The following is a 108,246-nucleotide window of genomic DNA, read 5'->3' as shown; positions in this document are numbered from 1 at the left end:
GCGGGCCACCCTCTCCCAGCGGGAGAGGGGACCTGAATTAGGAGGGGTCTTCTCGGAGGGCCACCTCAGCGAAGCGCTTCCTTGAGGCCTCGCAGGACGTAGCGGTTTTCGGACCGGGTGCGGGAGGCGATGCGGATGAACCGGCCGGGCTCCAGGCCCTTCTTGTCGTCGCAGGCGCGGGCGTAGATGCCGCGACGGACGAGCAGGCGGCAGACCAGGTCTTCGGCCGTCATGTCGTCGCGACGCAACTCGACCAGGGCGAAGTTGGCGTGCGTCGGGTAGACGTGGACGCCCGGCAGGGTGGTCAGCGCCTTGAAGAACCGCCGCGAGTGGCGGATGTAGTGGATCCGCTTCCGCTCGTACTCCACCTGGAACTCGGGGCGGGAGTACAGGTCGAAGAAGTACTCGGCCAGGCCCGAGGAGTTCCACAGATAGCCGTTGTCCAGGAGCGTCTTGACCCGTTCCGGGGCCATCACGGCGTACCCGGCGCGGATGCCGGCGACGCCGAAGTCCTTGGACATGCTCTTCACGACCATCAGGTTCGGGAAGCGGTCCAGGTCGCGGGTCAGGGTGCGGTAGCCGAAGCCGTCCCCCTCGCAGGCGAAGTGGATGAAGCTCTCGTCGACGAGGATGTTGGGGACGTCCCGCATCTCCTCCAGCATCGCCACGAGCTTCGCGTGGGGGATGTAGCCGCCGTCGGGGTTGTTGGGATTGATGATGACGACCGTATCGGGCTTCTCGCGACGGACCGTCTCCAGGTACTCGCCGACGTCGAACCGGAAGTCGTCCTCTTTGCGGAGCGTGTTGTAGACGACCTCCGTGTCGGGCCGGGCGAACTCGTGGTAGGCGGAGAAGGTCGGCAGATTCACCAGGACCTTGCCGCCCGTGAAGCGGTGAAGGATCGCCTGGATGATCTCGATGGCCCCGTTGCCGATGAACAGGCGGTCGGCGGAGAGCTTCAGGACGCTCGCCAGCTTGCCCGCGATTACCCGATTCTGGGACGGGTAAAACTCCAGCAGCTTGCGCAGTTTGCCCGGCCGAATGACTTCCCGGTAAAGGTTGTCGAGGAACAGCTCGGTGGCGTAGGGGTTCGAGAGGAAGCAGGCGTCCACCCGCATCCGGAGCTCGGGGATCATCTTGAGGATGGTCGGAGCGCTGGGGGAGTGGGAGCCCGCCTCGCGCTTGAGCTGCTTGAGCCGGTCGGCCAGGGCCGTTTCGCGGGGCGACAGCGGCCCCCGACGAATCACGGGCCGCACGTGGGCTTCCAGCCAGCGAGCCGACACGCCCAGGTCGAACGGCCCGGGCTTCCGCGTCTTCAGGCGATCCGGTGTCTGACCGATCACGTCAACCTCATGGTTCTATGGCGAGTAGGCCGCACGGCGACGACTGCCATCGTCGAGACGTGGGGGGCAGGCCCGCCGACGATGAGGGGCGCTCCAACCCCTTATCGCAACATCCTAGGACGTCTAGGCCTTCTCAGCAAGCACTTGGATTCCTCGACGGCTCTTCACGCCGCCAAGGTCCTCTGGGGACTTGTTCGGGTCCGACGGTCGGGATATTTGTAGCGAAACCCGCGCCAACCACCACCCCCACCGGACCCGCCGAACCATGCGAATCTCCCGCAACCTCTGGTTTCCGTCGGCACTTGCGGCGTTTGCCTGGGCGTTCGTCGCCGCTTCCGAGGCCTTCGCCGCCGATCCCCCGATTCGCGCCGGGGCGGCCGTCGTCGACGCCACGCCGTATCTGGACGAGCCGATCGTGGGCAACTTTGAGACCCCGCCGGCGACCCATCTTCACGACCCGATCCAGGTCCGGGCCCTGGTGCTCGACGACGGCACGACCCGGCTGGCGTTTGCGGTCGTCGACAGCGTCGGCGTCTCGCGGGACGTTTTCGACGCCGCCCGCAAGATCGTCGCCGAGAAGACGGGGATCCCCGAGGGGAACCTGCTGGGCTCGGCCACGCACACGCACTCGGCGACCAGCGGCCGATCCAGGAATCGGCTCACGCCCGACGAGGGCGGCGGCGGGATGAGCGACTACCAGACGTTCCTGGCCCGCCGGATCGCCGACGCCGTTCGGCTGGCTGCGGGGAACCTCGCCCCGGCGCACGTCGGCTGGGGAACGGTTGACGCCCCCGAGCACGTTTTCAACCGCCGTTGGCTGCTCAAGCCGGGGAAGACGGTCAAGAACCCGCTGGGGGGCGTCGACCGGGCTCAGATGAACCCCGGGCGCAACCCTGACCGCCTGGAATATGCCGGCCCCACCGACCCCCAGGTCGCCTTCCTCGCCGTGAAGACGCCGGACGGCCGGCCGATCGCCGTGCTGGCGAATTACTCGCTGCATTACGTCGGCGGGGTGCCGAATGGGCACCTCTCGGCTGATTACTTCGCCGTCTTCGCCCGCAAGTTGGGCGAACGCCTGGGGATCGACCCGCTGCACAACCCGCCGTTCGTCGGGATTCTCTCCAACGGCACGAGCGGCGACGTCAACAACATCGACGTGCAGAATCCACCCGCCGCGCCGATGGCTCCCTACGCCAAGATGGCCCTCGTCGCCGACGACCTGGCCAAGCGCGTGGCCGAGACGTACGCGAAGGTCGAGTTCCGTGAGGGCGCTAAACTCGCCGCGGCGAGCCGGGAACTGGTCTTGAAAGTTCGCAAGCCGACTCCCGAGGAACTGGAATTCGCCAAGGCCGTGCTCGCCAAGCCGACCGACGCTCCGAGGCACCACAACCTGGAGCGGAACTTCGCCCCGCGGACCATCGAACACCTCGACGCCCCCGCCGAGGTGACGATCCTCCTTCAGGCCTTCCGCGTCGGCGACCTGGGGATCGCGGCGATTCCCTTCGAGGTCTTCGCCGAGATGGGCCTGGAAATCAAGGCGAAGAGCCCGTTCAAGCCGACGTTCACCATGGAACTCGCCAACGGCACCTACGGCTATCTTCCCACCCCGCGGCACTTCGAGATCGGCGGGTATGAAACCTGGCTGGGCGTCAACCGCGTCGAGCCCGAAGCCGCCCCCAAGATCACCGCCGTGATCCTGGACCTGTTCAAGGGCCTGAATGCGGCGCGGTGACTTAAGGAGAATGGCGGTTGTAGGGGTGCCCCTCGTGGGCGCCCAACCGCCATCGGATGTCCACGGCGATCAGGGCACCCACAAGGGGTGCCCCTACTTGTTCAGAACCTCGTCCAGATTCAGCACCTCGTTCGCAAGCATCGTCCAGGCGGCGGCTTCGGCGGGGGGGAGGTTGGGGTCGCGGGGGGAATCGCCGACGGCCAGGAGTTTCTCGGCGTCCTCGGGGTGGTCGCGGTAGTAGGCGAACAGGCGGTCGAGCGACTCGCGGACGACGGAGGTTTCCTCAGGGCGGAACGGCCGGGAGAGGGTCCGACGCGCCAGCATGTCGGCGCGGGCCTCGAAGGAAGGGGCGGTCGTCAGCACGCGCTGGGCGAGGGTCCGGGCGGCCTCGACGAACTGGGGGTCGTTGAGGGTGACGAGCGCCTGCAGGGGCGTGTCGGTCCGCTCGCGACGTACGGTGCAGGTCTCGCGGCTGGGGGCGTTGAAGACCTCCAGCGACGCGGGGGGCGCGGCGCGTTTCCAGAAAGTGTACATGCTGCGGCGGTAAAGGCCTTCGCCCTTGTCGGGCTTGTAGTTCCGGGTGTTGCTCTCCGGCATGGCGACGGCCTCCCAGACCCCCTCGGGCTGGTAGGGCCGGACGCTTGGGCCGCCGACCTTTTCGACCAGCAGGCCGGAGGCGGCCAGGGCGTAGTCGCGGATCATCTCGGCGTCCATGCGGAACCTCGGCCCGCGCGACAGGAGCCGGTTCCCCGGGTCCTTCTCCAGCTTCTCGGGCGTCGCCGCGGCCGACTGACGATAGGTCGACGACGTGACCAGCAGCTTGAAGAACCGCTTCATGTCCCATCCCGACTCGCGGAACTCGACGGCCAGCCAGTCGAGCAACTCGGGGTTGATGGGGAGTTCGCCGCTGACGCCCAGGTCGCCGGCCGTCCGAACGATCCCCTGACCGAAGACCTCCTGCCAGAAGCGGTTGACCGTCACGCGGGTCGTGAGCGGATGCTCCGGCCGCAAGAGCCACTCGGCGAAGCCCAGCCGATTGCGCGGGAGTTCCTCGGACATCGGCGGCAGGGCGGCGGGGGTGGTCGGCTTGAGCGGATCCCGACGCTGGTCGTACTGGCCTCGATAGAGGAGGAAGGCCCCGGCGGCCTCCGATTTTTCCTTCATCACGTAGGCGACCGTTCCGCGTTCCTTGATGGCTTCGCGTTCCTTATCCAGCGCGGCGAGGCCGGCCCGGAGGTCGCGCGAGGAGGGATCGCGGTTCGCCAGCCACCAGGCGAAGACGGCGTCGGTTTCGGCGGCGGTGCGACGGTCGGCGGGCTTGGCGAGCAAGGCCCAGGCGCGGCCCAGCCCCGCGAGGTCGGCGGCCTCGTCGGCGGAAAGGGCCCGGGCGTGGACGCGGACCTCGGCGATCCCCACGCCCGCCAGCACGCCGCCGACGTTCCGTCGGCCGACCTTCAGCGGCACGCTCGTCCGGATGGTCCCCTTGAGCTTGTCGCTGGTGATCCGCGCCGGCTTCTCCTGGCCGTCGACGTAGATCTTCACGCCGGCGCCCTTGCCGGAACCGTCGTACGTCACCAGGACGTGGGTCCAGACGTCGGCCGGGACGTCGTCGGCGGTCATCACGCGGAGGGCGTCGTTAGGCCAGGTGTTGATGATGTGGGTGCCGACCTTCCGGCCGTCGATCCAGAGGTCCCAGCCGCGATGAGTTTTGGGGTCGTCCATCCGAGCGACGACCGAACCCGTCGAGCCCTTCGCCGGCAGCTTGATCCAGGCCCCGTAGGAGAAGCCGCGATCCTTCTCGAAGTCCCCCGCCTCGGCCGACTCAAAGGCCACGCGGGGCATACCCTCGCCGCGATCGGGAAGGCCGACGACGAGCGTCTGGTCCTTCGTCGGCAGCATGGCGGCGATCGTCTCGGCCGTTTGGGGGGCGAGCCAGCCGTCGAACTCGCCGCGGGCGGCCTTCGCGCGGGTGTTGAGGGCCTCATTCGCGGCCGTGATCAGGCCGGGCAGTTCGCCCCAGCGCCTGGCGTCCTCGGGACGGGGAACGGGCTCGATGGGCGACGAGTCCTTGACGTTGCCGTCGTACGCCGGCTGGGTGACGTTGTTGAAGAACGCGGAGAGCGAGTAGAACTCGCGCTGGGGGAGCGGGTCGAACTTGTGGTCGTGGCAGACCGCGCAGCCGACGGTCATCCCCAGAAAGACCTGGCCAACGGTCTCGGTCCGGTCGCGGGTGTAGCCGACGAGGTTCTCCTCGGCGATCGTACCCCCTTCGTTGGTCGACATCCCGCAGCGGCAGAAGCCCGAGGCCACCCGCTGCGCCAGCGAGGGGTCGGGGAGCAGATCGCCGGCGAGTTGTTCGATGGTGAAGCGGTCGAAGGGCATGTTGGCGTTGAAGGCCTCGACGACCCAGTCGCGGTACGACCACATCTCGCGGTAGTTGTCGAAGTGGAAGCCGTGGGTGTCGGCGTATCGGGCGGCGTCGAGCCAGTATCGGCCTCGGTGCTCGCCCCAGGCGGGCGACTCCAGCAGGGAGTCGACGTACTTCTCGTAGGCGTCCGGAGCGGCGTCGGCGACGTACGCCTCGACGCGCTCCGGCTTCGGCGGCAGGCCGGTGAGGTCCAGGCTGAGGCGGCGGGCGAGCGTCCGGCGGTCGGCCTCGGGCGCGGGCTTCAGCCCCTTCGCTTCGAGCGCGGCGAGGATGAACGCGTCGATCGGGTTGCGGCCCCACGAGGCGTCGGCGACCTTGGGCGGGGTCGGCCGCGTCGGCGCGATCAGCGACCAGTGGGGTTGGTACTCGGCCCCCTGGGCGATCCAGCGCTTGAGCACGTCCTTCTGCTCGGCCGTCAGCGTCTTATGCGACGACGGCGGCGGCATCATCTCCTTCTTGTCCGTCGAATCGATCCGCTCGACGAGCGTGCTCTCGCCGGGCTTGCCGGGCTCGACCGCCCCCATTTCGACGGCGTCCTCGCGACGGTCTAGCCGGAGGTCGGCCTTGCGCGCGGCCGAGTCGGGCCCGTGGCAGGCGAAGCAGTTCTCGGCCAGGATCGGGCGGACGTCGCGGTTGTACTGGAGCTGGGCGTCGGCCGCGAACACGGGCGCGGCGAGACTCAGCAGGAGGGCGACGGAAGGTCCGCAGAGTCGGCTCATCACGAGTCTCCCTGGGCGGGAAGGGTGGTGGGGCCTCAGGCCGGTCGGGGCCGATCGAGGTCAAGGGGGGCGTCGCACGACCGCCCGCCAGTGGGCGTCTCGCGCAATGGCGGGCGCCCGGATCCATCAATCGTCACGATAGCCTTGTCGATCGCCCCTTGCCACTGGATTCCGCCTGCGGGCGTGCGTCCTTGTGCGACTCCGACGGATCTCCTACGATGTGGCGTCCTCGTCCCTCCCACCCCCAACGCGAGCCAAACATGAGCGTACATCGGATTCCAGCCGGTCTGATCGCCGCCGTTCTCGCCGCCTCCGCCTCCTCGTCGTTCGCCGCCGAGCCGCCGGCGATTCCGGCGGAAACGATCGCCGTGAAGAAGGAGCTGCTGTTCGCCGACGACTTCGAGGGGCAGCCCGACAAGGCCTGGCACAAGGTCGTCCCCACGTTCGCCTTTGAGGGGGGCGTGCTGAAGGGGACGCAGACGCGGGATAAGAACATCCCGGCGGCCGACGGCAAGCCGGCGGTTACCGCCCATGCGGCGGTCCACGGGCTGAGCGTGCCGACGAAGGACAGCATCGTGGAGGTCAAGATCCGCTTTGACGGCGCCACGATGATCGACGTCGAGTTCGACGACCGCGAGTACAAGGGGTCGCACTACGGCCACATCTGCCGCGCCGTGGCCCGGCTGAACGGGATCACCCTGATCGACGAGCGCGACGGCGGCATGCGCAACGACGTCTACGAGATGCGCAAGGACCCCGCCCGCAAGGCCGAGGCCGCCAAGCTGGTCGCCGGCAAGAGCGTCACCTTCCCCGCCAAGTTCGAGACTGGCAAGTGGTACACGATGGTCGTCGAGACCGTCGGCGACGAGATGCGGGTGACGATCGACGGCAAGCCCTCCGGCTACCTGAAGTCGTCCGGGATCGGCCACGCCACCAAGTCCAAGATCGAGCTGGGCGTCGCCGGCAAGGACGGCTGCTTCGACGACATCAAGGTCTGGAACGCCGCGAAGCCTTGAACCGCCGACGGCGGGAACGAAGAACGGTCTTCCCCCCTCGCGGGGGAAGACAGATCGCAGAGCGATCAGATGAGGGGGGACGACCGCCGTCGCATGCGCATCCGGTGGATCGCTCTCAAGGCGACGCCGATCCCCCCTCATCCGGCCCTTCGGGCCACCTTCCCCCGCGAGGGGGGAAAGCCGTTATGGCTGTCTCCGTCATCGATTGGCAACCGTCAGAAGAGCGTTGGTCGTCATCGAGACGGGAGAGTAGTCCAATGGCCGGATCGCAACCATTCGCTGTGACGCGTCGGGCTTTCCTCGGAGCGGCATCGCTGGCGGTTGCCCTTGGCTCCCGGGCGAGCGGCGACTCGACCCTTCGCAAGCCGTCCCGCTTCCTGTTCACGTCGCGAGGGAAGACCGGCCTCTTCGACGGCGAGAAGGTCCGCGACCTGGACTTCCAATCGCCGACGCAGCAAGCCACCTGGCAGCCGACGGGGACTCTCCGGGACGGCCGCCTCCTCTTGCTGAGCATGGAACCCCGGCGCGACGGGCCGGGGCGTCCCTTCGGGGAGTACTACACTCAGACTCCCACCCACATCTGGGCCTATGACCTGGAGGGGGGCTCGCTCCAGGAGCTTTGCACGAAGGACCGGCTCGCCCCGTTCGTCACGCCGGCGCTGGTGCTGGGGGAGGACCGGCTGCTCGTGCAGGTCGTCCGGAAGAACGTCGGGCAGATCTTCAGCGTCAAGCTCGACGGCTCGGACCCCCGCGAATTCACGAAGGCCGGGGAAGGGCTCCCGTACGGCCTGAGCCTGCACCCCGACGGGCGTCGCGTGGCGTTCCACCTGGCGAGTCCGGCCGGATACCAGGTCTGGACCAGCGACCTCGAAGGCGGGGACCGCAGGCTTGTGGCGGCGAAGGAGGGGCACCTCTACTTCGGCACCTCGTGGTCGCCCGACGGTCGGCACGTCCTCTACGTCGACTGCACGCCGGGGACCGACCCTGGCCACGACTGGGCCGACGTCTGCATCGGCCCCGAGCATCGCGTCCTCACGACCGGCGGCTCGATGTGGTTCGCGGCGACCTACGGCGACCCGAACACACGCGGCGGCGGCTCCAATACGCCCGCCTGGACGCGCGACGGCCGCATCCTCTTCCCGCGCCGGCTGCCCGACTCCAGGGTCGCCTGGGAGTATCAGGCCCAACGCCCCGACGTCGACCACTTCAACCGCGATTACAAGCCGGACCTCGCCCGAGGAGGGACCGAGATCGTCCGCCTCGATCCGAAGGACGGCGCAATCGCCTCGCTAACTCACAACAACCCGCCCGCGTGGGATTTCCGGGCGAGCGAGTCGCCCGACGGCGAGTCCATCGTCTTCTGTCGCGCGAAGGTCGGCGAGGCCCCCGCGATCTGGCTGATGGGCGCCGACGGGACAAATCCAAGGTTGATCACGCGAGGCGTCGACGATCTCGGCGCCGACCACCCGCGGTGGTTCTGAGAGGCTCTTGCCACGAGACACGGGGGCGACGATGAGAAAGCGGGCGGCTCAATTCTTGCGAAAGGCCCTGGGCCTTGGCCGTCCCTCGCCCAGTACACGGCTCGGGCGCGTGCTGCAGCGCGTTCGGCGTCTGAGCGTGCTGATAGCGCTGGCGTACGCCTTCCTCCACGTCTATCCCCAGATGCTCTTCGCCCACAGCATCAGCGAACGAGGCGTCACCCTCTACTCGACCCGGCCGATCCCCGCGAGCGCCGCCGAACGGCTGGCGAAGGCCCGCGACCTGATCGACCGCAGCGAACTATCCGCGCCCGGCCGACGAGAGCGGATCTTCCTGTGCAACTCGCCCTGGCTCTATCGCCTGTTCGCGCCCCTCAGCGGCGGGGCGTTCGCGGTCTCCATCGTGCTGACCGACAACGTGTTCGTCGCCTCGGCCGACATCGACGCCGACGTGGCCTACAGCCGCGCCCCGGAGTACAACAGCCGTGCTTTCTCCGGCCTGATCGCCCACGAAGCGACCCACGGCCTGATCCGCCGACGCCTGGGGCTCTGGCGATCCTTGCGGCTCCCCAACTGGATCGTCGAGGGCTATTGCGACTACGTGGCCGGCGGAGGCAGCTTCCCGGAGGAGGAAGGGAACCGGATCCTCGCCGCCGGCGAGACTCATCCCTCCCACTCCTTCCGCTACTTCAGGTACCGCAAGAAGGTCGCCCAACTCATCGAAGACCAGGGATTGACGTTCGACGCGTTGGCGGAGCAGGGCGACCTCCCCTGAGAGTTGAACGACCGCCGTGGATCGGTTCCAATTGGACGGCCGTTCCGGTTTCGTCCGCTCCATCGCGCCTGCCGTCTACCTTCGAACTCCACACCGGGATTCTCTCCATGAGCCTCCTCCGCATCGCGACCGCGATCCTGACCCTCGGCGTGACGTCCGCCGCCCTGGCCGACGACGCGCCGAGCCCCTCGACACCGGCATTGGCGAAGACCCGGACGAAGAACGTGATTTTGGTCATGTCCGACGGCCTGCGTTGGCAGGAGGTCTTCGGCGGGGCCGACCGCGCGCTGTTGACCAAGAAGGAAGGGGGCCTGGCTCACCCCGAGGCGACGAAGGCGGCGTTCGACCGCGAGACCGTTCAGGCTCGTCGCGAGGCCCTTCTCCCGTTCATCACGAAGGTCGTGGCAAAGCAGGGGAGGCTCTATGGCGACGTCGGCGGCGAGAGCCGCGTCACGAATGGCAAGGCTTTCTCCTATCCCGGTTACAACGAGGTCTTCACGGGCTTCGGCGACCCACGCATCGACAGCAACAACAAGTTCGACAACCCCAACGTCACCGTCTTCGAGTGGCTCAACGCCAAGCCCGGGTTTCACGGCAAGGTCGCGGCTTACGGTTCCTGGGACGTCTTCCCGTACATCCTCAACCGCAACCGCAGCGGCCTGAAGATCGTCGCCTGCTGGGAGCCCCCCACGGGCGAGAACCTCACCCCGGCCGAGAAGATGCTCGGCGAGATCAACGCCAACGTCCACCGCACCTGGCCCGAATGCGGCTATGACGTCTTCACCTACTACGCCGCGCTGGAGAACCTCAAGCGCGAGAAACCCCGCGTCACGTTCATCGGCCTGGGCGAGACCGACGAGTTCGCCCACGGCGGCCGGTACGATCAATATCTCACCTCGGCCCGCAAGTTCGACCAGTACGTTGAAGAGCTGTGGAAGACCGTGCAGGCCATGCCCGAATACAAGGACCAGACGACCCTGATCCTGACCACCGACCACGGCCGCGGCGACGCCCCCGTCGAGTGGAAGTCGCACGGCGAGAAGATCAAGGGCGCCGATCGGATCTGGGTCGGCGTCCTCGGCCCCGACACGCCTCCGCAGGGGGATTCGCCGTCGCTGACCGCCAACCAGAACCAGATCGCCGCGACGCTTGCCGCGCTTCTCGGCGAGGACTACAACGCCTACCAGCCCAAGGCGGGGCCGGTCATCCCCTCCGCCCTGGGGGCGGGCCGCTGAGAAGTCTCACGGGGCGTCGGGTTGGGGGGCGGCCACGGTCGTCGAACGCTGCTGCTCCAGTTGCTCGATCCGACGCTCCAACTGCTCGATCCGCTCGGCGACCGCGCGGGGGAGCGGCGGCTGAAGCTCGTCGCCTCGCGGCGGCGGGATCGGGCCGTCCTGGTGCTTCGGTTGAGGCTGATCGGGAGTCGGCGACGGCACCGCCTGAGGACCCGGCGGCGCGGCGACGACGGCCGAGGTGGGGACGACGTCGGGCGACGCCGCCGCTGCGTCTTTCGGCTTCTCGGCCTCGGCCGTGACGGGAGGAGCGGCCGCGGGACGGGGAGCCTCGGGGCGTCGGGTCGTCTGGATCCAGACGCTGCGCTGCTGGCGCCGGGGGCCGTCGCCGTGGATGACCTCCAGTCGGACGAATTTCTCGGCCGGAGTCAGGTCGAGCCGCTCGGTCAGTTCGTGGGCGGTGTGGATCGGCCGGCCGTCGAACGAGACGATGCGCTCGCCCGCCTGGAGGCTGCCGCGAGCCGCCGGGGTGTCGGGGAGGACTTCACGGAGGCCGGCGCCTTCAGGACCCTCCGCGGCCGTCGAATCGGGCTCGAACCGGACGCCCAGAAACGCGCGGTCGACCCGTCCCCGTTCGTGGAGCTGTGAGGCGATCCAGAGGGCCGTGTCGGCCGGGATGGCGAAGCCCAGTTCGGAGCCTGCGGAGCCAACGGCGACGGCTCCGGAGCCAGCGCCGGAGCCGGCCTCGGGCTGAGCGGCGGGGGCCAGGCCGCCTCGGATCAGGCCCAGCCACTGGCCCCGGTAGTTGACCACAGCCGCCCCGTTGTCGCCGGCGAACAGCGGGGTCTGGATCTGGATCGTGCCGTTGAGCTGAAGGCCCCGGATCTTCACCGAGCGATCGAGCCCGGAGACCTGGCCTCGGCTGACGGAATGGCCCAGGCCGAAAGGGTTGCCGACGACGAAGACCTGCCCTCCCAGGGGGGGAGCGTCGGAAGCCGGGCGGATCGACCGCAGGACGTTGCCGGGGATCTGCAAGAGGGTCAGGCCGGTCTCAGGGTCGGCGGCGATCCAGTGCGCGGCGTGGCGCCGGCCGAAGACGTCGCGGGCGATGATCGTGGAGGCTGCGCCGGGCTCGCTGGGGGGGCGTTCGATGCCGACCGAGAGAACCTCGCCCCGACGGCCGTCGACGACCACGCCGACCGCTGCGCCTCGGGCGTCGGCGGCGCCGCCGGAGGCCGTGTACTCGATGGCCACGACCGACTCGCGGGCGCGGGCCATGCCGGCGGCCATTCGGCGCTCCAGCCGCTCCATGGCCCCGAACAGGGCCTCGTCCTCCTCCTCCTCGGGATCCCGGCGACGCCCGGCGAAGGCCAGGTCGCTCTTGGTCGTTGAGGCTGGAACTTCGGTCGCCGGCCGGGGAGAAGGGGGGGAAGCCGGCTTCGCGGCCCCGATGGTCGGCGGAGTTTCGACGGCCGCCTTGGCCTGGGGGGCCTCCACCGGGGTCGGCTTGGCCGTCGCGGACGGCTTCAACAGCCGGTCGAGTGGCTTGGCCGCCGGCTTGGGAGGCTCTGGGACGCGTCGCGCGGTGATCGCCAGGACCAGGGCGGCGAAAAACAGGCCGCTGGCCAGCCAGAGCGTCAGGCGGTTCTGGACCGAGGCGTCCCGACTGTCCATGAGGGCGGATTCTCAGGGTGATGGACGAACACGCTCAATTCCGCGGAGAGGTACTCCTGTGGACCGAGTCGCGACCCAGTCTGGAGAGGGCCGAGCTTTCCGCAGACTGGGTCGCGACCCAGCCTCCAGGAACGGCGAAAGTCCCTCGGCCGATAGTGCAAGAATAGGACCTGAACTCAAGAGCGCCAACCGCGCCGCCCCGCACCGGCGCGGGGCGTGAACCAAATGGGAATCAATAGGCCGGCTTGCCGACCCGGGCGTCGGGAGGCATGGGGACGCCGCGATCGAGGTCGAAACGGACGGCGGTGGGCAGGGGAGCCGGGACGGATCGGGCGGCCTGGTCGACGTCGACGCCGCGGCCGTCGGGCTCGCGGAGGGGAGGAAGCGTGTTCTGCGCCAGGCTTCGGGCGTCGAGGACGGCCAGATCGGCGGGGCCAGAGGAGGCGAGAACCCCGATCGCCTCGGCCCGGGAAGGCGTGACGACCAGCGGAACGGACTCGGCCTGAACCGGGGCCGTGACCTGGAGCGGGGCGGCGGCGGCGGCGATTCGCGCCTCGTGCTCGTCGCGGGAGGTCTGGGCCAGCGAGTACCCGACGACGGCCGCCAGCAGGGCTGCGGCGGCCAGCGCGCCGGCGAGTCCAGCGGCGGGCTGAAGAAGACGATCGCAGGCGACGGCGGCGCGCTGAGGGTCGAACCAGCGGCGAAGCCGTTCCGGAACCTCCTCGCGGGCGGTGTCTTCGGTCCAGACCAGTTGCAGGGGGAGTTCGTCGAGGACGCTCGCCGCGCGGGCCGCGGCGTGGTTCAACGGGTTGCGCGTCCGGGCTTCGGCGGCCTGGATCCGCGCCTGAAGCGCCGGCCATAGCGAGGGGGCGCCGGGGCCGATCGGCGGCTCGACGGCCGCGGCCGACAGGGCGTCGAACGCCCGGGTCTGGCTCTCGCGACGGGCGAGGCAAGCCGGGCAGCCGGCCAGGTGGGCCTCAACGGCTCGACGTTCCTGGGGGGCCAGGGCGGCTTCCGTCTCAGGGGCGGGCGCGAGGGAGTCGGCGTCCGTCTCCGCCAGCATCGGCAGTCGGTCGCGAACCCAGGCGCACGCTTTGTCGTCCGGCGTTTTCGTCATGGTCGATGGTCAGCCGTCCGTGGCTGCCTCCTGCGCCGCATCCTGGCGACGCTCCCAGATTTGGCGAAACCTCTCCCGCGCCTTCGACAGGCGCCAGCGGATCGTCGCCTCTCGTCTTCCCACGATCGCGGCCACTTCCGACGACGAGAACCCTTCCAGGTCGCGGAGCACCAGGATGGTTCGGTACGACAGCGGAAGTTGGGCCAGGATGAACTGAACTTCCTGAGCCAGCTCGGCCCGGACGCGGGGGTCAGGGTCGGGCGGGTCATAGGGGACGCCTTCGTCGCCGTGGACCCGATCCAGCGACCCGGGGGGCGGCTCGCCCCGCCCGCGCCGAAGCTGATCCAGGCCCAGGTTGACGCCGATGCGGAACAGCCAGGGGCCGAAGCGCCTCCCCGTGTCGAAACGATCCAGCCGGTTGTACACCCGCCAGAACGTCTCTTGCGCCAGGTCGCGGGCGATCTCGGGATCGCGGACGAGCCGCGTCAGCACCCGGATCAGCTTCCGCTCGTAGCGCCTCACGAGAACGCCGAAGGCCGCGTGGTCGCCTCGCCGCACCCGCTCGACGAGCCAGGCGTCGTTGAGGTTCCCCTCGTCGTCCAGGGGCGTCGGCTCGACCGCCGCCACGTCAGACGCAACGCCAGGCCCGTTCAGGAGTTCGCTTCGCCCGTCGGCGTCCGCCTCGGGCGATGAAGGGATGACGTTTCCGACCCGTTTCCGCATCGCGCCATCTCCCCACAAATCTTGTTACGCCCCGAGAGGCCGGTGGCGTTGGAAGATTTCGCCGGTCTCCGGATTCGGCGATCCTCGCCGAGGGGGCCGGCTGCGCCCCCTGAATGATCGGAACCCCACACGGCCTTGTCAACAACCCCGACGGCGTTGGCTTCGTTCCCAGCCGGGCGTGACCGGAGCCATTCGACGGAACTCTCGATGAGGAAACGCTTTGTTTATGGAAAATCCGCCCTGGGCGTTGGGTTCGTTCGGCCGATTTCAACGCAAAGACCGGACCGTTTCGTCCTCGATCTTTGCCACCAACCTCGGAGGCGGCCTGGTCGGTCCCTCCATTGAGATACCATACGACCAAAAGGCCCATTTTGGTTCTGGACGGCCGTCCTCACCACGCGACTTCTGACTGCGATTCGTGAGAGTGTTGTTTTTTCAACACTCCTCGCCCACTTCTGTCTGTCCGAAGTTGTTTCCGGATTGAAAGTTGGGCTCGGGTGCCATGGCCACGCTTGCGTGGCCATGCGATCGGCGTCGGTCACGCAGTCGCCCAAGTCGGTTCATGACCACGCGAGCGTGGCCACGGTGCCCAGGTTTATCCTACTTCGGTGCCGCTGAGCGGGGATTGCCTTGCGACCTTCAGAGTGAGGAGGCAAAAGGGGAGGCGTTCCGAAAGGGGATTTCTCAGCGATTGGTGGATCTGGGCTGTCCACGGTTCGGAGCATCAGCCGTGAAAAAGTCCCAGGGGCGGATCTTTCGCTCCCGTTGAACTCAGGGAGCGGCGGGAGGCAGGACGCGATCGATCAAGGCATCCAGGGCGCCGGGAGTCCTCGCACTCGCCTTTCCCACAATGACACCATCTGGACCAATAACCAGGGTGGAGGGAAATGAGTCAATCTCGTATCGGTCGCAGGTGATTCCGCGGCCGGTCCCTGGATCGTCCTTCGGTAGGTCTGGGGAAGGCGCGTCGACGGCGACCCGGAACGGCAGGTCGCGTCCATTCCAGGCCAGCCTCTTGACACCTGCCAACTCGCGATCATAGGCCGCTCTGGTTTGGATCGACTGGTCGTGGAGAGCCAGGATGACGACCGGCCGATCCTTGTAACGATCCTGAAGCTTCATCAAATCGGGCATGGAGCCGACGCAGGGGCCGCACCAGTAGCCCCAGAAGTCCAGAACGACGACCTTGCCGCGAAAGTCCGCCAGCCGGACCGGGTTGCCAGTGTCGAGGTCCCGGGCGTCGATCTCCGGAGCAGGCTTGCCGACAAGCTTGAGTAGCAGCGGCGCGGGCAATGATTGCTTCGGCAGCGTCAGGGGGGCACCGCCGGCTGGTACGTCGAAGTCGATCGTCGTCTCTTCAAGCACTTTCATGCTAACAGGATCTCTTGAAGACACAAACAAGCGGTAGCGTCCCTCGGGGCAATAGGTCTCCAACATGTTGCCGTCCCGTCGCCCCCAGTCCCCGAGCATCGACATGACTTGCCCGCTCTGGTTATTCCATCGAACTGGAATGTACAAAAGCCAGTTACCCTCGTACCTACCCGCGGGGGAAGTGACTTCATGCTCCAATGGAATTCGGACATGACTCGCCGACTTCAAAACAACTTCGTGAAATGGAGGTGAGTCGTTGAGATCTATGCCCAGGAAAGCCATGTGCTTCAGTGTCTCGTCGCCAAAGCATAAAGCTACTGGAACGATCATGAACTTGTTCGTCCGATCCATCCCCTTGGTTGACAGGTGAATGGGCGGCCTGACATCGAAAAGGCCCTGATCGTCGGTCGCTCCCTTGTCATCGAAGTTGGTGATGCCGCCCAGGAAAAGCGACTGTTGATCCCCCGGTAACTTCTCATCGTATTCGTAGTACATTCGGCAGCCGATCCGCACGCCTTTGAGCGGAGCGCCGGCCGGATCGACGACACGGCCCCGAATAGGGTCGAACATGGGAACGGCAACCTCGGTTGGACCGTCCGCGGAGGCTCGGAACGAGAAACTGATAGGCAAGTAATTCCGTGAGGACACATTCATGCCGAAGCCAATTCCAGGGGGCATGCTGACCCGGCAACGTCCTTCGGGGTCGGTCTGGAGGAGCGTCCAGTCGATCCTCCCCGCAAGTTGCACCTGAACGTCGGCCCCTCCAACCGGCTGGCTGCGTCGGTCGACGAATTTGAAGGCCGTCGTTTTCCACGCCTCGGGGGTGAGTCGCAGATCGAGGGCCACGGATTCGGATCCGACGGTCGGTCGCCCCTCCTCAACGCGGAAACCGGGCGCGGCCATGATATACCTTAGCGCGAGCGAGGCCGGGGGGATCTGGCTTGCGAACAAGGCGTCCTGGAACTCGATGCGGTATCTCCCGTCGGGACCGAGCTTTGTGGTCGTCTCCTTGGAAAAGTCCCCGGCCGTCGCCAATTTCCCAGTAATGGAGACGTACAGGCTGCCCTGAGTAACGGGATGTCCGTCCAGGTCGACGACAGAGCCCTGGATGGTCACCGTCCTCGCCGCTGCATCCTCGGCTCGACCCTCATCGGCAACAAACGCTGCGGCGACGAAAACGAGTAGTGTTGTCAGGCGGTAAACCATCAAAAAGGTCTCCAGATTTAGGCGGATATCACATCGGTTCGATTCGGTGAAGATTGTACCTAGTCACGGGCTGGAAACCATTTGAGGCTCGGAAAGGGGTCACTCCTATATCACCAGGAAAAATAGGTGGTCTAGGGGGGCTCGGAAAGGGGTCACTCCTATATCACCAGGAAAAATGGCTCGGAAAGGGGCTCGGAAAGGGGTCACTCCTAAAGGGCTCGGAAAGGGGGGCTCGGAAAGGGGTCACTCCTATATCAAGGCTCGGAAAGGAGGCTCGGAAAGGAGGCTCGGAAAGGGGTCACTCCTATATCAGAGGCTCGGAAAGGGGTCAGGCTCGGAAAGGGGTCACTCCTATATCACCAGGAAAAATAGGTGGAGGCTCGGAAAGGGGTCACTCCTATATCACCAGGAAAAATAGGTGGTCTAGGCGATCTGTCGAGGCCGCGAAGCGTCGCGGGCCGTTGCGCGACCGTCGCCGATCGCATGCCCACGACGGGCGTGGGCAGGGCACCCGGCATATTTGGATTATTCGGCAGGTCGGCCGTCGGAAAAGTCGCGGTAATTGGAATCGTCTCGCTCGTCGTGCGGATCGTCCCAGCTAGGTGACCTTCCCGCCGCGACCTTCGAGGAGATTCGCATCATGCCCGCCACCGAGGCCCAGATCCGCGCCAACCGCGAGAACGCGCAGAAGTCCACCGGGCCGAAGACCGAGGCCGGCAAGGCGCGGGCCCGGATGAACGCGCTCAAACATGGGCTGCGGTCGAAGTCGCCGAGCGTCTTGCCCCATGAGGATCCGGCGGAGCTGGAGGCTCGCATCAGCCTCTGGGTCGCGGATTGGGAGCCTCGGAACGCGATCGAGAGGGCGCTCGTGGAGCGCGCGGCGAAGGCGTCGTGGGCGCTGGAACGCGCGGAGCGGTATGAAGCCGCGTTGATATCCAGGCGCGTGCGAAGGGCGATGTCAGGGTCGCGGGCGGAGGGGGTCGATGCCCTGGGGAGGAGGCTGCTTCTGACGGTCGGCGAGCCGGCGGGGATCGTCGCGGAGCTGGAGGGGTCGCCGGAGGGCGTCCGCTGGCTGCTCGCCCGCTGGGGCGAGGTCGGCGCGCTGCTCGAATCGGGCGAGGCGTGGGGCGACCCCGACAATCACCGGTTCGTCCGGCTCCTGGGCAAGCGGCCGGTGGACGCCGTCGACGACCCGGCCTTGAACGCGATCTTCCTGGCCTGGGAAGTGCTCGCCGAAGGCGGAGGCGGCGAGTTCTGGGAGCGCGTCCACGCATTCTCGATGCGCCGCGACCCGTCCTCCGGCGGGGCCTTCGAGAGGGATCGGCATTGGCGCGAACTCGCCCCCCGGCCGACCGACGAGGATGAGGCCAGGGCCCGGCTGCGGGCGGTCGTGGAAGGGGAGGTTTCGCGGTTGAGCGACATCCTGGCCGAGCTGGAAGAGGCCGAGGGCGACGATGACCTGGAGCGGGCCGAGGCGGCCTCGTTCCTGGCCAACGAGGCGGGTGAGCGGCTGCGGCGATACCAGTCGGCGCGGTCGCGCGAGATGTTCCGGGCGATCCAGATCCTGACGAAGATGCGAAAGGACGCGGCGAAGCTCGATCGGGACCAAAACGGCCTTTCGCCCTCACGGGGGAAGGTGGCCGCGCAGCGGCCGGACGAGGGGAGATCGGCGGCGGATTCGGAGCCGACGGCCGGGGACGCGCCCGACGCCGGTCGTCCCCCTCATCTGACGCCTTCGGCGTCTGTCTTCCCCCGCGAGGGGGGAAGATCGTTTTCGGCACCGCTCGCCCCGAAGTCCGACGACCCTCACCCGGTCCTCCGAGCCGCCCTCTTCGGGGTGGAGAGGTGGCGAGATGATCTCGCCGCCGCGAAAAACGCGACGAACGAAGCCGACGGCGTGGTGACGGAAACGCTTCTGAATCAACAGCTTATCGATGGCGTGGCTGGCCATGCTTCGCCGCGATCGAAGCCAAAGCGGAGCCGATCCGCTCTGTGAGGGGGGGGCCGCGTCATGACTGCCGCCCCTGCGATCAACTTTCGGCGAGGCCGAACGGGAGGCGTTCTTACGCGACCTTCGATCAGGCTCGGTTCGACGTCGCGGATCCTAGAGGCGGCTCGATCGGCCGGGACGCAAGACGGCCTACGGGGTGGCCTGGCCCTGACCGCTCGCGTATCCTCAGAGCCGTTCGGCGCGAGGTTTTCGATCTTTCGGGCGATACTGGATTCAGGCCCGGCCGCCGATGGAGGGGAATCGACGATGACGGCGACGAAGGTCTTCCGATGGTCCGCGGTTCTCGCGATCGCGACGGTGGCGACGACGGCCCGGGCTGACGGCCCATTCCCCGACAAAAACCTTGAAACGGCCGTCCGAGCCGTCCTTAAACACGAGCCGAACGTCGAATTGACCGATGAAAAGCTCCAGAACGTCTACGTCCTGGAGGCGGTCGGCAAGGAGATCAAGGACCTGACCGGGCTGGAGAAGTGCAAGAATCTGGCGCTGCTGCGGCTGTCGAAAAACCAGGCCGCGGACCTCAAGCCCCTCAAGGATTTGAAGAATCTCCAGTCCCTGGATCTGGCCGAGAATCAGATCGCCGACCTCTCTCCGCTGGCCGGATTGAAGAGCTTGCAGTATCTTGAATTATCGAAGAATCAGATCGTCGATCTTGCCCCCCTTGCCGGATTGACCGATTTGAGCGCCCTTTACCTGGGCGGCAACAAGATCGAGGACGTCAACCCGCTGGCGTCCCTGACCAAGCTGGCGTCGCTGGGCCTGGGCGGGAACCGGGTGAAGGACGCCGGCGCGATCGAGAAACTGACGAAGCTGTCGACCCTGGACCTGCGGGACAACCTCATCGAGGACGTTCGGCCCCTGACGAAGCAGCCGGACCTCAAGCTCCTGATGATCGAGCGCAATCAAGTCAAGGATCTGACGCCTCTCATCGAGGCGGCGAAGGCCGACGCCGCAGGCGCCAAGCTGTTCGCCCCCTACCTGCGGCTTTACCTCGACGGCAACCCGCTGCCGGAGGCTGGCCGTTCCTCTCAACTGGAGGCCCTCAAGGCGACTGGCGTTCGCGTTGAAGGGTGATCATGACCGATTTTCTCGACGCTCTGGGACGTCTCGACGTTTCATCCGCCCTGGTTCTCGCCATCGCATTGGCTATCGCCTTCGGCTTCGAGGTGGTCAACGGCTTCCATGACACGGCCAACGCCGTGACCACCGTCATTTACACGAGGACGCTCAAAGCCACGCCGGCGGTCCTTTTCTCCGGGTTCTGCAACTTCCTGGGGGTGTTGCTGGGCGGAACGACCATCGCCTTCAGCATCGTCCACCTCTTGCCGGTCGACCTGCTCATCGACGCCGCCAGCCGGTCGGCCGTGGTCATGGTCCTGGCTCTCCTGATCGCCGGCATCTCCTGGAACCTGCTGACCTGGTGGTTCGGGATCCCGGTCTCCAGCTCGCACACGCTCATCGGCGCGATCCTCGGCGTGGGCCTGGCGAACGGCCTGATGAGCGGGCAGGGGGTGGCCGCGGGAGTGAACTGGGGCAAGGCGAGCGAGGTCGCGATGGCGCTTCTGATCTCGCCGGCGATCGGCTTCCTGGCCGCCGGGATGCTGCTCTTAGTCGCGAAGAAGCGGATCAAGGACCCCTCGCTGTTCGTCCCGCCCCCGGAAGACCCCGACGCGCGTCCCCCGGGGTGGATCCGCGCGACCCTTCTTGCAACCTGCGGCGGCGTCAGCCTGGCGCACGGGTCGAACGACGGCCAGAAGGGGATGGGCCTGATCATGCTGGTGCTGATCGGCCTACTCCCCACGGGCTTCGCCCTGAACCTCGACGGCGACGCCTGCAGCGCGCGGGCCGCCGCGACCGAGATGCAGCAGGCCCTGCAGGCCGAACCCTCCCCCTTGCACCGCCAGGAGATCGAGCGGCTCGACGAGGTGCTCGCCCGGCTCGACGGCAAGCAGTCGCTCCGCGAGGTTCCCTATGATCAGCGGATCACCCTCCGCAACCTGATCTTCCAGGTCGATCGGGCCCTGGTACGCGACCGCGACGCCGTCCCCGACCACCGCCTGGCCGCTCTGGACGCCCCCCGGAAGCAGCTTCGCGAGGCCATCGAATACGTCCCGAACTGGGTCGTGCTGGGCGTGGCTCTCTGCCTGGGGGTGGGGACGATGTTCGGCTACAAGCGGATCGTCCTCACGGTCGCTGAGAAGATCGGCAAGACCCACCTGACTTACGCCCAGGGCGCCAGCGCGGAGGTCGTCGCGATGGCCACCATCGGCGCGGCGGACCTGCTCGGCCTGCCGGTCAGCACCACGCAGGTGCTGTCCTCGGGGGTCGCCGGCACGATGTGGGCGAACCGTTCGGGGGTCCAGATCGCCACGGCGAGGAACATCGCCCTGGCCTGGCTGCTGACCTTCCCCTGCTCGATGCTCGCCTCCGCCTGGATCTTCGTCTGCGGCCGCCTGGCTCTGGGCTGACGCGCCCTGGCGTCAGTCCAGCAACGCCCGATACTTCGGGTCCTCGTCGACGAAGATCGCTTCTTCCTCGATGTCGAACGCCAGCCGGAACTGCTCCCCGGCGCGGCGGTGGTCGCCCAACTCGTAGAGGCACTGACCCAGGCGGAAGTGGAGGAACGCGTTCTCCGTTCCGCCGGGGAGGCTCAGGGCCCGGGCCAGGTCGTCTCGGCCCTGGGAGTAATCCCCCTGGAGGAACCGGGTATAGCCGATGTTCCCCAGGATCCAGGCCGAGTCCTCATGCGCCTCCGCCGGCTCACCCAGCAGCGCCCAGGCCGACTCATAGGCCTCCAGCGCCTTGGCGAAGCTCCCCGCGTCGGCCAGGTCCACGCCCAGGTCGCAAAGCTCTTCGATCTCGTCGTTCACTTCGGCCTCGATGATTGCTGATTTCGGGACCACAACCGCCTTCCACCCTGCTTGAAGGCGGTCCGTCGAACCTGCATCGAAGTCATGGGCCCGCACGGCTTCGTTTGAGCCGTCGCCGGGTCGAACCCGGTCGACGCAACAGGCAAGCCGGATTCATTTTGGGCGTCGGAATCGGCGTTGGGCGGTTGGGTTCGTTCGGCCATTTTCGCGCTGGTCGTTCACAGGTCGTCCTCGGTCGTTGCAAGCCGCTCCGGAAGGAGGCCCAAGGGGCTCCCTCCATTCAATAGCATACGACCAGATCGCCTTTTTCGTCCGCGCCGATCAGTCGAGCCGCCGTTGGAAAACGGTCGACGACCTGCGTCGTTGGGCGCGAATTAATGAAAACGTGTTAATGGCTGTTGAGAATCCACATCGCCTGACTTGGCGGTCCGAGGATGCGTGTTACTATACGCACGAAGACGCGAGACCTGGAAGACTTCGAGGTGCAGCCAGATGATCAGCGGTCGGTCTCCTCGGGCGAGGGCGAAGGCGAAGGCGGTTCGGGGCCGGCGCGGGCGGACGCCCTGGCTGGAGGGGTTGGAGGATCGCACGGTCCTGACCGTCCAAACCCTAGCGACTGTCGCGGCCGACGGCGTGCTGACGTTGACCTTCCCCGAAGGGGGCGGCCACCTCTGCGTCGTCTCGGTGGAGAACGGTGAGTATCGCTTCTTCGACTATTGGACGGTGGACCGATTCCAACTAGTTTCCGACGCAGCCGGCCTCGTCTCGTCGGGCTCGGGGACGAGCGACTTCCGGATCCGGGGGATCACGGGGATCAACGTTGAGATGATCGCCGGCGCCTTGGTCCAATTCGGCAGCCTGGACGTGCCGGCGACGATCCACGTCGGCCCCAACGGGGGGGGCCTCAGCCTCGGCGACCTGAACTCCGATGGGCTCGCGGCGATTACGGCACCCGTCGTGTTCGAGTCGACGGCCGATCACCTCAACGACCTCGCGGGTTCCACGCTCCGGCTGCTGGACTACCGACGCTCGGGGGATATCGATTACACCATCACCTCGAACTCGATCGCGGCCACGGGCTTCGGCGGCGTGACCTACTCCGGGATCACCAGGCTGGAGATCACCGGTCCCACCGAGCCGAGCCCCGATTTGTCGCTCCAGTTCGACGTCCTGTCGACGCCGGCGGGCCCCACGTGGCTTTCGGGCTACGGGGCCCAGTCGGCGGTCTTCAACATCGACGCGACCCTCGGCCCCGACGAACGGCCGCCGTCAACCAATCCGGCCTTCACCGCCGCTCGCGTCGCCGGCTACCTGGAGCTTGAGCACGGAACCGAGTACAACATCAAGCGCACGCCGTCGCCGATCTGGATCAACAGCACCCAAGGGGACGTCAGCCTCACGGACGACGGCTCGACGGCGGGGATCACTCACGAAGTGACGATCGGCACGATGACGAGCTATGAGTCCCCCTGGGGGGGCCGAATCCTAATCGACGCTTCCGCTGACGAGGTGGCGCAGAAGGCTTTCCTGAACGCCAACGACCGCAAGGCCGTAATCACCGGCGCGACCCCGGTCGATATCGTGATGCGCCCGGACTTTTATGGAACGCTCGATTACCGCGCCCCGCGCGGTCAGGCCAACGCCCTGATTGTGAATTTGAACGGAGTTTCACCGCTTCCCGACGGCCCCGGGATGCTGAGTTACGACGGCGGTTCCAGCATCGCCAACGCCGATGCCGGAGACGGCCCGAGGTTGATCCTCATCGGGGATCCGATCCTGAGCGAAATGCACCTGGTTCGCGAGTATCCGTCGCGACTTCCCGGCATCAGCTATGAGGCGATCTCGCCCGACTCTGGCGGGATCAAGTTCGGCTGGGGCGCTGACTGGGGGGCCGATCCCCGATCCCTTGAGACCGTCGTCTTCCGTGGCCTCGCCGGAGGCGAGTTCGTCGACCTCGTATCGAGCGATGCTTTCACGCTCTGGAACCGTCGCGCTGCGGGCCTGGACATCACAATTGGGGCAGGCCCCGTCGTGGGGGGGATGCAGACGCTCGCGATCTCATCTCCGGGATTCGTCACCACCTGGGTGGCGAACAAGGGCCTCATCGACTTCTTCCTGTCCCCCTCCTTCTGGGGAGGGGCGAAGACCATCGATTACGCCTCGCAAACGCCCGTAACCGGCCTGGAAGAACTGCGGCTCCCCTACGACTTCAACGACGGAGTCGTCGCCGTTCCACCCGGTGCGACGACGAGCGTGGGGGCCGCTGTTCCTCCTACGGAGCCCGACTACATCCTCTACCCGAATCGCGAGTACGACGTCTGGGAGTGGGCGGAGGGCTTCCCCGAGGGTGACTCCGCGGCGGGCGGATCGGCCGGCACGGTCACCAACGAGGACGGAGATTCGGACTCCGAGCCCGAAGCGCCCACGCCCCCGGTCGACCCCACGCGCCCGGTCGATCCGAAGCCTCCGCTCGACCCGACGCCCACCGCACCAGTCTCCCCCACCAACGACTCCGGTTCGCCCTCCGGCCCGACCCCGCCAGAAGTGTTGGTCGGCGGACGCACATCCCTGTTCGGGACCGCGATGCGCACGACCGGGGCAGCATCGGGGTCAGGAGGATCGACCCGCCGGGCGGTCCTCCACGCCCTCCGCGCCGAGCGTCTGGCCCGCATGGCCGCGCTCCGGGCGGCTCGGGCGGAGAGACTCTGGCACGCGGCGGCCCACCTCCGACGAGCCTGGCCGGTGGGTTGAGCCGCCTCTCGTATCACAGCGAGTTCAAGAACGCCACGAGGTCGTCGATCTCGGCGTCGGTCATCTCGGTCTGGTCGGGGTGGCGGGTGCGGCGGAAGAGGTCAGAGAGGGAGCTTACGGAGCCGTCGTGGAGCAGGGCGGGGCGGTGAGCGACGCCTCGGAGCGAGGGCGGGTTGAACTCGTGGTTGCCGACGGCGTCGGCCAGGCCGACGTCGTATCGCATGGGGGTGGTGTAGCTGGGGGCCGTGTGGCAGGCGTCGCATCGGCTGGAGTCAAAGATCTCGCGGCCTCGCGCGACGGCCTGGGCTTCGGTAGAGATCGGCGGCGGCGGGGCGAGCGTCTTCAGATAGGCGGCGAGGGCCTCGACCTGGCGGGGCGACGGGTCGTGGGCGTGCATCGTCGTTTCCAGCGACTTGTGGATCTGCTCGTCCAGCCGCCGGACCTTCCCCAGCCAGCCGAACGGGGAGGTCTCGGCCACGCCCAGCAACGAGGGCGTCCGCTTGGGGGCGCCGTAGGTGTCGTCCCCCTTGGTGTCGACCATCACGCCGGCGGTATGGCCGTCCGTGTGGCAGGTCTGGCAGCTCATCCAGCCGTCCTCGGAGAGTCTGGCGTCGCGGAACAGGGCGGCGCCTTCTTCCACGAGCGAGGCCGGCTTGCGGGGGCCGTCGGCCGAGAGCGGGATCCTGGCCGCGAACCTCCCGGCGACCAGGTCGACCACCGTGATCGCGTCGTCGAACTCGTCGGCCGTATAAGCCGTCTTCGCCTCGGCGTCGATCGCCAGCGCCGAGGGTCCACGGCCGACGCGGATGCGTTCGTAGGGCTCGCCCAGGGCCAACGACGAGGCGACCTCGCCCGTCCCCGCCATCGCGGCGATCACTTCCCCCTTCGGCCCGAACGCGATCGCCGAGGGATCGGCCGTGCCGCCGACGAGTCCCGCCCGCCGCGAGTTCTTCAGCAACTCGGCGTCGGTCGTCTCGGGGCGGAGGCCCTCGATGCGGAGCAGACGCAGCGCCGGACTGATGACGAGCCCCCACTCCACGTCCTGCCGCGAAGTCCGGGCGTCATGGACGTTCCCCGCATGCTGGCCGACGATCGCCACGCTGCGGCCGTCGGCCGTGACCACGGGCCGCCGCAGGTTGTGCTCGGGGAGCGACCAGACGCGCAGGCAGATGTTCGCATTCAAGTTCTGTTTTATAAGCGTTCCCGGATTGGCGACGGCCTTCCCCCCTGGAGGGGGAAGGTGGCCCGAAGGGCCGGATGAGGGGGACGACCGGCCTGGCGTTGAAGTCAAGGCGTTGGATTCGCGATCGACGGCGGTCGTCCCCCTCATCTGACCGCTTTGCGGTCTGTCTTCCCCCTCCAGGGGGGAAGACACCGGAGAGGCGCCTTCGAGGCAGGCTCCCAGGTCCAGAAGCGCGATTTTTCCGCCGAAAGCGTCCACCACGACGGCCCTCTGCGACCCCGGCAACACGGCGGCCTCGCGTGGGCTGAACGGCAACGACATCGACCCAACGACCCGGAGCCCCGCCGAGCCGTCCCAGGCCACGAACGTCGCCGCCCGCGACCACCGCGACAACACCACCGCCCGGCGGCCGTCGCCGAAGACGGTGGCGCTGACCGGATCGGCGGCGACCGCGACGGCAGCCCTGCGCTGGATCTGGTTTCGATCGTCGTGTAGCAGGACGACCTCGCCCGCCGACTGATCGACGGCCAGCAAGACGGTCTCGTCCCCCGTCGTTCGGATGTCGGCAAGCCCTCGGCCGACCTGGGCTTCGCCGGTGACCCGCCGACTCTTCACATCGACGACCGAGACCGTCCCCGTCCCCCGGTTCGCCGCCAGGAGTTGCGAGCCGCCGTGTGTGAGCACGATCGCCTGGGGCCGTCTTGCCTCTTCCGCCATCGTTGCGGAGACGGCGGCCAGCGTCATCGCCAGAGCCATCCCGATGCGTCTGCCGATCATCGTCGCAGCCTCCGCCGTCCGGCCGTCGATTTCCACGCTCGCCGCATGATTCTACCTGATCGACCGATCCATGGCCACGCGAGCGTGGCCATGCCACCCAATGGCATAATCGACATGCAAGAGAACAAAAATGGGTGCCATGCCCACGCTTGTCGTGGGCATGTGATCGGCGGCGGATTCGCAATGGGTTCACGCACACGATCGTCGACTGGACGTTTCGGCGGGTTTCTGATATTCCGTGCTCGCCTGGGTGCAATGCGAATCGTCTCGGAGGGTTTGCATCATGACTGCGAGGGCGCCGAGGATTCCACGTCTCCTGATCGGTCTGGCCCTGGCCTCGGTCCTCGGGCCGTGGGCCCGATCCGAGGGTTTGCAGGTTGGACGACGCGTCGTCCTGCTCGAGGGCGGTTCGATCGAGGCGGAGGGCGACCCGCTCCGCTGGCCAGTGCCGTGGGCCGCCTCGCGTTTGTGTTTCGTCTGCAAGGTCGATCGCATCGACGGCGACCTGACGCGGCTCATCGACCCGAATTCCGGCGAGGCGGCGTGGGCTTCGACGGCGGACGTCGCGACGCTTGACGAGGCCGTCGCCGTGCTCACTGAACGCCTCCACGCGCGTCCCGACGACGCCCGGTCGTTCGCCGATCGGGGCTATCTCCGGATTCTCCAGGAGAAGCCCGATGAGGCCCTCGACGACCTGAGCAAGGCGATCCAGCTCGACCCCAAACTCGCCCGTTCCTACCTGCATCGGGCCAAGGCCCGCTCGGACCGGGGCGACCAGGACGGGGCGCTGGCCGACGTCGAGGAAGCCTTGCGGCTCGATTCGGCGATTCCCCAGGGACTCCTCACCCGCGCCGCGATCCGGGCCCGGAGAGGGGATCTTGATGGGGCGATCACGGACTGCGAGGTCCTGATCCGAGACGAGCCAGGCCCCGCCGCCTACTCCCTCCGCGGCGGCGTGCTGGCGAGGAAGGGTGAATACGACAAGGCGCTGGTCGATTTCGATGAGGCGATTCGACGCGATCCCGACGACGCGACGGATCGAGCCAACCGAGGTCTGATCCGCTCCGCCCGAAAGGACCTGGAAGGCGCCCTGAGCGATCTCGACGCCGCGGTTCGACTCGCCCCGGAGGACGCACGTTACCGGATCCGCCGCGGGTCGTTGCGTTTCTCCCGGAGAGACTTCCGCGGGGCCCTCGCCGACTTCGACGAGGTCCTCAAGAACAAGCCCGACGACGCCGGTGCGCTCGCGATGCGCGGTGAATGCCGGCGATGGCTGGGAGACCTGGCCGGTTCCCTCGCCGACTACGACACCGTAGTTCAACTGCATCCCGAGAATCCCCAGGCGTTCCTCGGGAGGGCCGCGACTCGGTTCGCCAGATATGATCTGGCTGGCGCCGCCGAGGACGTCGACGAGGCGTTCCGACGCGGGGTCGCGGGGGGCGACGCCGTCAAGATCCGTGGGGAGCTTCGCCGTTTGCAAGGACGGTTCGACGAGGCCGAGGCCGACTTCGGGGAAGCGATCAGACTTTGCCCCAACGATCCGGAATCGTATCTCGGGCGGGCCGCGGCGCGGCTCTACAAGAACGACCTCGCGGGCGGCGAGGCTGACCTGGCCGAGGCGGTCCGTCGCGGCGCCAAAGGGGGCGAGACGTCCCTCGTCCGCGGCGAGCTTCGACGTCGGCAAGGGCGTCTCGACGAGGCTGCGGCCGATATCGACGAGGCGGTTCGCCTCGGTCCCGATGCGTGGAACACGTACGCCGGGCGGGCGGCCCTGCGGTTGGAAACGGGAATGTTCGAGGACGCGATCGCCGATTGCGCGGAAGCATTCCAACGGGGCGCGGCGGGCTCCGAGGTCTTCGTCATCCGGGGCCTCGCGAGGCACGCTCTGGGGCGGATCAGCGACGCCTCGGCCGACTACGACGAGGCGATCCGCCGCGGGTCGAAGGATCCGCGAGTCTACGACGGCCGAATCCGCGCCCGCAAGAAGGCGAGCGTATGGGATCTGGACGGCCTCCTCGCCGACTACGACGAATGGATTCGCCTCAAGCCGGAGGAGCCGCGAACCCGTATCGGACGAGCGGAAATCCGGCGCCGCAAACTCATGTATGCCGAGGCGTTGGTCGACCTCGACGAGGCGATCCGCCTCGAACCGAAGTCGGCCGGGTCTTATATCAATCGCGGCGGCGTTCGCTACGCGACCCGGGACTTCGACGGTGCCGCCGCCGACTACGGGCGGGTCATCGACCTCGGCCGGGACGAGCCCCAGATTCGCCTGGCGAGGACGCTGGCTCTGTTCGCCGCCGGACGAAAGCCCGAGGTCGTCGCCGAGGCCCGAGCGACGGTCGCCGCCACCGCCTGGACGGGTCGCGAGCCGCTCTATGCCGCACTCCTCGGCAGCCTGGCGGCGCGCAAAGCCGGCGATGTCGCAACGGCCCGCGCCCTGCTGGACGAGGCCGCCGCTCGCGGCGACCGAGCGGTCTGGCCCTTTCCGATCGTCGAGTCGTTCCGCAAACCGTCCGCTCCCCGACCGGCCGCCGAACTCCCCCTCGACGGCTTCACCATGCGGGACCCAATCTCGGTCGCTCGCCAGCGAGAACGCGGCCATTTTCAGGACATTGGAGCGAAGCGAGACGACCTCGTGAAGCCGACCGCAACCGTTGGCGAGCGAACCGAGGCCGTCGCCTGGGCCGCACTCGACCACGCCGCGAACGGCCGTACCGCCGAGGCTCTCACCCTACTCCCCGATCTCCGGAAGACCTCCGATGTCGACTTCCTCAGTCAAGTCGCCGTCGTCGAGTTGGAACGCCTGGTCCGCGCCCTTCCTTAGGTAAGGCCGGTCCATGGCCGTGCCACCCAATCGCATTATTGACATACAAGAGAACAGAAATGGGTGCCATGCCCACGCTTGTCGTGGGCATGCGATCGGCGGTGGATTCAAGGTCGTCCGAGTCGAGAGCGACAGTTGATTGGTCAATCCCCCCTCATCCGGCCCTTCGGGCCACCTTTCCCCGCGAGGGGGGAAGGCCGTTATGGTTCAGATACGGACGAGTCATCCCGCCGGCCAGCGGTAGGATTTGGCGCCGTTGAGTTTGATGCGCATCCAGCGGCCGTCGAAGGTGGTTTCGACGCGCGGGGATGAGCCGCCGTCGGCGCGGACTTCGGTGGGCTTGCCGAAGCGGGCGGTGTCGAGCTGGAGGGAGAACGATCGCTCGCGGGGGATGACGTGGGCGACCCATTCGCCGCCGACCTTGCGGAGAGAGACGCCGCCGTCGGTCTTGATCGGGCCGAAGTCGACGACCTTGTTCTCGCGGTTCAGGTTCACCACGTTGATCGCCGAGCGTTCGCCGTCGGCGGGCTTTTCGGGGACGAAGCGGACGGTCCGGCCGGAGTCGGAGACGCGGACCACGCCCAGCAGGTTGCGGCCCGCCTTGTCGGTCGGGCCGTCGAGCGCGGCGCGGCCGGCTCCGGGGGCGTGCAGGCCGATCGTCCAGGAGTAGTCGCCGTCGGGGAGGTTGTCGGGAACCTTGATCGTGTACGGGCCGTCGTCCACGGTCGTCCCGGGCCGCCATCGGGGCGCTGGGGTCGTCAGTGCGTGGTCCTGCTGGAAGAGGATCTCGCGGTCGTCGGAGCCGACCTTGCCGAAGTGGACGAAGGTTCGATAGTCCGTCTTCACCGCGTCGCGGACCTTCCACGCATACAGGACGGCAAACGTCCTCGGCCCCGTCTGCTGGAACTTCAGGACCGTCGGCGAAACCCGCAAAACGCCCGAGAAATCCCAGTCCGCCGCCGCCCGCGCGTTGGCGAAGAAGCTGTCGGGGGTCTCGACCGTGTCGGCCACGATTCCGCCGCGCACGGTCGTCCCCGCGGAGAAGCCCTCGGCGCGGGCGATCCAGCCGAAGCGGGGAAGCTCCACGCCGTCGACCTTCATCGGCGTCTCCGACTGGTTGGCGACGACCGTCAGCCCGCCGTCGTACCGCACGCGGACGCGGTTCCAGGCGTCGGGCGTGGAGGCTCCCTCGCGGATCAGGGCGGAGGCGTCCAGCCATCGGCCGTCACGTTCGTACTCGATCTTCGTCACGGCCGACGTTGCATACCGCGGCATCACGGCCGCCATCAGGTTAGTTTCGAGCCAGGCCAGCGGGACGGACGACCAGGCCCCGCCTCCCAGGAACCCAGCGTGCCCGAACGCGACCTCCTGCACGCGGTACTGGTCGAGCACCGCCACCGGCGGCAGCGAGCCCCTCGGCACGCGGCCCTCATCCCACCAGCGCTCGTAATAGCCCATGCCGTGGTTGAGCTGGAGCGGGTGGATCTTCAGCAGGTCGAAGTCGACGAACAGAGGCGCGTCGAGGCCCGCGTTCCCCGGCCAGCCGGCGCCGAACTGAGCCTCAGCGCCGTCGAGCAGGCCGCTCCAGTACCAGTGGTGATTCCCCTCGCCGAAGACCGGCCCGCCGTGGGCGTCGCGGAGGAACTGCCAGGTCTCGCGGTGGGCCTGCCGCACGCGCTGATACTTGCCTGCGCCGTCGAGGCCCGCCTGCTGGTCGACGTGGAACCAGGGGACGACCGACGAATTCACGTCCAGGAAGCTGGCCTCGGTGTCGTACCGGCGGTGGATCTCCGGCGACTGCGTCCGCGCCAGGTCGACCATCACGGTCGGCTTGACGGCGAACGACTGGATGTTGTTCCCCTTATGAAACCACGCCTTCACCCGTTGATTGGCGGAATCGCGGGCGATGTGCTTCTCGTCGAACCCCTCGAAGTTCGGGTAATAGTCGACGTAGTTCTCGTGGAGCGCGACGAGGTAGCCCAGGCGCTTGGCGATGCTCTTGAGCATCCGCATGCCGGCCTCGCCCCCCTTGTCCTCGGCGGCCGGATAGTGGGCGGGCAGGGCGTTGTCGTACCCGCTGCGCTGCCAGTTGTGGACGATGACCGCCAACCGCTCCAGCCCGGCGTCGTGGAGGGCTTCCAGCTTGTGGGCGATGTCCGCGTAGTTCCCGCCCCAGATGTCGAGGACGACGCGGTCCGACAGGTCCTTCAGGTAGGGCGAGGGAGGATTCGGGATGTTGGGGAGAACCTCGTCCACGTTCCAGGCGGCCGAGTAGAGGAACCGCTCAACGACCGGGTTACGCGCGCCGTCCGTCAGCGCCAGGTAGTCGGCCCGCATCCCGTCGTTGCGAGACGAGCCCGAGGCCGTCCAGTCGACGATGCTGGATACAAACAGATCCTGAACCGGCAGATAAAACACCGCGTTGTTGAGATACGGCACGGCCACCTCGCGACGCGCGGCGACGGGCCCCCACGAACCGCCGTCGATCTGCTCGACGATCGGCTGGTCGACGTTCACGTCGAGTACCAGACTGCGGCCGGCGATCGAGCCGGTTGCGCGGAGCACGGCCGGCTTGCCGTCGACGTCGAACGTCCGGACGAGCGTCGGCCCACCGGCGGATTCCTCCCATCGCCACTCCTTGGCGGCGGCCTTGCCGACCCACTGAATCTTCGCGGTGGTCGCCAGCGGCGCACGCGTCATGCCGACGCCCTTGCGATCGGCCTCCAGGACGATCGAGCCGAAGACGCCGCCGGCGGCCGTCGGCGGCGACCAACGGAAGGCGAACGAGCCGTCGGCGTCGGTGGTGCGGAGGATGTAGTCGTCCCCTTCGCGACGGACGTCCGTCTTGACGGGCGTGACGGCCGGCGGTGCGAGGCCCTTCCCCTCGCGCGAGGCCAGGCCGCGGTACATCACCGGCGGCGAGGCCGGCCGGGAGGCCGTCGCGGCCTTGAAGCCGTCCAGGACGATCGAGCGCCCCGCCCACAGGCTGAAATCGAAGCTGGCATTCCCCTTCGGACCCGGGTCGGTCTCGAACCGGATCACGACGGTCTTGCCGCCCTGCTTCGTCAGGTCGACGTCGAAGGGCTTCCAACTCGCGTCGGTGCGAATCTCGTCAAGCGCGGGGCTGCCATCGACCAGAATGCGGAATCGGACGCCGTCCGACTTGCCGACGCCGTCCTCGCGGAGCGCCGTGGCGCCTTTCAACGTGATGGTTCGAGCCTGCGGCAGGGCGACGTGGAACTCCTGGAACGCGACGCCGGTCCCCCCGCGCCAGGGGCAGTGCTGGAGGATCGCCGGCCGGCCGTTGCGGAGGCCGTCCGGGATCAGCGCCACGCCCGTCCGCTCGTCGAAGCGGCCCGACCAGCCGACGGGGAAATCCTCCTCGGCCTTGCCCCGGTAGGCGAAGCCGACGCGATACAGCCCGACCTCGTCCAGGTTCCACACGGCCGCGTCCGGCCGAACCAGCAGCGCGTCCGTTGAGACCTGCGCCGCACCCACAACCGCCAACACCGCCGCCAAAAGTCCACCGAACATCGTCGATCCCTCCGAGTCTCGACCATGCCCGCGAACATTCGGCCCGCGGGCCTAAGCTCGTTATAAGGCATGATCGAGTCCGGAGCCATGATGCACCCCTCCGTGGGTTGACTGGGGGGCCGGGTGAGTCGCCTCGTTTATCGACGGCCGTGGATCAGTTTACGATTTCTTACGCGATCGGGATGAGGGTGAAGCAGGCCTCTCGGTCGTCCGGTCCTTGAGTCGCCTGGTCCAACCCTCGTCGAGTTTCGCCGTCCAGAGTGAGTTGTCGAACGCGATGCGTTCCGGGTTCGCCCTGGCGGCCGTCACGACTGTGGGGCCGAACAACGCGCCCAGGGCGGAGTCCGCGCCGTGGCGGACGACGATTTCATCGACCTCCAACTGCTCCCTGGGCAATTTCACGTTCTCGGTGTTTGGTCGACTGAAGGAGACGACGTAAGGCTGGCCGTGTCGCGGCGACTCCGCCAGACTCCACTCTCCGCTGCGGTATCGAAGCCCGCAGTAGCTGCGCAGGAGATAGGTCAAGAACCTTTGAAACGCTGATGCTCCAAGCTCATACGGGGCCGACTGCCGACCGCAGAGATAGACGATTGTATCTGTCCGCTCGTAGCTCTTCAGGAATTTCATCAAGTTGTCGAAGACGTGCTTGTGAGCCTTACGGAGGTTGTCGTATTCCCCTTCGATCATGTGGCTCATCGGGTCGCGATTCGCATTTTGAGCCGCTGGATTGGGGTACCTGGTCCTGATGCGGTCCTCCGCCTTGCGAAGCTCTGCGTGGAATTCCTTCATCCGTGCGGACCAATCTTCGAGGGACTTGAAGGGAGGGGTCTTGGGGGCTCTTCCAAGCAGGACGTCGGTCAGGGCTTTTTGATCCAGGTCGAAGAGGCGAAGGCGGACGGCGTCGATCAGACCGCCGTCGCCCGTTCCGGAGACAAGCCAGCGCCGGGGCCAGACGCCGCGGATCGTCGGCTGCGACAGAACCTCCTGGTGCCAGTAGGACCGGAACGGCACCCCCTCGAACTCTGTTTCCAGTCCGAAGCCGACCGCCGCGATGACGACGTCGTAGCGATCTCGAAAGTTGCGCGGGGGACCGACGGGCAGATACTGCCGCCGATGCTTGACCCAGGCCGTCTCCCGGCCTTCGGCGAGGACCTGGATCTGATCACCGGACGGAACGATTTGCCGGACGTCGGAGCCCAGTCGATAGTGGAAGAAGTCCTCATCGCTCGTTTCAGCGAGGCCGTCCTCGCCGGCTTCCTGTTTGCGCGTCAGTTCGGCGAGTTGATCTCTGTCGAGGTTGCGCGTTTTATAGCAGAGGTCGAGCAGGCGCTCCGCCTCCTTGAGCACGGTGTGACGTACCTCGTCGGCGGTTCCCTCGTTCCAGTTCAGGATCGGGAAGTCGGTCGACGTGTCCCCGCAGCGTTCCTCGGGCCATCGATAGATCAGCGGGTGAATGTAGCGATGGGCCGCGCCGTACTGGTAGGCCATCGGCTCATGGTTGCGGTCGTAAATGGCCAGGCGTTTCGCGCCCTGAAGCAGGCAGGCCGTCGCCGCCGCGACCCCCGCCAATCCGGCCCCGATCACGGCGATCGATTTGTTCTCGATCTTCTCGAGTTGCTCGAGCGCCCACGTCAGTTTGAACGCTCGTTGCTGTTGGGAGGCCAGATTCAGAGGAGTTGAAGCGCTTCCGATCTGGAAGACGTCGACCTTCGGGCCCGGAAGCGCGACCCGCATCGCGTCGAGAATGCTCTTCGCTTCGAGGATCTGCGCGGTCGTGGCCATCGGAATGCTCTCCGCTGAATAGCAGGCCCTTCCGAATCGATCGAGCGTCTACGGCCAAGAAGTCTCCATCGGACTTCGCCGTCTTCGTGGAAAGGTACGCAAAAAGCGTAGCTCAGGCGAAACAGGCGATCCATAGGAATCTGGATGTCGCCGATATGAAGCCTGCCGGGTGGGCGTCCCAGCCCACTCTCAGCGGCGGGCGAGCTTGGAGGCGAGCTTCGAGAGGTCCTGGCGGCCGGTGGGGGCGAGGGTGTAGCCGGCCAGGTAGGCGGTCAGGCCCACGCTCAGGTGGACGAGCAGCGGCAGGGCGCGGGTGGCGAGGCTCTTGCCGGGGAACGTCACCGGGAACCACTGCGAGAAGAGCAGGCAGGCGACGACCGCCGCGCATGCTCCTACCAGCGGCGGGCCCAGCGTCCGCGTCAGGAAGGTCCAGGGGTCGATCTCCAGCACCTTCGCCACGTACACGCCGGGGATGATCAGGTTGGAGAAGAAGGTCGTCAGAATCGTCCCCCAGATCACGCCCGCCACGCCGATCCGCGTGGTCAGGTAGTAGCTGACCGGCAGGTTCACCATCGCTCCACCCAGGGCGGCCAGCGCGATGACCGGGATCTTGTTGAAGCCGATCGCCATCTGAACGGGGACCGACAGCACCAGCGGCAGCGCGGCGGTCAGGAAGAGCCGCATCAAGGGTGCCACTTCAGACGCCGGCCGACCCAGGCGGTCGCCCACCCAGAGGGTCAGGAACGGTGAGGCGTACAGCCAGGCCAGCAGCCCCAGCGGCAGCAGCGCGGCGAGGTGCATTCGGGTGCCGTCGTACTTCAGGCGTTCCAGGCTCTTCTCGTCGCGGGCGGCGGCCAGGCTGGCGACGGCCGGCATCACCATGTAGGCGAGCATCCAGCCCGTCTGGCGGAGCTGCAGGAACGGCTTGCTGACCACGTCGTAAACCGCGTTCGCCTGGGCGGGGTCGGGGATCACGAAGCCCAGGATCGTGGTGTCGATCTTGTCGGCCAGGATCACGCTGACCTGGAGCAACGCCATGTAGAAGCTGACGTGCCCGAGCGCCTTGTAGTCTTCCCAGTGGGCGCCGCGGAAGGTCAGCCGTTGGCCCAACTCTCGGGTGAGGACCCAGATCGACGGCCCCAGCGACAGCCCGATCGTGATGGCCGTCTGCATGACCACCACCCAGATGAACGGCATCCCCGCCTTCAGTCCGGCCCAGAGCGCCACGAAGCGGAGGATCGTGATGCCGAACTCGATCCGCGGCATGAACTCATAGCGACGCGCCGCCTGGAGCACGCTGGAGATCACCACCGACAGTCCGTAGCACGGCGCCGTGAGGATCTGGATCCACAGGAGCTGGACGATCAGGCCGTACTTGGGATGGCCGACGTATTTCGAGTGCGGCAGGCCGAGGTAGGCGATCGCCAGCAGGGCGACGACCTGAACCAGGGCGGTCGCCGCGTAGAAGTTCAGGCCGCAGGCGACGGCCCGGTCCACCCCTTCGCGGTCTCCCCTCGTCCACGATTGCGAGATCTGCCGCTGAAGGGCCGAACTGACGCCGAACTCGAAGAGCATCTGGAGGAAGCCGAACCCCCAGGCGAAGCCGTAAGCCCCCAGCCCATCCTTGCCGACGCCCGCGGATTCCAGCAGCAGCCGGGTCGTCCAGAGCGACAGCACGATCTGAACGGGAACCCGGAACGCCAGCCAGAGGGTGCCGCTGAAGAGCCTCGCCAGAACGGGAGGCAAGGCGCGCGGGGACGTTGCAGGATTCGCAGGGATCGTGGGAGCCGTGCTCAAAGGGTCCTTCCTCGGCGGCGAAGACAATCCGGTCGCGCTCCGCGTGACATCCCCAGATGTGAATCGAACGGGCCGTATCTTAACGGGGCCCGGCGCGACTCGATACCCCAATCCAATCGAGGGGAGGCGCCGGGGCCCGACGTCAATCACCTTACTCCGAAGGCTTTCGGACGCGGGTCGGCGGGGGGAACGACGGCGGCTTGGGGGTGGGGGACTTCTCCAGAGCCTCCAGGATCATGGCGATCGCCCGGTCGAGCTGCGGATCCTCGCCGGCCGCGACGCGGGCGGGGTCCTGCTCCACGTCGACGTCCGGCGGCACGCCCTGGTTCTCGACGATCCAGCCGTCCTCGGTGAACTGGGCGATATTGGGAGCCGTGACCATGCCCCCATCCATCAGGACGGGGAACTCCAGGATGCCGACCACGCCTCCCCAGGTTCGCTTGCCGACCAGCGGGCCGAGGCCGAACTTGCGGAACATCCAGGGGAGGATGTCGCCGCCTGAGCCGGCCGTCTCGTCGATGAGCATCACCTTGGGGCCCATGATCGCCGCGTTGGGAGTCCGCTGGGGGGCGCCGTGGCGAGTGGCCCAGTACGCGATCAGGGGGCGTCGAAGCATGTCGATGTAGTAGTCGGCGATCTGGCCGCCGCCATTGAACCGCTCGTCGACGATCACGGCGTCCTTGTCGGCTTGAGGGTAGAAATACCGCTTGAACGACGCGAAGCCGTTGCCCGCCGTGTCGGGGACGTAGACGTAGGCGACGCGTCCCTTGGTGCGGTCGTGGACCTTTTTGAGGTTCCCCTCGACCCACGCCCGGTTGCGCAGGGGGCCGTCCTCGGCGATCGGCTCGACGATCACGGTGCGGGCGTCGGAGCCGTCGGGCTTGGGGCCGACCTTCAGCTCGGTCCGGCGGCCGACGGTTCCCTCGAACGGTTTGTAAACCTCGGCGTCGGCCCGGACGTCCTTGCCGTCGACGGCCAGCAAGTAGTCGCCGACCTTCACGTCGACGCCGGGAGCGGTGAGCGGAGCGCGGAGGGCGGGATCCCAGAAGGCGCCGCCGTAGATCGTCTTGAACTTGTAGCGGCCTTCGGCGACCTCGTAGTCGGCGCCCAGCAGGCCGACGGGGACCTTCTTCGGCTCGTACACCCGCTCGCCGCCGAAGAGGTAGCTGTGGCCGACGGAAAGCTCGCTGAGCATCGCGCGGATGACGCGGTTCAGGTCGGTGCGAGTCGCCAGGTGGGGGAGGAACGGCTCGTACTTCTTCCGCACGGCCTCCCAGTCGGCGCCGTGCATATTGGGGGCGTAGAAGAAGTCGCGGTTGATCCGCCAGGCCTCGTGGAAGATCTGCGGCCACTCGGCGCGGGGGTCGACGGCGATCGACACAGCGCCCACGGCGGCGATCGCGCCGTCGCCCTTCTTGAACTTGCCGGCGTCGACGATCCCGACGGTCTCGCCCGCCCGGTAGAGGATCTTCTTGCCGTCGGGCGTCAGCCGGTAGTCGGACACGCCTTCGGCGAGGGTCTCCTCCTCGCGGGTCTTGAAGTCGAACCGCTTGAGCGAAGGCTTGCCTTCGCCCTCCTGGATGGGTCGCGTGACCGGGCGATGGACGTAATAGACCTTCCCCTTCTCCCCAGCGGCGACGTTCGTGATCCAGCCCGCCTCCACCGGCGCGACGGGGATGATCCGCCCCGCGATGCCGTCGACCTCGATCACCGTCGGCTTGGGCTCGTCCTTCTTCTCCTTGTCCTTATCCTTTGCTTTGTCTTTGTCCTTGTCTTTGTCGTCGGCCTTTTCTTTCTCCAGCTTCTTGGAGGTCTCATCCTCGTTGCCGGCGGCTTCCTTCTTCTCGTCCTTGGCCTTGTCCTTGTCCTTCTCGTCGTCGTCCTTCTCGCCTTCCTCGTCATTGAGCTTGAGGAGCGGGTTGGGGGTCGCCTTGGCGAGGGTGACGACGTAGAGCGTGGATGAGATGGGGGCGTCGGTGGCCGACTGATCGAACGAGTTCTTGATCGGGCCGGCGTCGGTCGAGGCGGAGAAGAAGAGATACTTGCCGGTGGTGTCGAAGACCGGATCGCCGGCTTCGGCGAGGCCGTCGGTGATCGGGAAACTCGCCCCCTGATCGAGCGAGTAGAGGCCGACCGTGCCGATCCCCGCCTTGCTCAGCAGGGTGTAGGCGATCCACTTCGAATCGGGCGACCAGCGCGCGACGGGGCGGTCGTCCCAGTAGATCGGCTCGGAGACGACCTTCTTCACAGCGTCGGTGGCCAGGTCGATGTAGGCGAGGGTCTTGGAGCAATCCGTGAAGGCGATCTTCTTGCCGTCGGGCGACCAGACGGGGTCCTGGTAATAGCCGGGGCCGCTCAGACGGTGAACGACCACGTCACCCTTGCCGTCCTGCGGCCGGACGTGCAGGGCGTACTCGCCGGAGGCGTCGCTGAAATACGCGATGGACTTGCCGTCGGGCGACCAGACAGGCGAGCGCTCGTGGATCGCGGGGGTCTCGGTGAGGTTCCGCGGATCGCCTTGCTTGGCCGGGACGGTGACGATCTCGCCGCGATACTCCAGCACAGCCCGCTTGCCGCTGGGCGAGACGTCCGCCGCGCGGATCAGCTTGGGATTGCTCACGCGCCGAGGGCGAGCCTCGACGAGATCAGCCGCAACGGGGACCTTCAGCCGGGTCGACGCTTTTTTCTCAGGGTCGTAGACGTGTAGATATCCAGCTTGGTCGTAAATGATCCTGCCGTCGCCGGCCGAGGCGGATTCGACGGGGAAGTCCTTGTGGTCGGTGAGTCGGGCCACGGCCTTCGTGGCGGGGTCGAACGAGAAGAGGTTGAACTCGCCGTCGCGGTCGGAGAGGAAGTAGACCGTCTGGCCGACCCACATGGGCATGGTGTCGTTGCAGCCGCCCTCGGGTTTGGGGATCTCGACGTGCGAGAGGTCGGCGAGCTTCAGGACCCAGATCCGCGAGGCCGTGCCGCCGCGATAGTTCTTCCACTGGCGGAACCGCTCGGCGATGGGCGTGTAGGCGAGGTACGCGCCGTCGGGGGAGATCGCCCCCATGTCGGCCGAGGGGACCGGCAGCCGATCGGGGGCGCCTCCGGTCGTCGCAACGCTGTAAAGCTGGCCGAACCGGTTCGTGAATACGCCGCGTTGGGAGTTGAACAGAACCTTGCCGTCGGGCGTGAAGCCGCGGACGACGTCGTCGCCGGGGTGCCAGGTCAGCCGCTTCGGCTCGCCGCCGTCGGCAGGAACCACGAAGACGTCGACGTTGCCGTCGTACGTCCCCGTGAACGCGATCGTCTTGCCGTCGGGTGAGAATCTCGGCCAGCTCTCCACCCCCGGATGAGACGTCAACCGCCGCGCGTGCGAGCCGTCCGCGTCGGCCGTCCAGACGTCGTCCGCATACGTGAACGCGATCCGCCCCGGCGCGATCGCCGGCAAGGCCAGCATCCGTGTGTCGGACGGGTCCACGGCCTTTGCTTCGGCCGCTGCTGACAGCAGGGCCGCAACGAACGCCAGTCTCCAACGCATGCGGCTCGACGTCATCTCAGGTCTTCTTCCTTGGTCGAAGAGATCTCTTCGTACCCTTTCCCGCCGGGGGAGGGTCATCGGAGTTCGGAGGCTGTGTCGGACGTGTGTGGCTCGATCCGAAGTGCAACGACCCTCATCCGCCGCTGCGCGGCACCTTCTTGAAGTGCATCGACGGATTCGATGGGATCGCCTGGAGCCTTTCAAATCCCCAACTCCCCGCGCAGCACGTCCATCATCCGCTTCATCCGGGCGTCGGCGACGGCCTTGGCTTTGAGGGCCTTGGCCTTTGCGGCGGCGGGATCGTTGATGATGGAGAGGACGATGGGGGTCAGGCGCTGGGCGGGCTCGTCGTGGTCGTGGTCGAGGAGCCAGTCCTCCAGGCCGATGTCCTTCCACATGAAGCCCTTGGAGGTCTGTTCCTTGAACCGGCAGACGACGGCCGGAATTCCGTGGCCGATGCACATGATGGGGCTGTGCTGCTCGTTGCCGAACAGGCCCGCGCTGCGGTTGTAGACGCTCTGGGCGAAGTCGGTCAGCCAGTAGTCCTTCCGCCAGACGACGCGGGGCTTCACGTCTTCGGGGAGCTTGTCGTAGATCGTCTCCCGGTTCAGCTTCATCTGGGTGGCGTCTTCCGGGCAGAGCAGGACCTTCATGGACGTCTGGCGGACCACGGCGATCACGGCCTCGCGCAGAGGGGCGATGTCGTGCTCCTTCATCTGGTCGTTGTACGCCTGGGTCTCGGGCTCGAACTTGCGCTCGGGTTTGACCTCCCAGTAGGGCGTTTTGCGCTGGCGGGCGATGCAGCAGACGAATTTCCCTTCCTCCAGCCCGACCTCCTTCAGCCAGGCCTCGGCGGGAGCGTCGGCGACGAGGTCGCAGGCGAAGGTGGCGTCGGGGCCGAACTCCAGAACGGGGCAGGTCGCCCCATGCTCCTTCGCCACGCCCAGCGAAACGGAATCGCGGAAGAACGCGAACCGGGCGCCGTCGATCACCTTCAACCCCTCGGGCGTGTACGTCCACGTCACGCCGCCGATGCCGTAGGGCTTGCCCGTCTTCTGCTTCCACTCGACCAGGCTCGTCTGCCCGACGATCGACGGCCCTGAACCGTGCAGCAGGAAGTCGTGGGTCTTGAACGCCTCGGCCTTGGCCTCGCCGGTCTTCGGCATGATCGCCAGCTTCGGGAACCGCTTGCGGAGGATCTCGTCGACGCCGTTGTCAACGCTGCTGGGCCAGAGCGTGACCTCGCACTCCGGCAGGTGCTGCTCCAGCAGCCGCAGCATCCCCGGCGTATGCGCGACGTCGCCGATGTTCACCGTCTGCCACGACGACCGCAGCAGGATGCGCTTCTTCGCCTCGACCCGCGCCCCAAGGGCTCCCCGCGAAAGCGCCGCCGATGCGACGGCGGACCGGATCCAATCCCGACGGTTCATGACGACGTCCTCCCGTTGTTGATCCGTCGTCAGGATAGACGGCCGGCGACGGCGACGCCACCACGTACATCGGAGGCCGTCCGGATTGGGTGAGGAGACACGACGACCGCCCGCAGTCGACGCAGGGACGATACGTCGTATGAAAAAATCGAAGGATAATGCCGAGGTTGTTGATGCAATACTGTTTGATGAAATTGGATTAGAATAGTTGGATTTTTGTTGTGCTCGATTTCGCCTTCATTAGAATCTCACTCCCGGGCCGCTGGGACGGGCTCGGCGGCGATCGAGACGACGAGGACATGCTCATGACGCGAGCGCGAATCGGCGTCGCGGCGGTGGTCGTCGCGCTGGCCTCGGCGGGTGGTTGCAGCGAGGTGGACGACGTTCCTCGCGAGCCGATCTCCGGAACGGTGAACCTTGACGGCCAGCCGCTGAAAATCGGGACGATCCAGTTCCTTCCGGAGGCCGCGGAGGCGGGGGTCGCCTCGGGCGGCCCGGTCGTGGACGGCCGTTTCAACGTGGTCAGGGCCGACGGCCCGGGGCCGGGAACCTACAAGGTGATGATCTTCTCCCAGGGATCGGTTCCCAAGGAGCCGGTCGAGCTGAACAACAATGAGATGCCCGGCGCCATCCAGGCCAAGCCGGCGCCTCGGACGGGCGAGATCCCGATCCGCTACAACCTCCAGACCGAGCTGACGGCCGAGGTCAGGCCCGGCGGCCCCAACTCGTACGACTTCGACCTCAAGAAGAAGTGACCCCGAGCCCCTCTCCGGGCTCGACCTTCCTCTCTCCTCAAGAACTTCTCCCCGCCTCGATCGACCTCTCCGCGCATCCTCACACCACGAGCGCCGCCCCGACGGGCCCGGCGCATCCAGCGTTACCAGGAGGTCCCCATGCCGACGTCCTCGCCGCGCCGCGCGTTCACGCTGATCGAGTTGTTGGTGGTCATCGCGATCATTGCCGTCCTCATCGCCCTGCTATTGCCCGCCGTCCAGAGCGCCCGCGAGGCGGCGCGGCGGGCCCAGTGCGTCAACAACCTGAAACAGATCGGGCTGGGGGTGATGAACTACGAGTCCGCGATGGGCTCGTTTCCGCCGGGGATTAAGGGGAGCATCTGGGGGACGTGGCAGGTCTTCGTGCTCCCTTATGTGGAGCAGCAAAATCTGTTCAACGCCTGGAACACCGCGGGCAATAACATGGTCGGTTCGACGACGCAGGGGGTCTCCTACGGGTCGGTGTTCAACATCACCGTGTCGTCGAGCCGGATCTCGGCCTACACGTGCCCGTCCGACGAACCGCAGGCCCCGATCAGTTCGACCGTCAACGGCATTACCCGCTCCGTCACGTCGCACAACTATGCAGTCAACTTCGGCAACCTTTTCAAGTTCCAGAACCAGGCGACGTTCCAGAACTACCCGTTCCTGGGGGCCCCGTTCAGCGACATCGGCTCCCCCAACCAGTCGATCCCATCGAGCGTCCTGACGGGCCCGACGGGCGGCTACCGAGTGGCTCGGATCAGCGAGATCATCGACGGCCTGAGCAACACGTTGATGGCCGCCGAACAGATCCAGGGCCGACAGGTCGTCTCGCGCGACCTCCGCGGCTTCGGCTGGTGGTACGGCGGCGCGGCCTTCGAGGCCTGGCTGGCGCCCAACAGTCCGATCCCCGACCAGATGGAGCCCGGCGCAGGCTACTGCGACTCCTCGCGCCCCAACCCCCCGTGCATCTCCGCCCCCGACGTCACCCTGATCACCACCGCCGCCCGCAGCCGACACTCCGGCGGCGTCAACACCGCCATGTGCGACGGCAGCGTCCGGTTCTGCAAGAACTCGATCAACCTCGGCGTCTGGCGAGCCCTCAGCTCCACCCGCGGGGGAGAGATCATCTCGGCCGACGCGTATTGAGCCGGCCCGGTCTACGTACCTGATATCGACCGACGTCGGACGTCCTCCCCTGGTAGAATCCCTCGGGAGGAACGTCCATCATGCGACCGATCGCATCAACGACCTCAAGGCCTTCAAGGGCTTCATCGAACAACGTCTCGTCGAGGGTGGGGTCGAGCCCACGCTCGGCGAGACGCTCGCTCAATGGGAGGTTGCGAATCAGAGCGACGAGGCACTCGCGGAGACCCTCGATGCCATCCGCGAGGGACTTGCCGACGCTGAAGCCGGCCGCGTCGCCCCGGCGCGCCAGGCCGTTGACGAACTTCGTCGGAAACACGGCCTGCCGCCGCTGCCATGAGGATCGACTCATGCAGCGGGCGCTCAGTGATCTCGAACGGCTCGCCTCCTCGGGCAATGATCGAACAAGCGGGTCAGGGTGGCGGCGGAGGGAAAGACGCCGCGGGGGCGGCGCGGACGATTTCGTACGTCCAGCCACGTTCGCGGCAAGTCCGCTGAAAGACTTCGATCCAGGCGTCGTCCAGCGGCGCTCCATAGGTCTCGATCCGGATGGGATCAAGTTCGGATGAGAGGCGGCCGTTGCGCCCGAAGGCGGCCACGCGGATCAAGGGCTTTCGGCCGTTGACGTCCTCGTAGGCTTCGGCCCAGACGGTCCAGTCTGCGGTTCTCGACTTGCCGGTGCCGCCAATCCGTCTCGCCACGGCCGTGCGACCGGCCGTGGCGGCGATCTCCAGCATTTGATCGCCGGCGGCCATGGCGGCGTCGTGCTGGCGGTATAGCTCGACCCTACGCGCCTCCCATGCGCCGACGTAGCTTCGCAACGCCACGAACCATCCCATTAACAGAGCGATGCTCAGCACGTGGACCATCAAGCTGCGAATCGTCGTGCGGGGGCGGGGGAGGTCCACGGTTGCCTCAGCTATGGTGTCGTTGTATCCCGGGTCACGAGATCCTCGCCACCACCAGGGTCTGGTCGTCGTCGGGGTCTCGGCGGCCGGTGAAGCCGTCGACGCCTTCGAGGATGGCGTCGACCATCTGTTTGGCGGAGAGGGAGCAGAGGCCCAGGATGGTGTCGAGCCGATCGGGGGTGAACTGGTTCCCCTGGGCGTTCATGGCCTCGGTGACGCCGTCGGTGTACAGGACCAGGTAGTCGCCGGGGACGAGGGTGACGGACGACTCGGCGTAGTCCAGGCCCTCGAACAGGCCCAGCGGCGGCCCGCCGACGTCTTCCAGGGCGATCACCGTTCCTTGTGAGCACCTTCGGATCCGGGGTGGGTTGTGCCCAGCGCAGGCGTAGGAGAACGTCCGCGAGGACGGATCGTAGATCCCGTAGAAGGCGGTGACGAAGACCTCGTTCTCGGCCGTGTAGGTGGTCGCCAGCCGCTGGTTGACGTGCTTCAGCAGGGCGCCCGGCGGGTCGGGGTGTCCCGGGTGCCCGTGCGAGAGGCTGTGGAGGATGGCCATCATCACGGCGGCTGGCGTGCCGTGGCCGCTGACGTCGGCGATGAGAAAGCCCCAGCGGCCGCCGGGCAGCTCGAAGAAGTCGTAGTAGTCGCCGCCCGCCCACTGCGAGGTCCGGTAGTAGGTCGCCAGCTCGACGCCGGGGATCTCGGGGAGCTTCTTGGGCAGAAGCGAGCGCTGGATGTCGGCGACGACGCGCAACTCGCGGTCGACGACGTCGTAGGCCTGCTTGAGCTGGTCGGTGAGGACGAGGTTCTGGGTGGCCCGGCCGAACAGGCTGCTGATCCAGAAGCGCTCGGGGAACTCTTCGGGTTCCCACGCGTTGGGGGCCTCGCGCAGCGAGACGACCATGTTCAGTCCCACGCCCTGGTCGTAGTGCGGCATGGCCATCAGCGACCGCATGCCGGCGAGTTGGTCGGCGGCGGGGTCGTCGGGCTTCATCTCGGCGGAGATGTCGTCGATGATCCTGGGCTGGTCGGCGTAGATCAGCTCCGCGAGGAGGCCCCCCTCCAGCACGGGCAGCTTGTCCTTCTGCTTCCAGGGGTTGACCTCCTCCGTCCAGAGGCTCGACCGGGTGATGCGGTACTGGGGGTATTCGAGCCCGCGGCGGCTAAGGGAGATCCACCGATCCGAGGGCATGATCTGGCGGACGCGACGGCCGTAGGCGCGCACCATCTCCTGGGGATCCGTGTGGTTGCTCATCTCCCGCATCAACTCGGCGACCTCCGCCAGCCTGGCCTGCCAATCGCTGGATCCCCAGGCGGGGGAGGGGGGCTCGGCGGGGAGCGAACCGGCGACGCTCGGGGCACTCTCGATGGATGACATGGGTGGCGCTCGCTTCGTCCATCCGTCCTGATCGATCCGTGAACTCGGGTCCATTATACCCGGTCGGTCGAGGGGGGGGCCGGTTCCCGAGGACTACGGAGGGGCGTATCATCTGGTGAAGTCTCGCGCTCAAGGGCCTCGTCCCTCTCCCGCCGGGAGAGGGTGGCCCGAAGGGCCGGGTGAGGGTCGTCGGACCTGTAGGCATAGCTTGGCTTTGCGGTTGCTGCCCGATGACCCTCCTCCGCCGAACATCCTCTACCGAAACCCCAGCGACCATGAACCACGCGACGTCCGAACCCTCTCCGTACATTCTGGATGCGACGACCGCGACGTTCCCGACCGAGGTTGCGGAGCGATCGAAAACGGTCCCCGTGGTGGTCGACGTTTGGGCGGAGTGGTGCCAGCCCTGCAAGATGCTCGGCCCGGTGCTCGAAAAGCTGGCCCGCGAGTACGACGGCCGGTTCGTGCTGGTGAAGGTCGATTCCGACCAGTCGCCCGAAGTCGCCGCCGGCCTTCAGGCTCGGTCGATTCCCGCCGTCTACGGCGTCCGCGACGGCCAGATCCTTGAAGCCTTCACCGGCGTCCAGTCGGAGTCGTTCATCCGTCAGTGGCTCGACCGACTCCTGCCGACGAAGGCCGAGACGCTCGCCGCCGAGGCCCGCGGCCAGGAATCGTCCGACCCCGACGCCGCCGCCTCGAAATACGCCGAGGCCCTGGCGCTGGAGCCCGAACTTCCCGCCGCCCGGATCGGTCAGGGCCGCCTGGCGATGGCGGCCGGTCGAATCGAGGAGGCCCAGGCGACGGTGGCTGAGTTAGAGCGCCGGGGATTCCTGGAGCCCGAGGCCGAGAGGCTCAAGGCCGAACTCGTGCTGAAGGCCCAGGGCGTCGGCTCCGCCGACCTCGACGCCGCCCGCGCCGAGTCCGAGGCGAACCCTCGCGACAAGTCGAAGAAGCTCCGTCTGGCCGAGGCGCTCGCCGCCGCCGGCCGCCACGAGGAAGCCCTGGCCACCGCCCTCGACCTCGTCGAGACCGACCGCAAGAACACCGGCGAGGAGGCCCGCAAGCTGATGCTCGCCGTCTTCCAGCTCCTGCCCGAGGACTCCAAGACCGTCGTCGACTACCGTCGTCGGCTCTCGTTCGCTCTTTGATCTGGAAACACGCAAGACCGCTCGGCACTCCTTGCATGAAAATGAAATGGGTGCCTCTATCCTCCCTTCTCCCCCTGTGGGAGAAGGTGCCCCGAAGGGGCGGATGAGGGGTGCGAGACCGAAGGCCGTTGGGGTCCCCCTCATCCGGCCTTCGGCCACCTTCTCCCACAGGGGGAGAAGGGAGGTTCATCGCGCTCCTGGACCTTTGCTCAAGATTCGTACCGACCCCACGGAGCCCCTCCCGATGATCCCCCGGACCGACGACCGCCGCTTCAAGATCGCCCCTTCGATTCTCTCGGCCGACCTGTCGCGGTTGGCGGAGCAGGTCCGCGAGGTGGAGGCGGCGGGGGCGGATCGGATCCATGTGGACGTGATGGACGGCCGGTTCGTCCCCAACATCACGTTCGGCCCGGTGTTGGTGAAGTGGCTGCGGCCGGTCACCACGCTGCACCTGGAAGGCCACCTCATGATCCACGCCCCGGACGACTTCCTGGACGCCTTCGCCGAGGCCGGGATCGACAGCCTGATCGTCCACGTCGAAGGGGCGCTCCACCTCAACCGGACGATCCAGCGCATCAAGGCGTTGAACCTGCGAGCCGGCGTGGCGATCAACCCGGCCACCCCCGCCGTGATGCTGGAAGAGGTCCTCCCCGATCTGGATCTCGTCCTGGCGATGACCGTCAACCCGGGCTTCGGCGGCCAGTCGTTCATCACCGGGACGCTCAAGAAGATCCAGACCATCCGCCAGATGATCGACCGCGAGAACCCCGCTTGCGAACTGGAAGTCGACGGCGGCGTCGACGCCGAGACCGCCCCCAAACTCATCGAAGCCGGCGCCCGCGTCTTCGTCGCCGGCTCCTCCGTCTACGGCGCCCCGGACGGCCCCACAGCGGGGATGCAGAGGCTGGCACGCGCGATGGGTCTGTAATTCAGGACGAACCTCTGCGACGCTTTACGTCGTTTGACGGGGAGCCGTTGATGGATGAACGCGCCGAGCTTGTGGTCGTCGACCTGTCGGAGGTCACATCGGGTCCGGAGCTTCACGCCATACTGGCTCGGGCCCTTGAGTTCCCCGATTTCTACGGGAGGAACTGGAACGCGTTCTGGGATTCCATCACGGGTTTGGTGGCCATGCCACATCGGCTGCGCTTGGTTGGCTGGTCGAGGTTTGAGGATCGCATGCCTGAAGAGACGAGGTATCTACGAGGCTGCCTCGACGAGATGAGCCAGCAATTTCCTGAGTGGGCGTCCACCGTCGAATATGCCTAGCCCACGATGGGTGGCATGGCCACGCTTGCGTGGCCATGGATCGGCGTGGGATGATCGCGGGAGCGTCGCCGGTTGCAAGCCCATGAATCGTGTGGGCGACGCGACCAGTCGAGCGCAGGACGATCCAGCCCCGGAGTTCCCACCGATGGAGCCGCGACCGGACGACGACGATGCTCTCAGCTCAAGGGAAGCCGGGATCGCCTGGTTCCTTGAGTACGTTTCGCGGATGGACGCTCAGCCGCCTCAATTGCCCGTCCGTTGTCCTTGCTGCTTCTGCAAGACGCTCACGGAACGCGGCGGCTTCGACATCTGCCCCGTCTGTTTCTGGGAGGACGACGGCCAGGACGATTACGACGCCGACGTCGTCCGGGGCGGACCGAATGGAGCGTTGAGCCTCACCCAGGCCCGGGCGAACTATCAGAAATTCTCGGCCTGCGACGAGCATTCGATCCCACACGTCAGGCCGGCCCTACCCGCCGAGCAACCCGACGCTTGATGGCGTGCGATCGCGCGGCCTTCGCCGATCGCGGGCCAACGGAGAGCGTGAACGGTGGAGCAGCCGCGACAAACCTGGAGCTGAAACGAAGAGTCAAGCCGTCGTCCAATCCGCTGCGCGAGAGGAGATCACCGTGGACACTGAATTCCTGTGTCGCTTCCTCCTGTGGTCGTTGGCGGTCAACTACACTCTCTTGCTCGCCTGGTTCTTCGCGTTCGCCTTCGCCCGCGATGTGATTCATCGGCTGCACGGCCTGTGGTTCCGATTCTCGGACGAGACCTTCGACCTGATCCACTATGTCGGGATGCTTGCTTACAAGATCGGTATTCTACTCTTCAACCTGGCCCCGCTGATCGCGCTCTGGCTGATGCGAAAGGGCGGCTGAGGGGTTTGGATGCGGAGCGTCGTTAGTCAGGTTGCGTAGAACGAGGGCGCAAGGTCGATGGAACACGTCGCGATCGCCATCAAGGACGCCGTGACGAAGCTGACAGCCAACGAGAGATTTCCCAAGCAGAGGCCAGTCATGAAGGGTCGGCGCGTCATCGTTCTCGCCGCTGTGGCGGCGTGGCTTGGCATGGTTTCATCCGCGCCCGCTCAGCAGCAGCCGGACCGGCTGAACGTCGTGCTCATCCTGGTGGACGACCTGGGCTGGACGGACTTCGCCTGCTACGGCAGCGACCTCCACGAGACGCCCAACATCGACAAACTGGCGCGCGACGGCGTGAAGTTCACCCAGGCCTACTCATCCTGCACGGTCTGCTCGCCCACCCGCGCGAGCCTTCTGACCGGCAAGTACCCGGCGCGGCTGCACGTCACCGACTGGATCCCCGGCCAGATGCCGGCCAACCCGAAGATGCTCGTGCCTGACTGGACCAAGTACCTCCCCCTTGAGGAGACGACCCTCGCCGACGTCTTCCGATCGAACGGCTATGCGACGGTCAGCCTCGGCAAGTGGCACCTCGGCGGGCCGGAATACTACCCGGAGAAGCACGGTTTCGACGGCAACATCGGCGGCACGCACCTTCCCCAGCCTCCCGTCGGCTACTTCGCCCCGTGGAAAATCGACACCCTCTCCGAAGGGAAGCCGGGCGACTACCTCACCGACCGCCTGGGCGACGAGGCCGTCCGATACCTGCAAGACCACAAGGACCGGCCGTTCTTCCTCTATTTCCCGCACTACGGAGTCCACACGCCGATCCAGGGCCGCGCGGACCTCGTCGAGAAATACAACAAGAAGCTGCGTCCCGGGCTCGAGCACCACAACCCCGCGTACGCGGCCATGGTAGAGAGCGTGGACGAAACCGTGGGGCGCGTCCGCAAAACCCTCGCCGATCTTGGGATCGCCGATCGGACGATCGTGGTCGTGGCCTCGGACAACGGCGGACGCGTCCCGACCACCTCGAACAAACCCCTCCGCGCCGGCAAGGGCTCGTGTTACGAGGGGGGAGTCCGCGTCCCCTTGATCATCTCCTGGCCCGGCGTCACGAAGCCGGGCGGCGTCTGCGATGCGCCTGTCATCACAGCCGATCTCTATCCGACCCTCCTGCAGGCGACCGGGCTCAAGGACGCGCCAGAGCATCGCCCCGACGGCGTCAGTCTGGTCCCCTTGCTTCGCAGGACGGGCGACCTGAAACGCGACGCTCTGTTCTGGCACTATCCCCACCACCAGCACTACCAGCAGGGCGGGACCATGCCCTACAGCGCCGTGCGCGAGGGGGACCTCAAGCTGATCGAGCAACTCGACGACGGCCGGCTCGAACTCTACAACCTCTGCGACGACCCCGGCGAACAGCACGACCTCGCCGCTGAGAAGCCGGACGTCGCCCGCCGCCTGCGGGATCGCCTTCAGGCCTGGCGTGAAGAGGGCGGGGCCCAGATGCCGACGCCGAATCCGAACTACGACCCCGCCAAGCCCCAGCACATCCCCAGGCCGAAAAAGGCTGAAGCCGAGAAGTGACGGGCGGCATGCCTCGCCATGCGGGGCCATCGATCGACGCCGCATGAGCGCGACCGTCGCCGATCGCTTTGCCGACGAGCGTGAGCGCGGGGCGATGGGGCGCTTCTGACCCCCCCCTTTTCGGTGAGCGCCCCGAAGCCCGATCCCGCGCCGATCGCGACTGGTCGAACCGGGCCGCGGCGCGCGATCGAAATCGACGCGTTTGTGGGAATTCGGTAGGCGGAGGGCGAGGGCGTTGATTTAATCGGGGGCGTACGGGTCGCTCGTCACAAGACATAGGTGGGATCCAATAATGACTACAACCGCTGTTAAATCGTCGCTCGCGGTCGTCGTCTGTGGTCTCGTCGCGATCAGCGGAGCCAATTCGGCCGCCGACTTCGAAGGGCCTGACCCCCAGGCCGAGTTGCTCAAGAGCAAGGGGGTCGACAAGGTCAAAGGGACGTATCGGCTGGCGTCGGAGGCCGACGTCTACGGGCGCTATGAGGAGACGCTGGCCGCGATGGACGCGGCCGCCGAGGCCATCGAACGGGCGGGCGCGGTGGCCGCGACGAACCAGTCGATCATCAACTTTCACCAACGCATCGCGTTCGATCGCGCGTTCGTCGGCGAGATGAAGCTTGCCAAGCGGGACGGCAAGACGCTCGAAGAACAGACCGCCTTTCGCGCCGGCAAGGCCGACATCAAAGCCGCGCAGAGAGAGCGAGCGATGCAAGGCCAGGCGAAAACGAAGGCCCAGCCGAAAGCAGAAGCGCGGCTCGCGAAGCTGGCCGAGGAGGCCTGCCAGGCAGCGGAGTCGAAACGGTCGGCGCTGGCCGAGCGCGTCCGGGAAGTCGTGCGCGAGTACGAGACGCTCGCCGCCGATCCCGACGTCCGAACCGCCCTCGGCGACGCGAAGCTGACGCCCTCGGACGGCTTCCTCAAACTGGCCGCCGTGCTCAAGATCGCGAAGCCCAGGAAGGCGAACGCGCTGACGGAGTCCCCCGGTCGACGGCCCAGGGAGATCGACGAGGCCATCGCCCAACTGAAATCGGCGCGCGACGCCCTGAAGACCGTGCCGTTCAGGAAGGGGGCCGATCAGTTCGAGGAACGAGACAAGCGGCGCAACGACACCATCAAGCTCATCGAGAATGCCATCGGCAAGCTCGATCAGGGTGAGGACGCCTCGAAGCTACTCGACGAAGCGGTCGCCATGAATAAGGGCTACGGCGTAATGAACCGGAACCCCAGGGCCCGCGATGCTCTCGACGAGGCGGGTTCGCACCTCCAAAAGGCCGTGGATCTGCTCCACGGGCTGACGGCTCGGGCGGACGGCAAGGCGGATTCGGACAAATAGAACCAGTGAGGCCGCATCCTCGGACGGATAACGGATACCTGGACGAGCCCCCTGGCCATGCTCGCGTGGCCAGGGGGCTCGGCTCGCTGCGCCACGGTTTTTGGGAAGTGCATGACTCCCTGCAAATCTTCCCCCCTCGACGATCCGGAAGATTCTCCGAAGAATCGTGTAAGGAATCGCGACGCTCTGCGGGGTAAGCGATAGAGGGAGAAGGCGATGACCATTGAGGGGGCCGCCGCCGTGGAAGCGCTGATCGAACGGAGCCTGGCTGGGGACGACGCCGCGCGTCGGGAGCTGCTGGAGCGGCACCGCGACGATCTGCGGCGGATGGTCCGGGCCCGGCTGGATCGTCGGCTGGCCTCGCGAATCGACCCCTCGGACGTCGTCCAGGACGCGCTGGCGGAAGCCTCGACGCGGCTGGACGACTTCCTCCGCGACCGCCCCTTGCCGTTCCTGGGATGGCTGCGGCAGCTGACTTCCGACCGAGTCGTCGACGCCCACCGACGGCACATCACGGCGCAGGCGCGAAGCGTCCGCCGCGAGGCCGCGCCGGAGTCGTGGGACGATTCGCGGTCGGCCCTAAGCCGCCGCCTGGCCGCCGACGACACCAGCCCCAGCGGGCGATTGGCCCGCCAGGAGCGGATCGAGCGAGTCATGGCCGCGCTCGACGGCATGCCGACCAAGGACCGTGAGATTCTCGTGATGCGCCACATCGAACAACTCGGCGCGGCCCAGATCGCCGAGGCCCTGGGTTGTACGCCGGGCGCGGCCGAGGTCCGCCTCTACCGCGCCCTGGTCAAACTCCGAGCCCGGCTGGAGGGGCTCGACGCGTGAACGAACCTCCCCTTTCCGACGAGGCCCTGGACGCCGCCCTGGCCGTCCTGGCCGAACAGATCACCGCCAGGCTTCAGGAGGGGGAGACGCTCGCCGTCGACGCCATCCTGGAGCGGCACCCGGCCCAGGCCGGCGCCCTTCGCGCCATGCTTCCGACCCTGCGGCGGCTCGCCGAACTGACCCGCGCCGTCGATCCCAAACTCAACCGCCGACGCCTCATCGACCCCGACCCCCGGACGACCTCCGGGCTCTGATCGAACCGAGTCCTACGTGTCGCCCAGCAAAAGGAGTGGACCCGTCGTCATGACCTCTGAACGGCCCCGAAAGCAACGTCGCCTCGCCGCCCTTGGGCTCGCCCTGGCCGTCGTCCTCGCCGGCTGCGGCGACGAGACGTCCCGCATGGCCGGAACGATCGACCTCCCCGAACGCAAACCCGCCGGCCAGTTCGACGCCAAGCAGGCCGCCGCCGACGTCAAGGCGAAGGCCAAGGCCGCGAAGGCCGCCCAGACCCATTGAGCCAGAGCCAGCCGACCCAGACCGCAACCAACCGGCCCCTCCTCCCTCCTCTCTCCAGGGCCGTCCGTCACCTCGTCATTCTTCCGTTTCGTCCCCGCAGGAGTCCCCCCATGTCTCGAACGCAACCCCTGAAGCCTCGCCGCCGCGGCTTTACTTTGATCGAGCTGCTGGTGGTCATCGCGATCATCGCCGTCCTCATCGCCCTCTTGCTTCCCGCCGTGCAGAGCGCCCGCGAGGCCGCACGCCGGGCCCAGTGCGTCAACAACCTGAAGCAGATCGGCCTGGCCGCCGCGAACTATGAGAGCAGCAACGGCTCTTACCCGCCGGCGAACATCTACAACTTCAACGGCAAGTCCCAGTTCGGCTTCTCGGAGTTCGTGCGGATGGCTCCGTTCCTGGAGCAGAGCGCGATCTACAACTCGGCGAACTTCATGTACAGCTACATCGACGCCGGCAACACGACGATCACGTCGGTCAGCCTTTCGATGCTCCTCTGCCCGAGCGATCCCACCTCCTCGACGCCGGTCCAGCTGACGGGCGACTACTACTACCTGCCGGCCACCCTCACGCTGAACCAGGGCCTGACCCACTACTTCGGCTGCGGCGGCCCCTGGAACGCCAACGGCTTCAAGGTCGTCGGCGGCGTCGGCGCGGACCCCGCGCTGCCGGCCTACCAGAAGGGCGTGATCGTCGACCAGGGCCCGGTGACGATCGCCTCGATCACCGACGGCACCAGCAACACCCTGGCCTTCTCTGAGAACGGCCACGGCTTCTTCAATCCTTCCACCAGCAAGGGCTACCACTGGTGGAACGACGGCGACCCGGGTTCCAGCGTCTTCGAGACCCGCTTCCCGCCCAACGGCCTGAAGAAGTACAAGAACATCCCCAGCTACTACCTGATCAACGTCGCGATGAGCTTCCACTCCGGCGGCGTCAACGCGGCCTACGCTGACGGCTCGGTCCACTTCATCAAGGACTCGATCGACTCCTGGACGATCCCCACGCCGACCACCGGCCTCCCCGTCGGCGCCAACGCCGAGATGTACTCCTCTGTTGGCCCCGGCGACTACGGATTCACCCTCCAGAACGGCGCCTACATGGGCGTCTGGCAGAAGCTCTCCACCCGCAACGGCGGCGAAGTGGTTTCGTCGGACGCCTACTGAGCCCGATCAGCAACCAGCCGCCGCCATCGTCCCTTCTCCCGCCGGGAGAGGGTCGTCGGACTTGCAAGCATAGGACTGGAGGCGAGGACGTCTTCCCCCCCGGAGGGGGAAGACAGACCGCGAAGCGGTCAGATGAGGGGGACGACCGGCGTCGGCTTGAAGCGAGGCACCGAGTTCGAAGGCTTCTGGATCTCCACCCCTCATCCGCCCCTTCGGGGCACCTTCCCCCTCAAGGGGGGAAGGCCGTTATGGTTCCGGATTTCATCCGACCTGCCCTCCGAACTACCACGACCCTCACCCGCCGCTGCGCGGCTGCCCTCTCCCGGCGGGAGAGGGAACTTCAAAACCTTGTAGTCGCCACTGTATGTAAAGGTTGAGATGCACTCACGGAGCCGCTCCCCGATGAAAGCCGCCCTCGCCTGGATCGCCGCCGCATCGCTCGCGACGGCTGCTCTCGCCGACGACCCAAAACCCGTGCGGAAGTCCGCCGCGATCCTCGCCGATTACGACGCCGTCGTTTTCCCCGCCAGCGATCCCGACCAGAAGGTCAAGACGCCCGAAGAGATTCGCGCCTTTCGCGAGGCCTACGGCAAGGCCGCTCTCTGCAAGGGCGAGCTCGCTCTGGAGCTGCTCAACGCCGACCCGAAGAACGAACGGCTCCCTGAGATGCTCGTCGGCCGTTGGACGAACACGATGATGGCGCCCGCGACCGCGGCGGCGACCGTCGCCGAGATCGACCGGGCCCTGGAGAATCAGAAGGCCCCGGGCTTCGTCAAGAACGCCCGGATGATGCGGGCGATCGCGACCGTCACGTCCCACCGCGAAGATCCCGAGGCGGCTCTCCCCGAGGTCGAGCGGTTCCTCGCCGACTTCCCCAGGGACCGGATGGGCGCCAATCTCCTCAACGGCTTCGCCTCAACGACCGGCGACCCGGCCGTGAAGCGCAAACTTCTCGATCGCCTGATCGCCGACTATCCCGACCACCCCTCCGCCAAGGCGGCCGTCGCCTCGATCGCCGCGCTGGACCGCGTCGGCAAGCCGTTCGAGCTGGGTTTCGACGACGTCGTCTCCGGCAAGCCGGTCTCGATCGCCGGGCTCAAGGGGAAGGTTGTCGTGGTTGACTTCTGGGCGACCTGGTGCGGCCCCTGCGTCGCCGAGATGCCCCGCATGAAGAAGCTCTACGCCGAGTTCAAGGACAAGGGCGTCGAGTTCCTCGGCGTCAGCCTGGACGAGGGCGCGGAGGGCCGCGAGAAGGTCAAGACCTTCGTCGCCAAGAACGAGATCTCCTGGCCCCAGTACTGCCCGGGCGACGGCTTCGACGCCTCGCTCGTCACCGGCCTGGGGATCGACTCCATCCCCCGCCTCCTCCTGATCGACGCCGACGGCCGGCTCGCCAGCCTCGACGCCCGCAAGGATCTGGAAACGCTGCTGCCCGACTACCTCGCCCGAGCCAAGACGCCGGCGGCCGCGCAGGCGAAGTAAGCGGCTGTTGCCTCAAGGATGGGCGCTCTCGACGCGGCGATCGGAGGGCCGTGTCGAGCACGGGCTGAATCAGGCCAACAGGGCCTTGATCACGTGGGCGGGCTCAACGCCCGTCAGCTTCTGGTCGAGGCCCTGGTAGCGGTATGTGAACCGCTCATGGTCGTAGCCCAGCAGGTGCAGGATGGTGGCGTGGAAGTCGTGGATGTGGACGGGGTCCTTGACGATGTTGTAGCTGAACTCGTCGGTCTCGCCGTACACGGCTCCCGGCTTGGCGCCGCCCCCGGCCATCCACATGGTGAAGCATCGGGGGTGATGGTCGCGGCCGTAGTTGTCGTGCGAGAGCCCCCCCTGGCTGTAGATGGTGCGGCCGAATTCGCCGCCCCAGATCACCAGGGTGTCGTCGAACATCCCGCGCTGCTTCAAATCCTGGATGAAGCCGTGGCAGGGCTGGTCGACGTCCCGACACTGGAAGGGCATCCGGCCGCCGACGTTGGCGTGGTGGTCCCAGTTGTTGTGGTAGATCTGCACGAAGCGGACGCCGCGTTCCAGCAGCCGTCGCGTCAGCAGGATCGAGTTCGCGAACGATCCGGGCTTGCGGGCGTCCTCGCCGTAGAGCTGATAGGTTGATTCGGGTTCGCCGCTGGTATCGGTCAGCTCGGGGACACTGGCCTGCATGCGGAAGGCCAACTCGTACTGCTCGATCCGGGTGCGGGTCTCGGGATCGCCGACCTGCCGGAGGTTCATCTCGTTGAGGGCCCGGAGGCCGTCGAGCGTGTTGCGCCGGACCTCCTTGGGGACGCCCGGCGGGTTGTTGATGTAAAGGATTGGGTCGCCCGCGTTGCGGAACGAGACCCCGGCGTGCTCGCCCGGCAGGTAGCCCGACGACCAGAGCCGCGCGGAGATCGCCTGGAGCTGCTCCGTATTCGTCGGCCGGGCGACGAGGACGACGAACGTGGGGAGGTCCTCGTTGAGCGAGCCCAGGCCGTAGCTGACCCACGAGCCCAGGCAGGGGCGGCCGGTGATCTGGTTGCCGGTCTGGAGCATGGAGACGGCCGGCTCGTGGTTGATGGCCTCGGTGTGCATGCTCCGGATGAAGCAGAGGTCGTCGACCATCTTCGCGGTATAGGGGAGCATCTCGCTGACCCACATGCCGCTCTCGCCGTGCTGCTGGAATTTGTACTTCGACGGCGCGATCGGGAACCGGGCCTGGCCGCTGGTCATGGTGGTCAGACGCTGGCCGTTGCGGATGGACTCGGGCAGGTCCTTGTCGTACATCGCGTCCATCTTCGGCTTGTAGTCGAAGAGGTCCATCTGCGAAGGCCCGCCCACCATGTGCAGATAGACGACCCGCTTCGCCTTGGGCGCGAAGTGCGTCGGGATCGGCGGCACGTGCGCCGCGGGCTTTGCCAGGACGTCGCCCCCCAGCACACGGCCCTCCCGACCCAGCAGCGCCGCCAACGCCGCCCATCCCACGGCGTTGCCCCCCCGACGGAAGAACTGCCGACGCGTTTCGGACAGGGCGTATTCTTCGAGGGGATTCATGGCGGGGCTCCGGTAGCGGGAGAGGGCGTCGACCGGTTTGGATTGAGCGTGTCGAAGAGGATTACAGTCTTCCCCCCTCGCGGGGGAAGACAGATCGCGAAGCGATCAGATGAGGGGGACGACCGCCGTTGGATGCACTCCGGCGACTGGTTCACAAGGTGACTCCGGGTGCCATGGCCACGCTTGCGTGGCCATGAACCGGTGTGGGAAGCCAGCGCGACCGTCGCCGATCGCATGGCCACACAAGTGTGGCCATGGCACCCAGGCGGCTGGCTCTTGATGCGACGCCGATCCCCCCTCATCCGGCCCTTCGGGCCAATACTGTTCGGCACGGGAATTGAGCTTCAGAAGAAGCGATGGAAACCTCCCTTCTCCCCTGGTGGGAGAAGGTGGCCGAAGGTCGGATGAGGGGGATCCCAACGTCCGCCGACGGTTATGACCCCCCTCATCCGCCCCTACGGGGCACCTTCTCCCACCAGGGGAGAAGGGAGGCAATCGCCTCCGATGGCTTCTATGCAAGTCGTGCCGAACAGTATTGCCCTTCGGGCCACCTTCCCCCGCGAGGGGGGAAGGCCGTTATGGATAGGATCGCGACCCGCACGCCCTCCGACTTCCACGACCTTCAATCTCCGTTCTCGGACTTATCTATTTTGGGCTGTCGACGGTTTGGAAATCCACCCCCTCCCTGATTCGGCTCACCCCCCGAACGCCTCGTTCAGAACCCGGGCGAGCCGAACGGTGGCCAGGTGAAGGCGACGACGGACGACGGGGCGGTTGGCTTCGAGGTAGGCCTCGGCGAGTTTGGCCCCCGACTTCATTCGCTGGGTCGTGCCGGGCGCCTGGTACGCGGCGCGGGCGGCGAGCAGGCTTTCGGTGGCCCAGTCCTCAAGCGAGCCGGCGGCGTCTGCCTCGGCCGCGGGCTCCTTGGCGAGGATGGCGAGCCACGCCTCCTCGGTCGCGCCGTCGCGCTCGATCATCTCGAAGTCCCAGACGCGGTGGAGGTTCGACCCTTCGCCGAAGAACTGGACCTGGGTGAGGTTCCCTCCCTTGTCGCTGTTGTCGCCGACGTGCATCGGCATGTGCAGATCCTGGACCAGGTGCACGACGAATCGGAAGGCGATCCGACGCTCGTCGATCGACCGGCCGGGATCTTTCATGACGGCGATCTCTTCGCGGATCTTGGCGACGATGCACCCCTTCGCCGGATCCTCGCCCGAGAACCGGGCGTCGTAGCGGGGCTCGTCCAGTGGAACGTCGATGTAGTGCCACGAGGCCGTCTGCGGCAGCTCGCGTTTGTGCTCGTCCGCCCAGACCGAGGCGTCCGCGAGCGTCTCGCCCGGAGCAAGCAGCGCCGCCACCGCAGCCTTCGCCTTCGGCGAGAGCCGGGCCTCCACCCCCCTCCCAATCACCCGATGCCCGACCCGCCCCCAGGCGAACGCCTGCGGCGCAGACTGCAAAGAAACCACGCCGACGAGAATCGCGGCGATGAAACGACGAATCCTGAACATCGAAGGCTCCGGAGCGGGAACAAGACGGCCCTGGTGGATCCGATTGCACCCCAGAACCGCCAACCCTGTCAAACGGGCCGAGGACGTCATCGGCCGAAATGGGACGTCTCGACCGGCTCCGGAAGCCGTCAGCTCGCCTTGGGAGTGGGGGACGGCGACGCCGGTTCTTCGAGTTTCTTCTTCCACTCGGCGGCCTTCGCGTCGTAACCGTTCCCCGGTTTGGCGGCGTCCCAGTCGGTGTAGAGCTGCACGAGCGTCCGTTCGCAGTTGCGCGAGTCGGCGACGCCGGCGGCTCGCATCCTGAGGACGACGCCGTGGGCTTCGAGGAGGGTCGCTTCCGCCCTCTCGAATTCGTGGAGGCCGATTCGAGCCGTCCCCAACCGCTGCAGGGTCATGGCGAGCGATCGATCTCCCTCTCGACCGCCGATCGCACGGGCCGTCTTCTCGCTGGACGCCAGGACCTCGACCGCCTCGGCGAACTTCTTTTGGTCGAGGAGGACGCGCGCCAGATTGGTCCTGGCGCCGACGACGAGCGGATGTCGATCGCCGAGCGCCGCGGAGGCTTTCTCGGCGACAGTGCGGAACGCCGGCTCGGCCTCGGCCGGCTTCTTCTGATCCATGATCGACGTTCCGAGGTTCTGGATGAATACGAGGGTGTCTTGATGATTTTCCCCGTTGATGCGTCGGCTGATCTCGATGGCTTCGCGCAGCAAGGGCTCGGCGTCGGCGGGCCGCTTCTTTCGCGAGTAGACGTAGCCCATCACGTTCGTCGCGACCAGGGTCCTGGGGTGGTTGGGGCCGAGGATTCGCCGATTTTTCTCCAGCGACTCGCGGCAGAACGGCTCGGCGTCGTCCGGTCTGTTCTTTTCGAGCAGGAACGCGCCGAGGTTGTTCAGCGACACGAGCGTGGACAGGTGATCGTCCCCGAGGATCCGGCGGTCGTCGGCGAGCGCCTCACGCATCAGGGATTCGGCCTCCGCGTCGTTCCCTTCGCGGGAGAGGGCTCCGGCGAGGTTTCGGAGGGCGTTCATGGTCCGGGGATGGACCGCGCCGAGCAGGACGCGCCGTTTGTCGCACACTTCGCGAAAGCACGCGACGGCCTCCGCGTGCCGTTTCAGGTCGACGTACAGCGTGCCCAGGTTATTCAGGGAGTTCAGCGTGGCGTCGGCGTCCGGGCCCAGGACCTTCCGCCTCCCGTCGACCGCCCGTCTGAGGTAGGGCAGCGACTCGTTCAGCTTGCTCTGCGCCTTGAGGATGTCTCCCATCGAGGCGATCGCCGTCAACGTGTCGCGGTCGTCTTCTCCGAACAGCCGTAGACGTCGCTCGTAGGCCTCGCTCAAAAGCGAGGCCGCCTCGTCCCATCGCCCTTGCTTGCTGAGCACGACCCCCATGCCGTGGGTGGCGCTCAGGGTCGTGCGATGATCGTCGCCGAGGACTTTTCGGCCCGTATCCATGGCCTGCTTCAAGAGCCGCGACGACTCGTCGTATTTGTCCTGCGACGTGAGTATGCGACCCAATTCGACCATCGCCTCGAGCGTCTCCGGGTGGTCGTCCCCAAGCGTTCGTCGTCTGGCGTCGATCGCGGCTTTCATCTGGAGGGCCGCGGCCTCGTAGTCGCCGAGGTCTTCGTATCGCTCTCCCAGAGTCTGCCGCAGCGTGGCGGCGATTAAGGGCCTGTCCTTGAACTGGACGTCGATCGCCTCGGCGGCCGGCTTGAGAATGGCGCCGTCGATCAGGGTGCGGGCGGCGTCGGTGGAGTTGACCCGGCTCCAGGCGTTGACGAAGGCCTCTTCCTGCCGCGCCCGCTCAACGTCGGAGGTCTCCGCCTTCGCTAGGGCCTCCACGAACCGGGCTCTCACGTCTTGGGAGAGGTTCAGGCCGGCCTGGGCGGGATCGACCTGGGCGAGCATCTTCGACTGGAAGTCCGCGGTCTCCTGGACCTCCGCGGCGCGGCGGCGTTCCTCGGCCTCAGCCGAGACGGCGCGGAGCCGCTGTTTGTCGAGTTCCGCATTCGACGCCTGAAGGTCGAGGTTCTTCTTCTCCAGCAGGCCGTTCGCCCGGGTCTGTACGGCGATCACCGACCCCGTCCCCAGGACGAGCGCCATGACGACCGCCGCCGCTGACGCCGCCACGGCCGGGTTCCGCCTGCACCAGAGTCGCAGCTTCTCGAAGGCGCCGACGGGGCGGGCCGAGATCGGCCGGGATTCCAGCCAGGCTTTCAGGTCGTCCGCCAGGGCGGACGCCGAGGAGTACCTTCGTCGCGCGTCTTTCTCCAGGCATTTCAAGCAGATCGTTTCGAGGTCGCGGGGGACGTCGGGGTTCGCCCGACGCGGAGGGACTGGCGGCTGATTCCTGACCGCGTCGATGGTCTCCACGACGCTCCCGCCGCCGAACGGCGCCTTGCCGGAGAGGAGCGCGTAGAGGATCGCCCCCAGGCCGTAAACGTCGGACGCCGTCGTGATCGCGCCTCGGCGACCCGAGGCCTGTTCCGGGCTCATGTAGGACGGCGTCCCGAGGATCGCGCCGCTCGCGGTCAGTTCGAGGTCCTCCTCGACGCGCTTGGCGAGCCCGAAGTCCGTGACGTGGGGGTGGCCCCCGGCGTCGAGCAGGATGTTCGCGGGCTTCAGGTCGCGGTGCAAAATCCCGCGCATATGGGCGTGGTGGACGGCCTCGGCGATCTCGGCGGTCAGAGCGGCGGCTGCGCGAGGGTCCTGCTTGTACCTGGCGAGGCTTGCCGTCAGGTTGCCCCCCTCGATGAGTTTCATCGAAAGGTACGGCTTCCCCTCGTGCTCGCCGACCTCGTGGACCGGAACGATCCCGACGTGATCGAGCAGCGCGACGGCCTCCGCCTCATTCTGGAATCGGCGGCGTTCCTCGTCGTCCGCCAGAACCCCGGCCTTGACGACCTTCAACGCGACGGCCCGATTGAGGCTGAGCTGCCTGGCCTTGTAGACCACCCCCATCCCGCCGCGACCCAGTTCCTTCAGGATCTCGTAGTCGCCGAAGTAATGGACCGTGGTCCCTCGTCCAAGGTCGACCGGGGCCTTGGCCCCAGCCCCGGCGCTCACCGTGAGGCCGTCCGGCGGCAGGGTCGTGCTGTCGTCCTCGACCGCGCCGTCCGGCTGAGGCGTCGACGTCTCGTCCGGCCCCATCCGATCGGTCGGTTCCTGGCCGGCATCGCTCGACGGGCCGGGGATCGTCTCTTCATCGAGCTCCGTCTCCGGCCCGTGCCGACGCTTCATCCGGCAATCCGAGCAGAGCCCGTCTGTTGTATCCGCCGGTGAGCACATCACTCCACATCGAGCGCAAGGGATCGATCCCATGTTCAACGGTGGGCTCCTCGGAACAGCTTCGGACTCGAGGGAGGCGAGGGGCGACGGGGCCCCCACGGTGGGATTGTCGCAGGAAAAAACTCCGAAATCGACGCACCATCCGCGCGATTCCCTCGGCGGCGAGGGCTCGGCGGAGTCGCGATCCTTCTTGGAGAGTCGTTACGACCCCTTCGGCTTGTAGGCCGGGTTCCTGGGCGGGACAATCGCGCCGATGTCTTCGAGGTGGCGATCGATGAGGGCGTCCAGCTCCTTGACGAGGTCGGGGCGGTCGGCGGCGAGGTTCCTGGTTTCGCCGAGGTCGTCCTTGAGGTTGTACAGCTCGAATCGGTCGGTCTGGTCGTCGTTGTCGTGGTGGAAGCGGATCAGCTTCCAGTCTCCCTTGCGGACCCACGTCCCGGGGACGCAGGCGAGGAGGTCGAAACGCGGGTCGCCGCCGCCGTGACCCAGGAAGTGGGGGAAGAAGCAGTAGGCGACCTCCCGGACGGGGCCCTTGCCCAGGAGGGTCGACACCTGGGAGATCCCGTCGAGCTTCTGGCCCTCCAGCGGTTTGAGCCCGGCCATCTCCAGCAGCGTGGGATGCCAGTCGACGCTGGACAGGATGGCGTCGGTGACGGTTCCTGGGGCGATCCGTCCCGGCCAGACGACGGCCGTGGGCTCACGCGTGCCCCCTTCGTAGAGGCACGCCTTGCCGCCGCGAAGCGGGGCGTTGGACGTGGGCGGAGTCTTCAGGCCGAACATCTGGGGCCACTTGAGGTCCAACCAGTTCACGCCGCCGTTGTCGCCGGTGAAGACGATGATCGTCCGGTCGGCGATCTTGAGTTCGTCCAGCGTCTCCAGCAACACGCCGACGGCGTCGTCCAGGCTCTCGATCATCGCGGCGTAGATCGGGTTCCGCCGGCGCTCGCCGGGAGGGAGCTTGGCCGCCTTGGCCTCGTACTTCTTGACCAGGTCCGGCTTGGGCGTCCACGGACTGTGGACGGAGAACGCCCAGTAGTTCAGGAAGAACGGCCCGTCCTTGTGCTCGCGGATGAACGCGGAGGCCTCCTTGGCCATCCTGTCCTCGATGTGCTCTCCCTCCGCTCCCTTGTCGGGCCAGAAGGGCCAGGGGCCGAGATAGCTGGGGCCCGGACCGGGGATCGGCGCATGCGGCAGATCCACGTCGAACCCCTGCTCGAGCGCCGAATAGGGGGGCCGACCCAGATGCCACTTGCCGAAGTGTCCCGTGGCGTATCCCGCCTGCTTCAGCGTCTTCGCCAGGCTGGGGTACGTCGTCTTCAGCCGGGTCGCGCTGATCTGGGGAAGCGCCTTCTGATCGGGAGGCGCCGTCGGCTGACTGACGGGGTTCAAACGCACCGCCGGGAGATGGCAGTTGGGAGCCGTGATCCCGACCCGCCCGGGATACAGCCCGGTGAGAATGCTGGCGCGCGTCGGCGAGCAGAGCGGGTTGGCGACGTAGGCGTTGGTGAACCGAATCCCCCGATCCGCCAGCCGCTGGATGTTGGGGGTCTCGTAGAACTGGCTCTCGCCGTTGATCGTGGTGTCGTTCCACCCCAGGTCGTCGGCCAGGATGAAGACGATGTTGGGATGGTCCTCGGCGTTCGCGCGGTGGTGCGACGCGGTGAACGCCAGAACGCTTGCGAGGACGAGGGCCGATGGACGCTTCATGGTGCCGCTTTTGGAGAGGACTGCGGGAGGAGCCCGAGGGAGCGAGTCTCTGGAAAGATTCATGAGTTCGCAGGGACGACGGTCAGTTTACCGCGGACTCTCCCGGGACGTAGGCCTCAGCTCCGACTTCTTCCATCCCCGATCTCGGTCGTCCGAGGATTTCAGAGGTCGTCGCTGTAGGCCCGCAGCCAATCGGCGAGCACAGACCGGGCGCTCGAGAATTGGGAACGAGCTTGAGAGGCTGTGACCTTGAGCTCGGCGGCGATCTGCTCCCAGGTCAGCCCCTGAACGACGCGCTGGACGACGATCCGACGTTGTTGCGGTTGCAGGCCGTCGAGGGCGGTGCGGACGTCGATGCGCACCCCGTCCTCGACAGCATCGTCGACGACCCGTTCGGCGTCGTCGCCGAGATGCCAGTCGGGGGCGATCGTCCGCCGCTGGCGACGCGTTTTGTCGGCGTCGGGGTCGTAGTCAGCGTCTCCCGGCTTGATCTCGACCCGTCGGCGATTTCGGAGGCGATCGGAGACGATCTGCACCGCCTGGAAAAGGCTTCGACGCGCCTGTCGAGCTGCTTCGGAGCCGAACTTCCGTGGGCTCAGATCCTCCCAGATGTTGGACCCCACGCGATCGAGCAGGATCAGAACGACCTCGTTCTCGGCGTCGTCCAGTTCGCTCTGGATCCAGGGGCGCTTCGCGGCGGTGGAACGCAGCAGGTTGGCGATCTGCCGGCGCCCCTCTTCTTGCAGGCGTTTTGCTTCCGCGGCCGCTGTTTCGCCCGGGGCCTCGTCGGGGCGAGGGGACGATTCATTCATGAGGCGGCGCCCTGAGAAGAGGTCTCCGACGGCGCATTCATGCCGAGCCACGCCGGCGGTCGCGGATGCTGGATCTGGATCACCCGCTTGTTCTTGGTACGGTGCAGACCGGCCGCCCGTGCCGCTTTCACCGCCTCGTGGGCCGCCTTCAACGCGTCCTGGGCGGCCGAGGCCGCCGCAATCGCGGTTTTCTTGACCGCTTCGATCGACTCCTTCCCCGTCCGATCCGATGCTCCTCTCACGGCCTTGTCGGCGGCGTCCAGGGCCCAGGAGGCGGCCGCGGCCCCCGCCTTCGCCGCTTCAAAGGCGTCTTCCGCCTCCCGCCCTTCTTCGTGGGACGGTAGGCGGAGGCTGATGGTTCGTCCGTCGTTGCCCCGCCCGTCGAGCGTGTAATTCGTGGAGAACACAGGCTTGAGCTTGAGCAGCAGGGCATGGCTCCCCGGGTCGAGCCAAAGTTCGCGGGCGACGTGCTCATCAGCCCAGAACGCCACCGCCTGCGGCGCCTCGGCGTCGTAATACTTGCGGACGAGACGGATCATCCCCAGCGAGCTGACCGTGAGCACGGACGATCCCGGGTCGTCCCGAAGGTTCGTCGCATACCGCCCCGGCCATCGGGTTCGCTTCTGGGCCGCGTCCATAAGCAGGGCGATGACGAGAGTCGGGCCGATGGTCCTGATGTAGGTGTGGACGGGGTCGACACGGGCCAGGTCCTCGCAGATCAGGGTCGTCACGCTGACGCCGGGACGAAAGACCCAGAACGAGGCGGTGCGACGGGTGATGTCGATGTGCTCCCAGAACGCCGTCTGTTCATCTCGTGCATCGAAGTCTGGGTCAGGCTCGTCGTCCTGGCCCGCCGGCGCCGCCGCGACGGTCGACTGCAACGCGTCGAAGTCTGGGCCGAGCTCGTAGTCCTGGCACTGTCGGGGATCGAGCTTCCAGCGGTGATGCTTGGTCTGACGGTTCTTGTCGACGACCTCGCCGTTGAAGAGCAGGTAGGAATCCACGGCGTTGATCGGGTCGGCGTCGGCCGGTTGTTCGTAGACGCCGCTGACGAACATGTTGAGCGAAGTTCGTTCAGCCAGAATCTCGGCGACCTTCTCCGCGATGTTGGCCTCCAGCGCCAGCTCAGGCAAGACCATGACGTCGACCCGACCGCCTTGGGGGGCCGCATTCGCCTCCTTGACGAGGTCCACCAGAAAATGGCCGAGGGCCTTGGGGTCGAGCGCCCGTTCCTGGTCCTTCAGCCACTTTGCCTCGGCGTCAAAGAAGAACGAATGGAAGTCGCGCGCCGCCTGCAGTTCGGCGACGGCGTCGCAGCTTGTTCGGCGACCGACGCGGAAGCAGCCTTTCGGGACATGGTAGGGAAAGGGGACGACCAGCACGTTGAGCCACGGTTCGGCGGGAGACTCCGCGGCGATTCCCTCGTTGACATTCCGCCAGGAGGATTCGACCTCGCCGATCGGCGGCACCAGCGCCAGGTAGTGCGAGAACGACCGCAGCGTGATTCCCGCTCGCGGCGCGCGGGTCTTCGGATGGACGCAGGCCTCGTCGGGCGGGACCATCCTGCAGAGGCTGTTCGGCAGGTAGGGAAGGGAGAACTTCTGATCGGAAGGGCCGTACGTGATGTTCGCCTCGCGCTCAAGATTCACTGCGTGGACGAGCGCCATCAGACGGGTGGTTTTGGGGGAGGGGGCGTCTTTGGGCTTTCGGGCAATCGACGCGAAGCCGACTCCCCGGCAAGCCTCGTCGGCGATGGCCATCAGTTGCAGGGCCGCTCGCCAGCAGACTTCGGCTTTCGAATCCGAGATCCGTAGCTCACGGTGGTTCGTCAGAACGCTCCACAACGCCTCCAACTCGTGGAACAGTTCAGGAGCCTCCCTCGGCGAGACGGGTCCTCGCGACCCTTCGCTTTGGACGTCGAGTTCCCCCGCCCACAGGCGGCCGAGGCGTTCGGCGCGGTCGACGAACTGCTCGTCGAACGTCTGATTTTGAAGGCCTGTGGATTCAGGACGGCTGTAGCAGCCGGATCGCCCGACGAGGGTCGCCGCGACGGCGAACGCGTCGGGAGGCCATTGCGGAGCCTGGGTTCTGTCGACTGGGCCGCCACCGCTCGGGTTGGTCCCCTCGGGAAACATCCGGTCGATGACGGCCGCGATCGTCGGCATGTCGAAACCTCGTCTCGTACTATCGGTGTGAAGACAAAACGAGCCGTCTTCGACGTGCGCCGAAGTCCGCTGAGATCCTTACGGGAAACCGAGAGGGGTTTATACACGACCGGCAGCGCCGGTCCTGGCGGCTCTCCGTGCCGCATCACTTGTCAGATCGCCGGGGCCGTCGCATGGTCCAGGGTCTGCCTCGGGCGACTCTTCCTCGCGAGGCGCGTCCGGGCGGCCCTCAAAAGCGGCCGCGGCCAGATAGAGCGTCCATTCCAGCTTCTCGACCAGGTCGAAACAGGAACGACATTCACGCACGTGTTCATTGAAATTGTCTCGGTCCTGGATCTCCAGGGAGTCGTCGAGGTACTTCGACATCTGGGCCTTGACGGTGTTGCAGTCGGCGGGGGCGCCGGCTTGAGAATTTGCAACATCCTGACCGCTCTTCGGGCCTGATCCTTGGTCGGCCGCGAGCGTCTCTTCCATGCGACGCAGCGCCTCGGCGCACGCCGGGCAGCCCCCTTCGACGTGAACGTGAAACCACTCGACGTCGTCTTCTCGGATGTTTTCTGCGTCGATTTTCCGGATGCGATCGATCGCGGGGTTGCAGAAACCCAGCGACGCAAGGGCGTCCGACGCCTCAACGCTCTCCTTGAAGACGAGGTATTCAAGAGTCTCGAAAGGGGTGGACGTGTGCTTAACCGAGTCCGACTGACGGGGTTCGGCAGAAGCGGGCATTCCAATCATCCTCCAATAACCAACGGCTCGTGACGTGGAAAACCCCGCCCCTCAGGCGTGAAGGAACGTCGCAAGTCGATTGAGCCGGCTCGGGCGCCCGCCGTCGAAGATCGCGTGGATTCCATCGAAGTTCACAGCGTCTGAGTTCGCGAAGAGTCGCTTCCGAATGGGGATTAAACCGTTCGAGCGCGGCGTTGCGAATGTCGTGTAAGGTCGGTACGTCCATGCCGCGAGGTACTCCCCGATCAAACCGAATACGCTCAGACCCACGAATGCGATTCTCATGGTCTCGTCTCCTTCGATAGGGGCGACGCTTCTCGCGTCTGGTGATGTTGGACTGTCTCTCGACTGAATTCCTTGGTCGTCCTTGCCACTATCAATGGGGCCCGAATCCGCGAATTCTGCAATTAACGAGGGGGGTTTTCGAAGAAATCGTACTCTGAGGTTCGATTACAACAGATCTTCGGCTGGCGTCGCAGAATTTGAACATTCGGGCCCTTTTCTATAGGAAGACTGTCAGGTCCCTCTCCCGGGCGGTTTTCACATCGACGGCCGGCAACCAACGATGGTTAGGAGGGACCCCACGATGTCGGACGTTCGGACAGAGGCCGATCCTCAGATTGATGCGATGATCCGCTCGCTAAGCGAGTTCGTCCCCAAAGAGGAGGCCCATGAAGTCTGCGTAAGCACTTATGCGAGTGCGTGGGTGCTTGGTTTTACGGGAGGGAATGCTCTCAATGCCCTTCAGAAGGTTGTGAATAGGATCCGAGAATGGAGCGAAAGACAGAACCTTCATGACCTGTTCAGTGTAGAGCCCTGGGCCCAATTCCCACGAAGGGAAGAGCATAAGAGGATCATTCGCGAAGAGATCCATGGGTACGTCACGCGTTTTGGGCGCGTTCGATGCCCGCTCGACGACGTCCTCGCCCCTGCAATCGTTCGTCCTCGTATCGCTGCCATACGAGCGTCGACGGAAGGTTTCTTAGGCTAGATCGGTTTCGAATTCCAAATCTCCTCGCTGGAAGCTCATTCCAACGATTTTTCACCTTGGGGTTGATCAGGGAACAGGGCGTATAATGCCCCCAGTACCGAATCGAGAGAGGGATTTTCCTCGACGGTTAGCTCGAATTCTCGGGCGACTTGGGCGAGGCCCCGGTCTCTTTCGCTTCTTTGTCGGATTCTCCTTTCGTACTTATGGAGCACCCCCTTCAACAACCCGCTGTTGGGAGGAGCGGGATGTTCCAGGTTTTTCAGCGAGGGAGACCACAGCTTGGACTTCTTAAACCTCAGACTTTCGAAGCCGTTCTGGACGTAGTCCATCAAAAACTCTATCGCCAATTCGTAGTGTTTGCGGACGATATCCTCGGACGGGAGCTTCGTATCCCTAATGATGTCGTCGATCGAACATGTATTCCACCGGATCAGAACTTCGTAAGCATCCTTGTGTTCATCGTAGAGAAGCAAAAGCAACATCTGGGCCGCGATAAAGGGGGGCAGATCGCGCAGCAGAGAAGCCTGCTTCGTCGCCCCCTTAGGCGGATCGTCCGACTCGTCGGCGTCTAGATCGACGCCCATGTTGAGAGCCTTAAGGTCTCGATTGGCGAGGTTGATGATCCAGATGACCGCATAAATGAACCAGACTTTATAGAGTTCGGCGGCCGGTGATCGGGGGGTGTCGTCCTGGGAACGAAGTGCCTGCCGCCAGATATCAGGATGAAGGTTCGACCCCAACAACCAGCGCCAGGCTCGAGCGGATACGTTCACACATCGCTTGTCATCCCAGATCAGATTTCGCTCGCAAGAGACGTTCCACGCCACGGAGTGAAGGAGCTTCCAGACTTGGGCAGTCTCTGGTGACATGGGATCCACCCTCGATTCGCGGTGCGAAGGCAGGGAAGAAAGAGCCACATCGCGTCGAATCCATCGACCGGACGCGCGGAGGGAGGGGGGCGTCGGATTGACCGGTAAGCAGACCGGCCTTGAAGGTTCGCCGCATTTCCGAACGGGTGGGAGAGGATATTTATTTTTAGCGACATGCGCGAGGGAGTGCAACCTACTGGGCTCGCTCTCGTGGAAATGACGGCGAGACGATAGCCTGGGTCCGCCAGAGGCTATCGGCCTGGCTTCCCGTCAGAAAACGCGATTTCGTGTCGAGTGATCGCCGGGGCGATCGTATTCCCTGGGAGGAACCCGACGCGATGCTCACGGCCGAGGAGACGACGACGCTGCTCCTGAGCGAGCGGCTGGCGCTGACGGCGTACCTGGCGACGGTCGCCCGCGACTACCAGATCGCGGAGGACGTGTACCAGGACGTCTGCGTCAAGGCGATCGTCCGTCGCGAGCCGTTCGAGTCGCCGGCCCACCTGCGCAACTGGGCTCGGGCGGCCGGGCGCAATCGGGCCGTCGACCTCCTCCGCGCCCGGGACGGCCGCTACGAAGGACTGGACGAGGATCTGCTGGCCGCCCTGGCCGACGCCTGGCCCGACGCATCCGCCGACAGCCTGGGCCGCCGTCGCGAGGCCCTGGCCCGCTGCATGGGCGAGTTGACGCTGAACAACCGCGAGATCCTCAAACTCCGCTACTTCGAAGGCCGCTCTGGGCGCGAGGTCGCCGAGGCCCTCGGCCGGAAGGTCGAGACGGTCTACCAGGCGCTCGCCCGCATCCACAAGACGCTCGGCGAGTGCATCCGGCTGCGACTGGCGGCGGAGGGCGAAGCATGAACGACCTCGACTTCCTCGAACGCGCGATCCGATTCCAGGACGGCGCGGCCGCCCCCGACGAGGCCGCCGCCTTTCAGGACGAGCTGCGCTCCGACCCGGACAAGCTCCGGGCCTTCGCCGAACTCCAGATGCAGGCGGCCCTCGTCCGCGAGGTCGCCCGTCGCGAGGCTTACCAGCACGCGGAACGACCGGCCGTCCCCATCCGACGCTTCCCCTGGGCGATCCCCCTCGCGGCGGCGGCCGTGCTGCTGCTCGCGACCCTCCTGGGCGTGGCGGCGCTGCGGCGGATGGAACGTCGAACCGAGGGGCCGGTCGAAGCGGCCCGGCTCGCGGGGGCCTCGCGGGCCCGGTTCCTCGGCCAGCCGGTCCCGGACGTCGGTGCGGCGCTGGAGCGGGGTCGTGACTACGTCCTGACCGATGGGCTCGTCGAGCTGAGCTTCCCGGCTGGGGCCTCGGCCGTGCTGGAGGCGCCGGCCTCGTTTCGCGTGGAGGCGGCCGACGTCCTGGCGCTGGAGATCGGCCGTTGCTCGGTCCACGCCCCCGGGAACGCCGCCGGGTTCCGCGTCGAGACCCCGGCGACGCGGGTGATCGACCGCGGCACCCGGTTCGTCGTCAACGTCCGCGAGACGAACGAGACCGAGGTGCAGGTCGTCGAGGGCGCCGCCGACGTCTACCGCCGCCCCGACGGCGAGGCCGAGCCCGCGCTCCAGGCGCGGCTGGTCGAGAACCAGGCCCGTCGGTTCGCCGCCGCGGACGTGGGGAGCACCTCGGCGATGGGCTTCCGGCCGGAGATGTATCGCCCTCGGCTGCCGGACCGCGTCGTCTCCTACAAGGCCGAGCCCCGCGCCGACGGCGGCGTCGGCCGGCTGAGGTCGGTGACCGTCCAGCGCGGGGGCGTGATTCGGACCTATCCGATCGAGTGGCTCATCCCCGTCGGCCTGACGTGGTTCCGTCCCGATCCGGGCCGAGATCCCAACGGCCACCTGGCCAGCGGGCCGGACCTTTTCCTTCCTCGTCGCAACCTGCTCTCGGACGACGCCCTGGACACCGGCGTCATCAACCCAGGAGGGAGCCGCGAGCCGCTTCGCTCCGACCCGATCCTCGACTCCTCGGCCGACGGCGGCGGCACGCCCGGGATGGCCGTCCATTTCCGCAAACCCGTGGTCAACGGGCCGGGGCCGGACGTCGTCGTCTTCGAGATCCAATGCCTGACGAACTCGCTCGACGGCGACGCCTTCCACGTCGCCCCCCTGTCGTTCCAGGGCGGCCGACGGTCGCACACGATCCGGGCGTGGGACCTGACGATGAACTCGCCGGAAGCCCTGCGGACGTCGGGCTTCCACCTGTATCGCTCCCCCGACCCGGTCCTGAACCTGGAGGACCTGGAACGATCCCCCCTGATCACCACCCGGATCCGGAGCGGCTTCCGGACCCTGGCCGTGGGGATCGATCTCTCCGACCTGGGCTTCGCCGAGGGCGAATCGGTCCAGGACCTCTTTCTCCAGGACGCGGCCGACGACGACCAGCGCGTCGACCCGGTCCTCATCTCCGGCCTGCCGAACGGAGCCCCTGAATGACCCCGCCCTCCCCACGGACTCGCACCCGGTCCTTCGTTCTCGTCCTCGCCTGCCTCGTGCTCGCCGGGGCAGGGCCCGACGACGCGCCGCCGGCGTTCCTCTGGACGTTCGACGCCGAGGAGTCCACCCGGTTGGAACCACACGGCGGGGTCCATCGCGACGTCCCCGGGCCGCGACCGCCGACCTACCCGGACTTCGCGCCCGACAACACGGCGGTGAAGCTCGACGGCCGGGGCGCGTACTTCTCCTTCGACGACCCCGGGCCCGGCAGCCCGCTTGATTTCGCCAAGGGGGACGCGATCACGCTGGAGGCCTGGGTCCAGGTCGATGAGTTGAATCGAGGCGAGGCCGCCTACGTCGTCGGCAAGGGGAGGACCGGAGCCCCTGGGTTCCCGGCCGACAACCAGAGCTGGGCCCTCCGCGTCCGCGAGGGGGGCGGTCGGGCCTGCGTCAACTTCCTGTTCGCTTCCCCGAAGCGGCCGGGCACGGCGGGCGACGCCCACTGGCACCGCTGGACCTCCAAGAACGGCTTCACGCCCGGCAAAGGGTGGCATCACCTGGCCGTCACCTATCGCTTTGGCGATGCTGCCAGCATCCGGGCCTGGATCGACGGAGTCCCTCGCGAGGGCGTCTGGGACATGGGGGGGGCGACCGACGAGGGGCCGGTGGTCGACGACGCGCCCGTCTGGATCGGGTCCTCGATGGGCGGTGCGGCCTCCGCGAGCTTCCGAGGGGCGCTCGACTCCGTCGCCGTCCACCGCCGGGCGTTCGACGACGCGGCGATCAAGTCGCGTTACCAGCGCGTGGGGGAAGACCTGGCCGACAAGCCGGCCCCCGAAGTGGCGCCCGAGGTCGGTCCAATCCCCGCCGGCCGCGTCCTGGTCACGCTTTATGAAGGGATGCCGGCGCATCAACGGTGGTTCCTCCAGGGGGAAACGCCGCCCGGGGAGTCCGCTCGCTTCACCGCCGATTCGTTCCTCATCGACCGCCTCCCGCACGGCTATGACGATTGGGGCGTCCGCCGGGCGTGGAAGGCGCCTGTCCTCGTCCGGATGGCGGCGGACGTCGATCCCGGCGCGGGGTCTCGCAGGCTTCTGGCGAGAGTTCGCGGATTGAGCCGGCTCTGGGTCGACGGCGTCGTCGTCGCCCGGGGCGCGGCGATGACGGGCTCTCCCAACGGCGAGGAGCCGATCACGCCGCCGGCCGAGCCGCCGCATCCGGGACTTCGTCCGGCGGAGCATCGCCAGCAGGAGATCACGGCCGTCGTCGAACTCGCCCCCGACCGCGCGCATCGGGTCGTCCTGGAAGCCATCATCGGCGGCAAGACGCTCAAGCCCGACCCTGGCGAAACCTGCGTGGCCGTCGAATCCGAGAAAGGGCGGACGTACCACGTCCTGACGCCGGTCGGGGCCTCGCCCGTCGAGTTGACCGACGCGGACGTCGAACCGGCGTTGGCTCGCCTGGAAGCGTCGCTCCGCGAACTTGAGGACATGACGCGGCGAGCCCAGGCGATGAACCGCGAGCCCTACTGGAACAAACGCCGGGAGGCCGCCCGCGCCTGGCTGGCCGCCCATCCCGGTTCGGAACCCCCCGCCGCCGGCCACCCGATCGACGCCTTCCTCGACGCCCGAATCAAGAAGGCTCGCGAGCGTGCGGCGAAGGACGTTGGCGACGGCGGCCGATTCCAGGCGAAGATCCTCCCCATCCTCCGCGAGCGTTGCCAGCGCTGCCACGGCGAGAAGTCGAAGGGGGGGCTGAAGCTCGACTCGCTGGCTGCCGCTCTTCAAGGGGGCGAATCGGGCGAGCCGGCCCTCGTTCCCGGCGATCCGGATTCGGGCGAGCTGCTGCGGAGGCTCCGAACCGACGACGCCGAGGAACGGATGCCCCCCGGCGCCGAGGCGATGCCGGACGCCGAGATCCAGGCCCTGGCCGATTGGGTCCGCGACGGCGCCTCCTGGCCCGCGCCGCCGGTCGCCGAGGAGGCTCTCACGCCGCCGCCGGCCCTCGACGATGCGGCCTTCCTCCGCCGGCTGACGCTTGACGTCGTCGGGGTCTCGCCGACCGAGGCCGAGGTCCGCGCGTTCCTGGCTGACGCTTCCCCCGACAAGCGGATGCGGGCCGTGGATCGCCTTCTCGCCGATCCCCGATGGGCGGGCGGCTGGATGGGCTACTGGCAGGACGTGCTGGCGGAGAACCCCACGCTCATCAACGCCAGCCTGAACACCACCGGCCCGTTCCGCTGGTTCCTCTACGAGTCGCTCCGCGACGACAAGCCGATCGACCGCATGGTCGCCGAGCTGATCCAGTTGCGCGGGTCTTCCGCCGACGGGGGCGCCGCCGGCTTCGGCCTGGCCGGCGACAATGACGCCCCGTTCGCCGCCAAGGGGCAGATCGTCGCCTCCGCGTTCCTGGGCGTCGAGCTGCAATGCGCCCGGTGTCACGATTCCCCCTATCACAGCACCACCCAGCGCGACCTTTATTCGCTGGCGGCGATGTTCGCGGGGAAGCCCGTGATCGTGCCCAAGACCAGCCGCGTTCCCGCCGGCTTCTTCGAGAAGAAGGCCCGCGAGTCGCTCATCAAGGTCACGCTGAAGCCCGACGAACCGATCGCCGCCGAGTGGCCGTTCGACGATCTCGTCGCGGCCTCGGAGGCCCTCGCCGCGGCTCCCGTGGAAGACCCGAAAGACGCCCGCGAACGCCTGGCCGCGCTGGTGACCTCGCCGGCCGATGCGCGGTTCGCGCGGGTGACGGTCAACCGCGTCTGGCGGCGGTACCTGGGTGCGGGGATCGTCGAGCCCCCCGACGACTGGGAGGGCCGCGTCCCCAGCCATCCGGAGATGCTCGACTGGCTGGCCCGGCGGTTCGTGGGCGACGGCTACAGCCTCAAGGCCCTCGCCCGGCTGATCCTGACCTCGGACGTTTACCAGCGGCGGGCGACCGGGGCGAACCGGAACGCGCCGCCGGAGTCTCGCTTCTTCGCCGCTCCGGATCGTCGTCGGCTCTCGGCGGAGCAGGTGGTCGACTCGCTCTTCGCCGCGGCGGGGCGGCCCATGGACCTGGAGGAGCTGACCTTCGACCCCGACGGCCGGCGCACCAACGGCGAGCGCGTGAGCCTCGGCCGGCCCGAGCGGGCCTGGATGCTCGCCAACCTGGCCAACGAACGTGACCGCCCCAGCCTCGCCCTGCCCAACGCCACGGCCGTCGCCGACGTGATGGAGGCCTTCGGCTGGACCGGCGCCCGGCAGAACCCGCGGACCGATCGCGACGCTTCCCCCAACGTCCTCCAGCCCGGCGCGCTGGGCAACGGCGTCGCGGCGACCCGCCTGACGCGCGTCGCCGCCGGCGGCGGGCTGGCCGAGCTGGCTCTCGCGGCAAGTTCCCCCGGCGGGCTGGTCGATTCGGTCTTCCTCCGCTGCCTGGGACGCTTCCCGACCGACGTCGAACGCGCTCCGCTGACCTCCGCGCTGGCCGACGGCTTCGCCGACCGCCGGACGCCCGCGAACGAGATCCGGCCGATCCAGCCGCCCCCGGCGCTGCCGGCCGTGACCTGGTCGAACCACCTGCGGTCGGAGGCGAACCTCGCCGTCCTGGAGCTGGAACGTCGCACCCGCTCCGGCCCCCCCGTTGACCCCAGGCTCCGCGACGCCTGGCGCGAGCGGTTCGAGGACGTCGTGTGGAGCGTTGTCAACTTGCCTGAGTTCGTCTGGAGCCCGTGACCGCTGAGGTGATACTGACGTAAGAGCCGGCCGGCCCCAACTAGTCCCCTCTCCCATCGGGAGAGGGTGGCCCGAAGGGCAGGGTGAGGGTCGTCGGACTGTAAGCTCAGCCTGGTTTGGCAACTTTTCGACCCGACATGCCCTTTGAATTCCCACGACCCTCACCCGCCGCTCCGCGGCACCCTCTCCCGGCGGGAGAGGGGACGATTGCGACGGAGCCTCTCATCACAAGGATTCCAGGCATGAACCGACGTCGATTCCTCGGGGCGGCCGCGACGGCCGCGGCCTCCGCAACGATCGCCCCCCGCCGGGCCCTCGCCGACGTCGTGATCCGGGGCAAGGCGGAGCACGTGATCATGTTCTGGCTGGGGGGCGGCATGGGGGCGATCGACACCTTCGACCCCAAGCGTAAAGGAGACCCGGCCGCGAAGACGCCTGGGGCCTATTATGATTCGGTCGAAACGTCCGTCCCCGGCGTCCGCGTCTGTGAGCATCTGGCCCGCACCGCCCCGTTGATGGATCGGATCACCGTGGTCCGCAGCCTCCATCACGACGTCATCGACGAGCACGCCGCGGCCTCCAACCGGATGCACACGGGCCGGCCCGTCAGCGGGACGGTCGTTTATCCGTCGATCGGTTCGATGATCGCCCACGAGCGCGGCGCCGCGGCCGACGGGGTCCCGCCCTATGTCGTGATCGGCTACCCGAACGTCACGCGCGGGCCTGGCTTCCTGGGGGCTCGCCACGGTTACCTCTATCTGACCGACACTACCCAGGGGCCCGCCGGCCTCGCCCGTCCGGAGAACGTCGCGGCCGATCGCTTGCGGCGTCGCGATGCGCTGCTGGCGACGCTCCGATCCTCGGGCCCGGCCGACGCCGATCCGGGCGTTCGCGACTACGCGGAGGCCCTCGACCGCAGCTTGAAGCTCAGCGGGCCGGAGTTCCTCTCAGCCTTCCACGTCGACGAGGAGCCGGCCGACCTGCGGGCCTCGTACGGCGGCGAGTTCGGCCGTCGCTGTCTGCTGGCTCGCCGGCTCACCGAGCGCGGGGTGCGGTTCATCGAGGTCTCGCACAACCTGAACTTCCTCAACGGCGCCGGCTGGGACGTCCACAACGGCGGCATCCTCCAGCAGCACGCCTTGATCCGAGAGATGGACTCCGCCCTGGCCGCCCTGATCGTCGACCTGGAATCGCGACGGCGGCTGGACTCCACCCTGATCGTCGTCGCCACCGAGTTCGGCCGGCCCCCGGAGTTCGACGGCGGCGGCGGGCGGGGCCATCAGGGGACAGCCTTCAGTTGCGTCCTGGCCGGCGGCGGGCTGCGGCACCAGGGAGCCTTCGGCGCGACCGACGACCTGTCCAAGAAGATCGTCGCCGATCCGGTGAGCGTCCCCGACTTCTTCGCCACGATCCAGGCCGCCGTGGGCGTGGACTACACCAAGAGCCTCTACGACGGCGACCGCCCCGTTCCCATGACCGACGGCGGAATACCTATCAAGGCGCTCTTCGGATAAAGAGAAGTATTCAGCCGTCTTCTCGCCGGTCGGGTGGCATGGCCACGCTTGCGTGGCCATGGACCAGCGGAGGAAAAGCGTTGGGCCGTCCTCTCACTGAGAGGCGGCGGGGTTGATGCGCGGGTCGTTGAAATCGAGCCCCTTGCGCTGGCAGTAGCGGAGGAGCCCGTCCCGGGCGCGGGCGAGACTGGGGTCGAGGGCCAGGGCCCGGCGGTATTCGTGGAAGGCCCCGTGTTCGTTGCCGCGAGCTTCAAGGACTGCGCCCATCAGGGCCAAAGCCTCGGCGCAATCCGGCTCGACGTCGGTCAACCGTTCCAAAAGCTCGACGGCCTCGTCGAGCCGACGGGCGATCAACGCCCCCTCGATCTTCGCCAGGGAGGAGCGCCGGCCTTCGTCGTGCCGAGCGGCCTCGTCGCCCATCGTGTTCGGATCCTTCTTGGCGCTCATGACCATTCCCCATCGCCCCGTCTCGCAATCCCTCGAATCAGGGAGGTCGCACGAGGCAAAACCGGACCGACGCGACGAGCTTCTCGGAGATCACACGCCTGCAAGAAGTCGCTGCGGCCGCTAGGCGCATCGTAGCAACCGTCGGGCCGATTCGATATCGGATTCGCAAACGATTCGCTGTCCGGGAGTTGCGTCCTCCTCCCCGAAAGTGCATCGCGCCATTGCGCGTGCTCGTATCGTGCAAAACGCAAAGTTCGTGATTGTGGATTGCAAGACGCGCGAATTCGGCTGACCTACGTTCAGCGGAACGGCGGCCGGCATCACGATCGACTTGTCGCGGCACCGCGAGGCGACCGTTTCTGCTGGCGTGTCGTCACCCGGTGATTGTTTCGCTCGTCTCCGTCGCGGAGGTGACGACAGCCGGTTCGGGTGGCGTGACCTGCATTTTTGTCCCTTGTGTTTGGAATGTTGTATTCGGGGTTGTTCTGTTTAGGCGAAAACTGCTTGACTGGTGCGTTCTTTGTTTTTCTATTCGGTTTTGGGCAAGGTTCGAATCTACAGATGGGCACTTCACCAGGATGTGTCACCGATGACGAGACTCGCGAGACTTTCTAGGTTCTTCTTGGTTGGATCAATCCTGCTGGCTTCTAGTGACGCTTGCTTAGCCAGCGGTTACTTCACCAGCGGCCCGCTGCCCAATGACTTGAGGGAGCGACTCGACACGCTGGCGAACAACGGCGTGCCCATCGAGGGCGTCTGTTTCGACGGGGCTCAATCTTGGGTCACCCTCACGCCGAACGAGATCAGATCCGGCGGCCCGCTTCCCCAGCGAATGGTAAACTATATCGAAGGGCTCAAATCAAACGGCCGGCTGCCAAGGGCGGTGCAGTTCAGCGGCGACGGGTGGTACGTTCTCGACGAACACGGAGGCTTGAAGATCGAAGGCCACCCTCTCCCCCCCGACGCGGATGAATTCATTCAGGGGGCGTTGAACGGGGGATCAAGGCTGCAGAGCGTTTCGTGCAACAGGAACGGCTGGGTGGTCGTTACGGATCGCGCGGTTAAAACCGGCGGAGCCGTGCCCCCGAATCTGCTCGCCAAGATTCAGGAGTTCAGCCAGAGGAGGATCGGCATCCGTTCGATCTCTCTCGCGCCGAACGGAATCTGGGTAATCACGACGAAGTAGCCTGAAGGAGAGCATCCGGCCGCGAGGGACGGCGGCCGTCAATTCACTTCCACCCATGAGCCAGGTTCAGCGGCCGACGTCGAACGACGCGCTCCGGCGGAGGACGCGGAGAGTGCCGTAAAGCCCGACGAGCATCATGAGCGCTACAAGGGCTGCCAGGCCGATCGCCGCGAAGAGAAACCACATTGCTTCACGGTGCGCCGTGTGAAGCGCCGATTCGGAGTGTTCCTTCAATTTGTCCGAGAACGACTCGAGGCCGTCGGCGTACTTGTGCTTGGTGTCCCGGTATTCCAGGCCGTTCAGGAGTTCCCAGGCCCTGGCGGTCTGCGTTTGACGGACCAGGGCGAAGGCCTGGTCTTCCAGTCGCACGAGCGACGCGTTCGCGCCGTCGACCTTGGCCAACTCGTCCTTCGCGTCGGGGACCAGTTCAACGGCCTGCTTGATGGCGTCGTCCAGGGCGGGGAGGTGCCGTCGGTAGCGTTCTTCCCATCGTGGTTCGCCGGTCACAGCCGCGAGCGAGCAGGAACTCGTCAGGACTTCATCCAGGTAGAGGATCTGTCCGCGCAGTTCCTGGATCCGCATCTCGCGGTGCTGGATCGTTTCGATCACGCGGTAGTTGCGATAGGTCGTCCACGCCATGGCGCCGGCCAGGACGGCCAGCATGACGATGCTCGCGACGGCGATCGTCGTGGGGAGTTGGTTGCGCCTCGACCAACTGATCAGTTGCTCCAGCGGAGTGGCCGCCCGGGCCTTGATGGGCTCCCCGTTGATGAACCGACGCAGGTCGTCGGCCAGGTCCGAGGCCGACCGGTAGCGATCGACGGGCGACTTCTCCAGACACTTCAGGCAGATGGTGTCGACGTCGCGAGGGCAGGAGGGCCGCAGGCGCCGGATGGGGACCGGCACGCCGTTGATAACCAGTTGAAGCGACTCGGCGGTGGACGAACCTTCAAACGGGGTCTTCCCCGTCAGCAGGCGGTAGAGGACGGCGCCCAGGGAATAGATGTCGACGGCCGGCGTCGCGTCTCGGGTGTGGCCGCTGGCCTGCTCCGGGGACATGTAGCCGAGGCTCCCCATGACCGACACGGTCCGGGTGTGGCTGTCGCTGTCCTTATCGCCGAGCTTCTTGGCCAGCCCGAAGTCGGTGATCTTCGGATCGCCCGCCTCGTCGAAGAGGACGTTGGCGGGCTTGAGGTCCCGGTGGATCACCTGGGCCCGATGCGCATGATCCATGGCGTCCGCAAGCTTGGCGATCAGCTCGGCCGATTCGTGCGGCCCCAGCGGTCCCTCCGCCACGCGGTCCTCAAGGCTCCCGCCGGGGCAGTACTCCAGTGCCAGGAACGGCAGCCCTTCGTCCGAGCCCACCTCGTAGATCTGGACGAAGTTGTGGTACTTGAGCCGCGCGACGACCTCGGCCTCCGTCTGGAATCGGGCCAGCTCGACTTCCCCCGCGTGGCCGCCCGCCAGGATGACCTTCAGGGCGACGGTTCGCTTCAACCGCAGGTCCTGCGCCTTGTAAACGACGCCCATGCCCCCGCGGCCGATCTCCTCCAGGATCTCGTAGAATCCAATCCGCCTGGGAGCCCTCGGATTCCGTTCGGGCCGGTCGCCGTCCTGCCGACCTTCGGCGGGCTTGCCGACGAGTTCCCCCGACGCGTCGTCGATGGTCACGGCCGACGGCGGCGCATCATCCTGGCTGCTGTCGAAATCCATCGTCACGTCAGCGCGAACCGTTCGATCGTCGGGCGAGTTCTTGGATGGCATTGAGGTCAGCCCGTCTTCTGAGGAACGGCGTGCTCCGGGCCTTGAATACGTCGGGGGGGCGGGCGTCAACGGCGTCTGCGCCGATTGGGGGGGCTCAATCACTATCCTCAGGTCCGCACCAAACGCCCCAAGGGTCGGTCATCGACGGGGCCAAGCGTCGGCCTGGGCGAAACCGTGGCCAGAACCTGAAGAGGGATGACCTGACCGAGAGCATATCGGCCAGGCATTAACGAAGGGTAACAAGGTCGCGGCTCGAACTTCAATTTCGAATGCCTGGGCAAGAGTCAGATTCTCTGTTCGACCCCTGGCTTTTCTCGGAACAACTCAAGCGTTCAGAGACCATGGTATTGAGAGGAGGGCCGTATTCGTAGGTCGAGAGGCGTTCCACGTCGGTTCAGCGCTGAGGCGTCCGGGGAGATACGTTGGGATGGTCGAAAACGTGTCGATCGAAGCCAATTTCGTAGCCCTGGGCGTTTGCGTAATTGGCTGTCGTTTATGGCGTTGCGTTGAGCGGGTTCGCCTGGGTCGGATGGCGGCCGAACCCAATCGAAGCCGGTGGAGCGAGGAGACGGAATCAGCGAGGCGGTCGGGACTGTCGGCGCGGGGTGGTCGGGGATATCGTCGAAGGGAGCAAGTCGGCGCGCGTCTTCGGCGCGCGGGGCGTCCGCAAAGGGCGTGCGACCGTTTCCTTCGACAAGGACGAACCACGATGAGACTTCTTCGGAATCCAGCGCTCTGGGCGGTGGTCGGGCTGTCGCTCGTCGCCTCGGCGCGGGGCGGGGATCAGCCGCTGGCGAAGTTGCAGGGGGTGCCGTTCACCGACGTCGCCATCGCCGACGCCTTCTGGGCGCCCCGGATCGAGACCAACCGCACGGTCTCCATCCCCCTCAGCCTGGCCAAGCTGGACGAGTACGGGAACCTCGCCAACCTGGACCTCGCCGCCAGGGGGGCGAAGTCGGGCTACAAGGGGCCCGTCTTCATGGACTCCGACCTCTACAAGGCGCTCGAGGCCGCCTCGTACTCGCTGGCCGCTCACCCCGACCCGGTCCTCGACAAGAAGGTCGACGAGGTCATCGCCCGGATCGCCTCCGCCCAGCAGGCCGACGGCTATCTCGACTCGTGGTTCACCGTCAACGCCCCCGATCGCCGCTGGACGAACCTCCGCGACCAGCACGAGTTGTATTGCGCGGGGCATATGTTCGAAGGGGCCGTCGCGCACTTCCGGGCGACCGGCAAGCGCAATTTCCTGGACGTCGCAACCAAGCTGGCCGACCACATCGAGGCTGCCTTTGGGCCCGGCAAGCGGATGGGGTATCCGGGACATCCGGAGATCGAGCTGGCCCTGATCAAGCTGGCGAAGGCCGCCGGCGAGGACCGCTACGCGAAGCTCGCCGAGTTCTTCATCAACAATCGCGGCAAGCACTTCTTCGCCGAGGAGCACCACACCGATCCCGCCCGCTACGACGGCACGTACTGGCAGGACGACGTCCCGATCTGCGACCACAAGAACATCAAGGGCCACGCCGTCCGCGCCGCGTACCTGCTGAGCGGCGCCACCGACGTCGCCGCTCGCACCGGCGACCCCGCGCTGTTGAAGATGATCAACCGCGTCTGGCGGAATACGACCGAGAAGAACATGTACATCACGGGAGGGATCGGCCCGAGCGCTCACAACGAGGGGTTCACCCAGGACTACGACCTCCCGAACCGATCCGCCTACCAGGAGACCTGCGCCTCGATCGCCCTGGCGCAGTGGAACCACCGTCTGGCCTTGCTCTACGGCGACGCCCGCTTCGCCGACGTCTACGAGCGGTCGCTGTACAACGGGGTTCTCGCGGGGGTCTCGCTGGACGGTAAGCGGTTCTTCTACGTCAATCCGCTGGAGAGCGTGGGGCGGCACCATCGGTCCGACTGGTTCAGTTGCGCCTGCTGCCCGCCCAACGTCACCCGGACGCTGGCCTCGCTGGGCGGTTACGCCTACGCGAACGATGCGGATTCGCTGTGGGTCAACCTGTACATCCAGGGCTCCGTGAAGGCGAAGTTCGGCGGCAAGGACGTAACCTTCGACGTGAAGACCGACTACCCCTGGGACGGCTCGGTCGCCATCGCGCCGAAGGTCGACGCGCCGACGACCTTCGCCCTGCGGCTGCGGGTCCCGGGCTGGTGCGAGGGGGCGACCGTTGCGATCAACGGCGAGCCCGTCTCGTCGCCCATGACCGAGCGAGGGTATTTCGTCGTCGCGAGAACGTGGAAGCCCGGCGACGTCGCGAAGCTCGACCTGCCGATGCCCGTGCGCCGGGTCGCCGCCAACCCGAACGTCGAGGCCGATCGCGGTTTGCTGGCCATCCAGCGCGGGCCGATCGTCTACTGCCTGGAAGGGGTCGACGCGCAGGCCGATCTGGCTTCGCTCTACCTCCCGCGTGACGCCTCGCTGACGCCGGATAAGTCGTCGGACCTCGGCGGGATCGTCGCCCTCAAGGGGGAGGCGCGAAGCGTCCCGGCCCCGAAGTGGGACCGGACGCTCTATCGGACCGTCGGCGAAGGCGACGCGACGCCCATCCGGGCCATCCCCTACTATGCCTGGGACAATCGCAAACCCAGCCCCATGAAAGTGTGGCTGCCGACGGAGCCCTCGCCGGGGACGGCGGGCGTGGGCGAGAAAGCCGCGCGGGTGACGATGTCGCACGTCAGCTCGAACGCCCAGACCGAGGGCGCCAACGACGGGGTCGTGCCGCCGCGGAGCAACGTCACGCCGCCGGTCAACAGCCACTGGTGGCCGCGCAAGGGGACCGAGGAATGGCTCCAGTACGCCTGGGATTCGCCCCGGACGTTCAGCTCGTCGAAGGTCTACTGGTTCGACGACACCGGCCGAGGCGAGTGTCGCGTCCCGTCCTCATGGCGGCTCGAATACCGCGACAACGGGACCTGGAAGCCCGTCGAGGCCAGGGGGCCGTACAAGCTGGCCCTCGACGGCTGGAACGAGGTCGCCTTCGCCCCCGTGACCACCGACGCTCTCCGACTCGTCGTCCAGCTCCCCCAGGGCTGGGCCGCAGGGGTTCATGAATGGACGGTGCAGGAGTCAGACGAGGAGTGATTGGGAGGGGCGAACATCGCCTTTGATCAGGAGCCAGGCGGTTTCCCCCTTCACGCGGGGGGAGCCGCCGCTCTTGTCAGCACGGCCGCCGCGATCCGGCGCAATCCCTCCATGTTGCATCGCTTGCGTCGGAACCTCTGAATCGCGCAATGGGGTTATCCTTCCCGCCTTTTCCAGATCACGACCGATGAAAATCCTGGCAAAGTACGGAGGCGTCGGGAGTTTGGATCGACTTTTGCATGAGAAGCAGCATCCCCGAGATGAACTCACCGCGCGTTGTTAGACATCGCATGCGATGAAATCCGTTGATTTTTGGAAATGGACATCGCGCCAGGCGATCCGAGTCGTACGCTGGTCGGCAGGGGGCCTCTGATCCCCGAACCAGGTGATGGGTTCGGTGATCTGGGTTGAAGGGGCCTTGGGTTCGTGCTAATGAGGAACGACGCTCGGAGTGGAGAAGTGCGAGGAAGGGCTCGCGTAATCCCGACGAGGTGAAGATTCGAGGTCGAAGACGCAGCGGTCGCGTGAATCGAGTTGCTTTCAGATCGCCAGCGATCGAGGGCGTCGTCGGGGGAATCATGGACTGGAACTAGTCAGGGGCGTGGCGAAACGGACAGGACAGGAGGGGTGCCGGCATGCGTCAACTCGCTGATCTCGCCGTGTGGATGGGAATGATTGTGCTTGCGGTGGGCGTCGTTTACTTTACGCCGATCGTGGCTGATTACTTTATGGCCGACCCGAGACTCTCCATCGAATCCACCTCTCGGGGTGGGATGCATCGCACGGTGCTTCACGTCAGTCGTCCGGTTGGTGAGTCGCCTCCAGGCCGCTGAGTCCGTCCCGCCGAATCAACCAGGGCGAACGACCCGGGATTCATGGGAGCTTCACTGCTTCCTCCCGGGTCGTTCGCTTTTGGACGTTAGTCTGATGCTCGCGTCGTCAGGATGTCATCCACACGTCCCAGAGCATCAACTCCCATGTCTGCCGACCGCCGTCGTCGCGGCTTCACGCTGATCGAGCTTCTCGTCGTCATCGCGATCATCGCCGTCTTGATCGCCCTCCTGTTGCCGGCCGTGCAGTCGGCGCGCGAGGCGGCGCGTCGCGCCCAGTGCGTCAACAACCTCAAGCAGATCGGCCTCTCGTTCCACAACTACGAGAGCACCGTCGGGGCCTTCCCGCCGACGACGATCCTGACCCCCGCGCCGACCGGTAAGGCGGGGACCTTCGCGTTCGAGTCCTCGTGGAGCGCCTTCGCTCGTTCGGCGCCGTTCCTGGAGCAGGGGGCCTTCTACAACGCGATCAACTTCAGCCTGACGTACAGCGACAAGCCGAACCTGACCGTCGCCAACACGCCGCTGGCCACCCTCTTCTGCCCCAGCGATCCGGGCCCGAAATACGACGACGCCTCGATGGGGAGCACTTTCTACGCGACGACCAGCTACGGCACCTGCGACGGCGATTGGTACGTCTTCTCCGTGAACTGGGGGACGACCAACACGCTGGGCCCCAAGAATTCGGCGCTGTTCGGCCCCAACTACGCGAGGTCGATCGCCGAGGTGACCGACGGCCTGAGCAACAGCCTGATGGCCTCCGAGGGCCTGATCGGCCACGCCCAGATGCGAAGCTGCCTCAGCACGCCCACCGTTCCCTCCGACTCGGTCACGGGGACATGGACCCCCACCAACGTCCCCGCGCCGGGGGGGCCGTCGATCGCCGCCCTGACGCAGTTGATCGGGTCGTGCGGAACGGCCTCGGGGAAGGTCAAGGCGGGCGGACCGATCGGCCACACTCGATGGTGCAACGGCGGCGTCTACTACTCGGGCTTCACCACGGCGATGACCCCGAACCCGAACGTCAAGGCCCTCAGCCGCGCGACGGGGTTCGCCAACGCCGGGCAGACCGTCCAGATGGACTGGGACTCGACCGACGAGAACGACGGCGGACCGACGTACATGTCGCTGGCCGCCACCAGCCGGCACTCCGGCGGCGTCAACGCCCTGATGGCTGACGGCTCCGTCCGGTTCATCAAGGACTCGATCGCCCCGACCGCCTGGCGAGCCCTGGGGAGCATCGCCGGCGGCGAGGTCGTCTCGGCCGACTCCTACTGATCGACCCGGCCCACGAAAGGACGACAGCCCAATGCGCCGTTTCTGCCGATCCGTCGTCGCCCTGGCCCTCTCCCTGATCTTCGTCGGCTGCGGCGATTCCTCGTCAACGCCCCCCGGTGGGATGACGGTTCCCGTGAAGGGGATCGTCACCTACAAGGGGAAGCCTTTGGCGCAGGGGACCGTGGTCTTCGAGCCCGACGCCGGTCGCGAGGCCCAGGGGGAGGTCGGCCCTGACGGCTCGTTCACCCTCTCAACCTTCGCCAAGGACGACGGCGCCGTCCCCGGCTCGCACCGGGTCGCCGTCAAGAACATCTCAAAGTCCGTCCTCCCCCTGAAGTACCAGAACCTGGCTTCCTCCGGAATCGAGGTCGTCGTTTCCGCTGAGAAGGGGGCGTACACCGTCGACCTGAAATGAGGCCCTCCGCCCACGGCTCAGGGGACGCCCCGCGGTCGCTCCACGTCGCCGCGGCGTGAGCGGTTGACGGCGGCCCCGGGCCGAGAGGCGCCTCCCGGAGCAGTCCGCCTCGAGAGGCTCCGGGGTTTTCGGGCGATTCGATGGCTCGATTCCATCCTGCTCAATAGCGACGACGCGATGCCGGTCGGCGTTCCGGTCGGCCGTTCAGGACAAGATCGTCGAACGATCGGAGGAGGCGAAGCGGCGAGCCGAGCGATTCTCGATCGCCGAATACGTCCGCGTCGCGAAGCGGGCCGAAGTCGATGCCCGTCAGCTCCTCGATCTCGGCGACGGTCGTCTGATACTGCTCGACGTCCCCCAGATCGTCGAAGCGCTCTCCGCCGATCCGCTCGGGAAGACGGTTCAGGAAGTCCGCCTGGCTGGCGAGCATGGCGATGGCCCGCAACTCGCCTCCGTCCACATGGGCGACGATCTTGTAGAACTGCACCGGCACCCGGACGTCGCGGTAGCGGGGGTCGTTGCGAGCGAAGACCGGCCCCGTGAAGACAGAGACCTTGGCGTCCTCGGAGCGGGCGTTGTCCAGGACGAAGTTCTCGATGCCCTGCCAGAATCGAGCCTGCTGGTTGAACGGGGACGCCTGCGGGCAGCAGTTCGCAAAGTGGAACGTGTCGGCATTGGCGCGTTCCGCCGACTCGTCCGTCCCCCAGTTCGGATCCTCGCGCCGGACCATGTGGCCCCGGTCGAACACGCGCGGGCGTTGGTTGTCGTAGAGGGCCTGGGTGGTTTGAACCCCGGCGGGGATTCGCGGATCCTCATACCACTTCTCGGTGGCCTCGGCCGACTCCGGGGCGGCCTCGACGACGAACCGCTCGAAGCCGGGCTTGGCTTTTCCGGTATCGCGATTGACCGATCGAGACAACGCGCCGTCGATGTTGACTGCCGTCACGAACGCCATCTTTCGGTCGGCGTTTATGACGATGCTGAAGTGCTCGTACTTGAGGATGGTCGGGTCTTCGTTGCGGCTCGTTCGGCTGAGCCTGGCCGGCGTGCCCGGCGCATCGTCGGTGATCGCAGGGAAAGGGACGACGAATCCGGGGAGGAAATTGGGATCGTAGCCCTTGCGGTTGGAGTAGTCGCTGTCGGGAGGGGGCTTGCGCTCCGCACTCGACGTCGTCGGCTCGTTCGGCGTAACCCTGGCCGAATAGCCAGCGCCCCCGAGGCGGACGGTGATCTCAAGCGGGACCGTCAAGGTGACCGAGCCGTCCGCGTTGGAGCGTGCGTCGCCGCCGTTCATCGGTGCTGGCTCCCGTTCGTTGGAGGTGGAATCGTCGTTACGGTTCGATTGGCCTGTCCCCGACAGCAGGTCCGCGATGTCGTCGGCCCGACTTGGTCCTCGTTCGGACGTGTTCAGAGCGGTGTCGAGGATCCCCCGTTGTGCGTCCGACAATCCGCGTCGAACATCCCCCAGCGCCTTCACGATCGCGCTGATGCGGATGCCCTCGTTCAACTGGCGATCGATGGGCTTGCCGTCCTGGTCGACCGTTTGCCGGAACGGTTCCCCGTAGTGGTGGAGGGCCACGGCCTCCCACTGGTCGTTGAAGACCGGAGAGCCCGAGGACCCTGGCGAGGTGTCGGCCATGTAATGCAGAACCGTCTCGAGCCGCGTGACGAGTTGATTCTCGCGCAGGACGACCTGTTTGAAGTCGCCGTCGGGGTGCTCGATGATATTCACGAACTCGCCGAGGATGTGCTTGTCGTCTGAATCCAGGATCGGGCAGTAGCCGAAGTCGGCGAGCGAGTTCGGCCCGGATTCCCGCCTGCCGACGGCGACGAGCGTGAAATCCAGGTCGTCTTCCAGGTTGGTCACGAAGAACGCCCGGGAGTCGATTTCAAAGCGGGTCACGATGCGGGTGCGGCCCTGGATGTCGAGCTCGTAGTTGAACTCCAGCAGCATACCCGCGGCGTCGGCCTCGCTCAGCAGGACGTGGTTGTTCGTGAGGAACAGCCGGTCGGAGACCATGAACCCGCTGCCGATCGGCGATCCGTCCCTGCTGATCACCCTCGCCACGCTTCCCGACGCCGCCCTGGCGCGGTCGAGGAATGAGACGCCGACGAAATCAGTGGTCTTGCCCTGGATTCGCTCGGCCCCCAACGCGACTTCGCCCGCGAGCCCGAGCCGTTCGGGGGCGGTCCCCCTGACGAGAGTCTTGGCTCGCTCCTCGCTCACGTGGGCGACCGCGCTGAACCGCTTGATCTTCCTTTCGGCGTCCGGCTCGGCCGAGAGCGGCTTGCCGCTCTCAGTGGCCTTCAGGACCTTGTCTCGCTGCTTCCTGGCCTCCTGCTCGTCCATCCGCGATTTTGCGGCGGACGCGATGCGTTCCGGCACCCTCGGAGTGGACATCGCTGACGCTCCCCATGACGGCTCGGGAGGGGCATGCGCGACAGGCGCCCAGCCATGCCGGAACCCCTGGCCCCCGAACCATCATTTGGAGACGCGCGCTGACCTGGTCGCAAGCGAGAAATTGGTGAAGGGAGGAAGAATCGGCGGGCGGCCGCGGTTCCCGCCGTCTCACGCGCGTCGCTAGTCGCGTTTGGGTGACCGGGAGGATTCGGGCTGGTTCGCGTCGTCGGCCTTCAGGGCGTCTGGCTTCTTGGCGTCCTCGTCGCTGGAGAGCCGATCGAGGAAGTTGAAGACGGCCTCAGTGGGCTTGTCGTGGGGGAGGCCCATCTCGCGGTTGATGGTCATGTGGGTCTTGGACGGGAAGGCCCCCACGGTCGCCTCGACGCCCGCCTTGCGGAGCTTGGCGGCCAGAGTGGTGGATTGGGCCTTGGAATCGACCCGGCCGACGTGCAGCAGCAGGAAAGGCGGAATCCCCTTGTCCTTCTCGACGTGCGCGATCGGCGAGGCGTCTTGCTGGATCTTGGGGTCGGTCCCAAAGACGTTGACGTACATCGAGCGGATCACCGGCAGGGCGGAGTCGCGAATCTGACGCGCCACGTCATAGCCGGCGCCGTCGAGCAGGACGACGCCGGAGATCTCGTCGAGCTTCATCCCGGCGTCGTTGAGGTAACGCTCGTCGATGCCGGTCAGGGCGGCCAGGTGGGCGCCGGCGCTGTGGCCCATCAGGAAGATCTTCTTGGGGTCGCCGCCGAACTCCCGGGCGTGGTCGCGAACCCATCGGACGGCATTCGCCACGTCGCCGGCCTGTTCCTTGTAGGTGACTTCGGGGACGAACCGATACTCCACGCCGACCCAGACGTATCCCCGCTTCGGGAACGCCTTGGGCTGGGACTGGACGAAATCCTTGTCGCCGAACGTCCAGGCGCCGCCGTGGATCCAGACGATGATCGGATGATTCTCGCCCTCCATCGGAGCGTCGACGTTCAGTCGCGTCTTTGGGCTGACATCGGAATAGGCGACGTCGCGCAGGGTTCGACCGCCGCCTTCATCGGCCGCGGGCGCGGCGGCCGCCGTCGTCGCCAGGACAATCATCGCGCCGACCGTCGTGCGGAGCCGGCTCATCGTCGACGTCTCCTTTCCTCGGGACGGAACATTCCCACGGAGTATGAAACCCGGCTTTTCCTTTGAGGTGACGCGCTCCGGGCGAAACTGTGCGGCGCTCGGGCGGCAGAGCGTCGGTCAGTAGGAGCCGGCGGTGACCACTTCGCCGCCGGCGATGGTGCCCAACGCTCGCCAGAGGGGGCCGGCGACGCTGTCCCTGACGAACCGGACGGAGCCGTCGCCAAGGAGCACGTTGACGCCGCCGCCGTGATGGCTGCGGGCGGTCAGCGAGCCGAACGTGGGGGACAACTCGCGCTCGTGGAGCGTCATGAAGTCGAGGTCGTGTTCCTTGTAGAGCCCCCCCATCGTCCGCTTGTTGGGGGTCCAGGCGGTCGTGAAGGCGGACATGGTCGCGTTGCCGTTGGGCCATTCCGTGTGGCCGACCGGCAGAACCCGGCCGGCGGCGCAGGGGCTGGCGAACTCCGGAGCGACCTCGTACAGGTCGGCGTCGGGGGAAGGGACGTCGTGAGGGTCGTCGATCCCGGCCAGCGGGCAGCCGACGACGCGCGGCTGATACGTCTTCACCTCGGCCGCCAGCATCGTCAGGCTGAGGCCGTCCGTGATCGCCGCCGGCGAGGTCGAGCGGTTGGGACCGAACGCGGAGACGTTGTGGTCGCCGCCGACCCCTCCCCAGACGAACCAGTCCCCCATCGTGAACCCGTAACTGGTAATTCCGACAGGGCCGTAGGGCGTCATCTGACGGTCGCGGTTGATCTCGCTGGGGCAGATGAAGGTTGAGAGACTGTTCGCCACCACCGTCCGATTGCCGGGGTCGTTGAACGGCGAGGCGAAGTTGATCGCGGCGAACATCGGCTGCTGGTCCAGGTACGGAAGAATCCGGGCGTGGACGCTCCAGCCGCTGTACCACGCCAGGTCCCCGGTCGCCGAGGCCGCGAGCACCTGCGAAGGGGGGAAGCCGCCGAGCAGGCTCTCATATGTGTTCAGGGCCAGCCCGATCTGCTTCAGATTGTTCGTGCACTGAATCCGCCGGGCCGCCTCCCGTGCGGCCTGCACCGCCGGCAAGACCAGCGCGATCAGCAAACCCACGACCGAGATGACGACGAGCAGCTCAATCAGCGTAAAGCCGGGGCGAGGAAAGAGTTTGGGATTCATGACGGAATCTCGAAAGCGACGTCGGCGGAACCATCGAGACTCGTTTTGGCGATCATGAAAACCATTTCATCCCATTTCGCCTCGTTCGTCAAGGGCGGTGAGGGGAGGAGATCGGCCGGTTTGTCTTCGAAATACAAAGACGCCGGGGCGGAAGGTATGGTTATCGTCCGCGGCGGCGTCGGTGTGGAGGAGCGTAGTTCAGCTTTTCTTGGCTTCGGGCTTCGCCGTGTCGGCCGAGGTGGGGCCGGAAGGTTTGGGAGCGGCCTTGAACTCGTCGGCGGTCATGGCCTTGGTGGTCAGATCCTTGAGCAGGACGTAACCGCCCTTCTCGGGGACGTCAGCCTTGTAGGCGAGGATCTCCTGGGTGGGTTCGCCGGGGGTGGGGGTGACTCCCCAGTAGACGACGACCTCGCCCTTCTTGATGGCGTTCATGCCGCCGACGAAGAGGTCGCCCCGGACGAAATCCTTGATCGAAGCGGGAGGTTTCTTCTTGGCGTTGTAGGCGGAATTATACAGGTCGGCCACCTCGTCCAGCGAGCCCATGTCGTAGTGTTCGGGGGCGTTGGTGACCGACTGCGGCGGACCGCAGCCGGGCGTCACAGCCGCGGCCAGGGCCGCGGCGACGATCCAGGCTGAGGGAATGCGGGAAGACGGCATTCGTGACTCGCAGGCAAAAGGAGAAAAGCGGGCCGCTCGCTCTCCGAGCGGCCCGCGGAAGCGAGGGGAACGATCAATAGGCGTCGGCCGAGACGACCTCGCCGCCGGCCCTGGTTCCGAGCGCCATCCAGGTCGTCAGGCTGATCGAGTCCTTGATGAACTTCACGGAGCCGTCGCAGAAGGCCACGTTCACGCCGCCGGAGTGGTAGCTCCGGGCCGCCATGTGGGCCGACGTGAAGTAGGTCACGTCGCCGCAATCCATCTGCTTCGTGTTGGGCGTCTGGGTGTGGTTGTAGTAGGCCAGTTCGGGGATGTTGCCGCGATAGTATTGCTGGCCCTTATAGGTGATCCGGGTGTTGTACGGCACTCCGGAGCAGCCCGCCTGGGGAACGTAATTGTCGACCGGGACGGTCCACGAAGACGGCAGATACACGGTGTTGTAGTCGCCGGGGATGTTGGCCGTCACCGGGTAGGGGATGTTGGAGATCCGAATCTCCGCGAACATCGCCGTATTGCTGGTGCCGTCGGAGATCGAGGCGATCGTCGTCTTGCTCGTCACCTTGCGAAAATCCGGACTGGGCACCGCAGTCGTCGGCGCGGGCGCCGAGACGTTCAGCGAGACGTTGAAGACCCCCAGGGTCCCCGAGTTGGTCTCGTTGTAAGGGAACGACGTGCTCACCGTATTGTAGATCTGTGAGGCCGTCGCCCCGTTGCTGCCGTAATAGTTGCTCTGGCCCCAACTGCCGATGCTGTTGGCGTACGTCCGCGTTCCGGGGCTGCGGAAGCCCTTGCCGTCGGAAGGACAGAGGAACGCACCGATCTGCTGGCAGCGGGCCGTGTCGTTCTCGCCCGTCGAATTGATTTCAAGCTGGAGGTTGAACGTCCCGTACAGGGACGCCTGTTCCAGGTACGGCAGAATCAGGGCTTGCACGCCAACCCGCGTACCAGATCCCAGGCTCGGCGCCGCCAGCGGCGCCGGACCCATCCCCGGCGGGAACTCGTTGTTGGCGCTCTCGAAATTATGCACCGCCAGCCCGATCTGCTTCAGGTTGTTGACGCATTGCGCCCGGCGAGCGGCCTCGCGGGCCGACTGAACGGCGGGCAACAGAAGGGCGATCAGAACGGCGATGATGGCGATCACCACCAGCAGTTCGATCAACGTGAACCCGCGACGTGAGGACATGCTCGGAAGGCTCCTACGATAGACAAGAGATCGAACGATCGTATGTAGGACGCGATGCGCGGCACCCGCCGTTGGGACGGACCGGTACAACGACGGCCCGGTCGATCTGGGCCGGCGTGTCGTTCATCACTTCGGCGTGAAGGGAGAGTGATTGGAACTTAATCCGCCTTGACTCGGAATTCCATAGGTCTTTTCGAAAAAAGCGGCACATAAATACTAATTTATTAAACCTACAGTTGTAAAACGATCAGACGGGCGGGGCGGTGGTTCGCCTTCTCCGGCCTGATTCCGCACGTTTCACACTGGGGTGCCGCGAGGGACGCGGTGTTCGAAATGAGACCGGCGCGGATCGGTGGCGGCCGATCCGCGCCGGGTTCTGCAACGGTCTCAGTACGAGTCGGCCGAGACGACCTCGCCGCCGGCGACGCTGCCGAGAGCCCGCCAGGTCAGGCCGTTGATCGAATCCTTGACGAACCGGACGGACCCATCGGCGAGCAACGCGTTGACGCCGCCGGCGTGGTAGCTGCGGGCGGTGACCGCGGCGAACGAAGGGCGGCCGAGCTTTTCGCGGCTGCTGTTGATGTCGACGTCGGCGTACATCTTGTTCGGACCGCCCGGCGTCTTCTTATTAGGGGGCCAGGCGGTGGTGAAGCCGTTGTGATGCACGCCCGATTCGAACCACTGCGTCCGCCCTTCCTCAACCCTGACGGCGCAGGTCCCGCTGTATTCGGGGACGACGGCCAAGGGCTCGGCGGACGGCGGCGGCACGTTGTGTGGGTCGTTGACGATGCTGAAGGTCGGGCAGTCCCGATAGTAGGTGAAGAACCCCTTTCCCTCGGACATAAACAGCGTGTTGCTCGTCCCGTCGGAGAGTTCGGCCAGGGGGCGGCTCTGATTCACCCCGAAGACGCAACGGTTCTTCATCGGGTTCGCGAAACCACCCCAGACGAACCAGTCGCCCTCGCAGTAGGCGTAGTTCGCCAACCCATAAGTTTGCGCCCCGGCGGTCGTCGTGGCGCGGGTCGGGGGGCGGACCTCGCTGGGGCAGATCAGGTACGGGATCACGACGGCCGTCGCCGTGGTGTTCTCGGGCGTCTGCATATCGACGGCGAAATTGCAATTGTTAAAGAGCGAACCCTGCTCGGAGTAGGGTAGGACCCGAGCATGGGCTCCCCACGAGTTCGTCCACCTCACCGTCGTCCCCGTCCCCGAGATGGTCAACGCCATGGGCAAGGCGCCGACGGCCGACTCGTAGTTATGCAGCGCGAGGCCCAACTGCTTCAGGTTGTTCGTGCACTGAATGCGGCGGGCCGCCTCTCGGGCCGCCTGCACGGCCGGCAGTAAGAGTGCGATGAGCACGGCGATGATCGCGATGACGACGAGCAGTTCGATCAAGGTGAAAGCGCGGCGAAGTCTCATGTGGGGGCCTCTTGCGTGTCGGACTGGTTGAATGGGGGACGCGCTGAGGCTTGGCAATCGCCGCGCCGATGCGGTGGAATCGCGCAACATGCTGCCGATTCACGATCAGAATCGATCATGAAAAGAAAGTTACAAATTAATGTGGCGAGCATTTGTCCGCGCGGCGGTGGGTTTTCGGCCGTCGGATCCAGTGGCGGTCGACAACCAGGATGATGTTGGAGGGAGCCAGCGTCGATCACACGGCCCGTTCGATAACAAAGTGCTCATTAAGGGGGATTATTGTGTCGGCGAGAATGAATGAGTCTTCGTGATTTCGGCCGGCATGAAGTGGCCGAGCAGGACGTCGCCGATCTTATGGACGCCCAGGATCATCCCCCGGGTTCATGGCGAGACTTCGGTGGCCGTCAGGTCGTCGAAGAACGAGCGGGCGTCAGCCTTGGACCAAACGCCGACCTTCCCGGCCCCAAGGAACGTACGGTCGGTGGCGGTCAGGAGTCGGACGCCGTCGAGCCAGCCGGCGATCTGCTTCCCCTTGGCCGTGATCCGGATCGTATGCCAGTTCTTGTCACCCGGCGCGTCGGCGTGGTCGAGCTGCGTGCGACGGCCGTTCTCGACAAGATACATCCGGAAGTTATTCTCAAGCGGATTGTAACGGGCGACGTAATAGTTGTCCTTGTCCTTCGCCCGCCAGACCACGCCGCCCCCCTGGTCGAATTCTCCTGCATCGGCCTTCACGCGCAGCGAGACGTCCACCTCCTGATAGCTCGTCTCGTCCACCAGCGCGACGTTGAAGACCGGGTCGTCGTTGGCCGCCTGCTGCGCCAGCACCTTTGACCCGTCGCGTTCCTCGACCACCCAGCGGCCGACCCCGGTCGTGAAGCCCTTCGCCGGTCCGCCGAGGGGATCGGCCTCGAAGTTCCAGCGCGGCGCCGGCGCCGTTGCCGCCAGCGCCGCCGACGCTGTCGCGACCATCGCGAGTCTCCGCCATCGAGGCCCGGGATCTTGCTCCGTTTTCATGTTCGCGAGTCTCCGAAGAATGACATGTGTCGTACCGGGGAGTTTAGCCGTCGCGGCCGGCGGTCGCAAGGCGGTGGCCGTCATCTGCAGTCGTTGGGATTCATATCATGTATAAAAACGATTTGTGATGATGTTTGGGTTTTATGATGATTCTTTTTTTGCTTGACATTTCTTGGGCCGCCGTCGAGCATGTCACCGCTTTAGTTCCTCCAGGTCGACTGCGGTTCTCTCCCTTCCCGCCGACGTCCACCCTGAAGAGGCGTTGGCCGCCTGATCGATTTTCTTTCATTGCTTTCATGGTGTTGCGGACGCATTGATGCGTGGGCGCCGTCCCGTCGCTCGATGGGGATCGGCCCCGTTCGGCTCAGATAGTCGTGAGGAATTCTCAGCGATGGCGAAGCGGTCTTCGGTTCTTCGTGCATATGCCGCCCTTGCGGCGCTGGTCTTGGGGACGTTCGGCCTCTCGGGTTGCGGCGGAGAAGCCTTCGACAACCTTCCGCGGGAGGGCGTCACCGGCGGCGTGACAGTAGACGGGAAGCCGCTCAAGTCGGGGATCGCTCTCTTTCTCCCCTCCGATCCGATGTCTCCGACCCAGGGGAACTTCACGATCATCGACGGGAAGTACAGCGTCCCGAAGGAGCAGGGGCTCGTTCCGGGCAAGTACACGGTGAAGATCTCCTCGTCCGGGACCGAGAAGAAGGCCGACGGGCCCGCCGTCAACGACGGCGCCCCGGGGATGCCCCCCGTCATCCCGAAGGACGCCATCCCGCCGATGTACAACACCGATTCCAAGCTTGCCGCCGAGGTCAAGCCGGGCATCCCGAACGACTTCCAGTTCGCGCTGTCGACCACCAAACCCGCCAAGTGATTGATCCGGCGTTCCCTCCCGCGTGATCGCCGATCGATACGCGCGAACAGGGAGCGCCCGTCAGACCGCCTGCCGCTGCTCCAAGGTCCCGCCGCGTCGGCGGGGCTTTCCCCAATCCATCGACGTCGTCTTTCCTCGGCCGCGGGGCTCGACGGCGTCCTCGGATCTCGTGCATTGTCTGTCATAAGTTCATTTAAAGGGGAGTTGTATGAAGATTCGGAGAAAGGGCTTCACGCTGATCGAGTTGCTCGTCGTCATCGCGATCATCGCCGTCTTGATCGCCCTGCTGCTTCCGGCCGTGCAGTCCGCCCGCGAGGCGGCCCGCCGCGCCCAGTGCGTGAACAACCTGAAGCAGATCGGCCTGTCCATGCACAACTACGAAAGCTCCAACGGCTGCCTGCCGCCGGGCCGGAAGAGCTGCTGCTGGGGAACCTGGATTCTGTTCACCCTGCCGGGCGTTGAGCAGCAGGCGCTGTTCAACTCCTGGAACTTCGGCGGCGACTACGTCTGGATGGGCACGGCGATCGACGCCCCGTTCCGGTACTCGGGCGTGGCCAACGTCACCGTCTCCGCGACGCGCGTCCCCGCCTACATGTGCCCGAGCGACGGCGGCGGGACGAGCCTGACCGGGATCGGCACGACCGTCAACGGCGCTCGCTTCGACGTGGTCTCGCAGAACTACGTCTGCAACTTCGGCAACCTGAACTCGCCGCAGCCTTCGACCTATAACAACATCGCCTTCGGCGGCGCTCCGTACACGGACCTGGACGGCAAGGCGCTGGGCACCCAGCTCGGGATGTCGGGCCAGTACGTCGTCCCCTTCAGCGCCATCGTCGACGGCCTGAGCAACACGATGCTCATCTCGGAATGCGTCGTCGGGACGAAGGGCGCCGGGTTGGGCCAGTACTCCGCTTCGTATGACCTGCGCGGCTTCTCCTGGTGGAGCAGCGCCAGCAACTACACCGCCTGGTCTGGCCCCAACTCGGCGGATCCGGACGTCCTGGAGAGCGGCGGCTACTGCATCTACCCGTTCCAGCAGAACCCGCCGTGCACCGCCCCCACGGCCTCGGTGCCGCTCTACAACATCGCCCGCAGCCGGCACTCCGGCGGCGTGAACACGCTGTTCGGCGACGGCTCGGTCCACTTCATCAAGAACTCGATCAGCCTGCCGACGTATCGCGCTCTCTCCACGACCAAGGGTGGTGAGATCGTCAGCTCCGACGCCTACTGATTCAGCTCCCCTTCGTCTTCGTCGTCGGCGGGCTTCTCCAGCCCGCCGGCGACCTTTCCGAAACGCTGAGTCGTTCCGGGCTCGATCAAGGGCCAGCGAGCGGCTTGACCTTCACGTTTCGGAACTCGATCTTCCAGCCCTCGGCTTCCAGGCCGACGAAACCGCGAGGGACCTCGCAGGCGTCGAAGACGCATGTCGTCGCGCCGTTGGTCCAGAGGGTGATCTCCTTCCCCTTGCAGGCGACCTCGCAGGTGTTCCACTCACCGGCCGGCTTGACCCGCTTGTCGAGGATTTGCTTGGAGAGGTTGACCCGCTTGGCCTGACCGTCGACGAGGGTGTCGCCGAACAGGAAGCCGCCAGAGGCGTCGCCGGTCTGGGCCTGGTGCCAGATCGAAGCGTCGGCCGAGTTGCGGACGAAGATCCCGGAGTTGTATCCCTTCTTGCCCTCGACCGGGACGAACCGCCACTCGACGTGGAAGACGAAGTCGCCGAGTTCCTCGTCCCAGCGCAGCCATTCGTGTCCGCCGTCCCCCTCGCAGACGAGGGTCTTCGCGTTCGCGTCGTACTTCCATTGCGAGCCGCTCGGCTTCGGCGGGGCTGCTTCGGCCTTCGCCTTCGGGTTGGACGGCAGCTTGCCGATCGTCCACCCCTTCAGCCCGTCGCCCGCCCCGGCGAGGAGATCCTTCCAACCGTTGGGCGAGCTTTCGAGCGCACTGGGCGTCTCTGCGGCCTGAGCACGGGCCTCGCGCACGAGACTGCCGACGGTCACGACGAGGGTCAGGGCGAAACAACCAGCGAGGGTGCGCACGGCGTAGCCTCCAGGACTGGGAGAGTGTTCGACGCGTCCGACGGCCGCGGTCGCCGAGTATAGCCGCGTCGGCGAAGGCCCTGGAAGTCGGCGGTCGAGATCGCTCACGGAGCCGCGTCGAACCAGGCGTCCTTGATCGTGCCGACGAATCGGCCGCGAGGGCCGTCGCCGACCGAGAGCCGCAGCCCGGCGGTATTCAGGTCGAGCGCTGCACCGTCGGCCTCGACGGCCAGACGGCCGTCGACGAACAGGCGGAGCTTGTCTCCCGTCCGCTGGGCGGCCACGTCGTGCCAGCCCGGGCTCAACTCACGGTCGACGGTGGCGAGGCTCCCCGCGGACATTGACCAGACTTTCCCCGAGGGGAGTGTTGTCGTGAACAGCCGCCCCTGGTAGGTGGCCATCGCCCAGGCTCGGCGGTATTTCACGTCGGGCGTTTCGTCCAACTGCTTCAGAGGGGTCCATCGGGGCTCGCCTTCGTAACGGTAGACCTCGGCCGAGGGGAGCGAGCCGGCGTAGAAGGTCCCGTTGTGGACGAGCATGCCCATGACTTCCAACTCGTTCCCCAGTCGGCCGGCGTCGACCCAATGGTCGTTCGCATCCAGCCGATAGACCTTGCCCGCGGGCCAGGTGGAGACGTGCAGGGAGTTCTGGTACGTGGTGAACGAGTAATTCTGGGTGATGTTCGCGTCGACGAGCCCCAGGCCCTTCCAGGCCTTGCCGTCGTAACGATAGACGTTCCCGACGTCATAGCTGGTGGCGTACAGGGCCCCGCCGTGGACGCCGAGAGCATTCACCCGTTTGCCATCGGGTGTGGGAACCGTCGTCCAGGCTCCTCCGCCTTCGTGGCGGTAGAGTCCGGCCGGCTTATACAAAGCGGACGCGTAGAGCTTGCCGCCGAAGTTCACCAGGCCGGCGATCGCCTCCGTCTCCAGGTCGCCGACAAACTCCCAGCGGTCGGGCTCGATCAGCCGGTAGACGCGACCCCCGCGCTCCGTGTTGTCGGACTCGGGCAGGGACGAACCGGCCACCCGATACTTGCCCGTCGCCGCGTAGAGGCGGCCGTCCAGACTGGCCAGGGCGGTCACGGAGTTCGAGCCGTCCAGCGGGCTGAGGGGCGTCCATCTCCCCGGGCCGTCGTAACGATAAACCCTCCCAACCTGCGGCCGCATCGGCTCGCACGTCCCGACATAGAGCTTTCCGTCGTGGACGGCGATCGAGAAGCCCAGCAGCGCGGCGCCGGGCCGGCCCTCGTCGCGCCAGTTCGGCGTCGTTCCGGCGTCGATCCCGAACTGCATCTGCCGCCAGTTGGCCTGGCTGGTCGTGCTCCCCGTATTGTTGCGCAGGCCGAGAGTGAAGCCGTGCCGCGTCTTCGCGTCCCACAGGCTCATCAGGTCGCCCAGATCCTGGGTGGCCGTCTCGTCCGATCGGAACGAAAGCCCGACGGCGAAATCTCGCGTTCCCAGCGTCGGTTTCGGAGTCGCGCTCAGGACCGGCGACGTGCCCGACGTGAACTCAACCGCCTCGCCCCCGATCAGCCTCACGGCGCTCGCCGAAGGCCGAGGCGCGGCGACGTTCCCATCAGCCCCGTAGGCCCACGACGAGCAGACGAAGAGGCCCACGGCCCACCGCAGCCGCGCTGCGGGCGACGACGACGGGCGGGCCTTGGTGCGTGACGGGAACGACATCTTCACCTCATGAACCGGCCGGACTTCGATCGAACGACTTTCCAGCCTCAGGCTTACCACGGCGGGACGGCGCGGGCAACGATGCTACGCCCTCTCCAGATGTGAAATGTCATGAGAAAATGTCAATGCAGACGTAATAACGAATGTAGATGCAATGCGATGTCAAGCGTCGGGAACATGCCTCAGAACGATGACGCCTTCAACGATCGACTCGACGCGGTACGCGGCGTAGCTCGCGCCGGATTCGCCGATTTTGACGAGCGCCATCCAGAGCTTTCGGCGGTCGACGGACCGCTGCGCGGCGATCGTGATGGACATCACCGGGCTCTGGAAGAGGTCTCCCACGTTCGGCAGCAGCCCGGTGTCGCCCGTCATCCATCGGATGCCGGCCAGTTCATCGTCCCCGCGCAGGACGTAGCCGTGGTTCGGCCCTTCCTTGAAGACGACGACGTAATCTTCTAGTCCCTCGATATGCTCGTCCGGAAACGATTCGTGTTGCATCGCAATCTCCTTTTGCGCGATGGCCCCCGTGACCTTGGGTCGTCGGGCGCACGGGGGGGCGCGACCGCGACCGAAGTCGGGGTGACGGCATGGTTCGTCCGTCGGCGGATGGCGTGGTCGATGGTTGGGAGAGGTCGCAACCCGACGGCGTTGCCGCCTCGGACCAGGGATCCGAGACCGGAGCCGGCCCGAGATTCATTCCGGACCTGGCTCGACGCTGACGCCGCCGCCTTCCGCCGGGGGGGCTGATGCAGCGTTTTATTAGGCAGAAAGACGGTATGCGCGCGAGCCCGGGTTTCAAGGGCGCTGGTCGTGTTTTCTCGAGAATCGTCGGCGGGAAACTCCTATCCGTCGCCTCGATTCAGACGGGCCGTCGGTCGGAAGGCCCAGTACGTCGCACCGACGACCGTCGACGCCAGCCAGCCGATCGTGCAAACGGCGGCGACGACGAGCCAGTTCGGGTCCGACCAGCTCTGGCCGAGCAGGGAGATCCCCGAGGCGATGAGCGGGCCGATCAGAAGGACCACGAGCACGTCCGTCCGCCGAGATCGGGCCGCGGCGATCGCGACCACGGTCAGGCAGGTGTGCGCGATCCAGAAGGCCGTCGAGACCCCGTTCAGGTGATCGAAGGCGTCGGGCCGGGCGTGCTCGCCGAAGTCCCTGCGGAGCAAGGCTTCGAGATCGCCCCGGGCGAGAAGGAGCAGGATCCCGAGCCCGACCCAGAGGAGGGCCAGGAACGCCGGGGTCAGCACGAGCAAACCCGGCCGGTGATGAATCGGAAGCTGCATGGATCCCCACCCGCTGGGGTCGGCCCTGATGGGTCGTGACGCACGCAACGACGATCCTACGCCATCCCGGGACATCGGGAAACGAACGGCAGTTCAAGTCAACGGCCTCCGGTCGCATTTGTCACGGTCCGGCCGACGCCTCCCGCCCTCGCGAAGCACTTTCATCGGCCGAGCAAGCAGGGGAAACGCATGTAATCGCAGGCCCTGGTGTATGCTTTCCAGGAGCGAGCCGCTCGATCGGATGGGTCGGCGCGCGGAGAAAGTTCAATAGTTGAACTATTTGACTTCGGAATCAGGCGGGCGTACCATGCCGAACGGAAGGAAGAAGGGCGGGCGTGACGCCTACGGGACGCTGGCCGACCTCTGGCGGCTGTTGCAGTCGATCATCGACGACTCGGAGTCGACTTTCGAGGCTCTGGGGATCTCGGTGAAGGCGTACTTCCTGCTGGACGCCGTGGAGGAGCATCCGTTCCCGGCCGAGCTGGCCGGAAAACTGCTGCTGCCGCGGCCGACGGTGACGTACCTGATCAACCAACTGGAGGCCGGGGGCTTCCTGGAGCGTCGGGTGGAGGCGGGGGACCTGCGGAAGTTCCGCCTGGTCCGGACGCCCGCGGGAGTCAAGGCGCTCAGGCGCGTCGAGGAGGCCATGGGGCGGAGCTTCGGCGAGCGGTTGGGGCGCCTCTCCGCCGACGAGGCGGCGGCCTTCGACCGCATCGTGGGCGTCCTGACGCGTCCCGGGGGGCGCGACGCCTGAAGGCAGCCTCACGACCGCCCGGCCATGTCGAAATCAAGGAGAAGACGTTGATGCGATACCGATTGCTGGGCGGGTCCGGTCTGCGCGTCTCGGAGCTTTGCCTGGGGACGATGACGTTCGGCGAGGAGTGGGGCTGGGGGTCGTCGAAGGACGAGTCGCGGCGCGTCCTCGACGCCTTCTTCGAGGCCGGCGGCAACTTCATCGACACGGCCAACGTCTACACCAACGGCGCGAGTGAAACGCTGCTGGGTGAATTCCTCAAGGGGGACCGCGACCGGGTGGTTCTGGCGACGAAGTACACCAACGCCATGCCCGGGAACGATCCCAACAACGCCGGCAACCAGCGCAAGAACATGATGCGAGCCGTCGAGGCCAGCCTCAAACGCTTGCAGACCGATTACATCGACCTCTACTGGCTGCACATCTGGGATCGGATCACCCCGCTGGAAGAGGTGATGCGGGCCTTCGACGACCTGGTCCGCCAGGGGAAGATCCTGCACGCCGGCGTTTCCGACATGGCCGCCTGGGCCGTGGCCCGGGCCAACACCCTGGCCGAGCTGCGCGGGTGGTCGCCGTTCGTCGGCCTGCAGATCGAGTACAGCCTGCTCGAACGAACCGTCGAACGCGAGTTGCTGCCGATGGCCGAGGCCCTCAAGCTGGGCGTGACGGCCTGGTCCCCCCTGGCGGGCGGCGCGCTCACCGGCAAGTACGTCGGAAACAAGGCCGGCGCCGACGCGCGATTGAACAGTGAGATGATGAAGGAGTGGCAGCGGACCGACGACCAGGCGCACGCCGTCGTCGCCGAGGTCCTGGCCGTTGCCGCCGAGGTCGGTCGCTCCCCCGCGCAGGTCGCCCTGGCCTGGCTGCGACACCGTCCGATCCCCATCATCCCGATCATCGGCGCCCGACGGTTGGAGCAGGTCCAGGACAACCTGGCCTGCCTCGACGTGAAACTCGACGAATCCCAACTCCAGCGCCTCAACGCGGTGAGCCGCGTCCCGCTCGGCTTCCCGCACGAGTTCTACTCGCTGCCGATGGTCAAGAACCTCGTCTACGGCGGCCTGGGAGACAGCCTGGACGTTTGACGCGAAGGCGAAGGCGGGGGCGGAGCGTCACGTCACGCCCCCGCCGGGCTTGGCCTCAGCGGATGGGCGACTCCGTCGACGGCGGAGCCGGCGAGCCGTCCGAGAGGTACCACGGAACGGTGACGACGAACACCCGGCGGAAGCCGCTCAGGAGCAGGTAGAACTTGATCGCCGTGGCCGTCTGGTTGTGCAGCAGGTAATGATACCACCGCGTGGCGACCAACTCGGGGACGACGACCGCCAGATCTCGGCCAGGGTGGGCCGCCTGAAGGTCTGAAACCGCCTGCTTCAGCGGCGCGTAGAGGAGTCGGTAGGGGGAGTACACGACGATCAACTGGGGGGCGATGAGGCCTGCCGCCTTCGCCGGCTCACGGACGTTCTTTGCCCAGTTCTCTTCCAGAGCCAGCATGGCGTTCTCGTCGTCCGCGACGTGCAGGGCGTAGACCTCTGGAGAGACCTTCAGGGCGAACCGGAGCGCCTTCCGCGTGATTGAGCTCCAGCCCCGGATCGGTACGAGGGCCAGGGGAGGCTGGAGGCCCCCCACGTCGAGCGGGAGGTCGGTCGCGACTTCCTTCGCCACACCCCGATAATGAGCCCGGATCCCCACGAAGAACGCCAGGAGGGTCGGGATCAGCAGGACCATGATCCAGGCGCCTTCGACGAACTTGGAGGCGAGGACGACGACGAGCGTAACGGCCGTGCAGCACGCGCCCACGGCGTTCACGGCCGCGGATCGGTCCGCGTGCGGGCCGCCGACCTGCCGCCAGTGCACCACCATGCCGGCCTGCGAGAGCGTGAACGCCAGAAACGCGCCCACGGCGAACAGCGGAATCAGATGGTCGGTGATGCCGTCGAAGACGACGAGCAGGGCCCCCGCGAGGGCGGCGAGGACGAGGATCCCCCAGGTGTAGACGAGACGACGGCCCCGGTGCGCGAAGGCGTTGGGGAGATAGCCGTCCTGCGCGATCACCCGGCAAAGCCTGGGAAAGTCCGCGAATCCGGTGTTCGCCGAGAGGGAGAGCACGGCCAGCACTGAGCCGATCGTGATGTAGTAGAACATGCCTCGGCCCACGACGGCGGCCACGAGCTGAGAGAGAACGCTCTGGTAGCCGGGGCTCCCCGGCTCGGTCGCGCCGATGCCGTAGGCCCGACAGAGCAGGGCGATCCCGGCGAGCATCACTCCCAGGAGCACGATGATCACCGTAAGCGTGCGACGGGCGTAGACCACGGTCGGTTCGCGAAACGCGGCGACGCCGTTGCTGACCGCCTCGACCCCGGTCATGGCCGTGCAGCCGCTGGCGAAGGCGCGGACGAGGATCCAGAGCCCCGCCGCCGCGGCCGTCGACTCCTGCGGCGCCGGAGGTTCGATCGCCGTGGGGCTTCCTCCGGCGGCCACGGTCTTCACCAGGCCGATCGCCAGGATGGCCAGCATGGTTATCGCGAAGAGATAAGTCGGGACCGAAAAGGCGAGGCCGGATTCGCGCACGCCACGGAGGTTGATTCCCGTGATCGTGGCCAGGATGACGAGGCAGAGCAGAAGCGTGTAGGGCTGGAGCGCCGGAGCGGCCGAGACGAGAGCCCCCACTCCCGCCGAGATCCCGACCGCCACGACCAGGACGTAATCGAGCATCAGGGCGGCGGCCGCCGCCAGGCCCGCGGCCGTTCCCAGGTTCTCGCGAGCGACGGTGTAGGAGCCGCCGCCGTGAGGATAGGCAGCGATCGTCTGTCGATACGAAACGTAGACGACCGCGAGCAAGGCGATGATCAGGGCGATGATCGGGACGATGTGGCTGACGCCCAGGATCCCCAGCGGGATCAAGAGCGTCAGCGCCGCTTCCGGTCCATAGGCGGCCGAAGCCAGGGCGTCGAGCCCCAGCATCGGAACCCCCGCCCAAACCCCAACTCGTTGCTCCCCCTCCTCATCGCTGGCCAGAGGGCGCCCGAATAAGTAATCCAGGACCGACATGTTCATCTCCACGCCCAATTCGCTCGTCGCCCGGGACGCACGAACGCGCCAGGGCGTGATGCGACGAGATCAGCCCCATGCCGTCGTCCTGCTCCGCGCGTCGGCGGGACCAGGACGTCGTGAGGTTGTTGCAGGGGGGCGTCAGGCTTTGGGCTTGAGGAAGAGGACCTCGCCGCGGTCGATCCATCCCTTGCGGAGGTCCATTCGGAACCAGCCTTCGCCGTTCTTGGTCTGGAAGCGGACCGGGGAACGCGGGCCGTATTCGGCCAGGTCGTACTCCACCCAGCTCTTGCCCATGTCCGGCGAGTAGGCGATGCCCGTCTTGAGCGTCGACGCGGGGGCGCAATGGCCGGCGAACATGACGCCGTCCTGGATGAGCATGTTGGCCATCTCGAATGGGGCGGCGAACAGCCGGGTGTGCCTGGACGGATCGGCGATGTCGGCCGGCGCGCATCGGAAGACGCCCCGGTCGTAGGGTTGGTCCGCCGGCTTGGGACCGTTGGCGTCGGCCGCCCAGTAGACCTGGCCGTCGACGAAGTTGATCCCGCCGGACTTGTACCGCGAGTTCGAGTTCACCGACACGAGGGTCTTCCACGACCAGGCGTCGGCCTTCGCGTCATACTCCCCGCGCAGCCAGTGGCATTCGTGACCGGCACTGCGGTCGATGTCGCCGGTGCAGGCGTAGAAGGCCTTTTCCGCCGGGTTGAACGACACGCAGTGGACGTGCCGGGCCACGGCCGGATTTGCAGGATCGCCGAGGAACGATCCGGGGGCGACGCCCTTCTCCTGGAATGACGGGTTCCGCCCGAAGGAGTAGGCGATCTTGACGGTCTTGCCGCCATCGACCGAGTAATAGATGTTCACCGGAACGGGGCCGCCCACCACGTTGCAGTAGTTGCCCCAGACGAGCATCTCGCGGCCGTCCACGTCCCAGGTGTGGACGCCGTCGAGCGGGTGGAAGTACCAACCGGGCAGGTTCGGGTCCTTCGGCGTGTGCGGCAGGTAGTCGCCGCCCTTTTGGTCTTTGACGATGATCTGGCGGTGGGATTGGAGGCCGTCCGTGCTCAGGAACAACTTTTCGCGGGTGGCGAAGAGGATGTTCCCATCTTTGAGGAAGCAACTGAACGTGATGTTCTCGGCCTCGGGGAACGACGCGCTGCGGCTCCACGTCTTGGCGTTGTCTTCCGAGAGATAGATCCGATCGTCCTTGAACCCGAAGGCCCGATCCCCGCGCTGCGAGTCGATGTACGGCCCCTCCGGCGCGAGGCGATACCAGAAATGCGGCGTCTCGCCGACCTTCCCCGGTTCGCCCGCCCGCAAGATCCTCAATCCCGGCCCCAACAACCCGCCGGCCGTGACCGCCGCCGCACCCAAAAAACCACGGCGATGAAGATTCGATTCTGCGTTCATAGATGCACGGCCTTTCCGTATCACGGGTCGGTGTTCTCGACGAGCGACGTCCGACCTATGGAAACGTAGAAGCCACAGCGTTTCAAGGATCCTCGGTGATTCCCGCCCGCAGGGGGCCGCATCCAGCACGCAGCGATATCTGGCAAGACCCGACGCGCACTACCCTCGCCCTAGCCGTCCTCCCGCGGCCCTGGCACAAGGCGATGGCGCTGGTAATGGGGATCGGAAGGGCCCAGGGGGAATGGCATGAAGTTCGACGACCCGCCTGGGACGGCGTCATATTGATCAAACTGCCGCCGGATCATCTGGTCATCAAGTGGAAGAGGCTGAGGGACAAGGAGTGTCGCGCGGCGCGACCGACGTCGCTCACTTCGCCTCGGTCAACGAGGCGGCCGCCGCCTCCTGGAACGCCTTGCGGACCTCGGACGCATCGGAGTTCGGGTAGTCGGCCCGCTGGATCATCAGGATGTAGGCCCGCTTCTTCACCGGGTCGATCCACGCCTGGGTGCCGTACGCGCCGCCGTGTCCGAAGGAGCCGGGCGAGAGCACGGCGGTGACGCCTTGAGGTTGTTGCGCCACGCACCAGCCCAGCCCCCAGCCATTGCCGGGGGTGAAGCCGGTCTTCAGGTCGCCCGTCTGGACCGAGGTCATCAGCGCGACCGATCCCGGCTTGACGTACCGCTTGCCGTCCAGCTCGCCGCCGTTCAGGATCATCCGGCAGAACCGCGCGTAATCCGGGGCCGTGGAGAAGAGGCCGCCGTTGGCCGCCGGGAAGCGGTCGCGGCTGGTCGCCGACTTGCCGTAGAGGATGCTGACAGGCGTCGGGGTCAGGTCTCCCTCCTTGCTCCGGCGGTACGACGCCGCCAACCTCGGGAGTTGCTCCTCGGTCAAGTAGAAGGTCGTGTCCTTCATACCCAGCGGGGCGAACAGGCGCTGTTCGACGAACCGGTCGAACGGCAGGCCTGAGACGACCTCGACGATTCGGGCGGCGGTGTTGATCCCCGACTGGCAGTAGGCCCACTTCGACCCCGCCTCGAACTGGACGGGCTTCTTGACGTAGATCGGCGTGAGGCCGGCCAGGTCCTTGATCTCGCGGGCCTCGGCGGGGGAGGCCTCGCCCAGGCCCGAGGTGTGCGTCAGCAGGTGGCGGATCGTGAGCCGGACCGGCTTGCCGTCGACGGTCTTGAGATCTTTGAACTCGGGCAGGTGCTTCTCGACCGGGTCGTCGACCGACAACTTGCCCTCGTCCTGCATCATCAGGACGGAGGTGGCCGTGATCGGCTTGGTCATCGAGGCGATCCAGAAGATCGAATCCGGTCGCATCGACCGGCCCGCGGCGATGTCCGCCTCGCCGGTCGCACCCAGGTGGACGATCCCCTCGGGCGTGGCCACGAGGGTCACGACGCCGGCGACTTCCTTCTTCTCGACGAGCGGCTGCATCCGTTCGCGGATTGCGGCGAGCTCGGGGTAGGAACCCGGAGCGACCTGGCCTCGGGAAGGGACGGCCGTGAGGGCGAGGACGAGGATCGCGGTCGCCAGTCGCTTCATGGTGGCCTCGAGTCGGGAGAGGAGACCGTACAGGATCAGAAGAGCTGGGCCCATCGTACAGCGACCCCGGCCGATCGCAAGGGATGAACATCATGGTCCTCCGTCGATGCATGGCCATGACATCCGGCCTACTTGCGACGGGGTCCGCAAATCAAATTTGTGGATTCTGCGCCACTATATAGGTGAGGGGCTCAAGACTCCGGGCGGGCCAGGGTCGGCATGGGGCGATGGCGCGGCCGGCATCGGGCGCATGCCCACGACGGGCGTGGGCATGGTGGCCGGCGGGGCCAGAGACTTCAAAAGTCGCCGAGCGAAGCCAAAAGTCGAGACGTTGCGGATCGCGGTAAATCGTTCTTTGAAAAGACGTTGTGAGGGCGCAAGGCCGTTTGGGCGTTGCGCGAGCGAACCCAACCGAAGCCGTCCGGCGATCACTTCGGCGCGGGGACCTGGCCGGGGGAGGCGAGGTAGCTGAAGAGGTCGCGGATCTCCTGGGGGGTGAGGGCTTCGAGCTGGCCCTCGGGCATCATGGAGAGCTTGGAGGTCTTGATCTCCTCGACGTCCTCGCGGGGGATGAGGAGGCGTTCGTTGGCCGTCTGGATGGTGAGGACGGCGTCGGTCTGGCTGCGAAGGATGCCCGAGACCAGGCGGCCGTCGGCGGTGGCGACGTTGGTCA

General features: G+C 66.5%; 77 protein-coding genes and 1 CRISPR repeat array (1 of these 78 cut by a window edge). Of the genes, 36 read left to right on the top strand and 41 right to left on the bottom strand.

What is annotated here, in order from left to right; translation table 11 throughout:
• Positions 1–65: 65 nt before the first annotated feature.
• On the bottom strand, positions 66–1,343 hold the full coding sequence (locus G5C50_RS22115) for a pyridoxal phosphate-dependent aminotransferase (RefSeq protein WP_206107802.1): 1,278 nt from the start codon (positions 1,341–1,343) through the stop codon (positions 66–68).
• Between the two features lie 265 nt (positions 1,344–1,608).
• Here G5C50_RS22115 and G5C50_RS22110 point away from each other — a divergent pair, with 265 nt between their 5' ends.
• On the top strand, positions 1,609–3,075 hold the full coding sequence (locus G5C50_RS22110; protein WP_206107801.1) for a hypothetical protein: 1,467 nt from the start codon (positions 1,609–1,611) through the stop codon (positions 3,073–3,075).
• 93 nt (positions 3,076–3,168) lie between these two features.
• Here G5C50_RS22110 and G5C50_RS22105 read toward each other — a convergent pair whose 3' ends face one another.
• Complete coding sequence (locus tag G5C50_RS22105; protein ID WP_165073035.1) at positions 3,169–6,222, bottom strand: DUF1553 domain-containing protein; 3,054 nt, start codon at positions 6,220–6,222, stop codon at positions 3,169–3,171.
• A 260-nt stretch (positions 6,223–6,482) separates the two neighbouring features.
• Between G5C50_RS22105 and G5C50_RS22100 the strand changes: the two genes are divergently transcribed.
• The 4 genes from G5C50_RS22100 (at position 6,483) to G5C50_RS22085 (ending at position 10,726) form a co-directional block, all read left to right on the top strand.
• Positions 6,483–7,238 (top strand): hypothetical protein, encoded by a 756-nt coding sequence (locus G5C50_RS22100; RefSeq protein ID WP_165073034.1) that lies wholly within the window; start codon positions 6,483–6,485, stop codon positions 7,236–7,238.
• Between the two features lie 257 nt (positions 7,239–7,495).
• The gene (locus G5C50_RS22095; RefSeq protein ID WP_240907310.1) at positions 7,496–8,719 is read left to right on the top strand and encodes a TolB family protein; all 1,224 of its coding nucleotides are present in this window, start codon (positions 7,496–7,498) and stop codon (positions 8,717–8,719) included.
• 109 nt (positions 8,720–8,828) lie between these two features.
• The gene (locus G5C50_RS22090) at positions 8,829–9,491 is read left to right on the top strand and encodes a hypothetical protein (protein ID WP_165073032.1); all 663 of its coding nucleotides are present in this window, start codon (positions 8,829–8,831) and stop codon (positions 9,489–9,491) included.
• Between the two features lie 107 nt (positions 9,492–9,598).
• Positions 9,599–10,726 carry an alkaline phosphatase family protein gene (locus G5C50_RS22085; RefSeq protein ID WP_165073031.1) on the top strand — a complete coding sequence of 376 codons (1,128 nt, stop codon included), beginning with the start codon at positions 9,599–9,601 and terminating at the stop codon, positions 10,724–10,726.
• A gap of 6 nt (positions 10,727–10,732) precedes the next feature.
• On the opposite strand, the gene G5C50_RS22080 is transcribed toward G5C50_RS22085, so the two are convergent.
• From G5C50_RS22080 to G5C50_RS22065, 4 genes are all read right to left on the bottom strand, one after another.
• A complete protein-coding gene (locus tag G5C50_RS22080) occupies positions 10,733–12,397 on the bottom strand; it encodes a S1C family serine protease (RefSeq protein WP_165073029.1) in 1,665 nt (554 codons plus the stop codon).
• 232 nt (positions 12,398–12,629) lie between these two features.
• Positions 12,630–13,514, bottom strand: coding sequence for a zf-HC2 domain-containing protein (locus tag G5C50_RS22075; protein WP_165073027.1), 885 nt, complete (start codon positions 13,512–13,514; stop codon positions 12,630–12,632).
• Between the two features lie 9 nt (positions 13,515–13,523).
• On the bottom strand, positions 13,524–14,237 hold the full coding sequence (locus tag G5C50_RS22070; RefSeq protein ID WP_165073025.1) for an RNA polymerase sigma factor: 714 nt from the start codon (positions 14,235–14,237) through the stop codon (positions 13,524–13,526).
• Positions 14,238–15,008: 771 nt separating this feature from the next.
• Positions 15,009–16,814 carry a TlpA family protein disulfide reductase gene (locus G5C50_RS22065; RefSeq protein ID WP_165073023.1) on the bottom strand — a complete coding sequence of 602 codons (1,806 nt, stop codon included), beginning with the start codon at positions 16,812–16,814 and terminating at the stop codon, positions 15,009–15,011.
• Between the two features lie 85 nt (positions 16,815–16,899).
• Positions 16,900–17,219: direct repeats of the CRISPR family, unit length 28 nt; unit sequence GGCTCGGAAAGGGGTCACTCCTATATCA.
• Between the two features lie 235 nt (positions 17,220–17,454).
• Here G5C50_RS22065 and G5C50_RS22060 point away from each other — a divergent pair.
• The 3 genes from G5C50_RS22060 (at position 17,455) to G5C50_RS22050 (ending at position 21,293) form a co-directional block, all read left to right on the top strand.
• Positions 17,455–18,810: a hypothetical protein gene (locus G5C50_RS22060; RefSeq protein WP_165073021.1), complete on the top strand. Its 1,356-nt coding sequence runs from the start codon at positions 17,455–17,457 to the stop codon at positions 18,808–18,810.
• Between the two features lie 261 nt (positions 18,811–19,071).
• The gene (locus G5C50_RS22055) at positions 19,072–19,899 is read left to right on the top strand and encodes a leucine-rich repeat domain-containing protein (RefSeq protein ID WP_165073019.1); all 828 of its coding nucleotides are present in this window, start codon (positions 19,072–19,074) and stop codon (positions 19,897–19,899) included.
• A 2-nt stretch (positions 19,900–19,901) separates the two neighbouring features.
• Complete coding sequence (locus G5C50_RS22050) at positions 19,902–21,293, top strand: inorganic phosphate transporter (RefSeq protein ID WP_165073017.1); 1,392 nt, start codon at positions 19,902–19,904, stop codon at positions 21,291–21,293.
• 12 nt (positions 21,294–21,305) lie between these two features.
• Here the strand turns inward: G5C50_RS22050 and G5C50_RS22045 are convergent, their stop codons facing one another.
• A complete protein-coding gene (locus G5C50_RS22045; protein WP_165073015.1) occupies positions 21,306–21,695 on the bottom strand; it encodes a tetratricopeptide repeat protein in 390 nt (129 codons plus the stop codon).
• Positions 21,696–22,187: 492 nt separating this feature from the next.
• Between G5C50_RS22045 and G5C50_RS22040 the strand changes: the two genes are divergently transcribed.
• Positions 22,188–24,446, top strand: coding sequence for a hypothetical protein (locus G5C50_RS22040; RefSeq protein WP_165073013.1), 2,259 nt, complete (start codon positions 22,188–22,190; stop codon positions 24,444–24,446).
• A 13-nt stretch (positions 24,447–24,459) separates the two neighbouring features.
• Here the strand turns inward: G5C50_RS22040 and G5C50_RS22035 are convergent, their stop codons facing one another.
• Positions 24,460–26,406 (bottom strand): cytochrome c peroxidase, encoded by a 1,947-nt coding sequence (locus tag G5C50_RS22035; protein ID WP_165073011.1) that lies wholly within the window; start codon positions 26,404–26,406, stop codon positions 24,460–24,462.
• 283 nt (positions 26,407–26,689) lie between these two features.
• On the opposite strand from G5C50_RS22035, the gene G5C50_RS22030 reads away from it, so the two are divergent.
• Complete coding sequence (locus G5C50_RS22030) at positions 26,690–29,233, top strand: tetratricopeptide repeat protein (protein ID WP_165073009.1); 2,544 nt, start codon at positions 26,690–26,692, stop codon at positions 29,231–29,233.
• A 222-nt stretch (positions 29,234–29,455) separates the two neighbouring features.
• Here the strand turns inward: G5C50_RS22030 and G5C50_RS22025 are convergent, their stop codons facing one another.
• The 5 genes from G5C50_RS22025 to G5C50_RS22005 all read right to left on the bottom strand — a co-directional run bounded on the left by G5C50_RS22025 (position 29,456) and on the right by G5C50_RS22005 (position 41,302).
• Complete coding sequence (locus G5C50_RS22025; protein ID WP_165073007.1) at positions 29,456–32,767, bottom strand: DUF5696 domain-containing protein; 3,312 nt, start codon at positions 32,765–32,767, stop codon at positions 29,456–29,458.
• Positions 32,768–32,926: 159 nt separating this feature from the next.
• Entirely contained in the window at positions 32,927–34,549 is a 1,623-nt protein-coding gene (locus G5C50_RS22020; RefSeq protein WP_165073005.1) for a hypothetical protein, read from the bottom strand.
• A 189-nt stretch (positions 34,550–34,738) separates the two neighbouring features.
• The gene (locus tag G5C50_RS22015) at positions 34,739–36,346 is read right to left on the bottom strand and encodes a lipopolysaccharide biosynthesis protein (RefSeq protein ID WP_165073003.1); all 1,608 of its coding nucleotides are present in this window, start codon (positions 36,344–36,346) and stop codon (positions 34,739–34,741) included.
• 151 nt (positions 36,347–36,497) lie between these two features.
• Entirely contained in the window at positions 36,498–39,887 is a 3,390-nt protein-coding gene (locus G5C50_RS22010; RefSeq protein WP_206107800.1) for a S41 family peptidase, read from the bottom strand.
• Between the two features lie 185 nt (positions 39,888–40,072).
• The gene (locus tag G5C50_RS22005) at positions 40,073–41,302 is read right to left on the bottom strand and encodes a polysaccharide pyruvyl transferase family protein (RefSeq protein ID WP_165073001.1); all 1,230 of its coding nucleotides are present in this window, start codon (positions 41,300–41,302) and stop codon (positions 40,073–40,075) included.
• 305 nt (positions 41,303–41,607) lie between these two features.
• On the opposite strand from G5C50_RS22005, the gene G5C50_RS22000 reads away from it, so the two are divergent.
• On the top strand, positions 41,608–42,057 hold the full coding sequence (locus tag G5C50_RS22000; RefSeq protein WP_165072999.1) for a hypothetical protein: 450 nt from the start codon (positions 41,608–41,610) through the stop codon (positions 42,055–42,057).
• 138 nt (positions 42,058–42,195) lie between these two features.
• Positions 42,196–43,206, top strand: coding sequence for a DUF1559 domain-containing protein (locus tag G5C50_RS21995; RefSeq protein ID WP_165072997.1), 1,011 nt, complete (start codon positions 42,196–42,198; stop codon positions 43,204–43,206).
• Here G5C50_RS21995 and G5C50_RS21990 read toward each other — a convergent pair.
• From G5C50_RS21990 to G5C50_RS21980, 3 genes are all read right to left on the bottom strand, one after another.
• Positions 43,184–43,555, bottom strand: a complete 372-nt coding sequence (locus G5C50_RS21990; protein ID WP_165072996.1) for a hypothetical protein — start codon at positions 43,553–43,555, stop codon at positions 43,184–43,186. The genes G5C50_RS21995 and G5C50_RS21990 overlap by 23 nt on opposite strands.
• 61 nt (positions 43,556–43,616) lie before the next feature.
• Positions 43,617–44,111, bottom strand: coding sequence for a hypothetical protein (locus tag G5C50_RS21985; protein ID WP_206107799.1), 495 nt, complete (start codon positions 44,109–44,111; stop codon positions 43,617–43,619).
• Between the two features lie 34 nt (positions 44,112–44,145).
• The gene (locus G5C50_RS21980; protein ID WP_165072989.1) at positions 44,146–45,489 is read right to left on the bottom strand and encodes a PP2C family protein-serine/threonine phosphatase; all 1,344 of its coding nucleotides are present in this window, start codon (positions 45,487–45,489) and stop codon (positions 44,146–44,148) included.
• Positions 45,490–45,764: 275 nt separating this feature from the next.
• On the opposite strand from G5C50_RS21980, the gene G5C50_RS21975 reads away from it, so the two are divergent.
• From G5C50_RS21975 to G5C50_RS21920, 12 genes are all read left to right on the top strand, one after another.
• Complete coding sequence (locus tag G5C50_RS21975) at positions 45,765–46,637, top strand: tetratricopeptide repeat protein (RefSeq protein ID WP_165072987.1); 873 nt, start codon at positions 45,765–45,767, stop codon at positions 46,635–46,637.
• 244 nt (positions 46,638–46,881) lie between these two features.
• Positions 46,882–47,565 (top strand): ribulose-phosphate 3-epimerase, encoded by a 684-nt coding sequence (gene rpe, locus G5C50_RS21970; protein WP_165072985.1) that lies wholly within the window; start codon positions 46,882–46,884, stop codon positions 47,563–47,565.
• 50 nt (positions 47,566–47,615) lie between these two features.
• A complete protein-coding gene (locus tag G5C50_RS21965) occupies positions 47,616–47,906 on the top strand; it encodes a barstar family protein (RefSeq protein ID WP_165072983.1) in 291 nt (96 codons plus the stop codon).
• 145 nt (positions 47,907–48,051) lie between these two features.
• Positions 48,052–48,402 (top strand): CPCC family cysteine-rich protein, encoded by a 351-nt coding sequence (locus G5C50_RS21960; RefSeq protein WP_206107798.1) that lies wholly within the window; start codon positions 48,052–48,054, stop codon positions 48,400–48,402.
• Between the two features lie 133 nt (positions 48,403–48,535).
• Entirely contained in the window at positions 48,536–48,787 is a 252-nt protein-coding gene (locus G5C50_RS21955; RefSeq protein ID WP_165072981.1) for a DUF6868 family protein, read from the top strand.
• A 57-nt stretch (positions 48,788–48,844) separates the two neighbouring features.
• Positions 48,845–50,359, top strand: coding sequence for a sulfatase (locus tag G5C50_RS21950; RefSeq protein ID WP_165072979.1), 1,515 nt, complete (start codon positions 48,845–48,847; stop codon positions 50,357–50,359).
• A gap of 292 nt (positions 50,360–50,651) precedes the next feature.
• A complete protein-coding gene (locus tag G5C50_RS21945) occupies positions 50,652–51,692 on the top strand; it encodes a hypothetical protein (RefSeq protein WP_165072977.1) in 1,041 nt (346 codons plus the stop codon).
• 216 nt (positions 51,693–51,908) lie between these two features.
• Positions 51,909–52,526: a sigma-70 family RNA polymerase sigma factor gene (locus G5C50_RS21940; protein ID WP_165072975.1), complete on the top strand. Its 618-nt coding sequence runs from the start codon at positions 51,909–51,911 to the stop codon at positions 52,524–52,526.
• Positions 52,523–52,780, top strand: coding sequence for a hypothetical protein (locus tag G5C50_RS21935; protein ID WP_165072973.1), 258 nt, complete (start codon positions 52,523–52,525; stop codon positions 52,778–52,780). The genes G5C50_RS21940 and G5C50_RS21935 overlap by 4 nt, the downstream gene beginning before the upstream one ends.
• Before the next feature lie 49 nt (positions 52,781–52,829).
• On the top strand, positions 52,830–53,042 hold the full coding sequence (locus G5C50_RS21930; protein ID WP_165072971.1) for a hypothetical protein: 213 nt from the start codon (positions 52,830–52,832) through the stop codon (positions 53,040–53,042).
• A gap of 110 nt (positions 53,043–53,152) precedes the next feature.
• On the top strand, positions 53,153–54,205 hold the full coding sequence (locus G5C50_RS21925) for a DUF1559 family PulG-like putative transporter (RefSeq protein WP_165073041.1): 1,053 nt from the start codon (positions 53,153–53,155) through the stop codon (positions 54,203–54,205).
• Between the two features lie 402 nt (positions 54,206–54,607).
• Positions 54,608–55,687, top strand: coding sequence for a TlpA disulfide reductase family protein (locus tag G5C50_RS21920; protein WP_165072969.1), 1,080 nt, complete (start codon positions 54,608–54,610; stop codon positions 55,685–55,687).
• A 69-nt stretch (positions 55,688–55,756) separates the two neighbouring features.
• Here G5C50_RS21920 and G5C50_RS21915 read toward each other — a convergent pair whose 3' ends face one another.
• The 8 genes from G5C50_RS21915 to G5C50_RS21880 form a co-directional block, all read right to left on the bottom strand.
• The gene (locus G5C50_RS21915; protein ID WP_165072967.1) at positions 55,757–57,229 is read right to left on the bottom strand and encodes a DUF1501 domain-containing protein; all 1,473 of its coding nucleotides are present in this window, start codon (positions 57,227–57,229) and stop codon (positions 55,757–55,759) included.
• 695 nt (positions 57,230–57,924) lie between these two features.
• A complete protein-coding gene (locus G5C50_RS21910) occupies positions 57,925–58,737 on the bottom strand; it encodes a S1/P1 nuclease (RefSeq protein WP_165072965.1) in 813 nt (270 codons plus the stop codon).
• Between the two features lie 128 nt (positions 58,738–58,865).
• A complete protein-coding gene (locus G5C50_RS21905) occupies positions 58,866–61,979 on the bottom strand; it encodes a serine/threonine-protein kinase (RefSeq protein ID WP_165072963.1) in 3,114 nt (1,037 codons plus the stop codon).
• A gap of 249 nt (positions 61,980–62,228) precedes the next feature.
• Positions 62,229–63,734: a sulfatase gene (locus G5C50_RS21900; RefSeq protein WP_165072961.1), complete on the bottom strand. Its 1,506-nt coding sequence runs from the start codon at positions 63,732–63,734 to the stop codon at positions 62,229–62,231.
• Between the two features lie 161 nt (positions 63,735–63,895).
• Complete coding sequence (locus G5C50_RS21895; protein ID WP_165072959.1) at positions 63,896–64,546, bottom strand: RNA polymerase sigma factor; 651 nt, start codon at positions 64,544–64,546, stop codon at positions 63,896–63,898.
• Entirely contained in the window at positions 64,543–66,711 is a 2,169-nt protein-coding gene (locus G5C50_RS21890; protein WP_165072957.1) for a hypothetical protein, read from the bottom strand. Before G5C50_RS21890 ends, G5C50_RS21895 begins: the two co-directional genes overlap by 4 nt.
• A gap of 99 nt (positions 66,712–66,810) precedes the next feature.
• On the bottom strand, positions 66,811–67,437 hold the full coding sequence (locus G5C50_RS21885) for an anti-sigma factor family protein (RefSeq protein ID WP_165072955.1): 627 nt from the start codon (positions 67,435–67,437) through the stop codon (positions 66,811–66,813).
• Positions 67,438–68,463: 1,026 nt separating this feature from the next.
• Positions 68,464–69,201 (bottom strand): hypothetical protein, encoded by a 738-nt coding sequence (locus tag G5C50_RS21880; RefSeq protein WP_165072953.1) that lies wholly within the window; start codon positions 69,199–69,201, stop codon positions 68,464–68,466.
• 434 nt (positions 69,202–69,635) lie between these two features.
• Between G5C50_RS21880 and G5C50_RS21875 the strand changes: the two genes are divergently transcribed.
• The 4 genes from G5C50_RS21875 (at position 69,636) to G5C50_RS21860 (ending at position 76,964) form a co-directional block, all read left to right on the top strand.
• On the top strand, positions 69,636–70,157 hold the full coding sequence (locus G5C50_RS21875) for a sigma-70 family RNA polymerase sigma factor (protein ID WP_165072951.1): 522 nt from the start codon (positions 69,636–69,638) through the stop codon (positions 70,155–70,157).
• Entirely contained in the window at positions 70,154–71,734 is a 1,581-nt protein-coding gene (locus G5C50_RS21870; protein ID WP_165072949.1) for a FecR domain-containing protein, read from the top strand. The genes G5C50_RS21875 and G5C50_RS21870 overlap by 4 nt, the downstream gene beginning before the upstream one ends.
• Entirely contained in the window at positions 71,731–75,450 is a 3,720-nt protein-coding gene (locus tag G5C50_RS21865; RefSeq protein WP_165072947.1) for a DUF1553 domain-containing protein, read from the top strand. Before G5C50_RS21870 ends, G5C50_RS21865 begins: the two co-directional genes overlap by 4 nt.
• 242 nt (positions 75,451–75,692) lie before the next feature.
• Entirely contained in the window at positions 75,693–76,964 is a 1,272-nt protein-coding gene (locus G5C50_RS21860) for a DUF1501 domain-containing protein (RefSeq protein WP_165072945.1), read from the top strand.
• A 93-nt stretch (positions 76,965–77,057) separates the two neighbouring features.
• Here G5C50_RS21860 and G5C50_RS21855 read toward each other — a convergent pair whose 3' ends face one another.
• Positions 77,058–77,411, bottom strand: a complete 354-nt coding sequence (locus tag G5C50_RS21855) for a hypothetical protein (protein ID WP_165072943.1) — start codon at positions 77,409–77,411, stop codon at positions 77,058–77,060.
• A 589-nt stretch (positions 77,412–78,000) separates the two neighbouring features.
• Here G5C50_RS21855 and G5C50_RS21850 point away from each other — a divergent pair.
• Entirely contained in the window at positions 78,001–78,597 is a 597-nt protein-coding gene (locus tag G5C50_RS21850) for a hypothetical protein (RefSeq protein ID WP_165072941.1), read from the top strand.
• A gap of 66 nt (positions 78,598–78,663) precedes the next feature.
• Here G5C50_RS21850 and G5C50_RS21845 read toward each other — a convergent pair whose 3' ends face one another.
• The gene (locus tag G5C50_RS21845) at positions 78,664–80,361 is read right to left on the bottom strand and encodes a serine/threonine-protein kinase (RefSeq protein WP_165072939.1); all 1,698 of its coding nucleotides are present in this window, start codon (positions 80,359–80,361) and stop codon (positions 78,664–78,666) included.
• 709 nt (positions 80,362–81,070) lie between these two features.
• Between G5C50_RS21845 and G5C50_RS21840 the strand changes: the two genes are divergently transcribed.
• The 3 genes from G5C50_RS21840 to G5C50_RS21830 all read left to right on the top strand — a co-directional run bounded on the left by G5C50_RS21840 (position 81,071) and on the right by G5C50_RS21830 (position 85,978).
• Positions 81,071–83,455 carry a glycoside hydrolase family 127 protein gene (locus G5C50_RS21840; RefSeq protein ID WP_165072937.1) on the top strand — a complete coding sequence of 795 codons (2,385 nt, stop codon included), beginning with the start codon at positions 81,071–81,073 and terminating at the stop codon, positions 83,453–83,455.
• Positions 83,456–84,432: 977 nt separating this feature from the next.
• A complete protein-coding gene (locus G5C50_RS21835) occupies positions 84,433–85,563 on the top strand; it encodes a DUF1559 domain-containing protein (protein WP_165072935.1) in 1,131 nt (376 codons plus the stop codon).
• A gap of 31 nt (positions 85,564–85,594) precedes the next feature.
• The gene (locus G5C50_RS21830; RefSeq protein ID WP_165072933.1) at positions 85,595–85,978 is read left to right on the top strand and encodes a hypothetical protein; all 384 of its coding nucleotides are present in this window, start codon (positions 85,595–85,597) and stop codon (positions 85,976–85,978) included.
• Between the two features lie 160 nt (positions 85,979–86,138).
• On the opposite strand, the gene G5C50_RS21825 is transcribed toward G5C50_RS21830, so the two are convergent.
• From G5C50_RS21825 to G5C50_RS21795, 7 genes are all read right to left on the bottom strand, one after another.
• Positions 86,139–88,379 (bottom strand): DNA/RNA non-specific endonuclease, encoded by a 2,241-nt coding sequence (locus tag G5C50_RS21825; RefSeq protein ID WP_165072932.1) that lies wholly within the window; start codon positions 88,377–88,379, stop codon positions 86,139–86,141.
• A 180-nt stretch (positions 88,380–88,559) separates the two neighbouring features.
• Positions 88,560–89,501, bottom strand: a complete 942-nt coding sequence (locus G5C50_RS21820) for an alpha/beta hydrolase (RefSeq protein WP_206107797.1) — start codon at positions 89,499–89,501, stop codon at positions 88,560–88,562.
• Between the two features lie 117 nt (positions 89,502–89,618).
• Complete coding sequence (locus G5C50_RS21815; RefSeq protein ID WP_165072930.1) at positions 89,619–90,653, bottom strand: DUF1559 domain-containing protein; 1,035 nt, start codon at positions 90,651–90,653, stop codon at positions 89,619–89,621.
• 198 nt (positions 90,654–90,851) lie between these two features.
• Positions 90,852–91,310 (bottom strand): hypothetical protein, encoded by a 459-nt coding sequence (locus G5C50_RS21810; protein ID WP_165072928.1) that lies wholly within the window; start codon positions 91,308–91,310, stop codon positions 90,852–90,854.
• A 73-nt stretch (positions 91,311–91,383) separates the two neighbouring features.
• Positions 91,384–92,493 carry a DUF1559 domain-containing protein gene (locus tag G5C50_RS21805; protein ID WP_165072927.1) on the bottom strand — a complete coding sequence of 370 codons (1,110 nt, stop codon included), beginning with the start codon at positions 92,491–92,493 and terminating at the stop codon, positions 91,384–91,386.
• A gap of 387 nt (positions 92,494–92,880) precedes the next feature.
• Positions 92,881–93,912: a DUF1559 domain-containing protein gene (locus G5C50_RS21800; protein ID WP_165072925.1), complete on the bottom strand. Its 1,032-nt coding sequence runs from the start codon at positions 93,910–93,912 to the stop codon at positions 92,881–92,883.
• Between the two features lie 381 nt (positions 93,913–94,293).
• Positions 94,294–94,884 (bottom strand): hypothetical protein, encoded by a 591-nt coding sequence (locus G5C50_RS21795; RefSeq protein ID WP_165072923.1) that lies wholly within the window; start codon positions 94,882–94,884, stop codon positions 94,294–94,296.
• 436 nt (positions 94,885–95,320) lie between these two features.
• Between G5C50_RS21795 and G5C50_RS21790 the strand changes: the two genes are divergently transcribed.
• Positions 95,321–95,797, top strand: coding sequence for a hypothetical protein (locus tag G5C50_RS21790; protein WP_165072922.1), 477 nt, complete (start codon positions 95,321–95,323; stop codon positions 95,795–95,797).
• 208 nt (positions 95,798–96,005) lie between these two features.
• Positions 96,006–97,028, top strand: a complete 1,023-nt coding sequence (locus tag G5C50_RS21785) for a DUF1559 domain-containing protein (RefSeq protein WP_165072920.1) — start codon at positions 96,006–96,008, stop codon at positions 97,026–97,028.
• 85 nt (positions 97,029–97,113) lie between these two features.
• Here G5C50_RS21785 and G5C50_RS21780 read toward each other — a convergent pair whose 3' ends face one another.
• The 4 genes from G5C50_RS21780 to G5C50_RS21765 all read right to left on the bottom strand — a co-directional run bounded on the left by G5C50_RS21780 (position 97,114) and on the right by G5C50_RS21765 (position 100,810).
• On the bottom strand, positions 97,114–97,836 hold the full coding sequence (locus tag G5C50_RS21780; RefSeq protein WP_165072918.1) for a 3-keto-disaccharide hydrolase: 723 nt from the start codon (positions 97,834–97,836) through the stop codon (positions 97,114–97,116).
• A 104-nt stretch (positions 97,837–97,940) separates the two neighbouring features.
• Positions 97,941–99,521, bottom strand: coding sequence for a hypothetical protein (locus tag G5C50_RS21775; protein WP_165072916.1), 1,581 nt, complete (start codon positions 99,519–99,521; stop codon positions 97,941–97,943).
• A 162-nt stretch (positions 99,522–99,683) separates the two neighbouring features.
• Positions 99,684–100,022, bottom strand: coding sequence for a hypothetical protein (locus G5C50_RS21770; RefSeq protein WP_165072914.1), 339 nt, complete (start codon positions 100,020–100,022; stop codon positions 99,684–99,686).
• Between the two features lie 344 nt (positions 100,023–100,366).
• Positions 100,367–100,810 carry a hypothetical protein gene (locus tag G5C50_RS21765; RefSeq protein WP_165072913.1) on the bottom strand — a complete coding sequence of 148 codons (444 nt, stop codon included), beginning with the start codon at positions 100,808–100,810 and terminating at the stop codon, positions 100,367–100,369.
• 307 nt (positions 100,811–101,117) lie between these two features.
• Here G5C50_RS21765 and G5C50_RS21760 point away from each other — a divergent pair, with 307 nt between their 5' ends.
• Both G5C50_RS21760 and G5C50_RS21755 read left to right on the top strand, forming a co-directional pair.
• Positions 101,118–101,564: a MarR family winged helix-turn-helix transcriptional regulator gene (locus tag G5C50_RS21760; protein WP_165072911.1), complete on the top strand. Its 447-nt coding sequence runs from the start codon at positions 101,118–101,120 to the stop codon at positions 101,562–101,564.
• Between the two features lie 50 nt (positions 101,565–101,614).
• Complete coding sequence (locus G5C50_RS21755; protein WP_165072909.1) at positions 101,615–102,649, top strand: aldo/keto reductase; 1,035 nt, start codon at positions 101,615–101,617, stop codon at positions 102,647–102,649.
• Positions 102,650–102,704: 55 nt separating this feature from the next.
• On the opposite strand, the gene G5C50_RS21750 is transcribed toward G5C50_RS21755, so the two are convergent.
• From G5C50_RS21750 to G5C50_RS21735, 4 genes are all read right to left on the bottom strand, one after another.
• Positions 102,705–104,615 carry an APC family permease gene (locus G5C50_RS21750; RefSeq protein ID WP_165072907.1) on the bottom strand — a complete coding sequence of 637 codons (1,911 nt, stop codon included), beginning with the start codon at positions 104,613–104,615 and terminating at the stop codon, positions 102,705–102,707.
• A 141-nt stretch (positions 104,616–104,756) separates the two neighbouring features.
• Entirely contained in the window at positions 104,757–106,025 is a 1,269-nt protein-coding gene (locus G5C50_RS21745; protein ID WP_165072905.1) for a hypothetical protein, read from the bottom strand.
• A 366-nt stretch (positions 106,026–106,391) separates the two neighbouring features.
• The gene (locus G5C50_RS21740; RefSeq protein ID WP_165072904.1) at positions 106,392–107,573 is read right to left on the bottom strand and encodes a serine hydrolase domain-containing protein; all 1,182 of its coding nucleotides are present in this window, start codon (positions 107,571–107,573) and stop codon (positions 106,392–106,394) included.
• Positions 107,574–108,001: 428 nt separating this feature from the next.
• A protein-coding gene (locus G5C50_RS21735; RefSeq protein ID WP_165072902.1) for a PVC-type heme-binding CxxCH protein crosses the window boundary here: on the bottom strand, positions 108,002–108,246 show its final stretch. Its footprint extends 2,767 nt past the window's final position; 245 of the gene's 3,012 nt are visible here — the last part of the coding sequence; its start codon lies beyond the right edge, outside the window; it ends in the stop codon at positions 108,002–108,004.

The sequence above is a fragment of the Paludisphaera rhizosphaerae genome (assembly GCF_011065895.1).
Taxonomy (GTDB): domain Bacteria; phylum Planctomycetota; class Planctomycetia; order Isosphaerales; family Isosphaeraceae; genus Paludisphaera; species Paludisphaera rhizosphaerae.
Note: the sequence above shows the minus strand (reverse complement) of the source record. Positions and strands in the feature narration are given on the sequence as shown.

Bases quoted from the DNA above. Each gene is read 5' to 3' on its own strand.
- G5C50_RS22110 (WP_206107801.1), top strand. From the start codon at position 1,609: ATGCGAATCTCCCGCAACCTCTGGTTTCCGTCGGCACTTGCGGCGTTT.
- G5C50_RS22105 (WP_165073035.1), bottom strand. From the start codon at position 6,222: ATGAGCCGACTCTGCGGACCTTCCGTCGCCCTCCTGCTGAGTCTCGCC.
- G5C50_RS22100 (WP_165073034.1), top strand. From the start codon at position 6,483: ATGAGCGTACATCGGATTCCAGCCGGTCTGATCGCCGCCGTTCTCGCC.
- G5C50_RS22095 (WP_240907310.1), top strand. From the start codon at position 7,496: ATGGCCGGATCGCAACCATTCGCTGTGACGCGTCGGGCTTTCCTCGGA.
- G5C50_RS22085 (WP_165073031.1), top strand. From the start codon at position 9,599: ATGAGCCTCCTCCGCATCGCGACCGCGATCCTGACCCTCGGCGTGACG.
- G5C50_RS22080 (WP_165073029.1), bottom strand. From the start codon at position 12,397: ATGGACAGTCGGGACGCCTCGGTCCAGAACCGCCTGACGCTCTGGCTG.
- G5C50_RS22075 (WP_165073027.1), bottom strand. From the start codon at position 13,514: ATGACGAAAACGCCGGACGACAAAGCGTGCGCCTGGGTTCGCGACCGA.
- G5C50_RS22070 (WP_165073025.1), bottom strand. From the start codon at position 14,237: ATGCGGAAACGGGTCGGAAACGTCATCCCTTCATCGCCCGAGGCGGAC.
- G5C50_RS22065 (WP_165073023.1), bottom strand. From the start codon at position 16,814: ATGGTTTACCGCCTGACAACACTACTCGTTTTCGTCGCCGCAGCGTTT.
- G5C50_RS22060 (WP_165073021.1), top strand. From the start codon at position 17,455: ATGCCCGCCACCGAGGCCCAGATCCGCGCCAACCGCGAGAACGCGCAG.
- G5C50_RS22055 (WP_165073019.1), top strand. From the start codon at position 19,072: ATGACGGCGACGAAGGTCTTCCGATGGTCCGCGGTTCTCGCGATCGCG.
- G5C50_RS22050 (WP_165073017.1), top strand. From the start codon at position 19,902: ATGACCGATTTTCTCGACGCTCTGGGACGTCTCGACGTTTCATCCGCC.
- G5C50_RS22040 (WP_165073013.1), top strand. From the start codon at position 22,188: ATGATCAGCGGTCGGTCTCCTCGGGCGAGGGCGAAGGCGAAGGCGGTT.
- G5C50_RS22035 (WP_165073011.1), bottom strand. From the start codon at position 26,406: ATGATCGGCAGACGCATCGGGATGGCTCTGGCGATGACGCTGGCCGCC.
- G5C50_RS22030 (WP_165073009.1), top strand. From the start codon at position 26,690: ATGACTGCGAGGGCGCCGAGGATTCCACGTCTCCTGATCGGTCTGGCC.
- G5C50_RS22025 (WP_165073007.1), bottom strand. From the start codon at position 32,767: ATGTTCGGTGGACTTTTGGCGGCGGTGTTGGCGGTTGTGGGTGCGGCG.
- G5C50_RS22020 (WP_165073005.1), bottom strand. From the start codon at position 34,549: ATGGCCACGACCGCGCAGATCCTCGAAGCGAAGAGCATTCTCGACGCG.
- G5C50_RS22010 (WP_206107800.1), bottom strand. From the start codon at position 39,887: ATGACGTCGAGCCGCATGCGTTGGAGACTGGCGTTCGTTGCGGCCCTG.
- G5C50_RS22005 (WP_165073001.1), bottom strand. From the start codon at position 41,302: ATGAACCGTCGGGATTGGATCCGGTCCGCCGTCGCATCGGCGGCGCTT.
- G5C50_RS22000 (WP_165072999.1), top strand. From the start codon at position 41,608: ATGACGCGAGCGCGAATCGGCGTCGCGGCGGTGGTCGTCGCGCTGGCC.
- G5C50_RS21995 (WP_165072997.1), top strand. From the start codon at position 42,196: ATGCCGACGTCCTCGCCGCGCCGCGCGTTCACGCTGATCGAGTTGTTG.
- G5C50_RS21990 (WP_165072996.1), bottom strand. From the start codon at position 43,555: ATGAGTCGATCCTCATGGCAGCGGCGGCAGGCCGTGTTTCCGACGAAG.
- G5C50_RS21980 (WP_165072989.1), bottom strand. From the start codon at position 45,489: ATGTCATCCATCGAGAGTGCCCCGAGCGTCGCCGGTTCGCTCCCCGCC.
- G5C50_RS21975 (WP_165072987.1), top strand. From the start codon at position 45,765: ATGAACCACGCGACGTCCGAACCCTCTCCGTACATTCTGGATGCGACG.
- rpe (WP_165072985.1), top strand. From the start codon at position 46,882: ATGATCCCCCGGACCGACGACCGCCGCTTCAAGATCGCCCCTTCGATT.
- G5C50_RS21965 (WP_165072983.1), top strand. From the start codon at position 47,616: ATGGATGAACGCGCCGAGCTTGTGGTCGTCGACCTGTCGGAGGTCACA.
- G5C50_RS21960 (WP_206107798.1), top strand. From the start codon at position 48,052: ATGGAGCCGCGACCGGACGACGACGATGCTCTCAGCTCAAGGGAAGCC.
- G5C50_RS21950 (WP_165072979.1), top strand. From the start codon at position 48,845: ATGGAACACGTCGCGATCGCCATCAAGGACGCCGTGACGAAGCTGACA.
- G5C50_RS21945 (WP_165072977.1), top strand. From the start codon at position 50,652: ATGACTACAACCGCTGTTAAATCGTCGCTCGCGGTCGTCGTCTGTGGT.
- G5C50_RS21940 (WP_165072975.1), top strand. From the start codon at position 51,909: ATGACCATTGAGGGGGCCGCCGCCGTGGAAGCGCTGATCGAACGGAGC.
- G5C50_RS21930 (WP_165072971.1), top strand. From the start codon at position 52,830: ATGACCTCTGAACGGCCCCGAAAGCAACGTCGCCTCGCCGCCCTTGGG.
- G5C50_RS21925 (WP_165073041.1), top strand. From the start codon at position 53,153: ATGTCTCGAACGCAACCCCTGAAGCCTCGCCGCCGCGGCTTTACTTTG.
- G5C50_RS21920 (WP_165072969.1), top strand. From the start codon at position 54,608: ATGAAAGCCGCCCTCGCCTGGATCGCCGCCGCATCGCTCGCGACGGCT.
- G5C50_RS21915 (WP_165072967.1), bottom strand. From the start codon at position 57,229: ATGAATCCCCTCGAAGAATACGCCCTGTCCGAAACGCGTCGGCAGTTC.
- G5C50_RS21910 (WP_165072965.1), bottom strand. From the start codon at position 58,737: ATGTTCAGGATTCGTCGTTTCATCGCCGCGATTCTCGTCGGCGTGGTT.
- G5C50_RS21905 (WP_165072963.1), bottom strand. From the start codon at position 61,979: ATGAAGCGTCGGCACGGGCCGGAGACGGAGCTCGATGAAGAGACGATC.
- G5C50_RS21900 (WP_165072961.1), bottom strand. From the start codon at position 63,734: ATGAAGCGTCCATCGGCCCTCGTCCTCGCAAGCGTTCTGGCGTTCACC.
- G5C50_RS21895 (WP_165072959.1), bottom strand. From the start codon at position 64,546: ATGAATGAATCGTCCCCTCGCCCCGACGAGGCCCCGGGCGAAACAGCG.
- G5C50_RS21890 (WP_165072957.1), bottom strand. From the start codon at position 66,711: ATGCCGACGATCGCGGCCGTCATCGACCGGATGTTTCCCGAGGGGACC.
- G5C50_RS21885 (WP_165072955.1), bottom strand. From the start codon at position 67,437: ATGCCCGCTTCTGCCGAACCCCGTCAGTCGGACTCGGTTAAGCACACG.
- G5C50_RS21875 (WP_165072951.1), top strand. From the start codon at position 69,636: ATGCTCACGGCCGAGGAGACGACGACGCTGCTCCTGAGCGAGCGGCTG.
- G5C50_RS21870 (WP_165072949.1), top strand. From the start codon at position 70,154: ATGAACGACCTCGACTTCCTCGAACGCGCGATCCGATTCCAGGACGGC.
- G5C50_RS21865 (WP_165072947.1), top strand. From the start codon at position 71,731: ATGACCCCGCCCTCCCCACGGACTCGCACCCGGTCCTTCGTTCTCGTC.
- G5C50_RS21860 (WP_165072945.1), top strand. From the start codon at position 75,693: ATGAACCGACGTCGATTCCTCGGGGCGGCCGCGACGGCCGCGGCCTCC.
- G5C50_RS21855 (WP_165072943.1), bottom strand. From the start codon at position 77,411: ATGAGCGCCAAGAAGGATCCGAACACGATGGGCGACGAGGCCGCTCGG.
- G5C50_RS21850 (WP_165072941.1), top strand. From the start codon at position 78,001: ATGACGAGACTCGCGAGACTTTCTAGGTTCTTCTTGGTTGGATCAATC.
- G5C50_RS21845 (WP_165072939.1), bottom strand. From the start codon at position 80,361: ATGCCATCCAAGAACTCGCCCGACGATCGAACGGTTCGCGCTGACGTG.
- G5C50_RS21840 (WP_165072937.1), top strand. From the start codon at position 81,071: ATGAGACTTCTTCGGAATCCAGCGCTCTGGGCGGTGGTCGGGCTGTCG.
- G5C50_RS21835 (WP_165072935.1), top strand. From the start codon at position 84,433: ATGTCTGCCGACCGCCGTCGTCGCGGCTTCACGCTGATCGAGCTTCTC.
- G5C50_RS21830 (WP_165072933.1), top strand. From the start codon at position 85,595: ATGCGCCGTTTCTGCCGATCCGTCGTCGCCCTGGCCCTCTCCCTGATC.
- G5C50_RS21825 (WP_165072932.1), bottom strand. From the start codon at position 88,379: ATGTCCACTCCGAGGGTGCCGGAACGCATCGCGTCCGCCGCAAAATCG.
- G5C50_RS21820 (WP_206107797.1), bottom strand. From the start codon at position 89,501: ATGAGCCGGCTCCGCACGACGGTCGGCGCGATGATTGTCCTGGCGACG.
- G5C50_RS21815 (WP_165072930.1), bottom strand. From the start codon at position 90,653: ATGAATCCCAAACTCTTTCCTCGCCCCGGCTTTACGCTGATTGAGCTG.
- G5C50_RS21810 (WP_165072928.1), bottom strand. From the start codon at position 91,310: ATGCCGTCTTCCCGCATTCCCTCAGCCTGGATCGTCGCCGCGGCCCTG.
- G5C50_RS21805 (WP_165072927.1), bottom strand. From the start codon at position 92,493: ATGTCCTCACGTCGCGGGTTCACGTTGATCGAACTGCTGGTGGTGATC.
- G5C50_RS21800 (WP_165072925.1), bottom strand. From the start codon at position 93,912: ATGAGACTTCGCCGCGCTTTCACCTTGATCGAACTGCTCGTCGTCATC.
- G5C50_RS21795 (WP_165072923.1), bottom strand. From the start codon at position 94,884: ATGGTCGCGACAGCGTCGGCGGCGCTGGCGGCAACGGCGCCGGCGCCG.
- G5C50_RS21790 (WP_165072922.1), top strand. From the start codon at position 95,321: ATGGCGAAGCGGTCTTCGGTTCTTCGTGCATATGCCGCCCTTGCGGCG.
- G5C50_RS21785 (WP_165072920.1), top strand. From the start codon at position 96,006: ATGAAGATTCGGAGAAAGGGCTTCACGCTGATCGAGTTGCTCGTCGTC.
- G5C50_RS21775 (WP_165072916.1), bottom strand. From the start codon at position 99,521: ATGTCGTTCCCGTCACGCACCAAGGCCCGCCCGTCGTCGTCGCCCGCA.
- G5C50_RS21770 (WP_165072914.1), bottom strand. From the start codon at position 100,022: ATGCAACACGAATCGTTTCCGGACGAGCATATCGAGGGACTAGAAGAT.
- G5C50_RS21765 (WP_165072913.1), bottom strand. From the start codon at position 100,810: ATGCAGCTTCCGATTCATCACCGGCCGGGTTTGCTCGTGCTGACCCCG.
- G5C50_RS21760 (WP_165072911.1), top strand. From the start codon at position 101,118: ATGCCGAACGGAAGGAAGAAGGGCGGGCGTGACGCCTACGGGACGCTG.
- G5C50_RS21755 (WP_165072909.1), top strand. From the start codon at position 101,615: ATGCGATACCGATTGCTGGGCGGGTCCGGTCTGCGCGTCTCGGAGCTT.
- G5C50_RS21750 (WP_165072907.1), bottom strand. From the start codon at position 104,615: ATGTCGGTCCTGGATTACTTATTCGGGCGCCCTCTGGCCAGCGATGAG.
- G5C50_RS21745 (WP_165072905.1), bottom strand. From the start codon at position 106,025: ATGAACGCAGAATCGAATCTTCATCGCCGTGGTTTTTTGGGTGCGGCG.
- G5C50_RS21740 (WP_165072904.1), bottom strand. From the start codon at position 107,573: ATGAAGCGACTGGCGACCGCGATCCTCGTCCTCGCCCTCACGGCCGTC.